Raw genomic sequence first — 114,694 nt, 5'->3', positions numbered from 1 at the left:
ATGGCATTGCTCAAAGCGTTGAAACCCGACGCCGTCTTGATATCCCGTGGTCAGGGCAACTCGTTCGGTCATCCGCATCCGACCGTCGTTGCGCGTTATCGCCAGCAAGGGCTGCGTATTTACGACAGCGCCGAGCACGGTGCCATTCATCTGCAACTTGGGGCGTTCAAACCACCGTGGACAATGCGCCAGTACCTGCGTTTCTGGCGTGAACCGCCGCTGTCCTCCCATTGAGCGAGGCAAGCGTGGAGGCGACATCACGGTCGTCGGAGCGGCGGATCTTAATCTTTACCCTATATGGTAAAGTGGCGCACTTTTTCGAGGGGACTGTCACTGTGTGGGAATTGGTCAAATCCGGCGGCTGGATGATGCTGCCGATCATTCTGAGTTCCATCGCGGCCATGGCGATTGTCGCCGAGCGCCTGTGGACCCTGCGCGCCAGTCGCGTCACCCCCGAGCACTTGTTGGGCCAGGTCTGGGTCTGGATCAAGGACAAGCAGCTCAATAAAGAAAAACTCAAGGAGTTGCGCGCCAATTCGCCGCTGGGGGAAATCCTCGCCGCAGGCCTGGCCAACTCCAAGCATGGTCGCGAGATCATGAAAGAGTGCATCGAAGAGGCCGCCGCCCGGGTCATTCACGAGCTCGAGCGCTACATCAATGCACTCGGCACCATCGCCGCCATGGCGCCGTTGCTGGGTTTGCTCGGCACCGTGCTCGGCATGATCGACATTTTCAGCGCGTTCACCGGTTCCGGCATGACCACCAACGCCTCGGTTCTGGCCGGTGGTATCTCCAAAGCGCTGATCACCACGGCTGCGGGCCTGATGGTCGGTATTCCGGCGGTGTTCTTCCACCGTTTCCTGCAACGCCGCATCGATGAACTGGTGGTGGGCATGGAGCAGGAAGCGATCAAACTGGTTGAAGTGGTGCAGGGCGACCGTGACGTCGACCTGGCTGAGGGCCGCGCGTGAAATTCCGTCGCAAGCCCCGGGAAACCGTAGACATCAACCTCGCGTCGCTGATCGACGTGGTGTTCATCCTCCTGCTGTTTTTCGTCGTGACCACCACATTTACTCGCGAAACCCAATTGCGCGTGGATCTGCCGGAAGCGGTCAGCGGCTCGCCGGCCGAAGATCAGCAACTCAAGCAACTGGATGTCGCCATTAGCGCCGAGGGCGTGTTTTCGGTGAATAACAAGATTTTGCCGAAAAACGATCTGGCCACGCTGATGGAAGCCATGCAGAAAGAATCCAACGGCGATACCAGCATGCCGTTGTCGATCAGTGCCGATGGCAAGGCTCAGCATCAATCAGTGATCACCGCCATGGACGCGGCCGGCAAGCTCGGTTTCAGCCATCTGCGCATGACCACGGTCGAGGCGGCGCCTAAATCCTGATGAGCCTGTCCGATCGTTTGCTCGCCGCGTGGTATCAGGGGCACCCGGCCCTGACGCTGTTGCGGCCGCTGGAAATGCTCTATCGGCGCGTCGTCATCGGCAAGCGCCAGCGTTTTCTCGACGGTGAAGGCGAAATCTATCAGCCGCCGGTGCCATTGATCGTGGTTGGCAACATCACGGTCGGCGGCACCGGCAAGACGCCGATGATTCTCTGGTTGATCGAGCATTGCCGGCGCAGGGGGTTGCGCGTCGGCGTGGTCAGTCGTGGTTACGGCGCCAAACCACCGCAGTTGCCCTGGCGAGTCGAGGCCGATCAAAGCGCCGACATTGCTGGCGACGAACCATTGCTGATCGTGCAACGCACGGGCGTGCCGCTGATGATCGACCCCAATCGCAGCGCCGCCGTCAAAGCCTTGTGCGCCAGTGAACCGCTGGATCTGATCCTATCCGACGATGGCATGCAGCACTACCGACTGGCGCGGGATCTGGAGCTGGTGCTGATCGACGCCGCCCGTGGCCTGGGCAATAAGCGCTGCTTGCCGGCAGGTCCTTTGCGCGAGCCGATCGAACGTCTGCAAAGCGTTGACGGCGTGCTGTTCAACGGTGCCACCGAGGACCGCGACGACGGTTTCGCTTTCCGCCTGCAACCCACCGCGCTGATCAATCTGCGCAATGGCGAACGCAAGCCGCTTGATCATTTTCCGGCCGGGCAGGCGCTGCATGCGGTGGCCGGGATCGGTAATCCGCAACGTTTCTTCAATACCCTCGAAGCGCTAGACTGGCGGCCAGTCCCCCATGCGTTTGCCGATCACGCCGAGTACAGCGTGCAGGCCTTGAATTTCACACCGTCATTGCCGTTGGTGATGACTGAAAAGGACGCGGTGAAGTGCCGTGCCTTCGCGGCTGCCGACTGGTGGTATCTGGCGGTCGATGCCGTGCCGTCGCCGGCCTTCGTGGCCTGGTTCGACACACAGCTGATACGCCTGTTGCCGGATCGTCTTTTGCCTTAACTCTTTTATCCAGGGAATGTTCATGGACACCAAATTGCTCGACATCCTCGCGTGCCCTATCTGCAAAGGCCCGCTCAAGCTCAGCGCCGACAAGACCGAACTGATCAGCAAGGGCGCCGGCCTGGCGTACCCGATCCGTGACGGCATCCCGGTCATGCTCGAAAGTGAAGCCCGCACCCTGACCACCGATGAGCGTCTGGATAAATGACCACTGCCTTCACCGTTGTCATCCCGTCGCGTTACGCTTCGACACGGCTGCCGGGTAAACCGCTGCTGGACATTGCCGGCAAGCCGATGATCCAGCACGTCTGGGAACAGGCGAGCAAAAGCAGCGCCACTCGTGTGGTAGTGGCAACCGACGATGCGCGCATCGTCGAGGCTTGCAAAAGCTTCGGCGCCGAAGTGGTACTGACCCGTGAAGATCACAACTCCGGCACCGATCGTCTCGCCGAAGTCGCGGCGAAACTGGGCCTTGAGCCTGACGCAATCGTGGTCAATGTGCAGGGCGACGAGCCGCTGATTCCGCCAAGCGTGATCGATCAGGTCGCCGCCAACCTCGCGGCCCACACCGAAGCGCGCATGGCCACGCTGGCCGAGCCGATCGAAGATGTGGAAACCCTGTTCAACCCGAACGTGGTCAAGGTCGTCAGCGACCTCAATGGTCTGGCGCTGACCTTCAGCCGTGCAACCTTGCCGTGGGCGCGCGATGCGTTTGCCAAGAGCCGTGAGCAATTGCCTGATGGCGTACCGTATCGTCGCCACATCGGCATTTATGCCTACCGCGCCGGATTTCTTCAGGACTTCGTCAGTTGGGGCCCGTGCTGGCTTGAAAACACTGAATCGCTGGAGCAACTGCGTGCCCTGTGGCACGGCGTGCGGATTCATGTCGCCGACGCGCTGATCGCGCCGCCGACCGGTGTCGACACCGTCGAAGACCTTGAGCGCGTTCGTCGCCTGCTGGAGGCTTGATGCGGGTTTTGTTTGTGTGCCTGGGCAACATTTGCCGTTCGCCCACGGCCGAAGGGGTGTTGCGCCACAAACTGCGTCAAGCGGGGCTGGCCGATCAGGTGGAAGTGGCCTCCGCCGGCACCGGTGACTGGCACGTTGGCAACGCGCCTGACAAGCGTAGCCAGGCGGCGGCCAAGGTGCGCGGTTATGATTTGTCGGCGCAACGCGCGCAGCAAGTCAGCCGTGCCGATTTCGCCACTTACGATTTGATCCTGGCCATGGACAACAGCAACCTGCGAAACCTCAAGGCGCTGCAACCGTCCACTGGCAAGGCCGAGCTGGATCTGTTCCTGCGTCGTTATGCCGGTGTCGTCGATGAAGTGCCTGATCCGTATTACGACGGCGACCAGGGTTTCGAGCAGGTGCTGGATCTGATCGAAGCGGCCTGTGACCAACTGCTGATCGAAGTAAAGGGCCGGTTATGAGTCTGCTGGTGCAACCCCGGGTTTCCCTGAAACCGTTCAACAGTTTTGGCGTGGACGTTCACGCGCAGCTGTTCGCCGAAGCCCACTGCGACGCCGATGTCCGCGAAGCGCTGGCGTATGCCGAGTCTCACGATGTGCCTCTGCTGGTAATCGGTGGTGGCAGCAACTTGCTGCTGACCGCTGACATTGCGGCGCTGGTGCTGCGCATGGCCACGCGCGGTATCCGCGTGATCAGCGATGACGGCAGTCGCGTGGTGATCGAAGCCGAAGCGGGCGAGCCGTGGCATCCCTTTGTGCAGCACACTTTGGCGCAGGGATTATCCGGGCTGGAAAATCTCAGCCTGATCCCCGGCACCGTTGGCGCTGCGCCGATGCAAAACATCGGTGCCTACGGCGTCGAGATCAAGGATGTGTTCGCCGGGCTCACCGCGCTGGATCGCCACACTGGCGAACTGCGCGATTTCAGCCTCGAAGAATGCAACTTTGCCTATCGTGACAGCGTGTTCAAGCAGCAACCGGGGCGTTGGCTGATTCTGCGGGTGCGTTTTACGCTCGACCGCGCCGCGCATCTGCATCTGGAATACGGCCCGGTGCGTCAGCGCCTGACCGAGCAGGGTATCGAGCAACCGACGCCCACTGACGTCAGCCGCGCAATCTGCAGCATCCGCAGCGAAAAGCTGCCGGATCCCGCAGTGCTCGGCAATGCCGGCAGCTTTTTCAAGAATCCGTTGGTGCCGGCAGCGCTGGTGGCGCAGATCAAGAAGCAGCATCCGGATCTGGTGGCCTACGCCCAACCGGACGGGCAGATGAAACTCGCCGCCGGTTGGCTGATCGAACGTGCCGGCTGGAAAGGTTTCCGTGAGGCCGATGCCGGCGTGCATAAGTTGCAGGCGCTGGTGCTGGTCAACTACGGCGCGGCGACCGGCCTGCAGTTGCTCGACTTGGCGCAGCGTATCCAGAAAGACATTAGCAAACGTTTCAATGTCGAACTGGAAATGGAGCCCAATCGGTATTGAGGCAGCTACAAGCTATAAGCTTCAAGCGGCAAGCTACACTGCGTCATGAGTGCCAAACCGCTTTTTCTTGCAGCTTGTAGCTTATAGCTCGCAACTTTGCAGCATGTAGTTAAAAGCTCGTTACTGAAAGCCCTGTCTCAGCAGGGCTTTTTTGTTAATCCTGGGTTAACTTAGCGAGCTAACGATACCGTTCATTTGCTCCACCAAAGGCCCGGTGCAGACCTTTCCGTCAGCACAAGAGAGCCCATTAGCCTGAGTCGATCTGCGCGAACCCACCGCTGACTTTCCGGCGGCAGATTGCTCGACCCCATAACCTCCAAAAATATGCGGGCGTGCCCATGATTACCCTGAAACTCAATGGCCAAGACCATTCACTCGATGTCACCGAAGACATGCCGCTGTTGTGGGCGATTCGTGATGTCGCCGGTTACAACGGCACCAAATTCGGTTGCGGCATGGGCCTTTGCGGCGCTTGCACCATTCATATCGATGGTTTGCCGGCGCGCAGTTGCATCACGCCGATCGGCTCGGTAGTCGGCCAGAACGTCACTACTATCGACAACCTGCACGCCGACCCTGTCGGGCAAGTCGTCCAGCAAGCCTGGCTCGACAGCGCCGTGGCCCAGTGCGGTTTTTGTCAGGGCGGGCAGATCATGTCGGCCACCGCTTTGCTCAAGACCAATCCCGACCCGAGCGACGAGCAGATCGAAGAAGCCATGGTCGGCAACATTTGCCGCTGCGGCACCTATAACCGGATCAAAACCGCGATCCGCCAGGCTTCCACCCACCTGAAGGAGGCCAAGGCATGAGTCGCCTGCCGAATGATTTCGCCCTGAGCAATCTCAGTCGCCGTGGCTTCCTTAAAGGCGCAACCGCCACCGGTGCATTGGTGCTGGCGGCGAGTTGGGGTTGGCAGGATGCGTTGGCTGAAGATAAGCCGAAGCAGTTCGGTGCCGATGGCATGCCCAACGGCTGGATCGACGATCCGAAGGTCTACGTCAGCATCGCCACCGACGGCACGGTGACTGTTGTGTGTAACCGGTCCGAGATGGGCCAGGGCGTGCGCACCAGTCTGACCATGGTTGTCGCCGACGAACTGGAAGCTGATTGGGCGCACGTCAAAGTGCAGCAGGCGCCTGGCGATGAAGTGCGTTTCGGCAATCAGGACACCGACGGTTCGCGCAGCATGCGTCACTGGTACGAGCCGATGCGCCGTTGCGGCGCGGCAGCCCGTACGATGCTTGAGCAAGCGGCGGCAGCGCAATGGAAGGTGCCGGTGGGCGAATGCCATGCGCAATTGCACAAAGTCATTCACAAGCCGTCCGGGCGTGAGCTGGGTTATGGCGAGCTCGCCGCTGCAGCCAGTGCGTTGGCGGTACCGGCGCGCGACAGTCTGCGCCTCAAGCAGCCGTCGGAATTTCGCTATATCGGCAAGGAAGGCACCAAAGCCATCGACGGTGACGACATCGTCAAAGGCCGCGCGGTATACGGCGCCGACGTGCATTTCGACGGCATGCTGTACGCGACCATCGCCCGTCCGGCGGTGTACGGCGGCAAGGTCAAATCGCTGGATGACAGCGCGGCGCTGAAAGTGCCCGGCGTGATAAAAGTCATTCAAATCGAAGGCCGCCCATTGCCTTCGGAGTTTCAACCGTTGGGCGGGGTGGCCGTGGTTGCCAGCAACACCTGGGCGGCAATCAAGGGTCGCGAGGCGCTGAAGATCGAATGGGACGATGGCCCGAACGCCAGTTACGACTCGATCGCTTATCGCAAGGAACTGGAAGCCGCGTCGCTGAAGCCCGGCAAAGTGGTGCGCAACACCGGCGATATCGACAAGGCGCTGAGCAGTGCTGCCAGCAGCCTGGAAGCTTCTTATTATTTGCCGCATCTGGCGCAGGCACCGATGGAGCCGATGGTGGCCATCGCCCGTTTCAACAACGGCGTTTGCGAGGCATGGGCGCCGAGCCAGGCACCGCAGGTGACGCGTGAACGCATCGCTGAGCGCCTGGGGGTGCCATTCGATAACGTCACAGTCAATGTGACGCTGCTGGGTGGCGGTTTCGGGCGCAAGTCGAAACCGGACTTCGTCATTGAAGCGGCGATCCTCGCCAAGGAGTTTCCTGGCAAGGCCGTGCGGGTGCAGTGGACGCGCGAGGACGACGTGCACAACTCGTATTTCCATACCGTGTCCGCCGAATACCTGAAGGCGGGCGTGGGCAAGGACGGCATTCCGTCCGGCTGGTTGCATCGCACCGTGGCGCCGAGCATCACCGCGCTGTTTGCGCCGGGCATGAACCACGAAGCCGCGTTCGAACTGGGCATGGGCTTCACCAACATGGCCTACGCCATTCCCAATGTGCGTCTGGAAAACCCGGAAGCGAGGGTACACACACGGGTCGGCTGGTATCGCTCGGTGTCGAACATTCCTCATGGTTTCGCGATCCAGAGTTTCGTCGATGAACTGGCGCACAAGGCCGGTGTGGATCCGCTCAAATATCAGATCAAGCTGCTTGGCCCGGACCGGCAGATCGATCCTCGTACCTTGAGCGAAGAGTGGAACTACGGCGAATCCCCTGAGCGTTATCCGATCGATACCGGTCGTATGCGCGCCGTGCTGGAAACCGCGGCCAAGGCAGCCGGTTGGGGTCGTCAACTGCCAAAGGGTCGTGGCCTGGGGCTGGCGGTGCATTACAGCTTCGTCACTTACGTGGCGGCGGTGATTGAAGTCGAGGTCAAGGACGATGGCACGCTGATCGTGCACAAGGCCGACATCGCCGTGGATTGCGGGCCGCAGATCAATCCTGAACGTATTCGCTCGCAGTTCGAGGGCGCTTGCGTGATGGGCCTGGGCAACGCCGTGCTGGGTGAAATCAGCTTCAAGGACGGCAAGGTTCAGCAGGACAATTTCCATATGTACGAAGTGGCGCGCATGTCGCTGGCGCCGAAGGAAGTTGCCGTGCACCTGGTCACGCCACCGGGCGATGTGCCGTTGGGCGGCGTCGGTGAGCCGGGCGTACCGCCGATTGCGCCGGCACTGTGCAATGCGATCTTCGCCGCTACCGGCAAACGCATCCGCAACCTGCCTGTGCGTTATCAGTTGCAGGGCTGGCAGAAGGCAGAGGCCTGATGGACAGCGTCGATCTGAATGTCCTGCGCAGCGTGCTCGAATGGCGCCGCGCCGGCCAGCGGGTGGTGCTGTTCAGCGTGGTGCAGACCTGGGGCACGGCGCCGCGGTCGCCCGGCGCCATGCTCGCCTTGCGTGAGGATGGCGTGGTAATTGGCTCGGTGTCCGGCGGCTGCGTCGAGGATGACTTGATCGCCCGGCTGCACGACGGGCGCATTGCCACCGACGGGCCACCGGTGCAACTGATCACCTATGGCGTTACGCGTGAAGAGGCGGCGCGGTTCGGCTTGCCGTGTGGCGGCACGTTGCGCCTGACAGAAGAGCGGGTCGGCGACCCCGCGTGGGTCGCCGAACTGCTTGCGCGATGTGAAGCCCACGAGATCGTTGCCCGTGAGCTGAACATTGAAACGGGTGAAGTGGTGTTGACGCCCGCGAGCAAATCCGACGCGCTGGAGTTCGATGGCAAAACCCTGCGCGCGATTTACGGCCCGCGCTGGCGTCTGCTGTTGATCGGCGCCGGTCAGTTGTCGCGGTATGTGGCGGACATGGCGCGACTGCTGGATTTCGAGGTGCTGATCTGCGATCCGCGCACCGAGTTCGTCTACGGCTGGGAAGAACAGCATGGTCGTTTCGTTCCGGGTATGCCGGATGATGCGGTGCTGAACATCCAGACCGACGAGCGCACGGCGATTGTCGCGCTGACCCACGATCCGCGGCTGGACGACATGGCGTTGCTCACTGCGCTCGATTCGCCGGCCTTTTATGTCGGCGCACTGGGTTCGCGGGTCAACAGTCAGAAACGCCGGGAGAATCTCGCTCAGCTAGGTTTGTCAGTCGACGCGATCAAGCGTTTGCATGGGCCGATCGGTCTGCACATCGGCAGTCACTCGCCGGCGGAAATTGCCTTGTCCTTGCTCGCGGAGATCGTGGCGATCAAGAACGGGGTCGAGTTGAAACAGAAGAAGCCAGTGGAGGGCGCATGAGCCATTCCATCGCAGTGATCGTGTTGGCAGCAGGCGAGGGCAGCCGCTTTCGCCAGGTGGCGGGCGCGGACAAGGACAAGTTGCTGGCCGATTGCACCGGTCGCGATGGCGCCGTGCGTTCGGTGATCGAGCACGTGCTGGTGAACCTGCCGGCCAGTCTCGACAAGCGCGTGCTGGTGACGACTGAAGCGCGACCGCAGGCGATGCGCATGGCGCAGGCTTATGGCTGTGAAGTGGTCTCGATCGAGTCGACCGGCATGGGCGACAGCATTGCCGCAGGCGTGGCGGCGTGTCCGGATGTTGATGGCTGGCTGATCGTGCTGGGAGATATGCCGTTTATCTTGCCGTCGAGTATCGAGCGGGTGACGGCGGCGATGGTGGACGATGCGGTGAGTGTGCCGGTGCAGGATGGCGAGTTTGGGCATCCTGTGGGGTTTGGACGTTCGTTTGGCTCGGGGTTGCTGGCGTTGAGCGGTGATCGCGGAGCCAGGCCTTTGTTCAAGCAGGGAAGGGTGGTGGAAGTGTTGGTAGATGATCCAGGGGTGTTGTGGGATATCGACGTTCCTGAAGCTCTGGTATTTAAGTAACAGCAAAGTCAAAAGATCGCAGCCTTCGGCAGCTCCTACAGGGGGATCGCATCCCTGATATTGATCGTACCCACGCTCCACCTGGGAACGATCATGTAAATGCGATCCCCTGTAGGAGCTGCCGAAGGCTGCGATCTTTGATCTTCCAAACCGCATAAAAAAGCCCCGCCTGATTGCTCAGGCGGGGCTTTTTAGTGGCTTACGGAATCAGACGAGTGGTTTAGGCTCGTGTTCTTTTTCCTGGGCCTCTTCGTGTTGCTGTGCCGCGTCCTGAACGGAGCGTGGCGCTTCAGCGATTACCGATTCAACGGTAGCTTCTTCGGCAGTCGGGGCAGGAGCTGCCTCAACCACTTCCGCAACCACTGGCTCGGCAACAACCGGAGCAGAAGCTGCTGCCAGCTCGGCTTCCTTCGCCAGACGCTCTTCTTCACGCTTGCGACGACGCACTTCACGCGGGTCGTTCGGCGCGCGGCCGCTTGGCGTCAGCGCGCTGACCGGTGCAGTTTCAACCACTGGGGCTGGTGCTTCGGCAACCACTGGAGCCTCGACGACTGGCGCTTCAACGATTGGCGCTGGAGCCGGTTCGGCAACCTTGGCTTCTTCAACCACTGGCGCTTCGTATGCAGGCGCTGGTGTTTCAGCGGCGGCAGGCTCAGCTACCCAGTTGAATGCAGTCTGCTCTTCGCGAACTTCACGCACGGTTTCGGTCACGGTTTCAGCGACGGTTTCGACAACCGGCTCTGCAGCGACGACTGGCGCCTCGACGACTCGTGCAGGTTCGGCGGCAGGTTCAGCAAAAGCTTCAAACTGAGCCTGGGTTTCGCGAACCGGTGCTACTTCAACTTCCGGAGCTGCTGTCACTTCCACTGGAGTGGTGGCTTCAACAACCGGTGCTTCTACTGGAGCAGTTTCCAGAGTAGCGGCGGTGGCACGTTCGGCTTGCTCGTGAGCTTGTGCTTCAGCCGGAGCGCTGATCACGCTGCTGGCAACGGCGGTAGTCACGGCCAAGCCAGCGGCCAGATCGGCAGTGCTTGGGCCTTCAGCGTTTTCGTCGGACTCGGACTCTTCCGAACCTTCGATCACGTTGCCATTGGCATCACGCTGACGCTCACGACGGTTGCTGCGACGACGCTGACCGCGGGAGCGACGACGTGGGCGATCGCCTTCGGCGCTCTCCGAACCGTCTTCCGGCAGTTGCTCTTCGTTGCTGATGACTTCTTCTTCATCGGCAACGGCAGCAGCGGCCTGCTCGGCGCGCGGTTGACGTTCTTCACGCGGTGGACGCGGTGCGCGCTCTTCACGTGGCTGGCGGGCCGGACGCTCTTCAGCGGTCACGGCAGCGGCTGCGGCTACAGCTGGAGCGGCATCCAGTGGCTCGCGCAGTTCACGAACACGTTCTTCACGCTCGCCACGTGGCTTGCGATCTTCACGTGGAGCGCGTGGTGCACGCTCTTCACGCGGGGCGCGTGGTGCGCGTTCTTCGCGGGCGGCTGGCGCTTCGGTGCGGGCTTCACGAGGCTCGCGAACTTCACGGGCTTCACGAGGCTGACGCTCTTCACGCGGCTCACGTGGGGCGCGCTCTTCACGCGGTGCACGCTCTTCGCGCGGCTTGCGTTCTTCATCGCGGCGACCGTTACGGTTGCGGCTCTGCTGACGACCGTTGCGACGCTCTTCGTTACGGGCCGGGCGTTCGGTGGCCGGTTTTTCAACCACCACCGGAGCGGCTGGCTCTTCCTTGGTAGCGAACAGGCTGACCAGCGACTTCACCAGACCTTTGAACAGGCTTGGTTCTGGTATGGCAGCTGGAGCAGGCGCTGGTGCGGCAGGTGCTGCAACTTCGGTCGGAACCGGAGCGTTGGCGCGAGCCGGAGCAGTCTTGACCGCGGCTTCCTGGCGAACCAGGGTGCGGGTCGCAGCGGCTGGCTGGACTTCTTCGACTTCGGCAGCGGCCGCAGCGATTTCGTAGCTGGACTGGTTGGTCGCGGCTTCCGGGCTGTCATCACGCAGACGCTGAACTTCGAAGTGCGGGGTTTCGAGGTGATCGTTCGGCAGAATGATGATGCGGGCACGGGTGCGCAGTTCGATCTTGGTGATCGAGTTGCGTTTTTCGTTGAGCAGGAACGCAGCAACCGGGATCGGCACCTGGGCGCGGACTTCGGCGGTGCGGTCTTTCAGTGCTTCTTCTTCGATCAGGCGCAGGATCGCCAGCGACAGCGATTCAACGTCGCGGATGATGCCGGTGCCGTTGCAACGCGGGCAAACGATGCCGCTGCTTTCGCCCAGTGATGGACGCAGGCGCTGACGGGACATTTCCAGCAGGCCGAAGCGCGAGATACGGCCGATCTGCACGCGAGCGCGGTCGGCTTCCAGGCATTCGCGGACTTTCTCTTCCACGGCGCGCTGGTTCTTGGCAGGGGTCATGTCGATGAAGTCGATGACGATCAGGCCGCCGATGTCGCGCAGGCGCAACTGACGGGCGATTTCTTCAGCCGCTTCAAGGTTGGTCTGCAGGGCGGTTTCTTCGATGTCGCTGCCTTTGGTGGCGCGGGCCGAGTTGATGTCGATGGACACCAGGGCTTCGGTCGGATCGATAACGATGGAGCCGCCGGAAGGCAGTTCGACGACGCGCTGGAAAGCGGTCTCGATCTGGCTTTCGATCTGGAAGCGGTTGAACAGCGGAACGCTGTCTTCGTACAGCTTGATCTTGCTGGCGTACTGCGGCATCACCTGGCGGATGAAGGTCAGGGCTTCGTCCTGGGCTTCAACGCTGTCGATCAGCACTTCGCCGATGTCCTGGCGCAAGTAATCGCGGATAGCGCGGATGATCACGTTGCTTTCCTGATAGATCAGGAATGGCGCGGCGCGATCCAGCGAGGCTTCTTTGATGGCGGTCCAGAGTTGCAGCAGGTAATCGAGGTCCCACTGCATTTCTTCGCTGCTGCGGCCAAGGCCGGCAGTGCGCACGATCAGACCCATGTCGGCTGGAGCAACCAGACCGTTCAGCGCTTCACGCAGTTCGTTGCGCTCTTCGCCTTCGATGCGACGGGAGATACCGCCAGCACGCGGGTTGTTCGGCATCAGTACGAGGTAACGACCGGCCAGGCTGATGAAGGTGGTCAGGGCTGCGCCCTTGTTGCCACGTTCTTCTTTCTCGACCTGAACGATGACTTCCTGGCCTTCGCTCAGGACGTCCTTGATGTTGACGCGGCCTTCAGGGGCTTTCTTGAAGTATTCGCGGGAGATTTCTTTGAGGGGCAGGAAGCCGTGGCGCTCAGAGCCGAAGTCGACAAAGGCAGCCTCAAGGCTTGGTTCGATGCGAGTGATCTTGCCTTTATAGATATTGGCTTTTTTCTGCTCGCGTGCACCGGATTCGATGTCCAGGTCGTAGAGGCGTTGACCATCTACCAGTGCAACACGCAACTCTTCGGGTTGAGTTGCGTTAATCAGCATTCTTTTCATGTAGTACCGTCGGTTTCCGGGCTGCCGGAAACGGCGTTCGGCACACACGACTTCTCACGGTCGGTGTCAGGTGCGTCGGGAGTGGTTGGCCATTCCCGTGTCTAGCGATTGCGACCAATTGGGCCGAGACCGCGACGTACGCGTCCTGCTTGCTGTGGCTACTTAAGCACTCAGTCAGGAGGAGGAATCAACCAGCGGCTGTGGACGAGATGAAGCGTCTTGATAAAGCCTAATGCTACACAGTCCAGCGGTTGTGCATCTCCACCCTACACGTATCCCTGATAATTCGGGTGCTGCCGCGCGCAGAATCCGCAACGGGTTGGCATTTACCGTGAGCTCCGAAAGGGGAGGTCACGCATCATGGCTAATTTAGGCGTTGTTTCCGAAGCCTTCGCTCGGGGTCATTCACAGCTGACTGCACTTTGTGAACTGGCCTTGAATGTTTGCCTGCCAGGCGAGTAAAAACTCTGCTCGGCGGTGTGATTCAGGCCTTATGTCACCTGCGCTTGTTACAACTGCAAACTCCACCGTTACGTAGCGAAAGCCCCGTAGGACGGCCTCGCGTCCTGGTGAATTGCGTTGGTCAGGGCCGGTTTTTGACCGTGGTGCCGCTGTCCAGGCCGCTTTTGGCGGCGTTCGCGACTATAGCAGCAATGATTAAGTGCTTCAAATCCATAAAAATTGTTATCATCCGCGCCATGACAACTACTGCCCCTTCGACTCCAGGCGTTCAACTGCTTGAAGTCTCGCCGGAGTATGCCGGCCAACGAATCGACAATTTTCTCCTCGCCCGGCTCAAAGGTGTGCCCAAGACTTTGATTTACCGCATTTTGCGCAAAGGCGAAGTGCGTGTGAACAAAGGTCGGATCAAGCCCGAATACAAGCTGCAGGCCGGTGATATCGTGCGCGTGCCGCCCGTTCGCGTGCCTGAGCGTGACGAACCCGTGCCTCTGGCCCAGGGCCTGTTGCAGCGCCTGGAAGCCTCGATTGTCTTCGAAGACAAAGCCCTGATCGTGATCAACAAGCCTGCGGGCATTGCGGTTCACGGTGGCAGCGGCTTGAACTTCGGTGTGATCGAAGCCTTTCGTCAGTTGCGTCCGGATACCAAAGAGCTGGAGCTGGTTCACCGTCTCGACCGCGACACTTCCGGCCTGCTGATGATTGCCAAGAAGCGCAGCATGCTCCGTCATTTGCACGAGCAGTTACGCGGCGATGGCATCGACAAGCGCTACATGGCGCTGGTGCGCGGCAACTGGGCGACCTCGATCAAGAAAGTCAGCGCACCATTGCTCAAGAGCAACTTGCGTTCCGGCGAGCGCATGGTTGAAGTCAATGAAGAAGGCAAAGAAGCCCTGACCCTGTTCAAGGTGCTGCGCCGCTTTGGCGACTTCGCGACCATGGTCGAAGCCAAGCCTGTGACCGGTCGCACCCACCAGATTCGCGTTCACACCCTGCATGCCGGGCATTGCATTGCTGGCGACAGCAAGTATGGCGACGAGGGTTTCACCAAGGAAATTCGCGATCTGGGCGGCAAGCGCCTGTTCCTGCATGCTTACATGCTGACCGTGCCGCTGCCGGATGGCGACAAGCTGACCTTGCAGGCGCCGGTCGATGAAATGTGGGCCAAGACCGTGGAGCGATTGAGTGCGCCCATCTGATTACAAACTGCTGATTTTCGATTGGGACGGCACGCTGGCCGATTCCATTCATCGGATCGTCGAGGCCATGCATTCGGCGTCCAGGCGCTCCGGTTTCCAATTGCGTGACGATTTTGCCGTCAAAGGCATCATCGGTCTTGGCTTGCCCGAGGCGATCCGCACCTTGTATCCCGAAATCAGCGACGCCGAAATGACCTTGTTTCGTGAGTATTACGCTGATCACTACATTGCGGCAGAGGCTGTGCCTTCGCCGCTGTTTGAGGGGGTCGTCGAATCAATGGCGTCCTTTCGTGAGCAGGGTTATCACCTCGCTGTTGCGACCGGCAAGAATCGGCGCGGACTGGATCGGGTGCTCAAGGCCAATGGCTGGGAAGAGTATTTCGACATTACCCGCGCGGCCGATGAAACTGCGAGCAAGCCGCACCCTCTGATGCTGGAGCAGATACTTGCTCATTGCGGTGTGCGTGCCGAACAGGCGCTGATGGTCGGGGATTCGTCCTTCGATCTGCTGATGGCGCGTAACGCGGGGATGGATTCGGTGGCTGTCAGTTATGGCGCGCAATCGATCGAATCGTTGCAACAGTTCGAGCCGCGTCTGTCGATAGACCGTTTTTCCGAATTGCATGCCTGGCTGGCACAGCAGGCTTAATACGTTTTTGCTGGGGTGGATGGCATGACCGACGAATGGAAAGCACCGGCCAAGGCAAGTGCCGACGACGGTGACGAGAAGAGCTGGAAGCTGCTGGAAAAGACCCTTCTGGCGGGTGTGCAGGAACAGCGTCGTTCGCGGCGTTGGGGGATTTTCTTCAAGCTGCTGACATTTGTTTACCTGTTTGTCGCGCTGATTCTCTTCACGCCGCTGATGGACATGGAAAAAAGCGCCACTCGCAGCACCAACTACACCGCGCTGATCGACGTCACTGGCGTGATCGCCGACAAAGAGCCGGCCAGTGCCGACAACATTGTCGGCAGCCTGCGCGCTGCGTTCGAGGACAAGAAGGTCAAGGGTGTCATCCTGCGGATCAACAGTCCGGGCGGTAGTCCTGTGCAGTCCGGTTATGTGTATGACGAGATCAAGCGTCTGCGTGGCTTGCACCCCGAGATCAAGCTGTATGCGGTGATTTCCGATCTCGGCGCGTCTGGTGCGTATTACATCGCCAGTGCTGCGGATCAGATCTATGCCGACAAGGCGAGTCTGGTGGGCTCCATTGGTGTAACGGCGGCCGGTTACGGCTTTGTCGGCACCATGGAGAAGCTGGGAGTCGAGCGTCGCACGTACACGTCTGGCGAGCACAAATCGTTCCTTGATCCGTTCCAGCCGCAGAAGCCTGAAGAAACGGCGTTCTGGCAAAGTGTGCTGGACACCACGCACAAGCAGTTCATCAACAGCGTCAAGCAGGGTCGTGGCGATCGCCTGAAGGACAAAGAGCATCCGGAGCTGTTCTCCGGGCTGGTCTGGTCTGGCGAGCAGGCGCTGCCGCTGGGCTTGATCGATGGTCTGGGCAGTGCCAGTTCGGTGGCGCGTGATGTGGTCGGCGAGAAAGAGTTGGTGGACTTCACCGTCCAGGAATCGCCGTTTGACCGCTTCTCGAAGAAACTTGGCGCCAGTGTGGCCGAGCAGTTGGCGATGTGGATGGGCTTCCACGGGCCATCGTTGCGTTAATTGGTTGTAGCGATCAAAAGATCGCAGTCTGCGGCAGCGCCTGCAGGTTCGATGTTCATTCGCATTATTTGCGATGACGCGAACCCTGTAAGAGCTGCCGCTGGCTGCGATTTTTGCTTTAAGGAATCTGTACGCCTTCAAGTAGCAGCATGTCGATCAGGCGAATCAGCGGCAGACCGATCAGGCTGGTAGCGTCAGGGCCTTCGGTGGACTGGAACAGGCTCACGCCCAGACCTTCAGCCTTGAAGCTGCCCGCGCAGTCGTGAGGCTGCTCGATGTGCAGGTAACGCTCGACCCGTGCCTGATCGAGCTGGCGCATGTGCACTGTGAACGGTACGCAGTCGACCTGGCATTGCCCTGTCTGGCTGTTGAGCAGCGCTAGGCCGGTGAGAAAAGTCACGCTGGCGCCGCTGGCGGCCATCAGTTGCTCGCGGGCCTTGTCGAAAGTGTGCGGCTTGCCGATGATCCGGTCGCCGAGTACGGCCACCTGATCGGAGCCAATAATCAGATGAGCGGGGTGGCTGTCGGCCAATGCTCGGGCCTTCTGTTCTGCAAGACGTTTGACCAGCTCGATCGCTGGTTCGCCGGGACGGTGGCTTTCATCGATATCTGGCGAGCTGCAGACGAATGGCAGGTGCAGGCGGGAGAGCAATTCCCGGCGATAAGTCGAGCTTGAAGCAAGTAATAAAGGCAGCATTTGCGTCTCCTGAGGCAGATGTGAATTCTAGCGGAGGCACGCAAGTGACGGACAGGGCACAATTTCCTTTGACATGGGTGGGGGCATCCCTATAATGCTGCGCCTATGTTGAATGACCCGATTCCACCTCACGTTGACCCGCGCAAATTGGCTGATCGTGGCACCACCATCCAAGGTGAGCTGCTACTGGCCGATTTGAAGAGACTCTGCGACCCGCTTTCCGACACTGTCGGTACGGTGCAGGCGAAATTCGTTTTTGAACGAGATGAACGTAAATCTGTGGTAATCCACAGCTTTATCGACACCGAGGTCAAAATGGTTTGCCAGCGTTGTCTTGAGCTGGTCACCCTGCCGATCCACAGCGAATGCAGTTACGCTGTGGTTAAGGAGGGTGCGAATACCCAGTCGTTACCGAAAGGTTATGACGTGCTGGAACTGGGCGAAGATCCATTGGATCTGCAGTCACTGGTCGAGGAGGAGCTTTTGCTTGCCTTGCCTATCGTGCCTGCTCATCATCCGGAAGAATGCCAGCAGCCGGCGGGGTCAGATGAGCCCGAACCGAGCGAGGACGAGGTAACGCGGTCCAACCCGTTCAGTGTATTGGCGCAGTTAAAGCGTGACCCAAACGTTTAGGAGTTAATCAATTATGGCTGTTCAGCAGAACAAAAAATCCCGCTCTGCCCGTGACATGCGTCGTTCGCACGACGCCCTGACGGCGAGCACTCTGTCTGTAGAAAAAACCACTGGTGAAATTCACCTGCGTCACCACGTATCGCCAGAAGGCGTATACCGTGGCCGTAAAGTGATCGACAAGGGCGCTGACGAGTAATCACTTGTCTGCTCAAGTCATCGCGATTGACGCAATGGGCGGGGACTTCGGTCCCCGCAGCATTGTTCAGGCCAGCCTTGCTTGCCTGTCTGCTACACCCTCGCTGCACCTGACCCTAGTCGGTCAACCCTCCCTTCTTGAAGAATTGATCAATGGCCAATCGGCTGCCGATCGCGCGCGCCTGACGATTGTTGCGGCCAGCGAAGTCATCACCATGGACGAAAAACCGACTCAGGCCCTGCGTGGCAAGCCGGACTCGTCGATGCGTGTTGCTCTTGAACTGGTGCGTGATGGCAAGGCTCAAGCCTGTGTCAGTGCCGGCAACACCGGAGCTTTGATGGCGCTGTCGCGCTATGTGCTGAAGACCTTGCCGGGTATCGATCGTCCCGCGATGGTTGCCGCCATTCCGACGCAGAAAGGTTATTGCCAGTTGCTTGATCTTGGCGCCAACGTCGATTGCAGTGCGGAGCATCTGTTGCAGTTTGCGGTGATGGGTTCGGTGGCGGCGCAGACGCTGGGTATTGCTCGCCCTCGGGTGGCGTTGCTGAACATCGGCACCGAAGACATCAAGGGCAATCAACAGGTCAAGTTGGCGGCAACGCTGTTGCAGGCGGCCAGAGGCATTAACTACATCGGTTTTGTCGAAGGTGACGGCCTGTATCGCGGTGAGGCGGATGTGGTGGTGTGCGACGGGTTTGTCGGCAACATTCTGCTCAAGTCCAGCGAAGGCCTGGCCACGATGATTGCTGCGCGCATTGAGGCGCTGTTCAAAAAGAACATGGCTTCGCGCGCAATCGGTGCCTTGGCGCTGCCATTGATGAAGCGCTTGCAGGCAGATCTGGCACCGGCGCGACACAATGGGGCAAGCTTCCTTGGCTTGCAGGGCATTGTGGTGAAAAGCCACGGTTCGGCGGGAGTTCAGGGCTTTCAGAGTGCGATTCAGCGTGCGCTGATCGAGATTCAGGAGAACCTGCCCGAGCGCCTTCACGGGCGTCTGGAGGATTTGTTGTCTTAGGCGTTTTCGTCGGACAATGCTTAAATGTGACCGCCCGGTTCAAAGGGCCATCCAACTGTCAGTTTCTTGCGTCCCCCAGTGGGGCGTCATTTTCCGACGACAAGATCATTAGGGGCTTGTTACATGTCTGCTTCCCTCGCATTCGTCTTTCCAGGACAAGGTTCGCAGTCCCTCGGCATGCTGGCCGAGCTGGGCGCGCAACATCCATTGATCCTCGAAACTTTCCAAGAAGCCTCCGCTGCTCTGGGCTATGACCTGTGGGCACTGACCCAGCAGGGGCCGGAAGAGCTGCTTAATCAAACCGACAAAACCCAACCGGCCATTCTGACCGCATCGATCGCCTTGTGGCGTCTGTGGCTTGCTGAAGGTGGTGCGCGTCCGGCATTTGTTGCCGGTCACAGCCTGGGTGAGTACAGCGCGCTGGTGGCTGCCGGCAGCCTGAGTCTGGCTGATGCGGTAAAGCTCGTTGAGCGCCGTGGCCAGCTGATGCAGGAAGCGGTTCCGGCCGGGCAGGGCGGCATGGCTGCCATTCTGGGTCTGGAAGACGCTGACGTGCTGGCGGCCTGTGCTGAAGCGGCACAGGGCGAAGTGGTCAGCGCCGTCAACTTCAACTCCCCGGGTCAGGTTGTAGTGGCCGGTGCCAAGGCTGCCGTCGAGCGCGCCATTGAGGGCTGCAAGGCGCGTGGCGCCAAGCGTGCCTTGCCGCTGCCGGTGAGCGTGCCGTCGCACTGCGAGCTGATGCGTCCGGCTGCCGAGCGCTTTGCCGAGTCCATTGCCGCCATTAACTGGCAGGCGCCGCAGATCCCGGTGGTACAGAACGTCAGCGCACAAGTGCCGGCCGATCTGGAAACCCTCAAGCGTGATCTGCTCGAACAACTCTACAAGCCAGTACGCTGGGTCGAGTCCGTACAGACACTGGCCGCCAAGGGCGCGACCAATCTGGTCGAATGTGGCCCGGGCAAAGTACTGGCGGGTCTGAACAAACGTTGCGCCGAAGGCGTTTCGACTTCCAACCTCAATACCCCAGACGCCTTCGCTGCCGCTCGTGCAGCGCAGGCCTGAATCAGGAGAAACTTGCATGAGTCTGCAAGGTAAAGTTGCACTGGTCACCGGTGCAAGCCGCGGTATCGGCCAGGCTATCGCACTGGAACTGGGCCGTCAGGGCGCCATCGTTGTGGGTACCGCAACCTCCGCCAAGGGTGCCGAGGCGATTGCCGCCACGCTCAAAGAGCACGGCATTCAGGGTACCGGTCTGGAACTCAACGTCACCAGCGACGAATCCGTCAGCAAAGTGATCGCGACCATTCAGGAGCAGTTCGGTGCGCCGGCGATTTTGGTCAATAATGCCGGCATCACCCGCGATAACCTGATGATGCGCATGAAAGATGACGAATGGTACGACGTGATCGATACCAACCTGAACAGTCTGTATCGCCTGTCCAAGGGCGTTCTGCGCGGCATGACCAAAGCCCGTTGGGGTCGAATTATCAGTATTGGCTCGGTGGTGGGTGCCATGGGCAACGCAGGCCAAGTAAACTATGCAGCCGCCAAGGCCGGTCTGGAAGGTTTCAGCCGTGCAATGGCGCGTGAAGTCGGTTCGCGTTCGATTACGGTCAACTCGGTAACCCCAGGGTTTATCGACACCGATATGACCCGCGAACTGCCTGAAGCACAGCGTGAAGCCTTGCAGACGCAGATTCCGCTGGGTCGTCTGGGACAAGCTCAAGAGATCGCGTCTGTGGTCGCTTTTCTTGCATCCGACGGTGCGGCATACGTTACTGGGGCTACAATCCCGGTGAACGGTGGGATGTACATGTAAGTAAAATGTGACGGATTGCTTCAAAAAAATGTCATACGAGCTGTCTAAAATCCGTTATAAAGCTGCAATCTATTTATAGGCAGAGGGCTGCAGGGTTTGAGGAGTGAAGCTTTCAGTTGAAAAACTGAAAAGTCTTTCTATACACTTACCCACTGGCCAGCTGCCTGAATTTGTCCATTAGGAGTGAAAACAAGGTATGAGCACCATCGAAGAGCGCGTCAAGAAAATCGTTGCCGAGCAACTGGGTGTTAAAGAAGAAGAAGTGGTTAACACCGCTTCCTTCGTAGAAGACCTGGGTGCCGACTCCCTTGACACCGTTGAGCTGGTGATGGCTCTGGAAGAGGAATTCGAGACCGAAATCCCTGACGAAGAAGCTGAGAAGATCACTACTGTACAAGCTGCAATCGATTACGTTACAAACCACCAGGCTTAATAGCTTGTAATCGTTGCTTGCTGTCATGGAAAAACCGCACTGCCATCACGGCGTGCGGTTTTTTCTTTAGGCCTGATGCAAAGTCGTCATTTGAAAAAGGAGAGTGCTGTGTCGCGTAGACGCGTCGTAGTCACCGGTATGGGTATGTTGTCGCCACTGGGCACGGATGTGCCAAGCAGTTGGCAGGGCATTCTGGCTGGCCGCAGTGGCATTGGTCTGATCGAACACACCGACCTTTCTGCCTATTCCACCCGCTTTGGCGGCTCGGTAAAGGGCTTCAATGTCGAGGAATACCTGTCGGTCAAGGAAGCGCGCAAGCTCGACCTGTTCATTCAGTACGGTCTCGCGGCTGGCTTTCAAGCCGTACGCAACGCTGGCCTGGAAGTCACTGACGCCAACCGTGAACGCATTGGCGTGGCCATGGGTTCGGGCATCGGCGGTCTGACCAATATCGAAGAAACCAGCCGTACTTTGCATGAGACGGGCCCGCGTCGAATCTCGCCATTCTTCGTGCCAGGCTCGATCATCAATATGATTTCCGGTTTCCTGTCCATCCATCTGGGCGCACAGGGACCTAACTACGCCATTGCTACAGCGTGTACCACCGGTACGCACTGCATCGGCATGGCGGCGCGCAACATCATGTACGACGAAGCCGACGTGATGATTGCCGGCGGTGCCGAAATGGCCGCATGCGGTCTGGGCATGGGCGGCTTCGGCGCGTCCCGTGCGCTGTCGACCCGCAACGACGAGCCAACTCGCGCCAGCCGTCCCTGGGACAAGGGCCGTGACGGTTTCGTACTGTCCGACGGTGCCGGTGCACTGGTGCTCGAAGAACTCGAACACGCCAAGGCGCGCGGCGCGACCATCTACGCCGAGCTGATCGGTTTCGGCACCAGTGGCGATGCGTTCCACATGACTTCGCCACCTGCCGACGGCGCGGGTGCAGCTCGCTGCATCACCAACGCCTTGCGCGACGCGAAGATCAACGCCGATCAAGTGCAATACATCAATGCCCACGGCACCTCGACCCCGGCCGGCGACCTTGCCGAGGCCAACGCGATCAGGTCGGTGTTCGGTGAGCACGCCTATAAACTGGCGGTCAGCTCCACCAAGTCCATGACGGGCCACCTGCTGGGTGCGGCCGGAGCGGTCGAGGCGATCTTCAGCATCCTGGCGATCAACAGCCAGGTAGCGCCGCCAACCATCAACCTTGATGAGCCGGACGAAGGCTGTGATCTCGATTTCGTGCCGCACACCGCGCGCAACATGGACATCGATGTCGTGCTGTCGAACTCCTTCGGCTTTGGCGGCACCAACGGTACCTTGGCGTTCCGTCGGTTCGCAGGCTGATGGACAGCTGGGTCGACGGTCAACCGGCTGACACTCTGTCGCTGAAAGACCGCGGCCTGGCTTACGGCGATGGTCTGTTCGAGACCATTGCCGTGCATGACGGCCAGCCGGTATTGCTTGATCGACACATGACGCGGCTGGCCGATGGCTGCTCGCGTCTGGCTATCGCTGCCGATATCGAGCTGATTCGCCACGAACTGCTGAGCTACGCTGCCGCGATGGACGAGGGTGTGCTTAAACTCATCCTCACCCGTGGCGACGGTTTGCGCGGTTACGCGCCTGACCCTGCGGCGCCGGGTCGACGCATCCTGCAAGGCAATCCGCCGGCGGCTTATCCTGCTGCGCATGCCGAACATGGCATCCGCCTGTTTCCGTGCAATACGCGCCTGTCCAGACAGCCATTGCTTGCCGGACTCAAACACCTCAATCGACTGGAACAAGTACTCGCCCGCGCCGAATGGCAAGACAGCGAGCACGCTGAGGGCTTGATGCTTGATCAGGCCGGTCGAGTGATCGAAGGGGTGTTCAGCAACGTGTTTCTGGTGCGCGATGGTGTGTTGATCACGCCCGATCTGAAACGCTGCGGTGTCGCCGGTGTGATGCGCGCGGAAATATTGTTTCAGGCCGAGTCATTGGCCATCCCCACCCAAACCGTCGATATCGGCCTAGAACAGCTGCAATGGGCCGATGAAGTGTTTGTCTGCAACAGCGTATATGGCGTCTGGCCGGTACGCGCCTACGCTGCACTGAGCTGGCCGGTTGGCCCGCTCACCCGTAAACTGCAAGCCATTGCCCGCGCCCTACTGGATGCCTGATTTGTGAGACGTAAATTATTGCTGCTGCTGGAAACCGGACTGGTTCTGGCAGGGCTGCTGTTGGGCGCCAGCGCCTGGAAGATTCACTCCGCGCTGGAACAGCCCTTGAACATCACGCAGGAAGAACTGCTGGATGTGCCGAAAGGCTCTACACCGACCCGTACCTTCCTTGGACTCGAAAGCGATGGCGTCATCAAAGACGCTTTCTGGCTACGGGTCTATTGGCGTTTCAATCTCGCTGGCACGCCGATCCACACTGGCGAATACCGCATGCAGCCCGGGATGACCGTCAACGGTCTCATCGATTCGTGGAAGCGTGGCGACGTGGTTCAGTACAGCCTGACGCTGGTTGAGGGCTGGAATTTCCACCAGGTGCGTGCTGCGCTGGCGAAAGATGAAAAAATCGAACAGACCATCAATGGTTTGAGCGACAGCGACGTGATGGCGAAGATTGGCCACAAAGGCCTGTTCCCGGAAGGCCGTTTCTTCCCCGATACCTATCGCTTCGTGCGCGGCGTGTCCGATACCGAGCTGCTGAAAAAGGCTTTTGAGCGTCTCGACGAAGTGCTGGCCAAAGAGTGGGAAAAACGCGCTGCCGATGCGCCGTACAAAGAACCTTATCAAGCGCTGATCATGGCGTCCCTGGTCGAGAAGGAAACCGGTGTACCGCAGGAGCGCGGCGAGATTGCCGGGGTTTTTGTGCGCCGGATGGCGCTGGGCATGCAGCTGCAGACCGATCCTACAGTGATCTATGGTTTGGGCGATCGCTACACCGGCAAGTTGACCCGCGCTCACCTCAAGGAGCCGACGCCGTATAACACTTACGTGATTCCCGGCTTGCCGCCGACGCCGATTGCGATGGTCGGGCGTGAAGCCATTCACGCGGCGCTGAACCCGGTGGGAGGCACCAGCCTCTACTTTGTTGCCCGTGGCGACGGTAGCCATGTGTTCTCTGACGATCTCGATGCGCATAACAATGCGGTGCGTGAATTTCAGCTCAAGCGCCGTGCCGATTACCGCTCCAGCCCGGCGCCGGCAACTACGCCGGAAGCGGCACCGGCCGCCGAGGAGTCGATTCCTGCGGCATCGCCTAATACTGCGCCCGAGTCGCTGCCGCAGGTTCCGACTGAGGAATCCGCGCCGACTCCTGACGCCGACGCACCACAAAACACGCAATGACTTTTATTAAGGACTGCCTGTGACTGGCTTGTTTATCACCCTGGAAGGCCCGGAAGGCGCCGGCAAGAGCACCAATCGCGAATACCTCGCCGAGCGTTTGCGCGCCGCTGGTGTCGAGGTCGTGCTGACCCGCGAGCCCGGCGGTACGCCACTGGCAGAGCGGATTCGCGATGTGCTGCTGGCCCCGGCCGACGAAGTCATGAACCCGGATACCGAACTGCTGCTGGTGTTCGCCGCGCGTGCTCAGCATCTGGCCGAGGTGATTCGCCCGGCGCTGGCGCGCGGTGCGGTGGTGCTGTGTGATCGCTTCACCGATTCGACGTATGCCTATCAGGGAGGCGGTCGCGGTTTGTCGCTGGAGCGTATCGCGACGCTGGAGGCTTTCGTGCAGGGGGATCTGCGCCCGGACCTGACGCTGATTTTCGACCTGCCGGTAGAAATCGGCCTGGCTCGTGCCAGCGCTCGCGGTCGCCTCGATCGCTTCGAGCTCGAAGGCCGGGCATTTTTCGAGGCGGTGCGCAGTGCATTCCTCAAGCGTGCTGAAGCCGATCCTGCGCGCTATGTGCGCATCGATGCCGGTCAGCCGTTGGTCAAGGTTCAACAATCGCTGGATACCCTGATTCCGAACTTGCTGGAGCTGAGCCGTGGCTGAGGCCTATCCATGGCAGGACAGCCTCTGGCAGCAACTGGCCGGACGTAGCCAGCATGCTCACGCTTATCTGCTGCATGGGCCGGCCGGGATCGGCAAACGCGCACTGGCCGAGCGGTTGATGGCCAGTCTGTTGTGCAAGCACCCGACGCCGGAGGCTTGCGGTGAATGCAAATCCTGCCTGCTGCTCAAGGCTGGCAGCCACCCGGACAATTACATTCTCGAGCCGGAAGAAGCCGACAAGGCGATCAAGGTCGATCAGGTGCGCGATCTGGTCAGTTTCGTGGTGCAGACCGCGCAACTGGGTGGGCGCAAGGTGGTGCTGATCGAGCCCACGGAATCGATGAATATCAATGCCGCCAATGCCTTGCTCAAGAGCCTTGAAGAGCCTTCCGGCAATACGGTGTTGTTGCTGGTCAGCCATCAGCCGAGCCGTTTGTTGCCGACGGTCAAGAGTCGTTGTGTGCAGCAGGCCTGCCCGCTGCCGGGTGAGGCGATGAGCCTGCAATGGCTGGCTCAGGCCCTGCCGGAGTGTTCCGAAGCGGAGCGTGTCGAACTGCTGACGCTGGCCGCCGGTTCGCCGTTGATGGCGGTCACTCTTCAGTCCCAGGGCGTACGCGAACAGCGCGCGCAAGTGGTCGAAGGGGTGAAGAAGTTGCTCAAGCAGCAGCAATCGCCAACGCAATTGGCCGAAGAATGGAAAAACATTCCGATGCTGCGCCTGTTTGACTGGTTCTGTGACTGGTCGAGCCTGATCCTGCGTTATCAACTGACTGAGGACGAAGCCGGCCTCGGTCTGAACGACATGCGCAAAGTGGTGCAGTACCTGGCGCAGAAAAGCGCCCAAGGCAAAGTGCTCGATATTCAGGACTGGATTCTCGCGCAGCGGCAGAAAGTGTTGAGCAAGGCCAATCTCAATCCGGCGCTGTTGCTGGAAGCGCTGTTGGTGCAATGGGCAGGACTGCCAGGCCAGCGGTGATCCCCGCAAAAACGATGGTGTGCGCCTAGACTCTGAACATCAGCAGTGGAGGTCAACATGAATGAACCCGTCAGCCCGGGGCCGCGCAACGGCATTTTGTCCCTGACCATCAAAGACAAGTCGGTGCTTTACGCCGCTTACATGCCGTTCATCAAAAACGGTGGCCTGTTCATCCCGACCAACAAGAGCTACAAGCTGGGCGACGAGGTGTTCATGCTATTGAACTTGATGGATGAACCGGAAAAGATCCCGGTTGCCGGCAAAGTCACCTGGATTACGCCCAAAGGCGCACAAGGCAATCGCGCAGCCGGTGTCGGCGTGCAGTTCAACGACGGCGACAACACCGCGCGCAGTCGCATCGAAACCCATCTGGCCGGAGCCCTCAAGTCCGACCGTCCCACTCATACGATGTAAGTAGCCGTATTTTTATGCTCGTAGATTCCCATTGTCACCTGGATCGCCTCGACCTCACCGCCCATGACGGCTCGCTGGATGCCGCACTCGATGCGGCCCGCGAGCGCGGGGTAGGGCATTTTCTGTGCATCGGCGTAAGCGCCGACAACGCCGCTGACGTCAAAGCCCTCGCCGAGCGTTACGACGATGTCGATTGCTCGGTCGGCGTGCATCCTCTCGATGTGCAACCGGGAGCCGCCCCCGCGCTGGACTGGTTGCTGCACGAACTCAATCACCCGAAAGTGGTGGCGATCGGTGAAACCGGTCTGGATTACCACTACGAGCCGGAAGCCGCCGAACTGCAGCAGGCCTCGTTCCGCCTGCACCTGCAAGCGGCGCAGCACACCGGCAAACCGGTGATCATCCACACCCGCGGCGCCCGCGCCGATACCCTCGAACTGCTGCGTGAAGCCGCGTTGCCACAGGCCGGGGTGCTGCATTGCTTCACCGAGGATTGGGACATGGCCAAGGCTGCGCTGGACATGGGTTATTACATTTCCCTGTCAGGCATCGTGACCTTCCGCAATGCCGATGCGCTGCGTGATGTGGCGAGCAAAGTTCCGGCGGATCGTCTGCTGGTTGAAACCGATTCGCCGTACCTGGCGCCGATCCCTTATCGCGGCAAGCCGAACCTGCCGCAATACGTGCGTGAAGTGGCAGAGTTCCTGGCGATGCTGCGTGGTGAGAATTACGAGCGTTTTGCCGAGCAGACGACCGAAAACTTCAAGCGGCTGTTCCCGCTGGCTCATGTGAAGGTCTGAATCGCAGGCAAAAAAAACCCGGGTTCTGGGGGGTGAATCCGGGTTAAGACCATTAGGAGTAAAACAAAGGCACGCGGTCCGTTGGTACCTTTATCGGCACGGCACTTGGGGGAGATGCCGTCCGACAGTTGAAGTATTGATCAGTCTGGCGTGCAGTCCAGTTAGCGGGCCGTGGTTTTTAAACAAATTTGGAATACGTTCGCTTCAGTTGAGTTCTCATTGCGCCCAAAACGTTCTCAAAATGAACAAGAAACACAGATGTGGTCGGATGATCCGTGCATTTTTGCGCAAGTTAGGCATAATACGCGGCTTCGAATTTTGACCCTTCAGACCTTTTTCTTATGCACAAAGAACCTCGTAAGGTCCGTGAGTTTCGTCGCCGCGAGCAAGAAATTCTCGATACCGCGCTCAAGCTGTTCCTCGACCAAGGTGAAGACAGTGTCACCGTCGAGATGATTGCTGATGCCGTAGGTATCGGCAAAGGCACGATCTATAAACATTTCAAGTCCAAGGCCGAGATCTATCTGCGCCTGATGCTCGATTACGAGCGCGATTTGAACGAGCTGCTGCATTCGGCCGATGTCGACAAGGACAAGGAAGCACTGTCCCGTGCCTACTTCGAATTCCGTATGCGTGATCCGCAGCGCTACCGTCTGTTCGATCGTCTCGAAGAGAAGGTGGTCAAGGGCAACCAGGTGCCGGAAATGGTCGAGGAGCTGCACAAGATCCGTGCCTCGAACTTCGAACGCCTGACCCTGCTGATCAAGGGGCGCATCAGTGAAGGCAAGCTCGAAGACGTGCCGCCGTACTTCCACTACTGCGCGTCCTGGGCATTGGTGCACGGCGCTGTCGCGCTGTATCACTCGCCGTTCTGGAGCAATGTGCTGGAAGATCAGGAAGGTTTCTTCCAGTTCCTGATGGACATCGGCGTGCGCATGGGCAACAAGCGCAAGCGCGACCCCGAAACGCCGAGCAGCTGAGCCATTCAGCTGCCTTATTGCGCAATGATTTCGTTACATGGCGCAGTACCGCAGGAATATACTCAGGCATAGGGCTTGCTAAAACTTGATTTGTGAGTCAAGTTTTAGCTGCTCGATTTCCTTTCGCCGGAGTGATCATGATCGTTGACCGTCAAGGCAGGCGTTTTCGCAATTTGCGGATCAGCCTGACTTCAGCCTGCAATTACGCTTGTACCTACTGCGTGCCCAACGGCAAGCGGTTGGTAGCTGCGCAGGATGAGCTGTCGGCCGACGCCATGGCGCGCGGCGTGGCGTATCTGATTGAAGCCGCTGGCATTGAGCGTTTGCGCATTACCGGTGGCGAGCCGCTGGTCAGCCCCAAACTTGAATCGTTCATGACCGCCGTCGGCAAGATGGGGCTGGAAGACATCAGTCTGACCACCAACGGTCAACTCCTCGCCAAGAAACTTCCGCTGCTGGTGGATGCCGGTCTGCGCCGGATCAATGTTTCTCTCGATACCCTCGACGCCGACGCGTTCCGCAGCATTGCCCGCGGCGGCGACCTGGCCACCGTGCTCGACGGCATGGACAAGGCCGCAGCGGCGGGGATGAAGATCAAGGTCAACATGGTGCCGTTGCGCGGCCAGAATCTTGATCAGGTCATGCCGTTGCTCGACTACTGCCTGGAGCGCGGGTATGAGCTGCGCTTTATCGAGCTGATGCGCATGGGCCACCTGGCCAAAGACTCCAATGCCTTCCTGCAACAGTTTGTCAGTCTTCAACAATTGCTGGAGCTGATCGGTGAGCGTTACGAGTACGCGCAAGCTGATGCCCCTGTCGACGCTACGGCGGTGCGTTACGCGATTGCCGGGGTGGGCCATTTTGGGGTGATTGCCAATGAAAGCGTGCCTTTCTGCCGAACCTGCTCACGCCTGCGCCTGTCGTCGACCGGTTGGCTGCATGGTTGCCTGTCGTCGAGCAACCGCCACTACGTCGGCGATCTGCTCGACAAACCGCGTCACGAGGCACTGCCTGCGCTACAACGCTTGCTGGTGAAGGCCTTGGGCGACAAGCAGGAAGTGGCATTTTCCGGCGGCGCAACCATCATGAAAATCATCGGCGGCTGATATTCCCATTCGCGATCAGGCTCGCTCTCACATCTGGAATGCGTTCCACTTGTGGGAGCGAGCCTGTTCGCGAAAGCGTCCTGTAGATAGACGAAGTTCCCGAGCTGGCGCAAAAGCTGCATTCAACGCCCATTCGCCGGTTTTCCGTCACCGGCTTCTGGAGGATAAGGATGCGTAGCCTGGTTTTGCTGCTGGCCATTTTGGCGCTTGGCGGCTGTATGACTGTCAGCGATATGGCCGAAGGCACTCGCTATCAGATGAGCGACGCGGGGCTGCTGGACCACAGCGACAGCCGCCGCGTGAACAACTTCCGTATTCAGCCGGATTCGTTTATCTACATCGCCCAGGGCGCGTTTGCGCCGCCGGGTGGTTCGTATCCGCGGCCGAACGTGGTCGCCGAGGAAGCGTTCAAAGGCTTTATCGAATACTTCCCGATGGTTCGCCGCGCCCGTGCGCCGGAAGGCCTCGATCAGGCAATGGGTGAAGCCCGTGACGCGGGTGCGCATTACCTGCTCTATACCCGTTTCGCCAAGGCAGACGACCGCATCGGCAACTCTGATGAGTGGCTGGATGAGGAGGCTGTGGATCGCCTCGGTATCGACGGCGGCGTGATTCAGATCATGTTGATCGAGACCAGCACCCAGTATTTGATTGATACTGCACGGATCAAGAGTCGTGGCGGTTTACTGACGTTCCACGACAGCAAACCCGAAGACCTGATCGGCCCACCGCTGGCGCAGTACGCGCGCAGCCTGTTGGGGATCGGCAACCAGTAATTTCAAGGAGTACGCCATGAGTGGCCCGCAAAAAGCCAATGACCTGTTGGGACAAATCCCCAAAACCAAAGGCCTGCCACCGGTGCACTTGTGGAACCCGGATTTCTGCGGCGACATCGACATGCGCATCGCCCGGGACGGCACTTGGTATTACCTGGGCACGCCGATCGGGCGCAAGCCTATGGTCAAGCTCTTCTCCACGATCATCCGCCGCGACGGCGATGATTATTTTTTGATTACGCCGGTCGAGAAGGTCGGCATCAAGGTCGACGACGCGCCGTTTGTGGCGATTGCCGTCGAGGTTGAAGGCGAGGGTGAGGCGCAGGTGCTGCGCTTTACCACCAATGTCGACGAAACCGCTGAGGCTGGGCCGGAGCATCCGATTCGAGTTGAGATCGATCCGGTCACTCAAGAGCCTGCGCCTTACGTACACGTGCGTACCAACCTTGAAGCGTTGATTCATCGCAATGTGTTCTACCAATTGGTCGAACTGGCGGTCAGTCGGAAAATCGATGGGCAGAACTGGCTCGGTGTGTGGAGTGGCGGCGAGTTCTTCCGTATCGGCCTCGAACCGTAATTCGAATCCCTGTGGGAGCGAGCCTGCTCGCGATAGCTGTGTATCAGTCGACGAAAATATTGACTGACACTCCGCTATTGCGAGCAGGCTCGCTCCCACATTGTTTTTGTGTGATCACAAAAAACTGATTTGACACCCAATCGTATGATCATTAGCTTGATCACCCATCGCGATCCGCTTTGAGGTGTTCATGTCCAGCAGCTTTCATGCATCAACGGTTGACTGGCTGGGCAGTTGGATTGCCGCTGGCCAGATCAAACCGGGGCAGACCATCAAGGTCGAAGCTGATCTGGGCGAACAGCTCGGCGTCAGCCGCACCGTCATTCGTGAAGCGATCAAAACCCTCGTTGCCAAAGGCATGCTTGAAGTCGGGCCGAAGGTCGGCACCCGCGTGTTGCCGGTGCGCCGCTGGAACCTGTTCGATCCCCAGGTCGTCGGTTGGCTGTCACGCAATGGTCTGCCGGAAAACTTCGTCGATGATTTGCTCGACCTGCGCCGCACCATTGAACCCATGGCTGTGCGCTGGGCCTGCGAGCGCGCGACGCTGGAGCAGATCGACGCCGTGCAACTGGCCTACAACGCCCTCGAGCGCGCGGTAGACAGCGGCGGCGATTACAACCGTGCCGATCAGGCCTTCCACGAGTGCATTCTTGCCGCCAGCCATAATCAGTTCATTGAACAGATGGTCCCGGCGCTCGGTGCGTTGCTGGCCGTTTCGTTTGAAGTCTCGGCGGCCGATCCGGATGAACTGCGCCGCACCTTGCCAATCCACAAAGACATGGCCGACGCCATCGCCGCTCGCGATTCTGCGCGCGGTGTGTGGGCCTGCATGACCCTGATCGACAACGCAGACCTGGCGATCAAACGGTTTTACCCAAAAGTCATGGCCGACAAAAAGGCCGGCTAAATATCCAATATCGCTCCCACACTGAAAAAAACTACAAGATCCAAGGAGTTGAAATGACCTGGACCGCACTGACCCAGCACCGCGCCCAACTCGGTGAAGGCCCGTTCTGGGACGCGCCGACCCAGGCGCTGTACTGGGTCGATATCGCCGGCCAACAGGCCCTGCGCCTGATCGGCCAGAACGTGCAGATCTGGCAAATGCCCGAGCACGTTTCTGCGTTCATCCCCTGCGCCAGCGGCGATGCGCTGGTTACGCTGAGCAGCGGCGTCTATCGTCTCGATCTCGACTCCCCGGGCCTGGAACCGCGCCTGACGCTGTTCTGTGTCGCCGACCCGCAACCTGGCAATCGTCCCAACGAAGCCCGCTGTGACGGACAAGGCCGACTGTGGCTCAGCACCATGCAAAACAACATCGGCGAGCGGGGCGAAGATCTGCCGATCGTCCGGCGTTCCGGTGCCCTGTTCCGTATCGATCCCGACAAACGCGTCACGCCATTGCTACGCAACCTGGGGATTCCCAACACGCTGCTGTGGAGCGACGACGGCACCAGGCTGTTGTTCGGCGACAGCATGGAAGCCACGTTGTACAGCTATTTCATCCACACCGACGGCAACCTCGACGTCGCCAATCTCTGGTACGGCCCCGATGAACAGGGCGGCCCTGACGGTTCGGCGATGGATGTCGAAGGCTATGTGTGGAACGCCCGTTGGGACGGCAGCTGTCTTTTGCGACTCGCGCCTGATGGCAAGGTCGACCGCAAAATCGATCTGCCGATCAGTCGCCCGACCAGTTGCGTATTCGGCGGCGAAGACCTGAAAACCCTGTACATCACCAGCGCCGAGAGCCCGCGCAACCATCCTCTGGACGGCGCAGTGCTGTCGATGCGTGTTGATGTTGCAGGAAAGCTCTGTACGCGTTTCGCTGGCTGAATCCCAAAATATGGGATGCAAAATTATATATTGAGATTATTTGGCGGTCGGGTTTATAGTCGGCTCCAGCAGTAACACGCACTCACACTTAAAAAGAACAAAACAGGTGAAGTGATGCAGCGAATTTCCATCGCACTCCCACGCGGAGTCCGTGCCACGCAACGGCCCAATGCCGTCAGTGGCGCCTGCCTGTTCAGTTCTAAACGCTCTCCAGACCGGACATCGTCAAATGCCCGGTTTTTTTGCGCTTGCGAACAGGAGTCCTTGAGCCATGGCTGAACCTCTTTCCCTGCCGCCGGTGCCCGCACCGCCGAAGGGCGAGCGTCTGAAAAACAAAGTCGTGCTGCTCACCGGTGCCGCTCAGGGTATCGGTGAAGCCATCGTCGCAGCCTTCGCTTCGCAGCAAGCCAAACTGCTGATCAGTGATATTCAGGCCGAAAAAGTCGAGAAGGTTGCCGCCCATTGGCGCGAGCAAGGCTTTGACGTCCAGGCGATCAAGGCTGATGTGTCGCGCCAGCCCGACCTGCACGCCATGGCCAAACGCGCCGTTGAACTGCACGGGCGCATCGACGTGCTGGTCAACTGCGCCGGGGTCAATGTATTCCGCGATCCGCTGGAAATGACCGAAGAAGACTGGCGTCGCTGCTTCGCCATCGACCTTGACGGCGCGTGGTACGGCTGCAAAGCGGTCCTGCCGCAAATGATCGAGCAGGGCATCGGCAGCATCATCAACATTGCCTCAACCCATTCTTCGCACATTATTCCCGGCTGTTTCCCGTACCCGGTGGCCAAGCACGGGTTGTTGGGACTGACTCGCGCACTCGGCATCGAGTACGCAGCGAAAGGCATCCGCGTCAACGCCATCGCCCCCGGCTACATCGAAACGCAGCTGAACGTCGATTACTGGAACGGTTTCACCGACCCGCATGCCGAGCGTCAACGCGCCCTCGACCTGCACCCGCCCAAACGCATTGGTCAGCCGATTGAGGTGGCGATGACAGCGGTGTTCCTGGCCAGCGATGAAGCGCCATTCATCAATGCTTCGTGCATCACCATCGATGGTGGCCGCTCGGTGATGTACCACGACTGATCGATCGGATTCCACGTGAAGAAATCCGTCTGAAATCCAATCATCATACGATATGACTATTTTCAACAGGCTTTGCAGGAACGTGCTTTACCGCTTTTCAAACATTGCTCAAAAAAAATAACAAGGAGTCAGCTTATGAAACGTCGTTTCGGGATTCGTACCCTGTGCAGTGCCGCGCTCGCGGTCACCGCGTTCAGCCTGAGCAGTTCGCTGCTCGCCGCCGATGCCGTGAAGATCGGTTTCCTGGTCAAGCAGGCCGAGGAACCGTGGTTCCAGACCGAGTGGGCCTTCGCCGAGAAAGCCGCCAAGGACAGAGGGTTTGAACTCATCAAGATCGCCGTCCCGGATGGCGAAAAAACCCTGTCGGCCATCGACAGCCTCGCCGCCAACGGTGCCAAAGGCTTTGTGATCTGTCCGCCTGACGTGTCGCTCGGCCCGGCGATCATGGCCAAAGCCAAACTCAATGACCTCAAGGTGATTGCCGTCGACGACCGTTTTGTCGACGCCAACGGCAAGTTCATGGAGGACGTGCCGTACCTGGGCATGGCCGCGTATGAAGTTGGTCAGAAGCAGGGCGCCGCCATGGCTGCCGAAGCGAAAAAACGCAACTGGGACTGGAAAGACACCTACGCGGTCGTCAACACCTACAACGAACTCGACACCGGCAAGAAGCGCACCGACGGCTCGGTCAAGGCCCTCGAAGACGCAGGCATGCCGAAGGATCACATCCTCTTCGCCGCACTGAAAACTCTCGATGTGCCAGGCAGCATGGACGCCACCAACTCGGCGTTGGTGAAACTGCCAAGCGCGGCGAAGAACCTGATCATTGGCGGCATGAACGACAACACCGTGCTGGGCGGCGTGCGCGCCACAGAAGCCGCCGGGTTTGCCGCGGCCAATGTGATCGGCATCGGCATCAATGGCACCGACGCCATCGGCGAACTGAAAAAGCCTAACAGCGGCTTCTTCGGTTCGATGCTGCCGAGCCCGCACATCGAAGGCTACAAGACAGCCGAGATGATGTACGAGTGGGTCACCACCGGCAAAGAGCCGCCGAAATACACCGCCATGGACGACGTCACCCTGATCACCCGCGAGAACTTCAAGCAAGAGCTGGAAAAAATCGGCTTGTGGAACTGACGTAGCGACGGCCCGGGCAACCGGGCCGTTTGAACGGTGTGAAGAGGTGGCTTAAATGCACGCGCAAGTACAAAGACAAGAAAACAGCGCCGGCGGCAGTCTGCGCTTCAACGGGATCGGCAAAACCTTTCCCGGCGTGAAGGCGCTGGACGGCATCAGCTTCGTCGCCCATCCCGGCCAGGTCCACGCCTTGATGGGCGAGAACGGCGCCGGCAAGTCGACCCTGCTGAAAATCCTCGGCGGCGCTTACATTCCGAGCAGCGGCGAGATGCAGATTGGCGAGCAGACGATGGCCTTCAAGTCGACCGCCGACAGCATCGGCAGCGGCGTGGCGGTGATCCATCAGGAACTGCATCTGGTGCCGGAAATGACCGTCGCCGAAAACCTGTTCCTCGGTCATCTGCCGGCCAGTTTCGGTTTGATCAATCGCGGCACGCTCCGTCAGCAAGCGCTGGATTGCCTCAAAGGACTGGCCGATGAAATCGATCCGCAGACCAAAGTCGGTCGTTTGTCGTTGGGCCAACGGCAACTGGTGGAAATCGCCAAGGCTTTGTCGCGTGGCGCCCATGTGATCGCCTTCGACGAGCCAACCAGCAGCCTTTCGGCACGCGAGATCGACCGCTTGATGGCGATCATCGGGCGCCTGCGGGATGAGGGCAAAGTCGTACTTTACGTGTCCCATCGCATGGAAGAAGTGTTCCGTATCTGCGACGCAGTGACGGTGTTCAAGGACGGCCGCTACGTGCGCACCTTCGAGGACATGAGCCAGTTGACCCACGATCAACTGGTGACCTGCATGGTCGGCCGCGACATTCAGGACATCTACGATTACCGCAACCGCCCACGCGGCGCAGTGGCGCTGAAAGTCAACGGCCTGCTCGGCCCGGGCCTGCGTGAGCCGATCAGTTTCGAGGCGCACAAAGGCGAGATTCTCGGTTTGTTCGGATTGGTCGGGGCAGGGCGCACCGAGTTGTTTCGTTTGCTCAGTGGCCTGGAGCGCAAAACCGCCGGACGCCTCGAACTGCGCGGCCATGAACTGAATCTGCGCTCACCGCGCGATGCCATTGCCGCCGGGATTCTGCTGTGCCCCGAGGATCGCAAGAAAGAAGGGATTATTCCGCTGGCCAGCGTCGCCGAGAACATCAACATCAGTGCGCGTGGCGCGAATTCGGGTCTTGGCTGCCTGATTCGTGGTTTGTGGGAGAAGGGCAACGCCGACAAACAGATCAAGGCGCTGAAAGTCAAAACGCCCCACGCCGGCCAGCAGATCAAGTTCCTTTCCGGCGGCAATCAGCAGAAGGCCATTCTCGGTCGCTGGCTGTCGATGCCGATGAAAGTCCTGCTGCTCGACGAACCGACCCGTGGCATCGACATCGGCGCCAAAGCCGAGATCTACCAGATCATCCATAACCTCGCTGCTGACGGTATTTCGGTGATTGTGGTGTCGAGCGACCTGATGGAAGTGATGGGTATTTCCGACCGCATCCTGGTGCTGTGCGAAGGCGCCCTGCGCGGCGAAGTCAGCCGCGACCAGGCCAATGAATCCAACCTGCTGCAACTGGCTTTGCCGCGCCACCGCGCTGACGGCGTGGCGAACTGAGAGGTGACTATGATGACAACCCAAAACGAAACCCTGCCGAAAGAGCGCAAACCTTTGGACATGCGCCGCTTCCTCGATGACTGGGTCATGCTGTTGGCGGCGGTGGGCATTTTTGTCGCCTGTACTTTGCTGATCGACAACTTCCTCTCGCCGCTGAACATGCGCGGGTTGGGCCTGGCGATTTCCACCACCGGCATTGCTGCCTGCACCATGTTGTATTGCCTGGCGTCGGGGCACTTCGACTTGTCGGTGGGCTCGGTGATTGCCTGCGCCGGGGTGGTGGCGGCGGTGGTGATGCGCGACACCGACAGCGTATTCCTTGGCGTCGGAGCGGCGCTGGTGATGGGCTTGATCGTCGGGCTGATCAACGGGATCGTGATCGCCAAGTTACGCGTCAATGCTCTGATCACGACGCTTGCGACCATGCAGATCGTGCGTGGCCTGGCCTACATTTTTGCCAACGGCAAAGCGGTGGGCGTGTCGCAGGAGTCGTTTTTCGTGTTCGGCAACGGCCAGTTGTTCGGCGTACCGGTGCCGATCCTGATCACCATCGTCTGCTTTCTGTTTTTCGGCTGGCTGCTGAATTACACCACCTACGGGCGCAACACCATGGCCATCGGTGGCAACCAGGAAGCGGCGTTGCTGGCGGGGGTCAATGTAGATCGCACCAAGATCATCATCTTCGCCGTGCACGGTGTGATCGGTGCGCTGGCCGGTGTGATTCTGGCGTCGCGCATGACCTCCGGGCAGCCGATGATTGGTCAGGGTTTCGAGCTGACAGTGATTTCCGCGTGTGTGCTGGGCGGGGTGTCGCTGAGTGGCGGGATCGGCATGATTCGGCATGTGATTGCCGGGGTGTTGATTCTGGCAATCATTGAGAATGCGATGAACCTGAAGAACATTGATACGTTTTATCAGTACGTGATTCGCGGTTCGATTTTGCTGTTGGCTGTGGTTATTGACCGCCTCAAGCAACGCTAAGATCAGGCGCCCCTCGTCGGAGCGCCGCCCGCCCAGCCCTCTCCCGACGGGAGAGGGCGCCGACCGAGTTGATTGTAGATTCGGCAAAGCACTTTGAGGTCGGTGCTCCTCCTGAGCATCCTGCATTCAGTCCCCTCTCCCTCCGGGAGAGGGCTAGGGGGAGGGGCTTTTGATCTCCGGACTTCCGTCATCTTCCTTAAATTTCCCTTGCCCACCCACGCCCGTTTCGGTTATCAATTTGTACATGATTAGACAGGTACGATTCGACAAGAAACAACGGGTGGTCGACGAGCTCGTCCGGCGCATCGAAAGCGGTCTCATGGAGGACGGCTTTCTGTTGCCCGGCGAGCATCAGTTGGCTCAAGAATTCAACGTCAGCCGTGGCACGTTGCGCGAAGCGCTGGCCGAACTGAAGCGGCGTAAATACATCGCCACGCAAAGCGGGGTCGGTTCCATCGTCACCTTTGACGGTGTGGTCCTCGACCAACGCAGCGGCTGGGCTCAGGCACTGGCAGACACTGGTGCGTTGATCAACACCGAAGTATTACGCCTCGAAGCCGTGACCCGGACCGATCTTTCGGCTGTGTTCGGCTCCGATCAATTCATTCTGCTCGAGCGCCGTCGCCGCTCCAACGACGGCACATTGGTGTCCCTCGAACGCTCTCTGATGCCGGCCAACGGCGGCCTGGAAAGCCTGCCGCGTGTCGGCCTGATCGACAATTCCCTGACCATCACCCTGGCCGCCTACGGCTACATCGGCGAGCGCGGCGATCAGTGGCTCGGCGCCGAACCCTTGAATGCCGAAGACGCCGAATTGCTCGGCCGTCCGCCAGGCACGGTATTTCTCAAAGCCCTGCGCACCACCTACGACCGGCAGAACCGTTTCATGGAGCAGGTTGAAAGCCTGCTCGACCCGGTGCATTTCCGTCTGCATCTGCAATTTGGAGAATCGAAGTGACCCCGCTTAACCGTGCCCTCGGTGCGTTTTATGGCCTGGCCCTCGGTGATGCGCTGGGCATGCCAACGCAATCGCTGAACCGCGAAACCATCAAGACACGTTTCGGCCAGATTACCGATCTGCAAGACGCCGGTCCGCTGCAACCCATCGCTGCGAACATGCCCAAAGGGTCGATTACCGACGACACCGAACAGGCGATTCTGGTTGGCGAGTTGCTGGTCGAAGGCAAGGGCCATATCGACCCCGCCATCCTTGCGCAACGGCTGATCGAGTGGGAAGCGCAGATGCAGGCCAAAGGCTCGCAGGACCTGCTGGGCCCTTCGACCAAGCGCGCCATCGAAATGATCCTCGCCGGTCATTCGCCGCAAGAAGCCGGGCGCTACGGCACCACCAACGGCGCGGCCATGCGTATTACCCCCGTCGGGATCGCGGCGGACGTTGCGGATCCTCAGCGGTTTATCGCCGCAGTGGTGCAGGCCTGTCAGGTCACGCACAACACCACTCTGGGGATTTCCAGCGCGGCGGCGGTAGCGGCGGTGGTCTCGGCGGGGATCAATGGCATGGACCTGGGCGAGGCGCTCAACCTCGGCCAACAAATCGCGCAACAAGCGCAAGAACACGGTCACTGGGTGGCCGGTGGGCGCATCGCTTCGCGCATCAGTTGGGCGCGCAGCATCAGCGTCGACAGCGACAAGGCATTGCTCGCCGATCTGCTCTACGACGTGATCGGCACTTCCGTGGCGTCGCAGGAATCGGTGGTGGTCTCGTTCGCCCTGGCGCAGCAGGTGGCCATCGGTGAAATGAGCGCGTTCGATGCGTTGTGCATGGCGGCGAGCCTGGGTGGCGACACCGATACCATCGCCGCGATTCTCGGCGCCATGCTTGGGGCCTGCCTGGGTCTTGAGTGTTGGCCGACCGAGATGATCAATACGGTGAAAGCCGTCAATCATCTGCAGCTTGAGCCGTTGGTGCAGGGGCTATTGGCCTTGCGCTGATTGAACTGACGCCATCGCTGGCAAGCCAGCTCCCACAGAGCAAGTGCACACCTTAAGGTTCACTCTGTACCTGTGGGAGCTGGCTTGCCAGCGATAGGCGCACCGCATAATCGAATATTCACCCGCAATGGATCGCAAAGACAGGCCGAGGACGGCCGCGATGTCTTGTTGTTTCGCATCATTGCCACAACCACAAAAAAGGCAAACAGGAGCATTTTCATGAGTTCATCGAACGCCGGGCAGAGCGCCGGGCAGCTGGAAACCCGTGGCATCGAGCCGGTGCCGGAAGCCGAGTGCAACGGTCATCCGCTGCAACTGTTCTGGGTCTGGTTCGCCGCCAACATTTCCATTCTCGGCCTGCCGCTGGGTGCCACGCTGGTCGCGTTTCGCGGTCTGGCGATCTGGCAGGCAATCATCGTCGCGATCATCGGTGCCGCCGGTTCGTTCGCGGTGGTCGGGATCATCTCGATTGCCGGCCGCCGTGGCCGCGCGCCAAGCCTGACCTTGTCGCGGGCGATCTTCGGCGTGCGTGGCAATATCGGCCCGACACTGGTCTCGCTGATCTCGCGTCTGGGCTGGGAAACCGTCAACACCACCACCGCTGCATTCGTCCTGCTGTCGCTGTGCTCGATCCTGTTCGGCTCACCGGTTGAGGCGAAAAGCGCACCCGTGCTGACGCTGCTCTTCATTGCGATTTTCGTGCTGCTGACCCTGGCGGTCTCCGGCCTCGGCCATGCGACTTTGCTGGTGATCCAGAAGTGGGCGACGTATGTCTTCGGCGCGCTGAACATTCTGGTCGGCGGCTTCCTCTGCGCCACCATCGACTGGAGCGCGGTGTTCAACGCCACACCGGCGCCGGTCAGCGCAATGATCATCGGCATCGGTACCATGGCGGCCGGCACCGGTATCGGTTGGGCCAACGCGGGCGCTGACATGTCGCGCTATCAGCATCGCAGCGTCAAAGCCGTGCGTCTGGTCGCTTCCGCAGCGTTCGGTGCGGGTATCCCACTGGTGCTGCTGATTACCCTCGGCGGCCTGCTGTCGGTGGGTAACAACGATCTCGCCTCGGCGACTGACCCGATCGTGGCGATCCGCGACATGCTGCCGACCTGGATGGCCGTGCCGTACCTGATCACGGCGTTCGGTGGTCTGCTGCTGTCGAACAACCTGTCGGTGTACTCCGCCGGTTTGACCACATTGACGCTCGGCCTCAAGGTCAAGCGCGTCTACGCCGTGGTGGTCGATATCGTTGCGATCTTCGCCGGTTCGATCTACTTCATGCTGATCGCCGACAGTTTCTACGGCCCGTTCATTACCTTCATTTCCCTGCTGGCGGTGCCGATCACCGCGTGGGTCGGGATCTTCGTGATCGACTTGATTCATCGTCATTACTACAGCCCGCAAGATCTGCTCGACGTCAGCCCAAGCAGTGCCTATTGGTATCACGGCGGTATCGAGTGGCGCGCATTCGGGGCGTGGGCGATTGCCATCGTGCTCGGTTTCAGCTTCACCACCATCGGCACCACCGCTGAGAATGTCTGGTTCAAAGGTTTCCTGTCCGACTCGTGGCTGGGCCACAACGGCCTCGGCTGGATCGTGACGTTCGTGGTGGCCGGTGGCATCTATTTCCTCCTCGGCGGGGCAAAAGATCGCCGTGCCGCACCAGTCGAGAATGCTCATGCCTAAGATGTTGCACACCGGCCAGGTCATCATCGACCTGGTCATGGCCGTGGATAAACTGCCGCAGATTGGCGGCGACGTACTGGCGCAGTCCGCCGGTTTCGAGGCTGGCGGCGGTTTCAACGTGATGGCGGCAGCGGTGCGCAATGGCCTGCCGGTGGTTTACCTCGGTCGTCATGGCACCGGGCGTTTCGGCGATCTGGCGCGGCAGGCGATGCAGGCCGAGGGGATTCACATCGGTATCAGCCAGCCTGCGCAGCGCGACACGGGTTTGTGTGTGGCACTGACCGATGCGTCGGCCGAGCGCAGTTTCATTTCCTACATCGGTGCCGAGGGCGAGGTGACCGTCGATGATTTGAACAGCGTGGCTTTTGAGGCCGGGGACTATGTTTATCTCAGCGGTTACAGCCTGCTGCACGAGGGCAAGGCGCAAGCTCTGCTTGACTGGACGTTGGCATTGCCCGCCACGATTCACGTGGTGTTCGATCCGGGTCCGTTGGTGGAATCGCCGGATTCACCGCTGATGCAGGCGCTGTTGCCACGCATTGATGTGTGGACCAGCAACAGTGTCGAGGCGTTGCGTTTTACCGGTGCTGAAGACATCGGTGTTGCGCTGGATTGTCTGGCTGAGCATCTGCCGCGAGACGTATTGATGGTGGTGCGCGATGGGCCGCAGGGTTGCTGGATTCATCAACGTGACGAGCGTCGGCATGTGCCGGGGTTTGCCGTCAAAGCGGTGGACAGCAATGGTGCCGGTGATGCGCATGCCGGGGTGTTTGTTGCGGGCTTGGCGCAGGGTTTGACTGCGTATGAAGCGGCGCAGCGAGCGAACGCGGCGGCGGCATTGGCGGTGACACGCTGGGGGCCGGCGACAGCGCCGGGGACTGCTGAAGTGGATGCGCTGATCCGTGAGTCCAGCGGCGGCTGATCTACCTTTATCGCTGGCAAGCCAGCTTCCACAGAGATCGGAGGTGTGCACAAATGTTGCTCCCACCAGAAAAACTGTGGGAGCTGGCTTGCCAGCGATGAGGCCGTCAGCCCCACCATAAATTTCAAGCGGCCGCTCACCGCATCGGCAGCGAGCGGCCGCAGTACTACTGCATATCCAGTTTGCGCGCTGCTTCAACCCCGGCAGCACTGAGCTTGATCGGCAAATTCAGCGAGTGTTCACCGGCCTCGTTGCAGGTGATATGGCCATGGTGAATCAAACCGCGGTCCTGCAATGAGGCGAGGGCGCTGGCGACGACTTTTTCGCCCCGGTAGTTGTCCAGCACCTCCTTGCCCAGTCCACTCGGGTGGGCGTGCAGCAGGCGGGTGAGGACTTCTTTTTCCAGGTTTTTATCGACGTTCATGGTTACCTCTTCATGGGTGTGAATAGGGTCGCTCGCGTCGGCGAACTACTGGCCGGATCCTTCGGAACCGGAGCCACCGGTGGTGGTTTTCGAACCGACGCCCGGGCCCGCGTTGTCTGGCGTGGCGGGAGCGTCGGGGGTGTTCATGCCACCTTGACGACCGGGATCACTGCCTTGCGTGCGCGGGTCAGTACCGGTGGCAGGTGGCTGGTTGATCAATGGCACGCCAGAGCCATCGGTGTTCATGCCGGGGGCACTGTTGATGACTGGGGCTCGGGGTGGGGTCGGATCGGTAGGGCCGGTGCCCGCAGCGGTGGCGGCGAACACCGTGGGGCAGAGCAGGGCGCTGAATACGAAAGCGGTCAACCTTGACGGGATCATAGGGCTTCTCCAGTGATTGGAATCCATACCCTTTGTTGGTCTGCCCTCGTCGTCGATTGGTGCCTGATGAGCGACGAACGGTCTAGATCGCTGGCGCGGTTCTGACGTTGAGTCGTCGCCAGAGCAAGCGGCCGATGGTAATCAGCCAGTTGATCAGCGCCACAGCCAATACGGTGTACAGCAGCGCCGTCATTCCGTGTTCGACGATGATTTTTCCGGCCAGCAGCGGAAAGCCGAACACGCCGATGAAGTACGCCAGGCTGAACAGCAACAAGGCCTGCGAAGTGGTACCGATTGGCGCTTCGTTGGCCGCCAATCCGTTGATCACCGAATATGTCAGGCCGTATCCGACACCGAGCATGGCCGCCGCCAGCAGATAACTGAAAGCGCTGTGCACGCCGAAGGCGAACAGCACAATCGAGCCGAGCATCAAACCGGACAACAGACATGACGCCCGCAACGGATCACGCTTGACCACAAACCCTGCGATCAACAGGCGACTGCTGATTGCCGCGCTCATGAAGCCGAGAAAGAACAGCGAATAATCCAGCGAATGGGCGGCGGCGTAACTGGTCTGGAAACTCGACAAACCGCCGAATACGCAGCCACCGAGACCGACCATGATGATCGCGAAGACTGCGCGGGAACCGAGCACCTGCGCCGACGTTGACCAAGTGATGCTTGCGGCTGTTGTGGCTTGGGTGCTTTTCAGTCGCGAGCCGAGACGCCAGAACATCAACACGCCGATCAGGCTCGCCAGCGCTGCCAGATAAAACGCCGAGGTCACCGGTAACTCCAGCGCACTGGCCGCACGCCCGAGCAATGGGCCGCTGCCAATCCCAGTCATCATGCTGCCGGACAGCAAGGCAAAGTACTTCGCCCGCTGCGCCGGGGTCACCAGACTCGCCACAATAATCGGCCCCAACGTGTAAAACACACCCCAGCCCAGGCCGAGCAGCAAGCCGAAAAACAGCAAGAGATGACCAAACCCCGGCGTCATCGCAAAGCCCAGGCTCGCCGCAACAAGCAGCAGACCAAACAAGGCAATCGAACGCGCCGCCCCCAGCAGATCCGACAAATGCCCAGACACCAGCACCGCGACAAACGTACTGAGCATCGCCGCAGAAATCACGCTGCCCGCATCGTGTTCATTGCCACCGCGAGAACCGATCAACAGCGCCAGCAAAAACGTCGAGCCGTAGGACAGCGACAGCAGATAACTGGCGAGGCAGAACAGGCCGAACAACTTGCTCGACACTTGAGGTGTTGCTTGCGACATGACGCGGTTCCTTGACCCGAGAAAGTGAACAGCCTCTGTTTACCACGCCAAGGTCAGGGATTAGGTGCGAGGTTGGCGAAGTCAGGATCGCGGCAGGCCGGAGTAATACTTCAGACGATGCCGATCTCTTCTTTGAACTGATCCATGAAACCCTTCAGACGCTGATGGCGAATCTGCGCCAGGCGCTGGCCGGCGACGGTCTGGAAACCGTCGGCTAGGTGCAGCAGTTTGGTCTGGAAGTGGTCGAGGCAAAAACGTGTGTCGTTGTAGTCGCGCTCCCTCGCTTCCGGATCTTGCGGGTCGTAGAGCGCCGCCCCCATGCGTCCGGCAACATAGAACGTGCGAGCGACGCCGAGCATGCCCAGCGAGTCGAGACGATCGGCGTCCTGGACGAGTTTCGCTTCGAGGGTGAGCGGAGTGATCTTGGCGGAAAAACTATGGGCTTGGATGGCGTGGGCGACGGCGTCGATTTTAGCGTCGGCCCAGTTCAACTCCGTCAGCACCGCCGACGCTTTTTCCGCTGCCAGACGTGAAGCTTGCGAGCGCAATGGCGAGTTCTTTTCGACGGCTACGCAATCGTGAAGCAGCACGGCGGCGAGCAGCACTTCCAGATCGCCACCTTCTTCGGCTTGCAAAGTGCGCACGTTGTGCCAGACACGTTGCAGGTGTGCGAGGTCGTGCGCGCCGTCATCCGAGGGCTCCAGAGCATGGGGCAGCAGTTCTGCCGCAAGCGCTGGCAGTGGTGCGAAGGCGTAGTTATTCATAAACATCCTTTTAAGCGAATGCAGAGCCTGTGGGAACGAGCCTGCTCGCGAAAGCATACTGTCAGTCACATTGAAGGCGGCTGAAATAATGCATTCGCGAGCAGGCTCGCTCCCACAGGAACGGCGGTGTTTTGCCACATCGAGCAGGATAATGCGTTGTTGCCATATGAAGAGCGCTTCAACGCGTTTTACTATGGCGTTTTCTTCCCCCGACAAGGCCCGTCCATGACGATCGAGATCCGCCCGGCGACTCCCAGCGATGCACCCCAAATCCTCGCCTTCATCACTGAACTCGCGGATTTCGAAAAGGCTCGCCACGAAGTCATCGCCAGCGTTGCCGACATTGAGCGCAGCCTGTTCGGCGAAGGCGCGACCGCCCACGGTCTGATCTGTCTGCGCGACGGCCTGCCAATCGGTTTCGCGGTGTTCTTCTTCAGCTATTCGACCTGGCTCGGCAGCAACTGCCTGTACCTCGAAGACCTCTACATCACCCCGGAACAACGCGGCGGCGGCGCGGGCAAAACCCTGCTGCGGCAACTGGCGAAAATCGCCTGCGCCAATGACTGCGGACGCTTCGAGTGGAGCGTACTGGACTGGAACACCCCAGCCATCGAATTCTACAAATCCCTCGGCGCGCAACCGCAGGAAGAATGGGTGCGCTATCGCATGGACGGCAAGGTGTTGCGCGAGTTCGCCGAAGGCCAGTGAACGATGATGGCTATTTAGTGTTTATTCGATTGTCGCCAAGGCTCTAGTCCGGCATTCTACGCGCGCATTTTTGCGCGCTCACGGACGACACCTGCAATGCCTCTGGCAAAAACTCTCCACGCCCGTGGAGCCTTCGCTGCGTCAATGAGTGGCGGGCGATGAGCGGACTACGTGCGTCAATACGTTTGTATGGCCTGGTGAAAAACTCGGGCTTTTCCGACAACCCCCAGCGCCAACCGGTAGACATTCTCTGCATGGTCAATCGCCTGGGCGGCAAAGCCATCCGCGCATTTGTCTCGCGACTGGATGCCGAACTCATGACTCGCAGCGCAGGCCTTCACGACTATCGCGTAATCCCGTTGCGCAACTTCGAACCGAAGACGTTCATCGACGCGCACCAAGGCTGGTTAACGCTGCACATCAGTTGCGGTTTCGTCGCTCCGGCGGGGCATTCGCTGCTCAAGGATGGCGCATTGATGCCGATGGGGTGGTACGTCTACTCCGAGATCGGCCAGTGGACGGCCGAACATCATTTGGACCTCGGCACGCAAATGGCTGAGTTGCTGCAAAGTACCTACGAGCTGAATCGCCTGCGAAACTACAACGCTTGGCTCAATGAACTCGATGACGCCACACCCGCTGAACTCACCTGGCATGTCGACGAAGCCTGGCAGCACCTGCAAACCGCATATCCCCCGACACCCGCGAGCACAGCCACGCACTGTTCGACCCCGTCGACAATCGCTGGCGCTTCGCCGCGACCGAAGTCGACATCTACCAGCCACACCCGGAATCTCTGAAGCAAGGAGCTTTGAATTGAGTGGAAAACCCGCCGCCCGCGTCACCGACCCGACCGCATGCCCATTGCCAGGCCATGGCACCAACCCTATTGTTTCCGGCTCGCCCGACGTCTTCTTCGACGGCCTCGCCGCTGCGCGCATGACTGATAAATCGGCCTGCGGCAGCCCGATCACCGGCGCTGTCTCCGGCACCGTTTTCATCAATGGCCTGAACGCCGCAACGCTCGACAGCACCGGAGGACACGGCAATGTCGTGGTCGGTGGTTCGGGGACGGTGAGTATTGGACAGAGTGGCGGAGGGGCGGCGTTTAGTGGGCTGTTGCCGATGCCGGTGCATTTTACGGACAGGTTGCAAGTTGTAAATGAAGCAGATGGAGAGCCTGTGCCCTACCACCCATATACCATTCAGCGCGGTGACGGCAGCGAGGAGCCAGGTATAACAGATGCTTTCGGGTTTACCCATACCGTCAGTTCGCACTTGGCTGAAACTATTAAATTGTTTGTGGAGTGACGAACATGGCAGATGGAATTGCTACCGCAGATGCACCCGCGGCGCCAGTGGCAAAGAAAGAACCCGTGACCCATACGCTTACTTGTAAAACCGATCAGTCGGTCAAACAAGTGGCGGTAGCAATGCGAGATGTAATGGTTTTTCTTGTTGGCGGTGCTGGGGATCAGGAAAGGTATTATGTTGATGGCCCGAACCACAATGTTGATTACGTTCGCAAAATGGTCGATACGGATATTGAAGCACTTGAGATTAAGGAGTTTTGTACTACGTTGCCTCTTGGCTATAACGCGTTTATGAGTGAAGAGGATTTGGAGAAGAATGTAATCAGGAAGATTTCGAATTGTAATACGGCTGTTTATATTATCGGTCATAGCCTGGGTGGCTGGAATGGCGCTCATCTCTCAGCTGTTTTGACTGATCGTGGGTTTAAAGTGAAAATGTTGATTACCTTAGATCCTGTAGGCCACGGCAAAATTGTTTACGGTATTTCGAAAATATACAGGCAAATTCCAAAGCCAAAAGCGGAGTTTTGGGTCAATATCAGGGCGGCGGCCGTCGATTGGAACGTATCAGACCTCGTGGCAGACTTTGGCGAACAATGGGAAGTTACCGAGGGACCGAATGTTATGGGGCGCCTTGATATCAATCACGCAGATGCCAATTTCATGTTCGCTCGGGCGTTGCCCGGTGGAAAGTCTGCTCGTCAGATTTTAAAGGAATCCATTTTGAAGCGAACCAAGGGGTAACGTCTTGTGAGAGTGCTAAGTCTGTTGGTTTTGATATTAATAACCTCTGCCTGTTCCTTGAATCATGGCCGGCCTGTCGCTAATCTGGAATACACAAAGACTGAGAGGCTTCGCAGTACTGGGATTTATCAAGTTTACTTTTTTTCGGATGTAGAGCTTGTTGGCTTGTTTAAATCGTCTATTGGGCAGGGGCTTGTATGTTCATTAACAGATGATTTGGATTTTTCTCAGTCGCATCAAATAAAACAATCCGGGTTTGGGTTTGTAGAAAGGCTTTCCGCTGATTCGCTGCTCTATCGTGCAGATGTTATTTTTGACGAGTCGGTGGATGGTAAGGGTGAAGAAAGACGTCTCAAGGGCGAAACATTGGCTCCGTTCTTGAGTGCCAGAGACACTATTTCGTGCGTGTTTAGAGTGCACTCCACTACCTATAAGACTTACTTCTCCAAGATCATGCATATTCCTAGCGCGGATTTACTGAAATCTGGACCTGCTCAATAGCCTACCAAGCGCTTGTCTTTCATCATCGAGGGCAGGCATTTTGGGGGATCGCCGCAGGAATTTTTCCACGCCCGATAATCCCATAATGTGAGATGCAAAATTACATATTGAGATTTTCAGCTTGAGAGGTCTATAGTCCGTCGCACTCACTGCCAAAAACAAAACAGGTGAAGCGATGCTGGCGCAATTGATCGCGCTCGATTGGGGGACGACCTCATTACGTGCTTACAAACTCGCGGCGGGCGGTGTGGTGCTGGAGCAGCGCTCGCTGTCGTCCGGGATCATGCAACTGCCGAAGACCCCGCTAGTCATCAACGGTCGCGAATGTGCCGACGGTTTTGAACTGGCCTTTGATGAGGCCTGTGGCGACTGGCTCGATGCGCAGCCGGATCTGCCGGTGATCGCTTGCGGCATGGTCGGCAGCGCGCAAGGCTGGCGCGAAGCCGCCTACTGCGACACGCCGGCGAACGTCGCCAATCTCGGAAACTCCCTACAAACAGTTATCAGTCTTCGCGGCGCGCGAGTGCATATCGTGCCGGGCGTGATTCAGCGTTCCCGTCTGCCGAACGTGATGCGCGGCGAAGAGACCCAAGTGCTGGGCGTTCTGCAGAACCTCCCGGTCGAGGCGGGCGGTGATCTGTTGATCGGCCTGCCGGGCAGTCACTCGAAATGGGTCGAAGTGGTCGATGGCTGCATCACCCATTTCGACACCTTCATGACCGGCGAAGTGTTCGCGGTGCTCAGCGAACACAGCATTCTTGGCCGCACCCAACAGCAAGGCGCCGCTTTCGATGGCCAGGCATTTGACCGCGGTGTGCAGGTTGCGCTGTCGGCGGACGGTGAGCTCGGCGTGCTCTCTACATTGTTCAGTGCCCGCACCCTGGGTCTGACCGGCGAGCTCAGTCCGACGGCGCAAGCGGATTACTTGTCCGGCCTGATGATTGGCCATGAACTGGCGGCACTTGCCGCCGCTCAGCGCCGTCGCCGTGACAATCCAAATCTTCCCTCGATCATCCTCATCGGCAATGCGCAACTGTGCACACGTTATAGCCGTGCCCTCGACGCCTGTGGGTTCGCCAACGTGACGCTGGCCGAGCAGGCCACCGAGCGTGGCCTGTGGCAACTGGCGCTGGCCGCCGGACTGATCGATTCCTCATCCCGTTAACCCCGACTGGAGGCCTGACATGCTCAAGCAAGCATTGGCGCAAAACGGTCTGATCGCGATTCTGCGTGGCCTGCATCCGCAGGAAGCTGCTGCTGTGGGAGAAGTCCTGTATGCGGCCGGATTTCGCGTCATCGAAGTACCGCTCAATTCCCCTTCGCCGTACGAAAGTATCGCCATCCTGCGTAAGGCCTTGCCACCCGATTGCCTGATCGGTGCCGGTACGGTGTTGACCCCGGAACAGGTCGAGTTGGTGAAGGAGGCCGGCGGCCAGGTCATCGTCATGCCCCACAGCGATGCCAAGGTCTTGCGTGCGGCAAAAGCGGCGGGGCTTTACCTGTCGCCAGGCGTTGCCACGCCGACCGAAGCCTTCGCGGCGCTGGAGGAGGGCGCGGACATTCTCAAGCTGTTTCCGGCCGAGCAGATGGGGCCGGCGGTCGTCAAGGCCTGGCTGGCGGTGTTGCCCAGCGGGACGATTCTGGCGCCGGTCGGTGGCATCACCCCGGACAACATGCAGGTGTTCATCGACGCTGGCGTCAAGGGTTTCGGTCTCGGCTCGGGGCTGTTCAAACCGGGGATGAGCGTTGAGCAAGTAGCGGCGAATGCCAAGGCCTATGTGGCTGCCTGGAAAGCCCTTCGCTAAGACTTTTTGGCGCTGCGAGCGCTACCTCTACAAGAGAGACAACAAGATGAAAATCACCAAACTCACCACCTTCATCGTTCCGCCGCGCTGGTGCTTCCTCAAGATCGAAACCGACGAAGGCGTGACCGGTTGGGGCGAGCCTGTGGTTGAAGGTCGCGCACACACGGTGGCGGCGGCTGTTGAGGAATTGTCCGACTACCTGATCGGCAAAGACCCACGCAACATCGAGGACATCTGGACGGTGTTGTATCGCGGCGGCTTCTACCGTGGCGGCGCGATCCACATGAGTGCGCTGGCCGGTATCGATCAAGCGCTATGGGACATCAAGGGCAAGGCCCTTGGTGTGTCGGTCAGCGATCTGCTCGGTGGTCAGGTGCGCGACAAGATTCGCGTGTATTCGTGGATAGGCGGCGACCGTCCGGCTGACACGGCGCGTGCAGCGAAAGAGGCCGTGAGCCGTGGTTTCACCGCAGTAAAAATGAACGGCACGGAAGAGCTGCAGTTTCTCGATACCTTCGAAAAAGTCGATCTCGCCCTGGCCAACGTCGCCGCCGTGCGTGATGCGGTCGGGCCGAACGTCGGCATCGGTGTCGACTTCCATGGTCGGGTGCACAAGCCGATGGCCAAGGTGCTGATGAAGGAACTCGACCCCTACAAACTGATGTTCATCGAAGAGCCGGTGCTCAGCGAGAACTACGAAGCGCTGAAAGAACTGGCACCGCTGACCAGCACGCCAATTGCACTGGGCGAGCGCCTGTTCTCGCGTTGGGACTTTAAACGCGTACTGAGCGAAGGCTACGTCGACATCATCCAGCCGGACGCCTCCCACGCCGGCGGCATTACCGAAACCCGCAAGATCGCCAACATGGCCGAAGCCTATGACGTGGCGTTGGCGCTGCATTGCCCGCTGGGACCGATTGCGCTGGCGGCGTGTCTGCAACTGGATGCGGTTTGCTACAACGCGTTTATCCAGGAGCAAAGCCTGGGCATTCATTACAACGAGAGCAACGATTTGCTCGACTATGTAAAAGATCCGCAGGTGTTCGATTACGACAAAGGCTTTGTGAAGATTCCGAACGGGCCGGGGTTGGGTATCGAGATCAACGAGGAATATGTGATCGAACGCGCGGCCGTCGGTCACCGCTGGCGCAACCCGATCTGGCGCCATGCCGATGGCAGTTTTGCCGAGTGGTGAGTCCAGCCTGACACACCACTAATCCCTGTGGGAGCTGGCTTGCCAGCGATGACGGCGGCACGTCCAACACTGATGTGACAGACACACCGCAATCGCTGGCAAGCCAGCTCCCACAGGGTCCCGTGCAAGTCTTAAGACTGTCCTCAAATAAACATAAGAAGAGGCATCTCTCATGCAACCGCAAACCCTCAGCGGGCAGGCGTCTTTAGTCGCGCCTAGCCGAAAGCGTTTTTTCATCATGGTGTTGCTGTTTATCACCGTGGTCATCAACTACCTCGACCGCAGCAACCTGTCGATTGCCGCCCCGGCCCTGACCAGCGAGCTGGGCATCGATCCGATTCACGTTGGCCTGATCTTCTCCGCATTCGGCTGGACCTACGCTGCGATGCAAATCCCCGGTGGCTGGCTGGTGGATCGCGTGCCGCCACGCATTCTTTACAGCGTCGCGTTGCTGTTGTGGTCGATCGCCACCGTGATGCTTGGTTTCGCCGCCAGTTTCATCGCGCTGTTCGTCCTGCGCATGGCAGTCGGCGCGCTGGAAGCCCCGGCCTATCCAATCAACAGTCGCGTGGTGACAACATGGTTTCCCGAGCGTGAACGCGCCACGGCGATTGGTTTTTACACGTCCGGGCAGTTCGTGGGTCTGGCCTTCCTCACGCCGGTTCTCGCGTGGCTGCAACACGAATTCGGCTGGCACATGGTGTTTGTCGCGACAGGTGCGGTGGGCATTATCTGGGCTGCAATCTGGTACGCGGTGTATCGCGAGCCACGGGATTTCAAAGGTGCCAACGATGCAGAAATCGAGCTGATCCGCGAGGGCGGCGGGCTGGTGGATATCCAGGCCGACAGCGCCAAGGTCAAAGCCAAATTCAGCTGGACCGATCTCGGCATTGTTCTCACTAAACGCAAATTGTGGGGCATCTACCTCGGCCAGTTCTGCCTGAACTCGACACTGTGGTTTTTCCTGACGTGGTTCCCGACCTACCTGGTGAAATATCGCGGCATGGACTTCATCAAGTCTGGCTTGCTGGCCTCGTTGCCGTTTCTCGCCGCGTTCGTAGGCGTGTTGTGCTCGGGGTTCTTTTCCGACTTCTTGATTCGTCGCGGTTACACCATTGGTTTTGCGCGCAAGTTGCCGATCATTGGCGGACTGCTGATTTCCACTTCGATCATCGGCGCCAACTTCGTCGAGTCGACGCCGCTGGTGATTGCCTTTCTGGCGCTGGCGTTTTTCGGCAATGGACTGGCCTCGATCACCTGGTCGCTGGTGTCGACACTGGCGCCGGCACGCCTGCTCGGCTTGACCGGTGGAGTGTTCAACTTCATCGGCAACCTGTCGGCGATTGCAACGCCGATCGTGATCGGTTTCCTCGCCAGCGGGGATTCGTTCGCCCCGGCGATCACCTATATCGCGGTTCTGGCATTGATCGGTGCATTGTCCTACGTACTGCTGGTGGGCAAGGTTGAACGTATCGAGTTGTAGTGCTTAGCGTCGGGCGACCATAATGCCGCCCGTTCCCTCGCTCAACGGTAAAGGCTGGATATGCAGGAAGACGCCCCGGAAAAAATCAAGGACGCCGCACCCACCGGCACCCAGACGCTGCTTCGCGGGCTGGGTGTGGTGCAGGCCGTGGCCAGCGGCGCGCGTGATCTCAAGGAGATTGCCCGGCTGATCGGCACCACGCGCAGCACCACCCATCGGCTGGCCAGTTGTCTGGTGGATGAGCGCTACCTGCGCGTGGTGCCGCAAGTCGGTTATCTGCTGGGACCGAAGCTGATCGAGCTGGGCTTTCAGGCGCGTGAAGAATTGCCGCTGGTGAGCCTGGCCGGACCTTATCTGGATGAGTTGTCGGCACTGACCGGGGACACCGTTCACCTGGGGATTCGTGAAGGCGATGAAGTGCTGTATCTGCTGAAGAACCCCGGGCGCAACGGACCGGAAATGCGTTCGCGGGTAGGCCATCGTATGCCGCTGGCACGCACCGGGATCGGCAAGGCGTTGATGCTCGATGATTCGCCGCAGGATTGGCAGCGTCTGTACGACATCAGCCTGCCGGCGGGTGGGAAAAGTCAGTTCTGGCCGCAGCATCCCCAGCAGTCGTGGGAACAGCTTGAACAACGCATGACCGATTACGTGGCCGGTGGCTACGCGTTCGATCTGGAAGACAACGAACCGTCGATCCGCTGTGTGGCGGCGCCGATTCGGGATGCGAGCAAAGGCATTGTGGCGGCAATCAGCATCGCCAGCACCGTGCCCTATATGCCGCTGGAGAAAATGGCCGAGCTGATTCCCCTGATCAAAGGGGTCACAGCCCGGCTATCGGCGGAGCTGGGTTTAAAGGTGTGATTAAACCTTGAGCGTTGCCATGTCGATCACGAAACGGTACTTCACGTCGCCGGCGATCATGCGGGCGTAAGCCTCGTTGATCTGGCGGATGTCGAGCATTTCGATGTCGCAGGTGATGTTGTGCTCGGCGCAGAAATCCAGCACTTCCTGGGTTTCGGCAATGCCACCGATCAACGAGCCGGCAAGTATGCGGCGGCTCATTACCAGTTTGCCGGCGTGTACCGGTGGATCAACCGGCTCGATAAGGCCGACCAAAATGTGCACGCCGTCAAAGCGCAGGGTATCGAGGTACGGGTTGAGGTCGTGCTGCACCGGAATGGTGTCCAGCAGGAAGTCGAAGTAACCCGCGGCAGCCTTCATCTGCTCGGCGTCGGTGGAGACGATCACATGATCGGCGCCCTGACGACGACCTTCTTCAGCTTTGCTCGCCGAACGGGTGAACAGGGTTACTTCCGCGCCCATCGCCTTGGCAAACTTGATGCCCATGTGGCCCAGGCCACCCATGCCGAGAATCCCGACCTTGTCGCCAGCCTTGACGCCGTAATGCTTGAGCGGCGAGTAAGTGGTAATGCCGGCGCAGAGAATTGGCGCGGCGCTGGCCAGGGCGAGTTTTTCCGGGATGCGGACGACGAAGTGCTCGCTGACGACGATGCTGTCGGAGTAGCCGCCCATGGTGTTGCTGCCGTCGACCCGGTCCGGGGTGGCGTACGTCATGGTCGGGCCTTCGAGGCAATACTGCTCGAGGTTCGACTGGCAGGCTTCGCAACTGCGGCAGGAGTCGACCATGCAGCCAACGCCGACCAGATCGCCTACTTTGTGATTGGTGACATTCGCACCGATTGCGGTGACTTTTCCGACGATCTCGTGGCCGGGCATCAACGGGTAAACAGCGATGCCCCATTCGTTGCGTGCCTGGTGGATGTCGGAGTGGCAGACGCCGCAGTAGAGAATTTCGATGGCGACGTCGTCGACGCGAGGGCTGCGGCGTTCGAATTTCATCGGGGCGAGGGGCGTGGTGGCCGATTGGGCGGCGTAGCCGATAGCGGTATACATGTGAAACCTCGCAAAAGCAGTGACAAGTGAGGCGGCGCATTTTGGGCGCCGCGCGACTGTCCGGCCATGGCGATTCCTCCGGGTCTCATGCCTAATCCTCCGGCATGCGGGTTTGTTCAGTCGCATTGGCAAAGGGATCTGCGATGATGCTTTCATGCCTTTTTCCGTTACTTTTTTCTGAAGAACCTCGATGCAATTAACTCGTCACCTTGATGCCAATGCCACCCTGGTTTCGCTGATTGAACCGCTGGCACTGCGCGACGGTTATTCCCCGACCGGGCTGCCGGGCGTGCAGGTGCTGCGCGCCAGTTGCGATGTTGCCCGTGGCCCGCACATCTATGAACCGAGTCTGATGATCATCGCCCAGGGCAGCAAACTGGCGTTTCTCGGGCCGCGCACCATGGAATATGGCGCCGGGCATTATCTGATTCAGGCGCTGCCGGTGCCTTTCGAGTGTGAAACCTTTGCCTTGCCGGATGCGCCGCTGCTGGGTGTGTCGGTGGCGATCGACCGGGTTTTGCTCGGCGAGCTGGTGCTGGCGATGGGGCTGGCGCCGGGGCGGCATATTCCGGCGCAGACACCGGAGTCGATGACGTCGGTGGTGCTCGACGATGACATGCGCGGCTGTGTCGAACGGTTGCTCCGTTGTCTGCACGATCCGCTGGAGTGTCAGATTCTGGGGCCGGCGCGCATTCGCGAATTGCTGTTTGTCGCGTTGCGCGGACCGCAGGCCGATGTGTTGCGCGCGCTGGTTGAGCAGCAGGGGCAGTTCGCCCGGGTGGCGGCGTCGATCAGTCATTTGCACGCGCATTACACCGAACCGTTGAATGTCGAGATATTGGCCAGTTGCGCGAACATGAGCGTGTCGACCTTTCATGAGCATTTCAAGCGCAGCACGTTGTTGTCGCCGGTCCAGTATTTGAAACGCTTGCGGCTGCTCAAGGCGCAGACTTTATTGGTGGCTGAGGGATTGGGTGTGGCGCAGGTGGCGCATCGGGTGGGGTATCAGAGTACTTCGCAGTTCAGTCGTGAATATAAGCGCTACTTTGAGCGCAGCCCCGGGGATGAACGCGCTGCTTGAGGATTTACACAATCCCTGTGGGAGCTGGCTTGCCAGCGATTGCGGTGGTTCAGGCTGCCAGGATGTTGTCTGACACGGCCCCATCGCTGGCAAGCCAGCTCCCACAGGGTTTGATGTGATGCATTGAATGGCGGGCAACAAAAAGGCCCCCGTTTCGGGAGCCTTGTTGTTCAGCGGTTCGGCTTACATGTTCGGGTAAGTCGGGCCGCCAGCGCCTTCCGGCGTCACCCAGGTGATGTTCTGCGAAGGGTCCTTGATGTCACAGGTCTTGCAGTGCACGCAGTTCTGGGCGTTGATCTGGAAGCGTTTCTCGCCGTCTTCCTTGGTGATTACCTCGTACACGCCGGCCGGGCAGTAGCGCTGCGCCGGCTCGTCGTACAGCGGCAGGTTTTTGCTGATCGGAATGCTCGGGTCGGTCAGCTTCAAGTGGCAAGGCTGTTCTTCTTCATGGTTGGTACCGGAGATGAACACCGAGCTGAGTTTGTCGAAGCTGAGTTTGCCGTCGGGTTTCGGGTAGTCGATCTTCTTGCAGTCTGCCGCGAGCTTGAGGCAGGCGTAATCCGGCTTGTTATCGTGCAGGGTGAACGGCAGTTTGCCGGCGAAGATATTCTGATCCAGCCAGTTGAAACCACCGCCGAGGATCGCACCGAACTTGTGGATCGCCGGGCCGAAGTTACGGCTGGCGAACAGTTCGTCGTAGAGCCAGCTCTTCTTGAAGGCGTCGACGTAAGTGGTCAGCTCTTCAGTGCCGTCCTTTTCAGCGAACAGCGCGTCAGCCACCGATTCAGCGGCGAGCATGCCGGATTTCATCGCGGTGTGGCTGCCTTTGATCTTGGCGAAGTTCAGGGTGCCGAGGTCGCAACCGATCAGCGCGCCGCCCTTGAAAACCATCTTTGGAAGCGAGTTCAGGCCACCTTTGCAGATTGCGCGGGCGCCGTAGCTGATGCGCTTGCCGCCTTCCAGATACTGAGCCAGCACCGGGTGATGTTTGAGGCGCTGGAACTCGTCGAACGGCGACAGGTAGGTGTTGCTGTACGACAGATCAACGATCAGGCCGACCACTACCTGATTGTTTTCCAGGTGATAGAGGAACGAGCCGCCGGTGTTCTCGGTGCCCATGATCTCCAGTGGCCAACCGGCGGTGTGAACCACTAGGCCTGGCTGGTGTTTGGCCGGATCGATTTCCCAGATTTCTTTCAGACCGATGCCGTAATGCTGGGCGTCGGCATCGCTGTCGAGGTTGAAACGCTTGATCAGTTGCTTGCCGATGTGGCCACGGCAACCTTCGGCGAACAGCGTGTATTTGCCACGCAGCTCCATGCCCGGGGTATACAGGCCTTCTTTCGGATTGCCTTCGCGATCGACACCGAGGTCGCCAGTGATGATCCCGCGAACCACGCCTTGCTCGTCGATCAGCGCTTCCTGAGCAGCGAAGCCCGGGTAGATTTCTACGCCGAGGTTCTCTGCCTGCTGGGCGAGCCAGCGGCACAGGTTGCCCAGGGAGATAATGTAGTTGCCTTCGTTGTGCATGGTCTTGGGCACAAAGAAGTCAGGAATTTTCTGCGCGCTTTCGGCGTTTTTCAGCACGAAAATGTCGTCGCGGGTAACCGGCGTGTTCAGCGGGGCGCCGAGTTCTTTCCAGTCCGGGAACAGTTCGTTCAGTGCACGGGGTTCGAATACGGCACCGGAAAGGATGTGTGCGCCGACTTCGGAGCCTTTTTCGACCACGCAGACGCTGATTTCCTTACCGGCTTCGGCGGCCTTCTGCTTCAAGCGGCAGGCGGCGGACAGGCCAGCGGGGCCGGCACCGACGATGACCACGTCGAATTCCATGTATTCGCGTTCCACAGGCTATCTCCTACTCAAGGCTCAACAGTTTTTTTTCTAATATGGAGGTTTGATGTCGCTTCCGCTACGCCTTTACGTTAACGTCAAGGGGATAAAGGAGAAGCCACCTTTCTCTCTAGGGGGCGCATTATATCTACACCACTCCTAGCGTCCAATACAAACGTTTGTTTGAATCGGCTCCAGGCCAGATAAATCAAAGAAGCGCGGCTTATGAATGGTCATTTTGCTGTATTGACCGGAATAGGCGTTCCGGTCAAGATACGGGCGGTTTTGCGCTCGCCGTAGGCAGACTGGCGGTTTCAAGAGCACCTCTAAAGACAGGGCGTAGGCAGTACAAGGTGATGCGCAGCGCATGTGCGGCGCGCAGTTTACACACCGTGAAGAGGCATGACTCGTCGGTCACCACTGACGAACGGTCACAGCACTTCGCAGCGTGGAATCACCGCGTATACAGGCCGGCGTTTTTAGAGGTGCCCTTGTAGCCCGATGAGCATCAACCGCCAGGTTCGCCTAGGCGACTTTCTTTTCACCGGAGAGTAACGAGGAATCCATGAAGGTTCTTGTAGCTGTCAAACGCGTTGTGGATTACAACGTCAAGGTTCGCGTCAAGGCGGACAATTCCGGCGTAGACCTCGCCAACGTCAAGATGTCGATGAACCCGTTCTGCGAAATCGCAGTGGAAGAAGCCGTACGCCTGAAAGAGAAAGGTGTTGCGACTGAAATCGTCGTCGTCTCCATCGGCCCGACCACCGCTCAGGAGCAGCTGCGTACCGCACTGGCTCTGGGTGCCGACCGTGCCATCCTCGTCGAATCCGCTGAAGATCTGACCTCGCTCGCCGTGGCCAAGCTGCTCAAGGCTGTGGTCGATAAGGAACAGCCTCAGCTGGTGATCCTTGGCAAACAAGCCATCGACAGCGACAACAACCAGACCGGTCAGATGCTCGCTGCACTGAGCGGTTATGGTCAGGGCACGTTCGCCTCGAAAGTCGAAGTCTCCGGTGACAGCGTTGCCGTGACCCGCGAAATCGACGGCGGCGCGCAGACTGTTTCGCTGAAACTGCCGGCGATCGTCACCACCGACCTGCGTTTGAACGAGCCGCGCTACGCGTCCCTGCCAAACATCATGAAAGCCAAGAAGAAGCCTCTCGAAGTGCTGACTCCGGACGCTTTGGGCGTTTCCACCGCCTCCACCAACAAGACCCTGAAAGTCGAAGCGCCGGCTGCACGCAGCGCAGGCATCAAGGTCAAGTCGGTGGCTGAACTGGTCGAGAAACTGAAAAACGAAGCGAAGGTAATCTAATCATGACTATCTTGGTAATCGCCGAACACGACAACAAAGTGCTGGCTCCGGCCACACTGAACACCGTGGCTGCTGCTGCCAAAATCGGCGGCGACATCCACGTTCTGGTTGCTGGTCAAGGCGCTGGCGCCGTGGCTGAAGCCGCTGCGAAAATCGCTGGTGTGAGCAAAGTACTGAATGCTGATAACGCCGCTTACGCGCATCAGTTGCCGGAAAACGTTGCTCCGCTGGTCGCAGAACTGGGCGCTGGCTACAGCCACATCCTGGCTGCCGCCACCTCCAACGGCAAAAACATCCTGCCACGCGTTGCTGCGCAGCTGGACGTTGATCAGATCTCCGAGATCATCTCGGTAGAAAGCGCTGACACTTTCAAGCGCCCGATCTACGCCGGTAACGCCATCGCTACCGTGCAATCGACTGCTGCGATCAAAGTGATCACCGTGCGTGCCACCGGTTTCGATCCGGTTGCTGCTGAAGGTGGTTCGGCTGCTGTTGAAGCTGTTGGCGCTGCACACGACGCCGGTACTTCGAGCTTCGTGGGTGAAGAGCTGGCGAAGTCTGATCGTCCTGAGTTGACCGCTGCCAAGATCGTCGTTTCCGGCGGCCGCGGCATGCAGAACGGCGACAACTTCAAGCACCTGTACGCCTTGGCCGACAAGCTGGGCGCTGCTGTAGGTGCTTCGCGCGCCGCAGTCGACGCAGGTTTCGTACCGAACGACATGCAGGTCGGTCAGACCGGCAAAATCGTTGCGCCACAGCTGTACATCGCCGTCGGTATCTCCGGCGCGATCCAGCATCTGGCCGGTATGAAAGACTCCAAAGTGATCGTTGCGATCAACAAGGACGAAGAAGCGCCGATCTTCCAGGTAGCTGATTACGGTCTGGTAGCAGATCTGTTTGAGGCAATCCCTGAGCTGGAGAAGCTGGTCTAATCCAGCGGCTTCACTTATAAAGAGCCCGACCTTTTGGTCGGGCTTTTTTTTGTCTCGGGTTTGAGTGGGAGCGTTTGGCTATGGATCTGCGCTGCGGATTGTTGTTGGGATTGGCGCTGTTGTCAGGATTGGCCTCGGCCGCGGGCAAGTGCGAGCGCCTCATCGTCACCGGCAGCCCGGATGCTCCGCCGTATCTGTGGCAGGATCCGCAAAACCCCAAGCAATTGATCGGTGCCAGCGCAGACCTGTTGCAGCAAGTGGCCAAAGACTTGGGCATCAAAGTCGAGTTGCTCTACGCCGGCAAGCGCTCGCAGGCCCTCGATGAGGTGCGCAGTGGGCGCATGGACATGCTGGCCGATGCGTCGCTGACGCTCAATGAGCTGGAGAACCTCGACTACATCCATCCGCCGCTGCTGGAAAACGACTATCTGGTGTGGACCCGCAAAGGCTCTACGCTGACCTACGGCGAAGCCAGCGACCTGCACGGCCATACCGGTGGCGTGTCGGAAAAGTCTCGAATGACCCAGGCATTCGGCACTTTCGCCGCTCAGCAATTGACCCTGACCCGGACAGCAAACCTCACCCAGGCCTTTCAGAAACTTCTGCTGGGTGAAGTGGAATATGTACTCGCCGGACGCTACTCGGGCATGGCCGCCGCGCAGGCGTTGGGCATGGCCGATGACCTGCTGGCGTTTGAACAACCGATCGACCGACCCGGCCTGTTCCTCGCGGTTTCCCACAACTCGGCGTGCAACGATCCGTGGTTGCGCGGACAGCTGGCCAAAAAGATGACAGAATTGCCCGCGTCCGGACTGACGGAAGCCGCGCTGCAACGCAATATCGAGCGCTGGAAGGCGCAGCAGCAACAGCCGCAACTGCCTGTCAGTGCCCCAAAACAGTAGGGATTCTTAGTGAGTATTCGACCTCTTTTCGCGGCTGTGGCCGTTCTGGCCATGGCCGGTTGCGCGACCGATCCGGCACCCATTGAACAAATGCGTTTGACCGAGCAGGCCATTGCCCAGGCCAAGGCCGTCGGTGCCACTGGCGATGACGTGCCTGAAATGAAACTGGCCGAAACCAAGTACAACCGGGCCAAAGGGAACATGGCAGACGAATCGTTTCGGAACGCGCGCATGCGTTCCGAACAGGCTGAACTCGACGCACGTCTGGCAGAAGCCAAAGTGCTGACCCAGAAAAGCGAAGAACAGTTGAATGTGCTTAACACCCGCATCGTCCGTCTGCGCAAGCAACTGGGAGATGCCCAATGAGCCTCAAATCCAAAGTCCTCGGTGGTCTGATTCTCGTCGGTTGCGCGAGCCTGTTCGGCTGCGCCGGTCAGCACAGTGAATCCGCTTTGCAAGAGGCTGGCGCCGACTTCCAGAAGGTCAAGGAAGATTCCAACGTGCTGCGCATTGCGCCGAAAGACGTGATCCGCGCCGGAGAGTCTCTGGCCCGTGCCGATCGCCTGTCCACTTACTGGGGCAGCGGTTCGGACGTGGTGCACTACGCCTACCTGAGCCAGCGTTATAGCGCGATTGCCCGCGAGCACACCAATCAAGTGCTCAACGAAGAGCGTGCAGCCAAGCTCGAACTGGATCGTCAGCGCCTGCAACTGGCCCTGCGTGAATCAAAACTGCTGAGCGTGCAGCAGCAGGGCAAGTGGCTCGAAGAGCAGATTGTTGCGCTGGCCACCACGCAGACTGATCGTGGTCTGGTGATGACCTTGGGTGACGTGTTGTTCGACACCGGTGAAGCGGAGCTGAAAAACTCGGCCAACCGCGTTGTTCTGAAGATTGTGCAGTTCCTGCAGTTGAATCCGAAGCGCGTAGTGCGTATCGAGGGCTACACCGACAGCACCGGCGGCAAACAGGAAAACCTCAAACTGTCCCGCGACCGCGCGCAGTCGGTGGCCGATGTGCTGATGGACCTGGGCATCGACGACAAACGTATTCAGGTCGAAGGTTACGGTGACGAATACCCGGTGGACGCCAACGCTTCCGAGCGTGGGCGAGCGCAGAACCGTCGTGTGGAAATTGTGTTCTCCGACGAAAAAGGCCAGCTCGGCGCCGCCCGTTGAGGGTTGCGTCTCTGGAAAGCCCGGACTGTCATGCAGTGCCGGGCTTTTTTACGCCTGTGCAATAGCGCGCAAATCGGTACAGTTGTGGCAGACAACGCACTGTATGGTCGTCTATGGTGACAACTGTCCCAGTACACTTCTAAACTGTTCCGGTATTGTTTCACACAAGAATAAAATGCCCGTGAAATCGAGTGCTGCGTCATGACCAATCTCTTGCTCTACCAACGTATTGCTCAGCAACTGGCCGAGGACATCCGCCGTGGTGTCTATCAACCAGGGGAGCGCGTGCCTTCGGTACGCAAGATGAGTTCGCAGCTCAACGTCAGCCATGCGACGGTGTTGCAGGCTTACGCCAATCTCGAAGATCAGGGCCTGATTCGCGCCAGACCGCAGTCTGGTTATTACGTGCACCAGACGCCCGCGCTGACGGCACCGACGCCGGATATCGCCCGGGTCGAGCGGCCAGGGCTGGTCACGCGCAGCAGCATCATTCAGCAGGTTCTGGTCGAGTCGCGCCGCGAAGGCGTTTTTCCGTTGGGCGCCGCAGTGCCGAGCGTGGACTATTTACCGGTGCGGGCGCTGCACCAGCAACTGGCCAAAGTCACTCGCTTCCACAGCCCGCGAGCGTTCAGCTACATGTTCAGCCCCGGCTTCGAACCACTGCGCCGGCAAGTGGCGATCCGCATGCGCGACGCGGGTGTGGTGGTCGACCCGTCTGAAGTGGTGATCACCCACGGTTGTGTCGATGCGTTGCAGATGTCGCTGCGCGTGCTGACCCGCCCGGGCGATCTGATCGCCGCCGAGTCGCCGACCTATTACGGACTGCTGCAACTGGCCGACCTGCTGGGCCTGAAAGTCATAGAGATCCCCAGCGATCCCGCCACTGGCATGAGCCTCGAAGCACTGCAGCTGGCCGCCAACCAGTGGTCGATCAAGGCGTTGGTGTTGACCACGCGCCTGAGCAATCCCCTGGGCGGCACCATGCCTGAAGAGCGGCAGAAACAACTGCTGCGCCTGGCGTCGGATTTCGATATCCAGATCGTCGAAGACGACATCTATGGCGAGTTGATGTTTGAACAGGGCCGCACCAAGGCCCTCAAGGCGTATGACCGACTTGACCGAGTGATCTATTGCTCGAGCTTCTCCAAGACCCTGTCGCCCGGTGTGCGGATCGGCTGGATGATTGCCGGTAAGTACCAGCAGGAAATCCAGCGCTTGCAGACCTTCAGCACCCATTCGGCGTGCAGCGTGACGCAGATGGCGATTGCCGCCTATCTTGAGAACGGCGGCTATGACCGGCATTTACGGTACATCCGTCAGGAATACCGGAAAAACCTCAGCGCCTTCCAGTTGGCGGTGCAGCAGCACTTCCCCGAAGGCACGCAAATGACTAGGCCCACGGGCGGTTTTATCCTCTGGGTGAGTCTGCCGGGGCGGGTCAATACTCAGGAATTGCACGTGCGCGCGTTGCAGCAGGGCATCAGTATCGCGCCCGGCCTGATCTTCAGTAATACAGAGCAATTCAACCACTGTATCCGCCTGAACTGCGGCATTCCGTGGAACCGCGAGGCGGAGCGGGCGTTGATGACCCTTGGAATGTTGGCAACCCAACTGTGTCAGGAAACGGCGGTCGGTTTCTGAACGAAGGTACGGACAGACTTGTCTTGTGACGCTCAACAAGCGAGCATATGGCCCTCTGCCGTTAGTGTCGTTGGGTTCATGAAAGCGATTTTTTCTGCCGCCGGGATTGTCCTTTGCTTGCTGATGATCAGTCATTCGCCGGGTGTCATGGCGGCTGCGGTCCAGGAAAAACCAGCCGCGGCGGCGACCCAGAAGAAAGCGCTGGCGAGCCAAACAAATACGCCGGCTAATGTGCAGAAGAAGAAAGCTGCGCCGGTAAAGAAGCGTCCACCAGTGGCTTCCAAGTCGAAATCTGCCAGCGAAGTGGCGAAAACCAAACTGCCGTCAGCCAGACTCGACTTGAGCTTGCCCAAGGACATGGTTGAAGAGTTGAAACCAATCGGCACAGTCAATCTGCCCAAGCGCGAACCGATCCTGCCGCAAATGTTTGGCGAGAAGAACAGCGGGTTCCAGCTCAATGGCCGTTTACTCAGCAACGAAATGCAGTTGCAACTGCGCAATGACGAGCGTCGTGAAGTAGACGGCGCAGCCCTGGATTTTGAATTCAAGCAGTAAATCCAATGCATCTGTGAGCCCTGAACCAGACGCTTTGTCGGAGACTGGTCAGTCACATTCACTTATCCGTAAAAACCCCGGCGCAGGGAATTTTAAACAGCCGTTTTAGCGGTTACCCTGTCCGCGTCCCTTTCACACATCGCCCCTCGCGAGGATTTGTTCGTCATGAAATGCCGTGAAGGCTGTGGCGCCTGCTGCATTGCCCCCTCCATCAGCTCGGCGATTCCCGGCATGCCTGATGGCAAACCTGCCGGCGAACGTTGCGTGCAACTCTCGGTCGAAAACCTGTGCAGCATTTTCGGCCGCCCGGAGCGCCCGGCTGTCTGTTCGGGCTTTGCCGCCGATGTCGAAGTCTGTGGCGATAGCCAGGAAGAGGCGATCAAGTTGATCGGCTGGTGGGAGCAAATGACGGCGGCCTGATGTGTCAAACGAACGGAACTTCAACAATAAGGAAAAAGACTATGGGTTCGCTGCATCGTATTGCTGTGTTGTGTGGTTTGACCGCCGTACTGGCCACGTCGCTGGCGCAGGCTGAAGACTGGAAAGTCGCCAGGAACGAGGACGGCATCAAGGTTTCCCTGAGCGAAATCCCGGGTTCGGACTACAAGTCCTATCAGGGCGTAGCCTTGATGAAGACCACTGTCGCCAAGTTGCGCGCGCTTCAGGACGATGTGACGGGCGCTTGTGCATGGATTTACGAATGCAAAACCCAGAAGCTGCTCAAGCACGAAGGTGATCAGAGTTGGACTTATACCCAGTTCAATACGCCATGGCCTGTGACTCCGCGTGATTCGGCAACGCATGTCACCACCGTCGAAGGCGCCGATGGCAGTCTGACTCGTACTCTTGAAGGTGTGCCGACGTACATTCCGGAAGAAAAAGGGTTTGTCCGCGTGGCCCAGGTCAAGGGTTTCTGGAAGTTCGTACCCAAAGGCGATCAGGTTGAAGTGACCTATCAAGTGCACACCGAGCCAGGCGGCAGTGTCCCGGCGATGGTTGCCAACAAGTTCGTCGTTGATGCTCCGTTCAACACCCTTAAAGCTCTTAAAGAGCGGGCCGAGAAGTAATTCCCGTCTTCAATGAAACGCCCCGATCGATTCGGGGCGTTTTGTTTTGCGGTTTATATTGTGTTTCCAGATATGCGTTGAACGAAATTTTCACAACGCGTTCAAGACAATCCGCCCGCGCTATTTCCAGGCTGTCCCGTGGTCATTACTTCAAATGAATGTGTCTGGTGACAGGGCAGTAATCAATGGCAATGGTGCCGGTGATCGTGCAACATTTGCGCACTGCGCACGCCCCGGGGTCTGGAATGACCAATAGAGGGCATGGCGCCGCTGTATTTTTTGCAACTTCAACTTCCAATGGGTCCTAAAACGACATGGCAAACCCGGACGCCCTGAATCAGCAGCGATCTTCCAGTCGCCTGCTGCAACCGACCGTCAAATCGCATCTGGCCTACACGCTGCTCTGTGCGCTGGTCATGATGGTGATGTTTTCCGTGCTGCGCCTCGCGCTGCTGGTCTACAACCGCGAGATGATCCTCGACACCCCGGCCGCGACGTTCCTCGAAGCGTTCGCCAACGGCTTGCGTTTCGACCTGCGCCTGGTGGTTTACCTGAGCATTCCGCTGGTACTGGCGCTGTTCAGTGCCCGCGCCATGGCGGCGCGCGGCTTCTTCCGGCTGTGGCTGACCGTTGCGTCGAGCATCGCGCTGTTCCTCGGTCTGATGGAAATGGACTTCTATCGTGAGTTCCACCAGCGCCTCAACGGTCTGGTGTTCCAGTACGTGAAGGAAGACCCGAAAACCGTGATGAGCATGCTCTGGTACGGTTTCCCGGTGGTGCGCTATCTGTTGGCGTGGGCTATCGGCACGGTGATTCTGACGCTGGCGTTCAAAGGCGCCGACCGTGCCACGCGTCCGCGCGGGCCTTTCAGCGGTGGCACTGTCAGCTCCCGTCAGGTGGCGCCGTGGTACACCCGTCTTGCGGTGTTCGTGGTTTGTCTGCTGATTTGCGTGGTCGCTGCACGCGGCACCCTGCGTCAAGGCCCGCCAATGCGCTGGGGTGACGTGTACACCACCGACTCCAACTTCGCCAACCAGCTCGGCCTTAACGGCACGCTGTCGTTGATCGCTGCCGCCAAGTCACGCATGGGCGAGGACCGCGACAACATCTGGAAAGCCACGCTGCCGCAAGAGCAAGCGCAGCAAATCGTCCGCGACATGCTGGTCATGCCACAAGACAAACTGGTCGATGCCGACATCGCTGCAGTGCGCCGTGACTACACGCCGCCTGCCGACAAGACACTACCGATCAAAAACGTTGTCGTGATCCTGATGGAAAGCATGGCCGGTCACTCGGTCGGCGCATTGGGTGCACCGGGTAACATCACGCCGTATCTGGACAAGCTGTCGAAGGAAGGTCTGCTGTTTGATCGCTTCTTCTCCAACGGCACGCACACCCACCAGGGCATGTTCGCGACCATGGCCTGCTTCCCGAACCTGCCGGGTTTCGAATACCTGATGCAGACCCCGGAAGGCAGCCATAAGCTGTCTGGCCTGCCGCAGTTGCTCAGTGCCCGTGACTACGACGATGTCTACGTCTACAACGGCGACTTTGCCTGGGACAACCAGTCGGGCTTCTTCAGCAACCAAGGCATGACCAACTTCGTTGGCCGTAACGACTTCGTCAACCCGGTGTTCTCCGATCCGACGTGGGGCGTGTCCGATCAGGACATGTTCGACCGTGGCCTGCAGGAGCTCAAGGCGCGGGAAAACGGCAAGCCGTTCTACGCGCTGCTGCAAACCCTGTCCAACCACACGCCGTACGCCTTGCCGACGCCATTGCCGGTTGAGCGCGTGACCGATCGGGGCTCGCTGAACGAGCACTTGACCGCCATGCGTTACTCCGACTGGGCGCTAGGCCAGTTCATGGAGAAGGCGCGCAAAGAGCCGTACTTCAAGGAAACCCTGTTCGTCATCGTCGGTGACCATGGTTTCGGCAACGAGCGCCAGATCACCGAAATGGATCTGGGTCGCTTCAACGTGCCGATGCTGATGATCGCACCAGGCATCCAGGAGAAGTTTGGTACGCTCGACCACACCGTGGGCACGCAGATCGACATCGTGCCGACCATCATGGGTCGCCTCGGTGGCGAAGTACGTCATCAATGCTGGGGTCGGGACTTGCTCGATCTGCCGGAAGGCGATACCGGTTTCGGTGTGATCAAGCCGTCGGGCAGCGAGCAGACCACTGCGATCGTTACCGCTGACCAGATCCTCGTGCTGCCGAGAGACAAGGATATGGGGCCGAAGATCTGGAATTATCAGTTGGGCGCGAATCCAGGTGCTCAGGTAGTGCCGAATGCACCGCGCACTGCCGAGTTGAAGCTCAAGCTCGAAGCGTTCCTGCAAACAGCGACCAAGAGCCTGATGGACAACACTGCCGGTGTAATCCACGGCAAGCCGGACTGATCCAGCTGCAAAGATCCGCACAATAAAAAAGAGGCCCTGAAAAGGGCCTCTTTTTTTATGCCTGGATCGTTATATCCGACCGAGTAACAGCAGCACCAGCAGCACGACCAACACCACGCCGATAATGCCCGATGGACCATAACCCCAACTTCTGGAGTGCGGGAAGACCGGCAGACCACCGATCAGCAACAGGATCAGGATAATGATAAGAATTGTGCCCATGGTGATTTCCTTGTTGATAGCGTTCGAGAAGTCTTGGTATTCCAGGGCGACTGGAGATTAACTAATTCCAGACGGCTTACAAATTCCGACCGGTATGAATGAAAGAAAATTCAATGTTTTTTTAAGGTATTTGGATTGCTTGCTTATTTCCTTTTAAAGGCATCGATCTTTTGATCTTTACGCCACGGTTTGCCCTCACCATTCAGCAATCTGATAGAGCGTGGGTGGGCACCGTTCCTTCGCTACACTCGGCGAATCTTTCCCGGAACAACAAGGCTGTCTGCTATGCAAAATCGCATGATGATCACTGGCGCGGGCTCAGGCCTGGGTCGCGAAATCGCGCTGCGCTGGGCGCGTGAAGGCTGGCAACTGGCCTTGTCCGACGTCAGCGAACCCGGTCTGCAGGAAACCTTGAAACAGGTCCGTGAGGTTGGCGGCGACGGTTTTATCCAGCGCTGCGATGTGCGTGATTACAGCCAGCTCACCGCGTTCGCCCAGGCTTGCGAAGAGAAACTTGGCGGTATCGATATCATCGTCAACAACGCCGGTGTCGCTTCCGGCGGGTTCTTCAGCGAACTGTCGCTGGAAGACTGGGACTGGCAGATAGCGATCAACCTGATGGGCGTGGTCAAGGGCTGCAAGGCGTTCCTGCCATTGCTTGAGCAAAGCAAAGGCAAGATCATCAACATCGCCTCCATGGCGGCGCTGATGCAAGGCCCGGCCATGAGCAACTACAACGTCGCCAAGGCGGGGGTGGTGGCATTGTCGGAAAGCCTGTTGATCGAACTGGCGCAACAGGAAGTCGGCGTGCATGTGGTCTGCCCGTCGTTCTTCCAGACCAACTTGCTCGACTCGTTCCGTGGCCCGACCCCGGCGATGAAAGCGCAGGTCGGCAAGTTGCTGGAAAGTTCGCCGATCAGTGCAGCGGACATCGCCGAGTACATCTATCAGCAAGTAGCGGCCGGCGAATTCATGATCTTGCCCCACGAACAAGGGCGCATGGCGTGGGCGATCAAACAGAAGAATCCGCAACTGCTCTACAACGAGATGACCTCCATGGCCGATAAAATGCGCGCCAAGGCCAAACAAAACAACGGTTGATCTTGTCCGTAGCACTTCCCGTCGTTAGGGTGGCCGCAATGGTCACCCTGTCGAGACGCGATAATGCTCAATTACTTGTGGTTCTTCCTCGCGGCATTATTTGAAATCGCCGGTTGTTTCGCCTTCTTCATGTGGCTGCGTCAGGGCAAAAGTGCGCTGTGGGTAATCCCGGCGCTGCTCAGCCTGACGTTGTTTGCGCTGTTGTTGACGCGCGTTGAAGCGGCCTACGCCGGGCGTGCCTATGCCGCTTACGGCGGGATCTACATCGTGGCGTCCATTGGTTGGCTGGCCGTGGTCGAGCGGGTTCGGCCATTGGGGTCGGACTGGATCGGCGTGGCACTGTGCGTGATCGGTGCCAGTGTGATTCTGTTCGGGCCGCGCTTTTCTGCTGCTTGAGATGAGGGCTGTTTAACAATTTGCGGGAAACGTCTGAAGGGCGGCGCGCTGAAGGGTTGTAGGGCATTACTGATTTGCCCGCGATGCATTGAACCGGCGCCGTAAGCCGCGCATCTTCATTGCTCGCTAACCCTGAAGGACGAATCTCATGCTTGTACTCAGCCGTGTCGTTGGTGAGTTGATTTCAATTGGTGACGACATCACCGTGCGCGTTCTGTCAGTGAACGGTGCAAGTGTGCGCTTTGGCGTCGAGGCACCCAAGAAGGTCAATGTGCATCGCGCGGAAGTCTACGAGCGGATCCAGCGCAAACAGGCCCTGGAAAAGGCCCGTTGAGGTTTCAGTCAAACAGATGCTTGGGCACGTCATGCTTGAGCATCAACTGGCACTGCTCGCTGTCGGGATCAAAAACAATCAATGCCTGGCCCTTGGTCAGCGCCTGACGCACACGCAGAACACGGGTTTCCAGCGGAGTGTCGTCGCCGTTGTCGGTACCGTCGCGGGTGACGAAATCTTCGATCAGGCGGGTGAGGGTGTCGACTTCAAGAGCGTCGTAAGGGATGAGCATGGGCACCTCAGCTAAATCAATGTCGCGATGCTACGGCGATTGATCTTCGCCTGCCAGTTTTGTGTTGTCTTGGCCGGCGCCATCGCCGGCCAGCCAGCTCCCACAGTGACTGATGCTGTACGCAAAAGTTGTGTTCCACCCAAATAACGGTGGGAGCTGGCTGGCCAACGATGGGGTCAGTCATGGCACTACAACATCTGGATCAATTGTCTGAACGCTGTCCCACCAGACTGTCAACCGGTGGCACCCGCGTATCGCTTTCCATCTGCGTGTCGTGCTCGATCTGATGACTGAAGCGATCCAGCGAAGCATTCGCCGGCGCCGCGTCGCTGGCGAATACCGGCGGGCTCAGGATATACGCCCCGAGCAAGCGGCTCAGCGCTGCCAGGCTGTCGATGTGCGTACGCTCATAGCCGTGAGTCGCATCGCAGCCAAAGGCGAGCAGGGCGGTGCGGATGTCGTGGCCGGCGGTCACCGCCGAATGCGCGTCGCTGAAGTAATAACGGAACAGATCACGGCGCACCGGCAACTCGTTTTCACCGGCCAGGCGCAGCAGGTGCCGCGACAGGTGATAGTCGTACGGCCCGCCGGAATCCTGCATCGCCACACTCACGGCGTGTTCGCTGGAGTGCTGCCCCGGCGCGACCGGTGCGATGTCGATGCCGACAAACTCACTGACGTCCCATGGTAAGGCCGCCGCTGCACCGCTGCCGGTTTCCTCGGTGATGGTGAACAGCGGATGACAGTCGATCATCAGTTCCTGACCGCTGTCGACGATGGCTTTGAGTGCCGCGAGCAGCGCTGCGACGCCAGCCTTGTCATCGAGGTGGCGGGCGCTGATGTGGCCGCTTTCGGTGAATTCCGGCAATGGATCGAACGCCACCACGTCACCGACATTGATGCCCAGCGACTCGCAGTCGGCCCGGGTTGCGCAGTAGGCGTCCAGGCGCAGTTCGACGTGATCCCAACTGATCGGCATCTCGTCAACGGCGGTATTAAACGCATGCCCGGAGGCCATCAGCGGTAACACGCTGCCGCGAATCACACCGTTGTCGGTGAACAGGCTGACGCGGCTGCCCTCGGCAAAACGGCTCGACCAGCAGCCGACCGGTGCGAGCGTCAACCGACCGTTGTCTTTGACCGCGCGGACCGCGGCACCGATGGTGTCCAGGTGCGCGGAAACGGCGCGGTCGGGGCTGTTCTTTTTACCTTTGAGCGTCGCGCGAATGGTGCCGCGTCGGGTCATCTCGAACGGAATGCCGAGTTCTTCCAGACGCTCGGCAACATAGCGCACGATGGTGTCGGTAAACCCGGTGGGGCTGGGAATGGCGAGCATTTCCAGCAGTACTTTTTGCAGATAGTTGAGATCCGGTTCGGGGGTTTGGAGGGTCATGGAAACTCCTGATGGGTTGAGCACATCGATGGTTTCGATGAGGAGGGAGAGTTTGCGTCGCTTGTCAGGCCCTCATCGCTGGCAAGCCAGCTCCCACAGGGGAATGCGGTCACATGTGGGAGCTGGCTTGCCAGCGATGGCGTCAGACCAGACAAAGCAGATTCAGGAAACAACCGGCTGACTGTGCGGAAACAACAAATCCACAAAGCGTTCAGCCGTGGGTTGCGGCTCATGGTTGGCGAGACCGGCCCGTTCGTTGGCTTCTATAAACACGTAGTCCGGCTGATCCGCCGCCGGCACCATCAGATCGAGGCCGACCATCGGAATGTCCAGCGCCCGCGCCGCCCGCACTGCTGCGTCGACCAGCGTTGGATGCAGAATCGCCGTGACGTCTTCCAGTGTGCCGCCGGTGTGCAGATTTGCCGTGCGTCTTACGAACAAATGCTCGCCGGCCGGCAAGATGCTGCTGTAGTCGTAACCCGCCGCATGCAGCGTGCGCTGGGTTTCATGGTCCAGCGGGATTTTGCTTTCGCCGCCTGTGGCCGCTTGCCGGCGTCGGCTCTGGGCTTCAATCAGCGCACCAATCGAATGCTGACCGTCACCGATCACTTCGGCCGGTCGACGAATGGCTGCCGCCACCACTTCAAAACCAATCACCAGAATCCGCAGATCCAGACCTTCGTGAAAGCTCTCCAAGAGCACACGGCTGTCAAACTGCTTCGCTGTTTCGATGGCCTGCTGCACCTCTTCGATGCTCTGCAAATCCACGGCGACGCCCTGACCCTGTTCACCGTCGAGCGGTTTGACCACCACCCGCTGATGCTCATCAAGAAACTCCAGATTGTCGTCAGCGTTGCCTGCCAGTTGCTGCGACGGCAGTTTCAGCCCGGCGGCCTTCAGCACTTTGTGGGTCAGGCTTTTGTCCTGGCACAGGCTCATGCTGATCGCGCTGGTCAGGTCGCTCAGCGATTCGCGGCAGCGTACGCGGCGCCCGCCGTGACTGAGAGTGAACAGCCCGGCGTCGGCGTCATCCACCTGCACATCGATGCCACGCCGATGAGCTTCTTCGACGATGATCCGCGCATACGGATTGAACTGCGCTTCAGGACCCGGGCCGAGAAACAGCGGTTGATTGATGCCGTTCTTGCGCTTGATTGCAAAGGTCGACAGGTTGCGGAAACCGAGTTTGGCGTAGAGGCTTTTCGCCTGACGGTTGTCGTGCAGTACCGACAGATCCAGGTAGCTCAAACCGCGACTCATGAAGTGCTCGACCAAGTGTCGCACCAGCACTTCGCCGACTCCGGGCCGCGAGCACTGTGGATCAACTGCCAGGCACCAGAGACTGCTGCCGTTTTCCGGATCGTTGAACGCCTTGCAATGATTCAGGCCCATGACGCTGCCGATCACCGCGCCGCTGTCCTCGTCCTCGGCCAGCCAGTACACCGGGCCGCCCTCATGACGCGGGGTCAGCAGCGCGGCGTCGATCGGCAACATGCCGCGCGCCTGGTACAGCTGATTGATCGCCTGCCAGTCCGCTTCGCTTTGCGCACGACGAATGCGGAAGCCACGAAACACGCGAGTGGCGGGGCGATAGTCGCTGAACCACAGGCGCAGCGTGTCGGACGGGTCGAGGAATAACTGCGTCGGTTCGAGGCCAAGAATCTGCTGCGGCGCGGCGACGTACAGGGCGATATCACGCTCGCCCGGCTGCTCGTTGAGCAGTTCCTGGGCCAATGACGCAGGGTCGGGAAACGTGTGACCGATCAGCAACCGGCCCCAGCCGCAATGCACGGCAATCGGGGCGGTGTTGAGTTCGCTGCCGTCTTCAGCCAGACGCGCCTGTAATCGTTCATACGACGGTGTCTGGCCGCGTAGCAGGCGTTGGTTAACGGCTGTGGCGTGAGGTTTCATCAATCAGATTCCTTGTTCACTGAGCCACAGGTTCAGGGCTGCCAGTTGCCACAGCTTCGAGCCGCGCAATGGGGTCAGTTGGCCTTGCGGATCAGTCAGCAATTTGTCGAGCATGGCCGGGTTGAACAGGCCGCGATCCTGACTTGGATCGAGCAGCAGTTCGCGTACCCAGCTCAATGTGTCACCTTGCAAATGCTTGAGGCCGGGCACCGGGAAGTAGCCTTTCTTGCGGTCGATCACTTCACTTGGAATGACTCGTCGCGCAGCTTCCTTCAGCACCTGCTTGCCGCCATCGGGCAGCTTGAACTTGCCTGGCACACGGGCCGAGAGTTCAACCAGTCGATAGTCGAGGAACGGCGTGCGCGCTTCCAGACCCCAGGCCATGGTCATGTTGTCGACACGTTTGACCGGGTCATCGACCAGCATCACCGTGCTGTCCAGGCGCAGGGCTTTGTCCACGGCGGCGTCAGCACCGGGCTGGGCGAAATGTTCTTTGACGAAGTCGCCGGCAGCGTCATTGGCGGTCAGCCATTTCGGTTGCACAGTGGCAGCGTAGTCGTCGTAGCTACGGTCGAAAAATGCATTGCGATACGCCGCATACGGGTCGGCTGCGCCATCCACCTGCGGATACCAGTGGTAACCGGCGAACAACTCATCGGCACCCTGACCGCTCTGCACAACCTTGCAATGCTTGGCCACTTCGCGGGACAGCAGATAGAACGCGATGCAGTCATGACTGACCATCGGTTCGCTCATCGCGCGGAACGCGGCGGGCAGTTGTTCGATGATCTCTTTCTCGTCGATGCGCAGTTGGTGATGCTGGGTGCCGTAGTGCTTGGCGATCAGATCGGAATACTGGAACTCGTCGCCGCGCTCGCCACCGGCATCCTGAAAACCGATAGAGAAGGTCGACAGGTTTTCCACACCGACTTCACGCAGCAGGCCTACGAGCATGCTCGAATCGACGCCGCCGGACAGCAACACACCGACATCCACCGCCGCACGTTGACGAATTGCCACGGCTTCGCGGGTGCTGTCGAGCACGCGGTCGACCCAGTCTTCGAGGTTGAGGTTTTTCTCGTCCTCGTGTGGGCCGTAAGGCAGGGTCCACCAGGTTTTCTGCTCGGTGGTGCCGTCGGCTTCAACACGCATCCAGGTCGCTGGCGGCAGTTTCTCGATGCCGGCCAGCAGGGTGCGTGGCGCGGGCACCACGGCGTGGAAATTCAGATAGTGGTTGAGCGCTACCGGATCGAGGATCGGGTTGATGTCGCCACCCTTGAGCAGCGCCGGCAGTGCAGAGGCGAAACGCAAGCGCTGGCCGGTGCGCGACAGGTACAGCGGCTTCACGCCGAGACGGTCGCGGGCGATGAACAGACGCTGCGCATCTCGCTCCCAAATGGCGAACGCAAACATGCCGTTGAGTTTGGGCAGCAGTGCTTCGCCCCAAGCGTGATAACCCTTGAGCAATACTTCGGTGTCGCCACCGGAATAGAAGGCATAACCCAGTGCTTCGAGTTCAGCGCGCAGTTCCGGAAAGTTGTAGATCGCGCCGTTGAAGGCCAGGGACAAACCCAGTTGACTGTCGATCATCGGCTGCGCCGAGCCGTCCGACAGGTCCATGATTTTCAGGCGACGATGGCCCAGGGCAATCGGCCCTTGGGCATGGAAACCCCACGCGTCAGGGCCGCGAGGGGCCAGGTGATGGGTGATTCTCTCAATGGCTGCAAGGTCTGCAGGTTGATGATCAAAACGTAACTCGCCAGCTAATCCACACATAAAATCCTTACCGGTTTTTCCGTTGGGGAGGGGGTCAAACGCTACCTCGCCAAAGGGCGGGTACTCAGAAACTGACCCGCCCCGGTATGTGGAGTTTTAGAACGATAAGTTATAAGCATCCCGTTGAGACAAACGGCAGCCACCGTTCTGGCCGGGCGCGTGTGCGATCCTGCTCAGGTCATGGTTTGTGTTCGACGAGTCGCCCGACCTGTGCGGTGGACGCTTATTTAGCCAACTCCCAACCTCGGTACATGACGTACGGGCGATAAGCGCTTTTATTGAATGGGTGGACCACTCGCCAACCCAGGAGGCTTGGCTTCACTTCATAGGCGCTGTCCTTGATCCAGATAAAGTACCTGCTGTTCAAGAGCAGGATCTGCGCTCCGTCTTCATAAGGTTGCCCTGAAGTCTTCAGTCGGCTTGCCACAACGTCTCGTTGCTGGTAACCGGCCAGATCGCGTTTCCATAGAAAAAGGCGTGTGTTTTCACGGTTGCCTACCAGCTCGAACGCGTTGAAGTAATCCGGTAACCGGGTTTGAGCATCGGAGTTTTCTTCGTCTTCGGCAGAAGAGGACGTGGGCTGCTGATTTCGCAACTCCTTCAGCTCCAGCAATTGCAGTAGCCCCTTCTTTTTTTCTTCAACTGTCCATTCTTCTACTCCGGTAAACAATTCGCTTAGCAGAGTATCCACAGGGGACGACCGCAGGCGCATGCGGAAGGAATAAGTGAGTTGTTCGGACACCGGCGGGCGTGGGTGCAAATGACTATTTGCACGCCGATTGGCATGGGTTGGCAGATTGACTTCATTGACGGGAACGGCAATTCGTTTGGTATCGGTTATAAATGTATTCAGGTTCAGGGTGGCAATATGGGCGAACAGGTTTTCGGCCTTCAACTTTGTCAGCGTTACATATTCTCTGCCGGACAAATCGATGGTCTCTACGCTCCGTTCTTTCCTGTCAACTGTGCGGGTATTCTTTGCTTTCTGTAATTCCTTTAGTTCAGCCAGGCAGGCCGCTTGGTCGACAAGGTTCATCCGGGATGCTAAAAATTTTGGCAGAGGTGTGTCGTTTTGCAGTAGGTATTCAAACTTCTGACGAAAATCATCCGGGCTGTCGTACACATAAAAGCCCGGCCCCCTGTCATTGGGGACATATAATATGTACTGGTTTTTCGTCGGGTCGTCTTTGCTCACTATCAGCATGACTGTGTTGGTGTCGTACTTGCCTAAAAGTTGAACGCTGTAAAACAGGATGCGTACTTTTTCAGGGGCGCTACCATTGGCAGTGTCGACTTTTTTATCTGTCAGGTTCTTTAGCGTCGACCAGGTTTCTTCATCGATATCCTTGCTGAAAAATTTGGTGTATGCCGCCAATTTCATGTTGAGCATGGCCAGTTGCACGGCATCTGCTCGGGCTTGCGCAGTATTGAACTTTTCCTCGATCATTTTCTGGTATTCGTTGCCAAGATCAAGGCTGCGGCTCAGCGCAGAAAATTCCTGGGCGGTGATTTTCTCCTTGGGAATATCGTCATCAGACGCGTCCTGAGGATTGAGCACGATTTCGCTGTCACTTGAGTAGTAATCGGCGGCGGCTTCGGTGTCCGTGAAGTTCAACATCGCAGCCTGCAGCAAGGTAATACTGTAATCCGCATCATCCGTGGAAGCTTTCGGTTTGAGCTTGATTTTGTGTTTGGAGGTGACCCAGGCTGGGTATTTAGTTCGCATCATCATGTTGAGCTTTCGCTTGCAGAAGATGCTGGGGGGGCTCGAGTGTTGAAAGAGACTGGTCGACAGCGTTCTGAAGAATAAACGCCTCTTCCAGTGCCGCACGATATTCATCAATCTTGCTTTTGTGCGAAGGTTCAAAGTTTTCCAGAGATGTGGCCAGGAAGTTTGCTACAGGCGTTGTCATGTCCTGATCGGTGATTTTTTTGAAAGCGTTGTTGACGACTTCATGGGCGTGATTGTTATTTGTCGAGTTGTCTGTCGGTGATGTCATGTAGGAAAGCTCATCTATTGGGTGTGGAGCTAGCCTACGGATGTTTCGTGGATAAATATAACTTCAATATTGAATGGTTTTAGGGTGTGTTTGTGCAAGACTTTGAAAGCTTGATATAGATATGTAGTGCACGAATGTTGTCGTTTTATGCTGCATATGATGTATCTGCGATATATCGTTATTGTCGGGTTGTAATTTGGTTTCAAGTCGATAGTTTTATTGGCTCCAACCTGCAATAAAGGATTATTGCCATGAAAACCGAAACGGAAAACTCCGGCCCGCAGCCGCCTGTTCAGAGCAAAGTTATAGGTGTCTTGCTCGAAGCCACCGGTGATCTGGACAGCGCCGAAGCATTGCAAAAAAGCCTGCCTGACTTATTGCTCAAAGGCTCGGCCACTGCATTGGTCGCACTCGATCAAACCGCCCGCGACCTTTACACCGTTCAGCTCAAGGTCGAAAAGGATTTGCGCCAGCTCAAACCCTTGCATGGTTTCTGTATCAGCGAATTGACCAGCGCACTGAGCAGCAGGTGGCCGGCGGTTTTTGATGTTGAAAAAGATCTGTTTAGTCTGCCGGGGGGCGAATGCGGTTGCACGCCGACATCGACCGACGACGCGGGTATCGAGACCTACCCGCATATCACTCAGACCTTGCTGCAAGCTGCGATGCAGAGCTTCACCAAAGACGAAGAGACTGACGATTATCCTCCCGGCAGCCAGGTGCGAGTGGTAAGTGCGCCCTCGGGGGTGGCCGGTTTGACGCCGGCGGCGTTTGCAAAATTCTGCCGTGAGCTGGATCTGGGTAAACGTTACCAGGAGCACTTTCAAAAAGTGTTCGGCCTCGTCGACAGCGCAGGCAAGGTGATGGCAACCAGTCCCATGACCCGCGACATCGCTACGATGAAAAAACACCTGTTGCAAATGGACATGCATCTGGCCGTGCTCAGGCAACACATCGCCTCGGCAACCTTGCAAACGGTGCAAAGGCTGATTACCGCTGACGGTGTGATATCTGCGAAAACCCTGCATTACAAGAATCGTCCGCTGATCATGCAAGGCATCGAGATACTCGACAGTTGCATCTGGGGCGTCGTGGTGTTTTCCGAGCGTTCGTTCGAGTTGTATCCGGACGAATGGTGCTTGGTGTACATGGCAAACGAGCCCGAGCGCCCGTTGTACGAGTACGCGAGTTTTACCGCGTTCAAGCAGTACCTCACGCAAAAAATGAGCGAGAAAAGCTATCAGCAATACCTGGCCAACAGCCTGGACGAAGATGACAAGGCGGACTTCTTCAAGACGTTGGCCAAGACCGCCGATCTGGGGCACATCAGGCAGTTATCGATCAGCCTCCCGCTGTTCGAATTCATGGTGCAAAGCCATGTAGGCAAGTTTCAGATCGACGCGCGCAAACTCGCCGTGCCGACGGCTGATATTGATGAAGACGTGCGCAAAAAACGCCTGCTCGATTTTCTCGAACTGGGTGTGACGGTGGCCACGGCTGCGGGTTTTTTCGTTCCCGTTGTCGGGCAGTTGATGATGGGCGTCGCGGTCGGGCAACTGCTGGCGCAGGTGTACGAGGGGGTCGAGGACTGGCAACGGGGCGATCACCAGGCAGCGCTGGCGCACCTGCTCAGCGTCGCGGAAAACATTGCGCTGATGGGCGTCTTTGTCGGGGGGCAGAAAGTGTTGGGGACATTGGCACGAAAATTACGGCGAGCCCATCCGGAGTTTTTCGGCCAGTTCACCGCCATTCTCGATCCGAAGGGTCAGCCGCGATTGTGGAAACCTGCTCTTGGGGCTTACGAGCATCAACTGCCCGCAGGGTTCACGGTGGCGGAGGACGCCGTGGAGCTGTATCAGATTCGCGACAAAAGCGTTGGTCGTGTCGATCACCAGGCACTGTCCGGGGTATTCGACCCGGCCACGAAGCGCTGGCAACTCGAACACCCTGTACGCGCCCAGGCATATGCCCCGTTGCTGGACCAACACCTTGAGGGAGGCTGGCGACTTCCGGCTGAAGATCCCGAACAATGGAACAGCGCACCCTACACCCTCAAACGCATCGATCCACGGCTGAGTGAATTCGTCGACAAGGATCTGGACGTGATGCGGCGACTTGGCGGCTGCACCCATGACGAGTTGAACCGCGCCTATATCGATAATCTTGCGTTGTCCCCCCGGTTGCGCGACACCGTGGAACGCATGCGGATCGAGCGGCAACTGGATCAACTGATCCGCGAACTGGAGAACGGTGAGACTCACTCCGGCCAGCCCTTGCCAGAACAACTGCACGACTTGCCGAAACTGCGCAGCTGGCCCACGGATCGTTACATCGAAGTCACCGATGCCGAAGGTGTTGTCAGCGCAACCTATCCGTCCAACGCTCCCCATGACGCTGCGCTGAGTGTGGTGGTCAGCCAGGCACAACTGCAGGAAGGGCGGCTGCTTGAGACTGTGATCAAGGGGCTGCATCCGAGAGAGGTCGAAACATTGCTCGGAGCCAAGGTCAGCGTCGGGCGCGAGCGAGAGGCATTGGCGCGCAAGCTGGGGGCGAGTTTCAAGGCTGATCGTCGTGGGGTTTTCGACCGCATGTATCAACGCTATGACCAGAGTGATGCTGACGAAGTGGGGAAGTTGCGTCGCGTATTTGCAGACATCCCGGCGCGTTATGCCCAGCGTCTGATTGATCAGGCGTCGAGTGTCGACCGTGTACATTTGCGAACGACCGGGCGGGTGTCTCTGCGCCTGGGAAGAAAAGTCCGCAGTGGCATGGCCGCGGTGCGAGTAGATCGCGCGCCGAGCGGATTCCATGTGCCGCAGGTCGCTAATCCCGACAGTGAAAAACTGGCCATCCAGTTGTTGCCTCGATTGAGTGGCTGGGATGCGGGGCTGCGTCTGACGGTGCGTGACAGGAGATTGACCGGGCCGGTTCTGGAAGCGATCGGCGATGAGTCGGCGCCCCTTTTGAATACGTGCACGCTGGTCAAGTCCAGCGCGGGCTATGAAGCGTTCGCCGGCGACGGCAAATCCCTCGGTCGTGTTGCGATAGGCCCCGACAGCCTCTATGCCGCTATCCTCAAGGCACTGCCACCGCGCCAGCGCCTGGGGGCCGGGTTTCCTGACCCTGTAGCCGCCGACAGTGCGCGGCTGCGCGCAAAATTGCTCGATGTCGGGCTGGATGAACGTGAGACCTGCGCGCAGATATTGGCCGACGGCAAGCTTGCGCCGAGGATCATTGAACCTGCCTGCCTTCAGGGCGATCCTGCGCCAGCGACGACGGCTCATCCGCGTGCGTTGCTGCGCAAGGTCAGAAAGCTCTACCCGCTATTCTCTGAGGCGCAGGCCCATACATTTCTCGAGCAACTGGGCGACGACCTGCTGACCCGGGCGACCCGAGTGCGGGCGCTGCGTCGTGACCTGGAGCAACTGCGCGATGTGCTGGAGCTCTGGAGCAATGATCAGGCGGACATTAAGGCGCTGGGCGGCGAGCCGCTTGAGGTGCAGCGCAGCCGTTGGTATACCGCCGAATTGATCGAAGACAGTTTTCGGCGGATCTTTCAGGCGACCGATGAAAGTGGGATATCCCGTTATGTGCTGGGTCTTGACGGGCTTCGTGTTGGGCGATTGCCCGAATTACCCGCCGAGTTGAACTTCGATCATATAAAGAAGCTGTCGCTGCAAAACATGGATCAGGGTGACAACATTACTTCGTTCCTCAAGTCCTTCACCCATGTCGAGTCGCTGGAGCTGGACAGTAACAATCTCTCCCGTTTGCCTGAAGTACTTTCGCACATGCCCAATCTCCGGCGCTTGAGCCTGGCCAACAACCAGATCAAGTTGACTGAGTACACCTTGGCGAAGTTGAGCTACCTGCGTGATCTGCAAAGCTTGAACCTCAATGGCAACCCGCTGGGGGCAACGCCGAACGTGAGCAATATGTTCGACCTGCATTGCCTGACCCTGCGCGAGACTGGCGCCACCGAATTACCCCTTGGCCTGGCGCGCCTGCCGTCGCTGGAGTGGGTGGATCTGCGTGATAACGCAATCAAGGTTCTGCCCAATTGGTTGTTCAGCACATCGCGACGTTTCAGCAGGGCACTGGATCTGCGAGGTAACCCCTTGTCGTTGAGCAGCCGCACGCATTTGCAGGACTACCGAAATAAGGTAGGCATCGGCATGGGTTTTCTGGAGAACGATATAGCGCGTCTGGACGAGCAGCAGGCGCGAGCATTGTGGTTTAACGAGGGCGCGGGTGAAGAATGGGCGCGACGTGACCGCATCTGGTCTGCATTCAATGATGACCCGCGGGCCGAGGGCTTGTTTCATTTAATGGCGGAACTGGGCAATACAGCCGACTCGCAGCGGGTCAATGAAGATATGCAGCGTCGGGTCTGGGAGGTGCTGGAGGCCGCTGAATCCGATGAGGCTCTCGGTGAACAGGTCCTGAGTCTGGCCGCCAACCCGATCAATTGCACTGACAGTGCTGCGGTGAACTTCAGCAATCTCGAAGTTGCCGTGGAGGTGAGTCGCGTGAAGCGGCTGGCGAAGGGGGGGAACAGCGTAAAACCTTTACTTGCTCTTGGCCGGGGCCTGTTTCGGCTGGACAAGCTGGATCAGATTGCCCGTGAACATGCGCTCACCCACACGGCTGCCGATCCGCTGGAGGTAACCCTGGCATATCGTATCGGGCTTGCCGAAGAACTGGAGCTCCCGGGCCAGCCGGGGCACATGCTGTTCAGCGGGTTGGGCCAGGTAACTGAAGCGGATCTGAGCGTGGCGAAGGACAGGGTGATTACGGCGGAACTGTCTTCCGAATGGCTGACTTTCATGGTGCGCCAGCCGTTCTGGTGCGACTACCTCAAGCGAACAATTCCCCGACAATTCGCCCGCATCGATGAGGTTTTCATGCCGGCCATGGAAAAGCTGTTCGAAAGGGAGAGCAAGCCTTCCTCCGCCGACTACCTGACCCAGATGGACGCGATCAAGCTCAAGCGCGAGCAGGCCGAAGAAGCGTTGCTCAAGCGCCTGACCACCGACGCGATACGCCTGGTGGATCTGGGCATCTGTGCGATGCCCGAGGTGTAACGGTCATTTGCCGCGAATCAGTTGGCGTAACGCAAAACGATTGGGATGACAGGCCTCGGCCACGCTGCGTGGCACCGGCAACGGCTCATTGTCCAGCCACGCGGCGAGCAGCTCACCCGACAGCGGCGCGGTGATCAGCCCGCGCGAGCCGTGGCCGCTGTTGACGTACAGACCGTCGAGCCACGGGCAGGAGATGTCCGGCACTTGCCGGGCATCTTTGCTCAGCGCGGCATACGCCTGAGTGAAGGCTTCACGGTCGGCGAGCGGGCCGACAATCGGCAAATAATCCGGACTGGTGCAACGAAAGGCTGCGCGCCCCTCAAGGTCTTCAGCATTGAGTTCGTTGATGGCCAGACGGGCAACCAGATCGCTGGAGATCTCTTCAAGCATCGCCAGATTGCCCAGGTGTTCGGCGGTGGTCGGGGTCAGGTCATCGCTATTGAAATCGAAGCTGGCGCCGAGGGTATGTTCGCCCAGCCGCGCGGGCGCAACGTAGCCTTCGGCGCACACCACGGTGGACAGCGCCTGACTTTGTCCGGTCTGCGCCAAACGGGTGATCTGCCCGCGAATGCGCTTGAGCGGTAACTCGGCGCTTTGGGCGAAACGCTTGATCTCGGCAGCGCCGGCCAGCACCACGACCGGCGCGCTGGCGAGCAAATGGTCACCGTCGAAGGCTTGCCACTGGTCATCGACCCTGCGCAGTTCGACAGCTTCCTGATGGCTGAGCAATTTGATCTTCGGGTGCGTCGCTTGTGCCTGGCACAACGCGGGCGGATGCACCCAACCCCCTTCGGGATAGTACAAGCCGCCATGGGCCAGACCGACACCGGCACGGGTTTGCGCCTCGGGCTGTTCGAGCCACTGCAACAGATCTTCGGGGAACGCAGCGGCCAATTGCGCGTGGCGTTCGGCTTCCTTGGTGTTGAACGCCAGTTGCAGCACGCCGCAATCGTCCCAGTCGGTGCCGCGTTGCAGGGTTTCAAGCAGGCGTCGGGTGTAGCCGAAACCGCTGACGATCAGTTGCGACAGCGCGGTGCCATGGGCAGACAGTTTCAAATACAGCACGCCCTGCGGATTGCCCGATGCTTCTTGCGCAACGCCAGCATGACGCTCCAGCAAACTCACTTGCCAGCCGCGTGACGCGAGGCTGGCCGCTGTGGCGCAGCCGGCCAGACCTGCGCCGATCACCAAGGCTCGCCGCTCACCGGTCAATGGCCTAGGGCGCGCAAACCAGGGTTTCTCGGCAGCGGGCGGCGCAACGCCTTCGGGCCAGCCGAGGAGCTCACCACGCAGGATTTCCCATTTGTGGCCGATGCCCGGCGTGCGCTTCATCTTGAACCCGGCGGCATTGAGCAAGCGCCGCACCCAACCGGTGCTGGTGAAGGTGCTGATGGTCGAGCCGGGCGCCGCCAGACGTGCCAGTTCGGCGAACAGTTCGGCCGTCCACATGTCGGGGTTTCTTGCCGGAGCGAAGCCGTCGAGGAACCACGCATCGACCTGGGCATCGAGCTGCGGCAATTGCTCAAGGGCATCGCCGATCAGCAGTGTCAGTGTGACGCGACCATCGGCCAGCGTGATGCGCTGGAAGCCCTGATGAATGGCCACGTAGTGCTTCAACAACTGATCGGCCAGCGGCTTGAGTTGCGGCCACAGGGCCAGAGCACGGTGCAGATCCGCCGGGCTCAGCGGGTACTTTTCGACACTGACAAAATGCAGCTGTGCACCTGCCACGGCATGCTGTTCGAACACTTGCCAGGCGCAGAGAAAATTCAACCCGGTGCCGAACCCGGTTTCTCCGATAACCAGTCGTCCACCTGCGGGCAGTGCCGCAAAACGCTCAGCCAGACGGTTCTGCTCAAGGAACACATAACGGGTTTCATCGAGCCCCGACTGATCGGAAAAATACACGTCATCGAAGACACGTGAACGCGGGCGTCCGTTTTCATCCCAGTCGAGTTGGGCGTGGGGCGATACAGGTTTCATGGCAGGCTCGGCAACGACAAGGCGGCCATTCTAGCCGATCAGGCGCAGGGCGCTTGATCCATGGCAATTAGCGTCTTGACGGAATCACGGAAGATCGCGGTCCTCCATAATCAGGAGGTCTGTGTGGCGTGGGAATTTGTGCCCTGTATCCGTGCCCAATCCGCTAGTCTTGCTGAATTCTGGAAGGAGCCGTCCAATGTTTGAATCCGCTGAAATCGGTCATGCCATCGACAAAGACACCTACGAGGCTGCCGTCCCTGCGCTGCGTGAAGCACTGCTCGAAGCCCAGTTCGAATTGCAGCAGCAAAAGCGTTTCCCTGTAATCGTGTTGATCAACGGCATCGAAGGCGCGGGCAAGGGCGAGACGGTCAAGTTGCTCAACGAGTGGATGGACCCGCGACTGATCGAGGTGCGCACCTTCGACCAGCAGACGGATGAAGAGCTGGCGCGACCACCGGCGTGGCGCTACTGGCGGATGCTGCCAGCCAAGGGACGGATGGGGATTTTCTTCGGCAACTGGTACAGCCAGATGCTCCAGGGCCGTGTGCATGGTTTGTTCAAGGACCCGCGGCTGGATCAGGCGATCGCCGGCGCCGAGCGTCTGGAAAAGATGCTTTGCGATGAAGGCGCGCTGATCTTCAAGTTCTGGTTTCACCTGTCCAAAAAACAAATGAAGGCGCGGCTCAAGGCTCTCGCCGACGATCCGCTGCACAGTTGGCGCATCAGCCCGCTGGACTGGCAGCAATCGCAGACCTACGACAAGTTCGTCAAATACGGCGAGCGCGTGCTGCGCCGCACCAGCCGCGACTACGCGCCGTGGCACGTCATCGAAGGCGCGGATGCCAACTATCGCAGTCTGGCGGTGGGCAAGATTCTCCTTGAAGGTTTGCAAGCTGCCCTGAAGCGTCCGGACGTTCATCCTCACGAAGTCAGCGCCGCGCCGCTGGGCACTGCGGTCGATCAGTTGAACCTGCTCGACAGCCTGGACCTCAGCCAACACCTGGAAAAGAAAGACTACGAAGAACAATTGATCACCGAGCAGGCGCGGCTGTCCGGGCTGATGCGTGACAAGCGCATGCGTCGGCACGCCTTGGTTGCGGTGTTCGAAGGTAACGATGCGGCGGGCAAGGGCGGGGCGATTCGCCGGGTAGCGGCGGCACTCGATCCGCGCCAATACGGCATCGTGCCGATTGCCGCGCCGACCGAAGAGGAACGCGCGCAACCGTATCTTTGGCGTTTCTGGCGGCATCTGCCGGCGCGGGGCAAGTTCACCGTGTTCGATCGTTCGTGGTACGGCCGGGTTTTGGTGGAGCGCATCGAGGGTTTCTGCCCGCCGGCCGACTGGTTGCGCGCCTACAGCGAGATCAACGACTTTGAAGAGCAGCTCGCCGATGCTGGCGTGATTGTGGTCAAGTTCTGGCTGGCGATCGACAAGGACACACAAATGAAGCGTTTCCAGGAACGCGAAGAGATCCCCTTCAAACGCTTCAAGATCACCGAAGACGACTGGCGCAACCGCGACAAGTGGGACGCCTATCGCACCGCAGTGGGCGACATGGTTGATCGCACCAGCACCGAAATCTCGCCGTGGACGCTGGTCGAGGCCAATGACAAGCGCTGGGCGCGGGTCAAAGTGTTGCGCACGATCAACCTTGCTTTGGAAGAAGCCTTCGAGAAATCCGACAAGAAGGCCAAAAAGCACAAGGATTGAAACGATGGGCACGCATACGCGGGGTGAATGATTGTCGCGGTCGGTAATGGGGTGGACTTATGCTCAGGTCCACTCTCAACCGATAACAACAATGAGGTATGCCATGCGTGAAGTGGTGATCGTCGACAGCGTACGGACCGGCCTGGCCAAATCCTTTCGCGGCAAGTTCAACCAGACCCGTCCCGATGACATGGCGGCTCATTGCGTCAACGCGCTGCTGACACGCAATGACATCGACCCGACCAGTGTCGAGGATTGCATCGTCGGTGCCGGCTCCAACGAGGGCGCGCAGGGCTACAACATCGGTCGCAACGTCGCGGTGCTTTCGCGTCTGGGGACCGGCACCGCCGGCATGACCCTCAATCGTTTCTGTTCCTCGGGCTTGCAGGCTATTGCGATTGCCGCCAACCAGATCGCCTCGGGCTGCAGCGACATCATCGTCGCGGGCGGCGTCGAATCGATCAGCCTGACGATGAACAGCGTTAACACCGACCACCTGATCAACCCGCTGCTCAAGCAACAAACGCCTGGCATCTATTACACGATGGGCCAGACCGCCGAAGTGGTTGCACGTCGTTATGGTGTCAGCCGTGAGGCGCAGGATCGCTACGCGCTGCAAAGTCAGCTGCGCACCGCACAAGCCCAGGCGGCCGGTTTGTTCGACGATGAAATCGTGCCGATGGCGGTGAAGTATCGCGTCGAGGACAAGAACAGCGGCGAAGTGCAGATCCTCGATGGCGTCGTCGAGCGCGACGACTGCAACCGTCCGGACACTACTTATGAAAGCCTTGCCGGGCTTAAACCAGTGTTCGCCGACGATGGTTCGGTGACGGCTGGCAACTCGTCGCAACTGTCCGACGGCGCGTCGATGACGCTGGTGATGAGCCTGCAAAAGGCGCTGCAACTGGGGCTCAAGCCGAAGGCGTTTTTCCGCGGTTTCACCGTGGCCGGTTGCGAGCCGGACGAGATGGGCATCGGCCCGGTTTTCTCGGTGCCGAAACTGCTCAAGGCCAAGGGCTTGCAGGTGGCTGACATCGACTTGTGGGAGTTGAACGAGGCGTTTGCTTCACAGTGCCTGTACAGCCGTGATCGGCTGGAGATCGATAACGACAAATACAACGTCAATGGCGGCTCGATTTCCATCGGCCACCCGTTCGGCATGACCGGGTCGCGGCAGGTCGGGCATCTGGTGCGGGAGTTGCAACGGCGTAACTTGCGTTACGGCATCGTCACCATGTGCGTGGGCGGCGGGATGGGGGCGACGGGGTTGTTTGAGGCGGTGCTTTAAACGCAGAAAAATGTGTTGAATGATCTACCGCTTTCGCGAGCAGGCTCGCTCCCACATTGGAATGCAGTTCCCTGTGGGAGCGAGCCTGCTCGCGTATGAATTCACCAAGGATCAGCGATTGGAATCCTGAAGTTGCATCCGCGCGATGTAGGCCTTTATCTCCTGCTCAGCCTTCTCATGGCTGTCAAACGGCCCCTCAAGGGTATTTTCCCGGGTGCTGAAAAACAGTTCGCCATTAACCCGACACACTCGGTCACTGCGAAAGTGCGTGGCCGGGGCGGGGTCTTGGGCGCGCATGCCTAACATGATCGGTCTCCCTGCTGATGCAACGCTTGGGCTGGATCGAATGAGCTTATGTCTGAACCACTTGGCCCGCCTGTTCAGCCGATCAACGGCGTTGCGTCAACTTGATGCAGCGACCTGTACAGTTTCATTTGCGGCCCGGCTCTAACTGTCCCTGTGTTGCATCAGGCGCGAGGCCTAGAATGAGCGCTCCAGTCAGCAGGCTTTGGGGTTCGCATGCACATTTCATCTGGGCGCTGGGCCTACGGTTTGTTCCTGGCGCTGCTGACTGCGTTTCTGTGGGGCATCCTCCCGATAAAGCTCAAACAGGTGTTGCTGGTGATGGACCCGGTCACGGTGACCTGGTTTCGTCTGCTGGTGTCCGGCGGCTGCCTGTTCATTTACCTGGCCGCGGTCAAGCGCCTGCCGAGCCGCAAAGTGCTCGGGCCCAAGGGCGGCTGGCTGGTGCTGATGGCGGTGCTCGGGCTGGTCGGCAACTACGTGCTGTACCTGATGGGGCTTAACCTGCTCAGCCCCGGCACCGCGCAACTGGTGGTGCAGATGGGCCCGATCATGTTGCTGATCGCCAGTCTGTTTGTGTTCAAGGAGCGTTTCAGCATCGGGCAAGGCATTGGCCTGGCGGTGTTGCTGATCGGTTTTGTGCTGTTTTTCAATCAGCGGCTCGCGGAGTTGCTGACCTCATTGTCGGATTACACCGCGGGCGTATTACTGGTGCTGTTGGCATCGACCGTGTGGACGTTCTACGCCTTGGGCCAGAAGCAATTGCTGTCGGTGTGGAATTCGTTGCAGGTGATGATGGTGATTTACCTGTTTTGCGCGTTGTTGCTGACACCCTGGGTGCATCCACTCGAAGCGCTTGAGTTGAGCCCGGTGCAGGGCTGGCTGCTGCTGGCGTGCTGCATGAACACGCTGATTGCCTACGGCGCGTTTGCCGAAGCGCTGGCGCATTGGGAGGCTTCCCGTGTCAGTGCGACGCTGGCGATCACGCCGTTGGTGACGTTCGTGGCGGTGGCGATTGCGGCCGGGATCTGGCCGGAATACGTGCATGCCGAGCAGATCAATGCGCTTGGGTATGGCGGGGCGGTGCTGGTGGTGCTGGGTTCGGCGCTGGTGGCGTTGGGGCCTTCGTTGATTGCCGGGCTCAAGGCGCGGCGGCTGCGGATGGCTTGAAGGTCAAAAGATCGCAGCCTGCGGCAGCTCCTACAGTTGGAATGCGTTCCCCTGTAGGAGCTGCCGCAGGCTGCGATCTTTTTGCTTCTAGCCTTTGGCGCCAGCCTCGATCATGTTCTCCGGCCGCACCCAGGCATCAAACTCTTCATCAGTCAGATAGCCCAACTCCAGCGCCGCTTCGCGCAAGGTCAGACCTTCGCTGTAAGCCTTCTTGGCGATTTCTGCGGACTTGTCATAACCGATGTGCGGGTTCAACGCCGTAACCAGCATCAGACCGCGCTCCAGATGCTGGGCCATGACCTGCGCATCCGGCTCGAGTCCTGCGATGCAGTGCTGCTGGAAGTTGCTGCAACCGTCACTGAGCAAGCGGATCGATTGCAGCAGGTTGTGGATGATCACCGGTTTGTACACGTTCAACTGCAAGTGGCCCTGGCTCGCGGCAATGCCGATCGTCACGTCATTGCCCAGCACCTGGCAGGCGAGCATCGACAGCGCTTCGCACTGGGTCGGATTGACCTTGCCCGGCATGATCGAGCTGCCCGGCTCGTTGGCCGGCAAGCGCACTTCAGCGAAACCTGCGCGGGGGCCCGAGCCGAGCAAGCGCAGGTCGTTGGCGATTTTCATCAGGGCCACGGCGAGGGTTTTCAACGCGCCGGACAGACTGGTCAGCGGTTCATGGCCGGCCAGCGCGGCAAATTTGTTCGGCGCGGTGATGAAGGGCAGGCCGGACAACGCAGCGAGCTCTGCCGCAATGGCCTCGCCAAAACCGTGCGGCGAATTCAGCCCGGTACCGACGGCGGTACCGCCCTGCGCCAGTTCACACACCGCCGGCAGTGCCGCGCGGATCGCTCGCTCGGCGTAATCCAGTTGCGCTATGAAGCCCGACAATTCCTGACCGAAGGTAATCGGCGTCGCGTCCATCATGTGCGTGCGGCCGGTTTTCACCAGTTTCATATGCCGTGCTGCCAGTTCAGCCAAGCCACCTGACAGCTCGGCAATCGAGGGCAGCAACTGCTCTTGCACGGCTTTGACCGTGGCGATGCTCATGGCAGTGGGGAAGCAGTCGTTGGAGCTTTGCGAGCGATTGACGTGATCGTTCGGGTGGACCGGGGTCTTGCCGCCGCGTGGATTGCCGGCCAGTTCGTTGGCGCGACCGGCGATCACTTCGTTGACGTTCATGTTGCTTTGAGTGCCGCTGCCGGTCTGCCAGACCACCAGCGGGAACTGGTCGTCGTGCTGGCCGTCGAGGACTTCGTCGGCAGCCTGCTCGATCAGGCGGGCAATGTCGGCGGGCAGGTCACCGTTGCGGTCGTTGACCCGCGCGGCGGCTTTCTTGATCAGGGCCAGGGCGTGCAGTACCGGCAGCGGCATGCGTTCCTGGCCAATGGCGAAGTTGATCAGCGAGCGTTGCGTCTGAGCACCCCAGTATGCGTCGTCCGGGACCTCGATCTGGCCCAGGCTGTCGGTTTCGATACGGCTCATCGTGCACACTCCTGTTGGTCTGTTTGCGCAGTTTAGGCCGGTGTCGGCCCTGGTGGTTCCCTCGAATCGATTGTTGACCGGTAAAACCCCGCCAATCAAGCACGGCAAGGCTTTGGGGGTTGAGCCGCGATGAATGTTAGGCGCAGAATGGGCGCCCTTGGGGTTTTACCTCGCCTAGCTGAAAAGGAAACTCGATGACTCGTCTTCGTGCCATCTGTACCGCAGTAGCCCTGGTTTGCGCCAGCGGCCAGGCCCTCGCCGATACCGCCAGCCACAACGCCAGTGCCGAAGCTTTCCTGACTCTGGCGCACGCTGACAAACTGGGCACCCCGGTGTACATGCAAGTACAGCAAATGTTTGCCCAGCGTTTTGAGCAGACCAAAGCCCCGGAAGCCAAGAAAGCCGTGCTGGAAACCTATCAGGCCAAGGCTAACGCTGCGCTGGACCAGGCCATCGGCTGGAACAAGCTCAAGCCGGACATGGTCAAGCTCTACACCACCAACTTCAGCGAGTCCGAACTCAAGGACCTCGTCGCGTTCTACAAGTCGCCACTGGGCAAGAAAGTCCTGGAAAAAATGCCGCAGCTGACTCAGCAATCGGCCCAGATGACGCAGGCCAAGCTGGAAAGCGCCGTGCCGGTAGTCAACAAGCTGCTGGAAGACATGACCAAAGAGTTGGCCCCTGCAGCTCCTGCGGCCAAGAAGAAGTAAGCGGAGTTCGTGATGACCATGCAACAACGCATTGAATCGACGCTGGCGCTGCTTCAGCCCGAGCATCTGCAAGTGCTGGATGAAAGCCATATGCACAGTCGTGGGTTACAGACTCACTACAAGGCCGTGGTAGTCAGCGCGCAGTTCGAAGGGCTGAGCCGGGTCAAGCGCCACCAGAAAGTCTACGGCACGCTCGGCGAGCTGATGGGCGAGTTCCATGCGTTGGCGCTGCACACCTACACCCCGCAGGAATGGGCAGAGACTGGCGCCGCCCCCGCGTCGCCAACCTGTGCCGGAGGAAAGCAGCGATAAGCTTCAAGCGGTAAGCTGCAAGGCAATGGCGGACAGGTTTTGGCTTGTCGCTGGAAGCTCGCCGCTCGAAGCTGCTTTTTTGCTAGAATCCGCAACGCGCCGCTCACCCGGCGCGTTTTTTTTCGCATCCGGTTCACCCTTTACGAGGGTAGCCACCTGGAGAAATACCCATGACACAACCGATTGTCGTGGCGGCACTGTATAAGTTCGTCACCCTCGAAGATTACGTCAACCTGCGCGAGCCGCTGCTGCAAGCGATGGTCGACAACGGCATCAAAGGCACCTTGCTGATTGCCGAAGAAGGCATCAACGGCACGGTTTCCGGCACTCGCGAAGGCATCGATGGCCTGCTCGCCTGGCTGAAGAACGACCCGCGCATGATCGACATCGACCACAAAGAGTCGTACTGCGACGAGCAGCCGTTCTACCGCACCAAGGTCAAACTGAAGAAAGAGATCGTCACCCTCGGTGTTGACGGCGTCGACCCGAACAAAAAGGTCGGCACCTACGTTGATCCGCAAGACTGGAACGCGTTGATCAGCGACCCTGAAGTGCTGTTGATCGACACGCGCAACGATTACGAAGTGTCGATCGGCACCTTCGAAGGCGCCATCGATCCGAAAACCACCAGTTTTCGCGAATTCCCCGACTACATCAAAGCGCACTTCGACCCGGCCGTGCACAAGAAGGTCGCAATGTTCTGCACCGGTGGCATCCGCTGCGAAAAGGCATCGAGCTACATGTTGGGCGAAGGCTTTGAAGAGGTTTACCACCTCAAGGGTGGCATTCTGAAGTACCTCGAAGAGGTGCCGCAGGAAGAAACCAAGTGGCAGGGCGACTGCTTTGTGTTCGACAACCGGGTGACTGTGCGCCACGACCTCACCGAAGGCGACTACGATCAATGTCATGCTTGCCGCACACCGGTCAGCGTTGAAGATCGCACCTCCGAGCACTACGTCGCTGGCATCAGTTGCCCGCATTGCTGGAACACGCTGAGCGAGAAGACTCGCCGCAGCGCCATCGACCGGCAGAAGCAGATCGAACTGGCCAAGGCCCGCAACCAGCCGCACCCGATCGGCTTTAACTACAAGCAAGCATCCACCGAGGCTTAACCATGTCTGCGCGCCTGCTCTATGTGATGGATCCGATGTGTTCCTGGTGCTGGGGATTTGCTCCGGTGGCCAAGGCACTGGTCGAGCAAGCGCAGGCAGCCGGGGTCGAGCTGCATCTGGTGGTGGGCGGATTGCGCACCGGCAGCGGTTCGGCGCTGGAGCCGACCACCCGCCGCTACATTCTTGAACACTGGCAAGCGGTCACCGAGGCCACGGGTCAGCCGTTCAAGCTTGACGGTGCGTTGCCCGAGGGTTTTGTCTACGACACCGAGCCGGCCTGCCGTGCGATTGTCACTGCACGCAGCCTGGCGCCGGATTGTGCGTGGAAACTGGTCGAACTGATCCAGCAGGCGTTTTACGCTGAAGGTCGCGATGTCACTCAGGCCAGCGTGCTGGTCGAGTTGGCGGAGCAGGCGGGCGTGCCGCGCATCGAGTTCGCTGCGTTGTTCGATCATGCCGATCAACACAAGGCCACTCAGGCCGATTTCAGCTGGGTGCAGGATCTCGGCATCGCCGGTTTCCCCACGTTGCTCGCCGAACGCAACGGCCAGCTGGCATTGCTGACCAACGGTTATCAACCGCTCAGCGAACTGTCGCCATTGCTGGGCCGATGGCTGGAGCGCGCAGCCTGTGCCTGACCGGGCCGATGACACGCCAGCCGCAAAGCGTATCGACCGGCTGAGCTGGGCAGAAGTCCGGCGACTGGCACTCACTCACAAAAAATCCCTGTGGATCGCCAACGGCGTCGCCGTTCTGGCCACGCTGTGCAGCGTGCCGATTCCGTTGCTGCTGCCATTGCTGGTGGACGAAGTCCTGCTCGGCCACGGCGATGCGGCGCTGAAGGTGATGAATCACCTGTTACCGACGATGTGGCAGCAAGCGGCGGGCTATATCGGCCTGATGCTGGTGGTAACCTTGACCCTGCGTTGCGGTGCGTTGGGCTTTGGCGTGTTGCAGTCGCGGCTGTTTGCGCGTTTGGCCAAGGACATCGTCTATCGCATCCGCGTGCGCTTGATCGAACGGCTGAAGCGTATTTCCCTCGCCGAATATGAAAGTCTGGGCAGCGGCACGGTGACCACCCATCTGGTCACCGATCTCGACACCCTCGACAAGTTTGTCGGTGAAACCCTCAGCCGGTTTCTGGTGGCGATGCTGACGCTGGTCGGCACCGCGAGCATCCTGATGTGGATGCACTGGAAACTGGCGCTGCTGATTCTGCTGTTCAACCCGTTGGTGATCTACGCCACGGTGCAGTTGGGCAAACGCGTCAAACACCTGAAGAAACTCGAGAACGACAGCACCGCGCGTTTCACCCAGGCGCTGAGCGAAACCCTCGACTCGATTCAGGAAGTGCGGGCGGGCAACCGTCAGGGTTTCTTCCTCGGCCGGCTCGGTTTGCGGGCGCAGGAGGTGCGTAACTACGCGATCAACTCGCAATGGAAAACCGACGCCTCCAACCGTGCCAGTGGCCTGCTGTTCCAGTTCGGTATCGACATCTTTCGCGCCGCGGCGATGCTCACCGTGCTGTTCTCCGACCTGTCGATCGGGCAGATGCTCGCGGTGTTCAGTTACCTGTGGTTCATGATCGGCCCGGTGGAGCAACTGCTCAACCTGCAATACGCCTATTACGCGGCGGGCGGGGCGCTGGCGCGGATCAACGAACTGCTGGCGCGGGCCGATGAGCCGCAGTATCCGGGCGGCGTCGATCCGTTCAAGGGCCGCGATACCGTGGGCATCGAGGTGCAAGGCCTGAGCTTCGGTTACGGCGATGAACCGGTGCTGGATCAGTTGAATCTGTCCATCGCGCCAGGAGAGAAAGTCGCGATTGTCGGCGCCAGTGGTGGTGGTAAAAGCACCCTGGTGCAATTGCTTCTGGGGCTGTACACGCCGCTGGCCGGGACGATTCGCTTTGGCGGTTCGACCCAGCAGGAAATCGGTCTTGAGACGGTTCGGGAAAACGTCGCGGTGGTGTTGCAGCATCCGGCGCTGTTCAATGACACCGTACGCGCCAACTTGACGATGGGCCGCACGCGCAGCGACGAAGCCTGCTGGCAGGCGCTGGAAATCGCTCAGCTCGAACCCGCTATCCGCGCCTTGCCGGATGGACTCGACAGCATCGTTGGCCGTTCCGGCGTGCGCTTGTCTGGTGGTCAGCGCCAGCGCCTGGCAATTGCACGGATGATCCTCGCCGAGCCAAAAGTGGTGATCCTCGACGAAGCCACTTCGGCCCTCGACGCCGCCACCGAATACAACCTGCATCAAGCCTTGGCGCGGTTCCTACATGGCCGCACCACGCTGATCATTGCGCACCGGTTATCGGCAGTGAAGCAGGCTGATCGGGTGCTGGTATTCGACGGCGGACAAGTGGCCGAAGATGGCGATCACCAGCAGTTGATTGCCGACGGCGGGCTGTACGCCAAATTGTATGGCCATTTGCAGCAGATTCAGCGCCCCTGAGTTTCTTGCCCTTTTTTGCCCTCAGTGTGTGAATATCATTGAGTAAACCTGTTCGGAAAGCCTCTAAAGATCAGTCGGTTGCACGATCAGCGTTGCAGACGGGCGAGCTGTCCCTTTGACATATCAAAAATTAGCCTAGGCTGAGCTGTCAGGAGCAGGATTTTCCGGTTGTTCATCTGGCAGTACTTGCGCAAGGGATCTCATGGAGCAAAAGCGGACTTTCGGAACGCCACGATTGTTGGGCATCGTCTGGCCATTTATTGCCGTCGTGTTGTTTCAAGCGTTATTGGGGGGCGTGAGCCTTTACGTGCTGTCGGCCGTTCGCGGCTACGTTGCGGGGGAAAGTCTCTGGTCCAAGGGCCAGAAAGATGCCATCTACTACCTCAATCTGTACGCAGACAGTCGCGACGAAAAGATATTCCTCAAATACCAGACCGCGATTGGCGTCCCCCAGGGCGGTCATCAGCTGCGTCTGGCGCTGGACCGCCAACCGCCGGACCTGGCCGCTGCGCGCGAAGGCATCCTCAAGGGTGGCAACCATCCGGACGACGTCTCCAGCGTGATCTGGCTGTACCTCAACTTCCGTCATTTCAGTTACCTGGAAACTGCCATCGACCGCTGGACGGTGGGTGACGCTTATCTGATCGAGCTGGATGATCTCGCGCGCGAGATGCACCGCAGTATTTCCGAGAATACCGCCAGCAGTGCCGATATCCTGCGCTGGAAGGCGCAGATCTTTGCGATCAATGATGCCGTGACTCCGGCGGCGAAAGCCTTCAGTGATGCCTTGGGCGAAGGCTCGCGGATGATCCTGCGACTGTTGCTGGCGATCAACCTGGCCACGGCACTGGGGCTTATCGTGCTGGCCTTGCTGCGCACCCAGAAATTGCTCAAGCAGCGCCACGCCTTTGCCGAGGCGCTGCAATTGGAAAAGGATCGCGCGCAGGTCACCCTGCAATCGATCGGCGATGGCGTCATCACCACCGACGTGACGGGGGCCATCGATTACATGAACCCCGCCGCCGAAGCCATGACCCACTGGAAAGCCGAACAGGCCGCCGGTCTGCCGCTGGCGGCGCTGTTCAATTTGCTTGATGACAACGCCCAGGCCGAAGGTCTGACGCTGATCGAACACATTCTCAGCGGTCAACTCGGTGGCGGCAGCGAACACTCAAAGCTGATCCAGCGCCTGGACGGCAGCACGTTGTCGGTGACGCTGGTGGGCGCGCCGATCCGCAATGCGGGCAAGGTCAGCGGCACGGTGCTGGTGCTGCACGACATGACCCAGGAACGCCAATACATCGCCAATCTCTCCTGGCAGGCCACCCACGATGCACTGACGGGGCTGGCCAACCGCCGCGAGTTCGAATATCGCCTGGAGCAGGCGCTGCACACCCTTACGCGGCAAGCGGGGCGGCACGCATTGATGTTCCTCGATCTGGACCAGTTCAAACTGGTCAACGACACCTGCGGCCATGCGGCGGGCGATGAACTGTTGCGACACATCTGCACGCTGCTGCAATCAGGCCTGCGCGAGGGCGATACGCTGGCGCGACTTGGCGGTGACGAGTTCGGTATTCTGCTGCAGAACTGCTCGCCGGAGGCGGCGGAGAAAATTGCCGAGGTGCTGCGTCATACCGTGCAGAACCTGCATTTTGTATGGAAAGGGCGACCATTCCAGACCACGGTCAGTATCGGCCTGGTGCATATCACGCAAATCCCGACGACCCTCGAAACCTCGCTGCGAGCAGCAGATATGGCCTGCTACATGGCCAAGGAAAAAGGCCGCAACCGGGTGCAGGTCTATCACGCCGACGACTCCGAACTGTCGCTGCGCTTCGGTGAAATGGCTTGGGTGCAGCGTTTGCACATGGCGCTGGAAGAGGACCGTTTTTGCCTCTTTGCCCAGGAAATCTCCCCCCTCAAACCAAGTGAGGGCAAGGGCGGGCACATTGAGATTCTCCTGCGTCTGCATGATGAAGCCGGGCGAATGATTCTGCCCGACAGTTTCATTCCTGCTGCAGAACGTTATGGCTTGATGAGTCAACTGGATCGCTGGGTAGTGCAAAACGTGTTCAAGGTGATTGCTCAATGTATTGCGCAAGAACATGAAGGCCCATTAGCGATGTGTGCGATTAATCTGTCAGGCATTACTATAGGAGATGACGCGTTTTTGAACTTTCTGCGCGAGCAGTTTGTTAACTATTCAATACCGCCTGAAATGATTTGTTTTGAAATTACTGAAACCAGTGCAATTTCAAACTTGGGCAGTGCAATTAGATTTATTAATGAACTCAAAGGCTTAGGTTGCTACTTCTCTCTGGATGACTTTTGTGCCGGAATGTCTTCATTCGCTTATCTGAAACATTTGCCTGTAGACTTCCTGAAGATCGACGGGAGTTTCGTAAAGGATATGCTGGACGACCCGATTAACCGCGCAATGGTCGAAGTGATCAATCACATCGGGCATGTTATGGGTAAGCAGACAATTGCCGAGTTTGTTGAAACAACTCAGATCGAGCAGGCATTGCTTGAAATTGGTGTGGATTACGCACAAGGTTATGTTATTGAGCGTCCGCAATTGTTTACCTGTAACAGTTTGCAAAGTCGGCCCGCCAGACCGCAACCACTGTTATTCAAAGCGCCTGGCACGTTCCGTTGAAATCTCTCGCCGATCCTTACAATCACAAATCAAAAGGAGCCGAACAGTGATCGACACATTCAACCGAACCGGACCACTCATGGAAGCCGCAAGTTATCCAGGCTGGGCACAGCAGCTGATAGATGATTGCAGCGAGAGCAAGCGCCGGGTTGTCGAACATGAACTTTATCTGCGCATGCGTGATAACAAACTCAGCGCCAAAACCATGCGCCAGTACCTGATCGGGGGCTGGCCGGTCGTTGAGCAGTTCGCCTTGTACATGGCGCAGAACCTGACCAAGACCAGATTTGCCCGTCATCCCGGCGAAGACATGGCGCGGCGCTGGCTGATGCGCAACATTCGCGTCGAACTCAATCACGCCGATTATTGGGTGCACTGGAGTCGCGCGCACGGTGTAAGCCTTGAGGATCTTCAGGCCCAGCATGTGCCGCCTGAGCTGCATGCCTTGAGTCATTGGTGCTGGCATACCAGTTCCGCCGATTCACTGATTGTGGCCATCGCCGCGACCAACTACGCCATCGAAGGCGCGACCGGGGAGTGGTCGGCGCTGGTCTGTTCCAATGGCGTGTACGCTGCGGCATTCCCTGAAGAGGATCGCAAGCGTGCGATGAAGTGGCTGAAGATGCACGCCCAGTACGACGATGCTCACCCATGGGAGGCGCTGGAAATCATCTGCACCCTCGCTGGCATGAGCCCGAGCAAAGCCTTGCAGGTCGAATTGCGTCAGGCCATCTGCAAGAGCTACGACTACATGTACCTGTTCCTGGAGCGGTGCATGCAGTTGGAAACGTCCGAACGCTTGCTGGTAAGCCGTGAGCGAAGGGCCGTGCTCGAAAACTGATTACCGGCTTCGCCAAAAGCTAATGTGGGAGCGAGCCTGCTCGCGAAGAGGGCGTGTCAGTCAGCACTCGGTTGACTGACACACCGCTTTCGCGAGCAGGCTCGCTCCCACACTGTTTTGTGCTGTCTGGAAGGATTCAGCCCGCCATTGCCAACCGATTACGCCCCTCACGCTTGGCCACGTACAGCGCACTGTCCGCGCGGCGCAACAGGCTTTCTGCCGATTCACCCGGTAGCAGGGTGGAGCAACCCAGGCTGACCGTCAGCTCGATCAGTTGACCATCGGCGTAATACTCCGCCGCTTGCGCCGCATAACGCAGACGCTCGCCAACCATCGCTGCCGCTTCCCGGCTGGTGTTGGACAGCATGATCAGAAACTCTTCCCCGCCATAACGAAAGACCATGTCGACGTTGCGCAACTGGCTCTTGATCGACGCAGCTACGGCTTTAAGCACGTCATCTCCTGCGCTGTGGCCGTGACTGTCGTTGACGCGCTTGAAGTGGTCGATATCCAGCATCAACACCGACAGCGGCTGCACATGCCGGCGAGACATCTCGATCTCGCGTTGCAGCGTCTGCTCCATCGCGATGCGATTGCCGGCGCCGGTCAGCGGATCACGCAACGCGCTCTGGGTGGCTGCTCGGTACAGCAGGGCATTGCGCATCGGGTATAGCAGCGACGACAGTAGCGATTCGAGATTGCCCTGATCCTGCTCGTTGAAGCGGTGATTGCGGCGGAACACCACTTCGCCCATGTGCTCGCCTTCGTGGCTCAGGCTGTAGCTGACGGAATGGTGGCCGCGTGCGCCGAACTCCAGGCGCAAGTCGCTGCCCTTGTGCTCGTAGCTCAAGGCGTCAAGCGGCACAAGGCGTTGAACCTCGCGGAAAAACAGACCGAGTATGCGTTGCGGTTCGAGACTGGTTTGCAATTGCAGGCTCATTTGCTGGCGCAATTGCGTCAGGCTGGTCGGGCGTTCCAGAAGTGGAGGAAGCTGACCAAAGCCCAGGCGTTGCAATTTGGCACTGTCAAAGTCAATTGCATTGGTCTGGGAGGGTGATTTCATGTGGCGTGAGCCCCTAAGCAGTAAGTCTGTCTTACAGGCTGGGTGAGAGCGGCTATGGGCTGCGCGTCGTACTGATCCATCAGTCCCGTAGGACATTTGGCGTAAGTTTAGTCTGCCTGATGACGATTAGTAAGCTATCGAACCAGGCCTCGCCCCACTGCCTTCACACGGCATGCTTTGTGGGAAATTAGAGCGAAAGTCGTGCCATTCAGTTCGGTTTTATTTAAACCCATATGAATCAATGGCTTGTGAAGTCGCGAGGAGGAGGGGTGCTGGATATTTGACTTTATTGTGACGGCCGATAGCGGCAAATGACTGCCGCGGCAGTAATCCGCCGCGGCTACAAATGCGACGTATGGCATTACTGTGCGTTGAATGCCTGGCCGTTGATACCGGTGCTGTCGGGGCCCATCAAGTAGAGGTAGACCGGCATGATGTCCTCCGGGGTCGGATTGTTCAGCGGGTTTTCTCCGGGATAGGCCTGTGCTCGCATGCTGGTGCGGGTGCCGCCCGGGTTGATGCTGTTGGAGCGCACCGGCGCCACGCCGTCGACCTCATCCGCCAGGGTTTGCATCAGGCCTTCGGTGGCAAATTTCGACACACCGTACGCGCCCCAGTAAGCACGGCCCTTGCGACCAACGCTGCTGGAGGTAAACACCACCGACGCATCCTGCGACAGCTTGAGCAGCGGCAGCAGCGTGCTGGTCAGCATGAACATGGCGTTGACGTTGACCTGCATGACACGCATGAAGTTTTCCCCGGACAACTGCTCGATCGGCGTGCGCGGGCCGATGATCGAGGCGTTGTGCAGGAGGCCGTCGAGGTGGCCGAACTCGGTCTCGATCATCGCTGCCAGTTCATCGTATTGATGGGGCAGGGCGGTTTCGAGGTTGAAGGGGATGACTGCTGGTTGCGGATGGCCGGCCGCTTCGATTTCGTCGTAGACCTGCGTCAGATTGGCTTCGGTCTTGCCCAGCAGCAGCACGGTGGCACCATGGGCGGCATAGGTTTTCGCGGCGGCCGCGCCAATGCCACGACCGGCACCAGTGACCAGAATGACCCGATCCTTGAGCAATTCGGGGCGAGCGGAATAATCAAACATAAAAACCTCACAATCCGTTAATAGCTAAAAGATCGCCGCCTGCGGCAGCTCCTGCATGAGTTGGATAACTTCCCTGTAGGAGCTGCCGCAGGCGGCGATTTTTTGACTTTGATCAGCAGCTGCAGAGCGCGCTATCCAGCACCTTGCGCAACTCCAGCGGATGATCCACCACCACATCCGCGCCCCAATGCCGCGGGTTGTCGTCCGGATGGATGTAGCCGTAGGTTACCGCGGCCGTTTTGGTCCCGGCATCGCGCCCCGACTCGATATCGCGCAGATCATCGCCCACAAACAGAACGGTCGATGGATCCAGATCAAGCATCTTGCACGCGAGAATCAGCGGCTCCGGATCCGGCTTGCTGTTCTTCACGTGATCCGGGCAGATCAGCAGCGCCGAGCGCTCGGCCAACCCCAGTTGCTGCATGATCGGCTCGGCGAAACGCACAGGCTTGTTGGTGACCACGCCCCAGATCAGGTTGGCCTGTTCGATGTCGGCCAGCAGTTCGCTCATGCCGTCGAATAGTTTGCTGTGCACCGCGCAACCGACGAGGTAACGCTCAAGGAACTCCAGACGCAGTTCCTCAAAGCCCGGCGACTCCGGGTCCATCGAGAACGTCACCGCGACCATGGCTTTGGCGCCACCGGAAATCTCGTCGCGGATGTGCTTGTCGTTGATCGGCGGCAAGCCGCGATCCGCGCGCATCGCCTGGCAGATGGCAATGAAGTCCGGCGCGGTGTCGAGCAGAGTGCCGTCCATGTCGAAAAGAACTGCTCTGATGGCCATCGGCTTATTCCTCGCGCAGGGTCTGGATCATGTAGTTGACGTCAACGTCGTTGGCCAGTTTGTAGTGCTTGGTCAGCGGGTTGTAGGTCAGGCCGATGATGTCCTTGACGGTCAGGCCGGCCAGGCGGCTCCAGGCACCCAGCTCGGACGGACGAATGAATTTCTTGAAGTCGTGGGTGCCGCGCGGCAGCAGCTTCATGATGTATTCGGCGCCGATGATCGCGAACAGGTACGCCTTCGGGTTGCGGTTGATGGTCGAGAAGAACACCTGGCCGCCCGGCTTGACCATGCGGTAGCAAGCGGCGATGACCGACGATGGATCAGGCACGTGTTCGAGCATTTCCAGGCAAGTCACGACGTCGAACTGCTCGGGCATTTCCTCGGCCAGGTCTTCGGCGGTGATCTGGCGGTACTCGACGCTGACGCCGGACTCCAGTTGATGCAACTGCGCGACCGCCAACGGCGCTTCGCCCATGTCGATGCCCATGACGGTGGCACCGCGCTGGGCCATGGCTTCACTGAGGATGCCGCCGCCGCAACCGACGTCGAGGACTTTCTTGCCGGCCAGATTGACCCGTTCGTCAATCCAGTTGACCCGCAGCGGGTTGATGTCGTGCAGCGGTTTGAACTCGCTTTCACGGTCCCACCAGCGATGGGCCAGGGCTTCGAATTTGGCGATTTCGGAGTGGTCGACGTTGCTCATGGTTCAATCCTCTAAAACTTGAAAAAGGCTGTAGCCCCGCGGGTTGGCTGCGAGGTGTTTACGATTCGGTGTGGCCGCTGATGCGCTGGCCCCAGGCCCGGGCGGTGGCGCCCAGTTGCTGTTCATCCATGCGCGTCAGGCGGCGGTCGTCGAGCAGTTGTTTGCCGGCGACCCACAGGTGTTTCACGCAATCGCGCCCGGTGGCATATATAAGCTGCGAAACCGGGTCATAGATCGGCTGCTGCGCCAGGCCGGACAGGTCGAAGGCGACGATGTCCGCGGCTTTGCCGATTTCCAGCGAGCCAACCTGCGCTTCGATTCCCAGTGCGCGAGCACCGTTGAGCGTGGCCATGCGCAACGCACGATGGGCGTCGAGCGCAGTGGCAGAACCGGCGACAGCTTTGGCCAGTAGCGCTGCGGTACGGGTTTCGCCGAGCAGGTCGAGGTCATTGTTGCTCGCCGCACCATCGGTGCCGACCGCGACATTCACACCAGCCTGCCACAAACGCTCGACCGGGCAGAAACCGCTGGCCAGTTTGAGGTTCGATTCCGGGCAGTGGATCACGCTGGTGTTGCTTTCTACCAGCAACGCCAGGTCGTCATCGCTGATCTGCGTCATGTGCACAGCCTGGAAGCGCGGCCCGAGCAGGCCCAGTCGGCCTAGGCGGGCCAGCGGCCGTTCACCGCGTTGCTCGACCGCTTGTTGCACTTCGAACGCCGTTTCGTGGACGTGCATGTGAATCGACGCGTCCAGTTCCTCGGCGATCACGCGGATTTTCTCGAGATTTTCGTCGCCTACGGTGTAGGGTGCATGAGGGCCGAAGGTGATCTTGATGCGCTCGTGATGCTTCAGATCGCCGAACAGCTCGACACCTTGGCGAATGGCCTCATCGGCGCTGGAGGCGCCGGGAATCGGGAAGTCGAGGATCGGAATGGCGATCTGCGCGCGAATGCCACTGTCATGCACGCGTTCGCTGGCGACTTTGGGGAAGAAATACATGTCCGAAAAGCAGGTGATGCCGCCCTTGATCTGCTCGGCGATGGCCAGATCGGTACCGTCACGAACGAAGTCTTCATCGACCCATTTGGCTTCGGCCGGCCAGATGTGGTTTTCCAGCCAGGTCATCAGCGGCAGATCATCGGCCAGGCCACGGAACAGCGTCATTGCCGCATGGCCGTGAGCGTTGATCAGGCCGGGGCTGAGCAGGACGCCGGGCAATTCGCGCACTTCAGCGGCGTTACACTTCAGTGCGTCGCTGCGCGGGCCGATAAACACGATGCGACCGTCGCGGATGCCCAGGCCATGCTCCTTGAGCACAACGCCTGCGGGTTCGACGGGTACCAGCCAGGTTGGCAGCAATAATAAGTCGAGCGCAAGGACAGGTTTCGGCATCGAGGGTCGGTTCCAGTGCTTTTGTAAAGGATGGCGAAGTATACCCGAGCGTCTTCGCGGGGGGATCGCTATAATCGGCGGCTTTTGTTCATGAGTGCGGGGTGTGGGATGCGCGATCGACTGTTGGCTGCGGAGAAAGTAAAGGCCATCGATTGGCGAGATGGCGCGCTCCACCTGCTGGATCAGCGTATTTTGCCGTTCGAAGAAACCTGGATCGCTTACACCAGCGCCGCCGGCGTGGCCGAGGCGATCCGTTCGATGGTGGTGCGGGGCGCACCAGCGATCGGCATCAGTGCGGCTTATGGCATCGTCCTCGCGGCGCGTACGCGGGTGGCCGAAGGTGGCGACTGGTACGCCGCGCTGGAAGAGGATTTTGCCCTGCTTGCCGATTCCCGGCCGACGGCGGTCAACCTGTTCTGGGCGCTGGGTCGCATGCACGATCGGCTCGATCGCCTCAAAGGCAATGCCGATCCGCTGGCAGCACTGGAAGCCGAGGCCATCGCCATCCACGAAAGTGATCGCGAGGCCAACCTGACCATGGCCCAACTCGGCGTCGATCTGATCCGCAAGCATCAGGGCAACGCTCAAGCGATTCTCACCCACTGCAACACCGGCGCTCTGGCGACGGGTGGTTTTGGTACGGCGCTTGGCGTCATTCGTGCGGCATTTCTCGAGGGCATGGTCGAGCGCGTCTATGCCGACGAAACCCGGCCGTGGCTTCAGGGTTCGCGCCTGACAGCATGGGAGCTGGCCAACGAAGGCATCCCGGTCACTCTGAATGCTGATTCTGCCGCCGCGCACATCATGAAAACCAAAGGCGTGACCTGGGTGATCGTCGGTGCTGACCGGATCACCGCCAATGGCGACGTGGCCAACAAGATCGGCACTTATCAACTGGCGGTCAACGCCATGCATCACGGTGTGCGTTTTATGGTGGTGGCGCCGAGTTCGACCATCGACATGAATCTGGCCAGCGGCGACGAAATTCCGATTGAAGAGCGCGATGGTGCCGAATTGCTGGAAGTCGGCGGCAAGCGTGTTGGCGCTGACGTTGAGGCGTTCAACCCGGTGTTTGATGTGACACCGGCGGATCTGATCGATGCCATCGTTACCGAAAAGGGCATCGTCGAGCGGCCGGATACGGCGAAAATGGCCCAGTTGATGTGCCGCAAGCGCCTGCATTGATTGGCTTGACGTTTGCGTTGACCTCTTCGCGAGCAGGCTCGCTCCCACAGGTTTTGTGCTCGCCGCCGATCCTGTGGGAGCTGGCTTGCCAGCGATGAAGCCCTAAAAGTCAATAAACATCCTCAAACTCAGCCCGAATTCTGCATTCAAAGAAGCTCTGAGCCTCTCTCGTCCCCGTTAAGCCTGTCACCAGTCAACTAACTATGCTCCATGCGCGTCTGGGGGATAGGTGCGTGGCGGCCTTTGTGATAACATCCGGCGTTTTCCGAGGCCGCTCCACGGAGCTGTCTTTACTGCGCAAATCCACTCTCCGGAATGTTGATTTGTCGTAAGTCGGCGCACGGCACTCTGCCGTGCCCGACGAGCTTCGTTGCTCCCACATGGATATGACGAAGTTTCACCAGAAAAAGGAATCAGGCTTCTCATGGGCGAACTGGCCAAAGAAATCCTCCCGGTCAATATCGAAGACGAGCTGAAGCAGTCCTACCTCGACTACGCGATGAGCGTGATCGTCGGCCGTGCACTGCCGGATGCGCGCGATGGCCTCAAGCCCGTGCACCGTCGCGTACTGTTCGCGATGAGCGAGCTGGGCAACGACTACAACAAGCCGTACAAGAAATCTGCCCGTGTTGTCGGTGACGTGATCGGTAAGTATCACCCGCACGGTGATACTGCGGTGTACGACACCATCGTCCGCATGGCTCAGCCTTTCTCCCTGCGCTACCTGCTGGTCGACGGTCAGGGCAACTTCGGTTCGGTGGACGGCGACAACGCCGCGGCCATGCGATACACCGAAGTGCGCATGACCAAGCTGGCGCACGAGCTGCTGGCCGACCTGCACAAGGAAACCGTGGACTGGGTGCCGAACTACGACGGCACCGAGATGATCCCGGCGGTCATGCCGACGCGGATTCCCAACCTGCTGGTCAACGGCTCCAGCGGTATCGCCGTGGGCATGGCGACCAACATTCCGCCGCACAACCTCGGTGAAGTCATCGACGGTTGCCTGGCGCTCATCGACAACCCTGAGCTGACCGTCGATGAACTGATGCAATACATCCCCGGTCCGGACTTCCCGACCGCCGCGATCATCAACGGTCGCGCCGGCATCATCGAAGCCTACCGCACCGGTCGCGGGCGCATTTACATGCGTGCCCGCTCGATCATCGAGGACATCGACAAGGTCGGTGGTCGTCAGCAGATCGTCATCACCGAACTTCCTTACCAGTTGAACAAGGCGCGTCTGATCGAGAAGATCGCCGAGCTGGTTAAAGAGAAGAAGCTTGAAGGCATCACCGAGCTGCGCGACGAGTCCGACAAGGACGGTATGCGCGTCGTGATCGAGCTGCGTCGCGGTGAAGTGCCTGAGGTGATCCTCAACAACCTCTACGCCCAGACCCAGCTGCAAGCGGTGTTCGGCATCAACATCGTCGCGCTGATCGACGGCCGTCCGCGGATCCTTAACCTCAAGGATCTGCTGGAAGCGTTCGTCCGTCACCGCCGCGAAGTCGTCACCCGCCGTACCGTGTTCGAACTGCGTAAAGCCCGTGAACGTGGCCACATCCTTGAAGGTCAAGCGGTTGCCCTGTCGAACATCGACCCGGTGATCGCCCTGATCAAGGCTTCGCCGACCCCGTCGGAAGCCAAGGAAGCGCTGATCAAAACCGCGTGGGAATCCTCCGCCGTGGTCGCGATGGTTGAGCGCGCTGGTGCTGATTCGTGCCGTCCTGAGACGCTCGATCCGCAATATGGTCTGCGTGAAGGCAAATACTTCCTGTCGCCAGAGCAGGCGCAAGCCATTCTGGAACTGCGTCTGCACCGTCTGACCGGTCTGGAACACGAGAAACTGCTGGCCGAGTATCAAGAGATCCTCAACCAGATCGGCGAGCTGATCCGCATCCTCAACAGCGCCGTGCGCTTGATGGAAGTGATCCGCGAAGAGCTGGAAGTGATCCGTGCCGAATACGGCGATGTGCGTCGTACCGAAATTCTCGATGCACGCCTCGATCTGACCTTGGGTGACATGATCCCGGAAGAAGAGCGCGTCGTGACCATTTCCCACGGTGGCTACGCCAAGACCCAGCCATTGGCTGCGTACCAGGCTCAGCGTCGTGGCGGTAAAGGCAAATCGGCGACTGGCGTGAAGGATGAGGACTACATCGCGCACCTGCTGGTTGCCAACAGCCACACCACGCTGCTGCTGTTCTCCAGCAAGGGCAAGGTGTACTGGCTCAAGACCTACGAGATTCCGGAAGCGTCCCGCGCTGCCCGTGGTCGTCCGCTGGTCAACCTCTTGCCATTGAGCGAGGGCGAATACATCACCACCATGCTGCCGGTCGATCTCGAAGCCATGAAGCGTCAGGCTGACGAAGAAGAAGCCGAAGGCGCCGAGGCTGATGTAGAAGAAATCGAAAACAGCAACGAGACCGACGAAGAGCGCCGCGCGCGCATCAAGGCGGCCGATCGCAAGAAGGCGCCGTTCATCTTCATGTCGACCGCCAACGGTACCGTCAAGAAGACCCCGCTGGTGGCCTTCAGCCGTCAGCGTAGCGTTGGTCTGATCGCGCTGGAGCTGGACGAAGGCGACATCCTGATTTCCGCGGCCGTCACCGACGGCGAGCAGGAGATCATGCTGTTCTCCGACGGCGGCAAGGTCACTCGCTTCAAGGAATCCGAAGTTCGCGCCATGGGCCGTACCGCCCGCGGTGTGCGTGGTATGCGTCTGCCGGAAGGTCAGAAGCTGATTTCCATGCTGATCCCGGAAGAAGGCAGCGAGATTCTCACCGCTTCCGAGCGCGGTTATGGCAAGCGTACCGCCATCACCGAGTTCCCTGAGTACAAGCGTGGCGGTCAGGGCGTTATCGCCATGGTCAGCAACGAACGTAACGGCCGTCTGGTCGGTGCGGTTCAGGTGCAGGACGGCGAAGAGATCATGCTGATCTCCGATCAGGGCACGCTGGTGCGTACCCGTGTCGACGAAGTGTCGAGCCTGGGTCGTAACACTCAAGGTGTCACGCTGATCAAACTGGCCAAGGATGAAACCCTGGTCGGCCTGGAGCGGGTTCAGGAGCCTTCGGAAGTCGAAGGTGAAGAGCTCGAAGGTGAAGAGGGCGAGGAGTTCGAAGGCAATGTCGTGATCGACGACGCAGTCGAAGACCAGCAACTCGACGCCGCAGCAGACGAAGAACCGCAAGAATAAGCGGACAAGCGAGGGGGCGGATGAGAATTCGCCCCCTTGTTATTTGTCCGGTATGAATTTTCGACATCATGGAGATCCCCTGTGGGAGCGAGCCTGCTCGCGAAAGCAGGCGCTGCGGTACCTTCGAAGCACCGCGGTGATGCGTTCGTGAGCAGGCTCGCTCCCACAGGGCCGTGTTGATCAATAGTGTGATTTATTGCGTGATACCACCAAATCAGAGCGAGATTGGATGTGAGCAAGCGAGCCTATAACTTCTGCGCCGGTCCTGCGGCGCTTCCTGAAGCTGTCCTGCAGCGCGCCCAGGGTGAACTCCTTGATTGGCATGGCAAGGGCTTGTCGGTCATGGAAATGAGCCATCGCAGCGATGAGTTCGTGTCCATTGCCACCCAGGCCGAGCAGGATCTGCGTGACCTGCTGAATATCCCGTCGAACTATAAAGTGCTGTTTCTGCAAGGTGGCGCCAGCCAGCAATTTGCGCAGATTCCACTGAATCTGCTGCCTGAGGGCGGCTCGGCCGACTATATCGACACCGGTATCTGGTCGCAGAAAGCCATCGAAGAAGCCTCGCGTTACGGCCATGTCAACGTCGCCGCCACCGCCAAGCCTTACGACTATTTCGCCATCCCCGGCCAGAACGAGTGGAACCTGTCGAAAGACGCCGCTTACGTTCATTACGCCCCGAACGAGACCATTGGCGGTCTGGAATTCCAGTGGATTCCGGAAGTCGGCGACGTGCCGCTGGTTGCTGACATGTCTTCGGACATTCTGTCGCGTCCAGTCGATGTCTCGCGTTTCGGCATGATCTATGCCGGCGCACAAAAGAACATTGGTCCGAGCGGCATCGTCGTTAACATCATTCGTGAAGACCTGCTGGGCAAGGCCCGTGCACTGTGCCCGACCATGCTTGACTACAAGGTCGCGGCCGACAACGGCTCGATGTACAACACGCCGCCGACGCTGGCCTGGTATCTGTCCGGTCTGGTGTTCCAGTGGCTCAAAGAGCAGGGTGGTGTCGAAGCCATCGCCAAGCTGAACGATGCCAAGCAGCGCACGCTGTACGACTTCATCGACGCCAGCGGTCTCTACAGCAACCCGATCAACAAGTCGGATCGCTCGTGGATGAACGTGCCGTTCCGTCTGGCCGATGATCGTCTCGACAAGCCGTTCCTGATCGGTGCCGAAGAGCGTGGTCTGCTCAACCTCAAGGGCCACCGCTCTGTGGGCGGCATGCGCGCCTCCATCTATAACGCCGTCGACATCACCGCCGTTAACGCGCTGGTGGCGTACATGGCTGAATTCGAGAAGGAACACGGCTGATGTCCGAGCAAGAACTCAAGGCACTGCGCGTTCGCATTGACGCTCTGGACACCAAAGTCATGGAGCTGATCAGTGAGCGTGCGCGTTGCGCCCAGGAAGTTGCGCGAGTAAAGATGGCCTCGCTGGCCGAAGGCGAAGTGCCGGTGTTCTATCGTCCTGAGCGCGAAGCCCAGGTGCTCAAGCGAGTGATGGAGCGCAATCAGGGGCCGTTGGGCAACGAAGAAATGGCGCGGTTGTTCCGCGAAATCATGTCTTCGTGCCTGGCGCTGGAGCAGCCGCTGAAAGTGGCTTACCTCGGCCCTGAAGGCACCTTCACTCAGGCTGCGGCCATGAAGCACTTCGGTCACGCGGTGATCAGCAAGCCGATGGCGGCGATCGACGAAGTGTTCCGTGAAGTGGCGGCCGGTGCGGTGAATTTTGGCGTGGTGCCGGTGGAGAACTCCACCGAAGGCGCGGTCAATCACACCCTCGACAGCTTCCTCGAGCACGACATGGTGATTTGTGGCGAAGTCGAGCTGCGCATTCACCATCACCTGTTGGTCGGTGAAAACACCAAGACCGACAGCATCAGCCGCATCTATTCCCATGCTCAGTCGCTGGCCCAGTGCCGCAAGTGGCTGGATGCGCATTACCCGAATGTCGAGCGCGTGGCGGTGTCCAGCAACGCCGAGGCGGCCAAGCGGGTCAAGGGCGAGTGGAATTCGGCGGCGATTGCCGGCGACATGGCAGCCGGGTTGTATGGCCTGACGCGTCTGGCCGAGAAGATCGAAGATCGTCCGGACAACTCCACGCGCTTCCTGATGATCGGTAACCAGGAAGTACCGCCAACCGGCGACGACAAGACCTCGATCATCGTGTCCATGAGCAACAAGCCCGGCGCGCTCCACGAGTTGCTGGTGCCGTTCCATGACAACGGGATCGACCTGACCCGCATCGAAACCCGGCCGTCGCGCAGCGGCAAATGGACCTACGTGTTCTTCATCGACTTCGTTGGCCATCACCGTGATCCGTTGATCAAAGGTGTACTGGAAAAGATCAGTCAGGAAGCAGTAGCACTCAAAGTGCTGGGTTCCTACCCGAAAGCAGTTCTGTAAGGGGCGGTAGTAATGAGTGGCAATTTCCTCGCTCTGGCACAGCCGGGCGTGCAACAACTTTCGCCTTACGTTCCGGGCAAGCCTGTGGACGAACTGGCGCGCGAGCTGGATCTGGACCCGGCAAAAATCGTCAAGCTGGCGAGCAACGAAAACCCGCTGGGTGCCAGTCCAAAAGCCTTGGCGGCGATCCGTGAAGAGCTGGCCGAGCTGACTCGTTATCCCGATGGCAACGGCTTTGCGCTGAAGTCCTTGCTGGCCGAGCAGTGCCGCGTCGAGCTGAACCAGGTCACCCTGGGCAACGGCTCCAACGACATTCTTGAGCTGGTGGCGCGTGCCTATCTGGCGCCAGGCCTCAACGCCGTGTTCAGCGAGCATGCGTTCGCGGTGTACCCGATTGCCACTCAAGCGGTCGGCGCTCAAGCCAAAGTGGTGCCGGCCAAGGATTGGGGGCATGACCTGCCTGCGATGCTGGCGGCCATCGATGCCAACACTCGCGTGGTGTTTATCGCCAATCCGAACAACCCGACCGGTACCTGGTTCGGCGCTGAAGCGCTGGACGAGTTCCTGCAGGATGTTCCGGAGCATGTGCTGGTGGTCCTGGATGAGGCCTACATCGAGTACGCCGAAGGCAGCGACTTGCCGGATGGTCTGGATTTCCTCGCGGCGTATCCGAACCTGCTGGTTTCGCGCACCTTCTCCAAGGCTTATGGCCTGGCAGCGTTGCGCGTCGGCTATGGTTTGTCGACTCCGGTAGTGGCGGACGTGCTGAACCGTGTTCGCCAGCCATTCAACGTCAACAGCCTGGCCCTTGCGGCTGCCTGTGCGGCGTTGAAAGACGAGGAGTATCTGGCACAAAGTCGTCAGCTCAACGAGTCCGGCATGCAGCAGTTGCAAGCGGGTTTCCGTGAGCTGGGTCTGGGCTGGATCGAGTCCAAAGGCAACTTTATCTGCGTCGATCTCGCTCAGGTGGCGGCTCCGGTTTTCCAGGGGTTGCTGGCCGAAGGTGTGATCGTGCGTCCGGTGGCCAATTACGGCATGCCGAATCACCTGCGGATCACCATTGGTCTGCCGGCCGAAAACAGCCGTTTCCTTGAAGCGCTGCGCAAGGTTCTGGCTCGTGGGTGATGTCACTGCGCTGCAATCTGCTGCACCTATGATCGGTCGCCTTGTGGTGGTCGGTCTGGGGTTGATCGGTGGTTCGTTTGCCAAAGGCTTGCGTGAAAGTGGCGTTTGCCGTGAAGTGGTCGGGGTCGATCTCGATCCGCAATCGTGCAAGCTGGCGGTCGAGTTGGGTGTGGTGGATCGCTGTGAAGACGATCTGATGGCTGCGTGCCAGGGCGCTGACGTGATTCAGTTGGCGGTGCCGATTCTGGCCATGGAAAAAGTCCTCGCGCGTTTGGCGAGCATGGATCTGGGTCAGGCGATTCTGACTGATGTCGGCAGCGCCAAAGGCAATGTGGTGCGCGCGGCGACCGAGGTGTTTGGCGGCATGCCTGCGCGGTTCGTGCCGGGCCATCCGATTGCCGGCTCCGAGCAGAGTGGGGTGGAAGCCTCCAATGCCGAACTGTTCCGTCGTCATAAAGTGATCCTGACGCCGCTTGAGCAAACCGATCCGGCTGCGCTGGCGATCGTTGATCGGTTGTGGCGCGAATTGGGGGCTGACGTCGAGCACATGCAGGTCGAGCGTCACGATGAAGTGCTGGCCGCAACCAGTCATTTGCCGCATCTGCTGGCCTTCGGTCTGGTCGACTCGTTGGCCAAGCGCAATGAAAACCTTGAGATCTTCCGTTACGCTGCCGGTGGTTTTCGCGATTTCACAAGAATCGCCGGAAGCGACCCGGTGATGTGGCACGACATCTTCCTCGCCAACCGCGAGGCTGTTCTGCGCACACTCGATACATTTCGCAGCGACCTCGACGCCTTGCGCGACGCGGTCGATGCAGGGGATGGGCACCAATTGTTGGGCGTTTTCACTCGCGCCCGGGTTGCCCGTGAGCATTTCAGTAAAATCCTGGCCCGCAGGGCCTATGTGGACGCTATGAATTCCAACGATCTGATCTTCCTGGCTCAACCTGGTGGCCGCCTGTCCGGTCGGATTCGCGTACCGGGCGATAAATCGATTTCCCACCGCTCGATCATGCTCGGTTCGCTGGCCGAAGGCGTCACCGAAGTCGAAGGTTTCCTTGAGGGCGAAGACGCCCTGGCAACCTTGCAGGCGTTCCGCGACATGGGCGTGGTCATCGAAGGCCCGCATCATGGTCGCGTGACCATTCACGGTGTCGGCCTGCATGGCCTGAAGCCTGCGCCGGGCCCGATCTATCTGGGCAACTCCGGTACATCGATGCGTCTGCTGTCCGGCCTGTTGGCGGCGCAGAATTTCGACAGCACCCTGACGGGCGATGCTTCGCTGTCCAAGCGTCCGATGAATCGCGTGGCCAATCCGCTGCGTGAAATGGGCGCCGTGATCGAAACTGCTGCTGAAGGTCGTCCACCGATGACCATCCGTGGCGGTCACAAACTCAAAGGCCTGACCTACACCATGCCGATGGCCAGTGCGCAGGTGAAATCCTGCCTGCTGCTGGCGGGTCTGTACGCTGAAGGCAAGACCACCGTCACCGAGCCTGCGCCAACCCGCGACCACACCGAGCGCATGCTGCGTGGCTTCGGGTACCCGGTGAGCGTTGAAGGCGCGACGGCTTCGGTCGAGTCCGGCGGCAAGTTGACCGCAACTCATATCGAAGTGCCGGGCGATATCTCGTCGTCAGCGTTTTTCCTGGTGGCGGCTTCGATCGCCGAAGGCTCCGAGCTGGTGCTCGAGCACGTCGGTATCAATCCGACCCGTACCGGTGTCATCGACATCCTGCGCCTGATGGGCGCGGACATCACGCTGGAAAACCAGCGTGAAGTCGGCGGCGAGCCAGTGGCTGACCTGCGCGTGCGAGCAGCTAAGCTCAAGGGTATCGAGATTCCGGAGGAGCTGGTTCCGCTGGCCATCGACGAGTTCCCGGTGCTGTTCGTGGCCGCTGCCTGTGCCGAAGGGCGCACGGTGCTGACCGGCGCCGAAGAGCTGCGGGTCAAGGAATCGGATCGTATCCAGGTCATGGCGGACGGTTTGCTGGCGCTGGGCGTCAAGTGCGAACCGACCCCGGACGGCATCATCATCGACGGCGGCCAGATCGGTGGCGGCGAAGTGCATGGTCACGGCGATCACCGCATTGCCATGGCTTTCAGTGTTGCGTCTTTGCGCGCTACCGCGCCGATTCGCATCCATGATTGCGCCAACGTCGCGACATCGTTCCCGAACTTCCTCGCGCTGTGCGCTCAGGTCGGCATTCGTGTGGCACAAGAGGCTCAGTCGTGAAAAACATTGCACCGGTCATCACCATTGATGGGCCAAGCGGCTCGGGCAAAGGCACTGTAGCCGGGATTCTGGCCAAGCGTCTGGGCTGGAATCTGCTGGATTCCGGTGCGCTTTACCGCTTGCTGGCGTTTGCTGCGCACAATCACGGTGTCGACCTGACCAATGAAGAGCTGCTGAAGAAACTTGCCGCTCATCTGGATGTGCAGTTCATCGCGGCGACCGACGGTCAACTGCAGCGCATCATTCTGGAAGGTGACGAAGTCAGCGATGTCATTCGCACTGAAAGCGTCGGTTCCGGCGCCTCTCAAGTGGCTGCATTGCCCGCCGTACGCGAGGCGCTGCTGCAGCGTCAACGCGCGTTCCAGGAGGCGCCGGGTCTGGTGGCCGATGGTCGCGACATGGGCACGGTGGTTTTTCCGACCGCACCACTGAAGATTTTCCTGACCGCCAGTGCCGAGGAGAGGGCGCGCCGTCGATATTTGCAGTTGAAGGGCAAAGTCGAGGGTGTTAGTCTGTCGAGTCTGCTAGATGAGATCCGTGCACGCGATGAGCGTGACACCCAGCGCGCAGTAGCCCCGCTCAAGCCGGCGGCTGATGCCATACAGCTGGATTCCACGGAGTTGTCCATCGATCAGGTGCTTGAACGCATCATGAGCGAGATCGCCATTCGCGATATCGCCGGGTGACCAAGAAGGTCGCAGGGGACCAGTCATAGTCCTGCGGCGCTTCTTCTATATGAAACTAACCCACACCGTCTGGGGTGTGGAGATGGGCGTATCCTTCGCCCTCATTTACAGGAATTAAAATGAGCGAAAGCTTTGCGGAACTCTTTGAAGAAAGCCTAAAAACCCTGAACCTTCAGGCAGGCTCCATCATCACCGGTGTTATCGTTGATATCGATTACCAAGCTCGCTGGGTAACCGTTCACGCTGGCCTGAAGTCTGAAGCACTCATCCCGCTTGAGCAGTTCTACAACGACGCTGGCGATCTGACTATCAATGTCGGTGACGAAGTTCACGTTGCTCTGGACTCGGTTGAAGACGGTTTCGGTGAAACCAAGCTGTCCCGTGAAAAAGCCAAGCGCGCTGAATGCTGGATCGTTCTGGAAGCTGCCTTCGCAGCCGAGGAAGTGGTCAAGGGCGTTATCAACGGTAAGGTTAAAGGCGGCTTCACTGTCGACGTTAACGGCATCCGTGCGTTCCTGCCAGGTTCCCTGGTTGACGTCCGTCCAGTGCGCGACACCACGCACCTGGAAGGCAAAGAGCTGGAATTCAAGGTCATCAAGCTGGACCAGAAGCGCAACAACGTTGTCGTTTCCCGTCGCAGCGTCCTGGAAGCCGAGAACTCCGCCGAGCGTGAAGCTCTGCTGGAATCCCTGCAGGAAGGCCAGCAAGTCAAAGGTATCGTCAAAAACCTCACCGATTACGGCGCATTCGTCGATCTGGGTGGCGTGGACGGCCTGCTGCACATCACCGACATGGCCTGGAAGCGCATCAAGCATCCTTCCGAGATCGTTAACGTTGGTGACGAAATCGACGTTAAGGTTCTGAAGTACGATCGCGAACGCAATCGTGTTTCCCTGGGCCTGAAGCAGCTGGGCGAAGATCCATGGGTTGCTATCAAAGCCCGTTA

Annotated in this window: 107 protein-coding genes (2 of these 107 cut by a window edge); 84 read left to right on the top strand and 23 right to left on the bottom strand. The window is 59.2% G+C overall.

What is annotated here, in order from left to right; all coding sequences use genetic code 11:
- From AB4P97_RS15610 to AB4P97_RS15555, 12 genes are all read left to right on the top strand, one after another.
- A protein-coding gene (locus AB4P97_RS15610; protein ID WP_395601309.1) for a DNA internalization-related competence protein ComEC/Rec2 crosses the window boundary here: on the top strand, positions 1-234 show its 3' portion. The gene continues 2,001 nt to the left of window position 1, outside the view; 234 of the gene's 2,235 nt are visible here — the last part of the coding sequence; the start codon falls outside the window, past its left edge; it ends in the stop codon at positions 232-234.
- Positions 235-335: 101 nt separating this feature from the next.
- Positions 336-971, top strand: coding sequence for a MotA/TolQ/ExbB proton channel family protein (locus AB4P97_RS15605; protein WP_042560451.1), 636 nt, complete (start codon positions 336-338; stop codon positions 969-971).
- Positions 968-1,396, top strand: a complete 429-nt coding sequence (locus AB4P97_RS15600; protein WP_042560450.1) for a biopolymer transporter ExbD — start codon at positions 968-970, stop codon at positions 1,394-1,396. The genes AB4P97_RS15605 and AB4P97_RS15600 overlap by 4 nt, the downstream gene beginning before the upstream one ends.
- Positions 1,396-2,406 (top strand): tetraacyldisaccharide 4'-kinase, encoded by a 1,011-nt coding sequence (gene lpxK, locus AB4P97_RS15595; RefSeq protein ID WP_395601308.1) that lies wholly within the window; start codon positions 1,396-1,398, stop codon positions 2,404-2,406. The genes AB4P97_RS15600 and lpxK overlap by 1 nt, the downstream gene beginning before the upstream one ends.
- A 22-nt stretch (positions 2,407-2,428) precedes the next feature.
- Positions 2,429-2,614 carry a Trm112 family protein gene (locus AB4P97_RS15590; protein ID WP_003174668.1) on the top strand — a complete coding sequence of 62 codons (186 nt, stop codon included), beginning with the start codon at positions 2,429-2,431 and terminating at the stop codon, positions 2,612-2,614.
- Positions 2,611-3,375, top strand: a complete 765-nt coding sequence (gene kdsB / locus AB4P97_RS15585) for a 3-deoxy-manno-octulosonate cytidylyltransferase (RefSeq protein ID WP_042560448.1) — start codon at positions 2,611-2,613, stop codon at positions 3,373-3,375. Before AB4P97_RS15590 ends, kdsB begins: the two co-directional genes overlap by 4 nt.
- On the top strand, positions 3,375-3,839 hold the full coding sequence (locus AB4P97_RS15580; RefSeq protein ID WP_047302609.1) for a low molecular weight protein-tyrosine-phosphatase: 465 nt from the start codon (positions 3,375-3,377) through the stop codon (positions 3,837-3,839). Before kdsB ends, AB4P97_RS15580 begins: the two co-directional genes overlap by 1 nt.
- On the top strand, positions 3,836-4,855 hold the full coding sequence (murB, locus tag AB4P97_RS15575) for a UDP-N-acetylmuramate dehydrogenase (protein ID WP_395601307.1): 1,020 nt from the start codon (positions 3,836-3,838) through the stop codon (positions 4,853-4,855). Before AB4P97_RS15580 ends, murB begins: the two co-directional genes overlap by 4 nt.
- Positions 4,856-5,193: 338 nt before the next feature.
- Entirely contained in the window at positions 5,194-5,664 is a 471-nt protein-coding gene (locus AB4P97_RS15570) for a (2Fe-2S)-binding protein (RefSeq protein ID WP_096794874.1), read from the top strand.
- Entirely contained in the window at positions 5,661-7,982 is a 2,322-nt protein-coding gene (locus AB4P97_RS15565; RefSeq protein WP_395601306.1) for a molybdopterin cofactor-binding domain-containing protein, read from the top strand. The genes AB4P97_RS15570 and AB4P97_RS15565 overlap by 4 nt, the downstream gene beginning before the upstream one ends.
- A complete protein-coding gene (locus tag AB4P97_RS15560; protein ID WP_395598261.1) occupies positions 7,982-8,962 on the top strand; it encodes an XdhC family protein in 981 nt (326 codons plus the stop codon). Before AB4P97_RS15565 ends, AB4P97_RS15560 begins: the two co-directional genes overlap by 1 nt.
- The gene (locus AB4P97_RS15555; RefSeq protein WP_395601305.1) at positions 8,959-9,549 is read left to right on the top strand and encodes a nucleotidyltransferase family protein; all 591 of its coding nucleotides are present in this window, start codon (positions 8,959-8,961) and stop codon (positions 9,547-9,549) included. Before AB4P97_RS15560 ends, AB4P97_RS15555 begins: the two co-directional genes overlap by 4 nt.
- Positions 9,550-9,756: 207 nt before the next feature.
- Here the strand turns inward: AB4P97_RS15555 and rne are convergent, their stop codons facing one another.
- Positions 9,757-13,008 carry a ribonuclease E gene (rne, locus tag AB4P97_RS15550; protein ID WP_395601304.1) on the bottom strand — a complete coding sequence of 1,084 codons (3,252 nt, stop codon included), beginning with the start codon at positions 13,006-13,008 and terminating at the stop codon, positions 9,757-9,759.
- A gap of 698 nt (positions 13,009-13,706) precedes the next feature.
- On the opposite strand from rne, the gene rluC reads away from it, so the two are divergent.
- The 3 genes from rluC to sppA are packed head-to-tail and all read left to right on the top strand — an operon-like array spanning position 13,707 to position 16,329.
- The gene (gene rluC, locus AB4P97_RS15545) at positions 13,707-14,666 is read left to right on the top strand and encodes a 23S rRNA pseudouridine(955/2504/2580) synthase RluC (protein ID WP_047302596.1); all 960 of its coding nucleotides are present in this window, start codon (positions 13,707-13,709) and stop codon (positions 14,664-14,666) included.
- The gene (locus tag AB4P97_RS15540; RefSeq protein WP_042560439.1) at positions 14,653-15,315 is read left to right on the top strand and encodes an HAD-IA family hydrolase; all 663 of its coding nucleotides are present in this window, start codon (positions 14,653-14,655) and stop codon (positions 15,313-15,315) included. Before rluC ends, AB4P97_RS15540 begins: the two co-directional genes overlap by 14 nt.
- Positions 15,316-15,339: 24 nt before the next feature.
- On the top strand, positions 15,340-16,329 hold the full coding sequence (sppA, locus tag AB4P97_RS15535; protein ID WP_210622805.1) for a signal peptide peptidase SppA: 990 nt from the start codon (positions 15,340-15,342) through the stop codon (positions 16,327-16,329).
- A 118-nt stretch (positions 16,330-16,447) separates the two neighbouring features.
- Here sppA and AB4P97_RS15530 read toward each other — a convergent pair whose 3' ends face one another.
- Positions 16,448-17,026 (bottom strand): Maf family protein, encoded by a 579-nt coding sequence (locus tag AB4P97_RS15530; protein WP_395601303.1) that lies wholly within the window; start codon positions 17,024-17,026, stop codon positions 16,448-16,450.
- Positions 17,027-17,131: 105 nt separating this feature from the next.
- Between AB4P97_RS15530 and AB4P97_RS15525 the strand changes: the two genes are divergently transcribed.
- The 27 genes from AB4P97_RS15525 to AB4P97_RS15395 all read left to right on the top strand — a co-directional run bounded on the left by AB4P97_RS15525 (position 17,132) and on the right by AB4P97_RS15395 (position 41,958).
- Positions 17,132-17,659: a YceD family protein gene (locus AB4P97_RS15525; protein WP_042560436.1), complete on the top strand. Its 528-nt coding sequence runs from the start codon at positions 17,132-17,134 to the stop codon at positions 17,657-17,659.
- Between the two features lie 13 nt (positions 17,660-17,672).
- A complete protein-coding gene (gene rpmF / locus AB4P97_RS15520) occupies positions 17,673-17,855 on the top strand; it encodes a 50S ribosomal protein L32 (protein ID WP_008152339.1) in 183 nt (60 codons plus the stop codon).
- Positions 17,856-17,859: 4 nt separating this feature from the next.
- Complete coding sequence (gene plsX, locus AB4P97_RS15515; protein ID WP_080896053.1) at positions 17,860-18,870, top strand: phosphate acyltransferase PlsX; 1,011 nt, start codon at positions 17,860-17,862, stop codon at positions 18,868-18,870.
- Positions 18,871-18,993: 123 nt separating this feature from the next.
- Positions 18,994-19,932, top strand: a complete 939-nt coding sequence (gene fabD / locus AB4P97_RS15510; protein ID WP_042560434.1) for an ACP S-malonyltransferase — start codon at positions 18,994-18,996, stop codon at positions 19,930-19,932.
- Positions 19,933-19,948: 16 nt separating this feature from the next.
- Positions 19,949-20,689 (top strand): 3-oxoacyl-ACP reductase FabG, encoded by a 741-nt coding sequence (gene fabG / locus AB4P97_RS15505; protein ID WP_042560433.1) that lies wholly within the window; start codon positions 19,949-19,951, stop codon positions 20,687-20,689.
- Between the two features lie 196 nt (positions 20,690-20,885).
- Positions 20,886-21,122, top strand: coding sequence for an acyl carrier protein (gene acpP, locus AB4P97_RS15500; protein WP_003442511.1), 237 nt, complete (start codon positions 20,886-20,888; stop codon positions 21,120-21,122).
- 108 nt (positions 21,123-21,230) lie between these two features.
- Entirely contained in the window at positions 21,231-22,475 is a 1,245-nt protein-coding gene (gene fabF / locus AB4P97_RS15495; protein ID WP_042560432.1) for a beta-ketoacyl-ACP synthase II, read from the top strand.
- Positions 22,475-23,290 carry an aminodeoxychorismate lyase gene (gene pabC, locus AB4P97_RS15490; RefSeq protein WP_115146229.1) on the top strand — a complete coding sequence of 272 codons (816 nt, stop codon included), beginning with the start codon at positions 22,475-22,477 and terminating at the stop codon, positions 23,288-23,290. The genes fabF and pabC overlap by 1 nt, the downstream gene beginning before the upstream one ends.
- 3 nt (positions 23,291-23,293) lie before the next feature.
- Entirely contained in the window at positions 23,294-24,469 is a 1,176-nt protein-coding gene (gene mltG, locus AB4P97_RS15485) for an endolytic transglycosylase MltG (protein ID WP_047302579.1), read from the top strand.
- 19 nt (positions 24,470-24,488) lie between these two features.
- Positions 24,489-25,121 (top strand): dTMP kinase, encoded by a 633-nt coding sequence (tmk, locus tag AB4P97_RS15480; protein WP_042560429.1) that lies wholly within the window; start codon positions 24,489-24,491, stop codon positions 25,119-25,121.
- Complete coding sequence (locus AB4P97_RS15475) at positions 25,114-26,097, top strand: DNA polymerase III subunit delta' (RefSeq protein WP_047302577.1); 984 nt, start codon at positions 25,114-25,116, stop codon at positions 26,095-26,097. Before tmk ends, AB4P97_RS15475 begins: the two co-directional genes overlap by 8 nt.
- Before the next feature lie 57 nt (positions 26,098-26,154).
- Positions 26,155-26,511 carry a PilZ domain-containing protein gene (locus tag AB4P97_RS15470; RefSeq protein WP_042560427.1) on the top strand — a complete coding sequence of 119 codons (357 nt, stop codon included), beginning with the start codon at positions 26,155-26,157 and terminating at the stop codon, positions 26,509-26,511.
- 14 nt (positions 26,512-26,525) lie between these two features.
- Positions 26,526-27,311 (top strand): TatD family hydrolase, encoded by a 786-nt coding sequence (locus AB4P97_RS15465; protein WP_115146231.1) that lies wholly within the window; start codon positions 26,526-26,528, stop codon positions 27,309-27,311.
- A gap of 341 nt (positions 27,312-27,652) precedes the next feature.
- Positions 27,653-28,291, top strand: coding sequence for a TetR/AcrR family transcriptional regulator (locus AB4P97_RS15460; protein ID WP_007908276.1), 639 nt, complete (start codon positions 27,653-27,655; stop codon positions 28,289-28,291).
- A 137-nt stretch (positions 28,292-28,428) separates the two neighbouring features.
- Positions 28,429-29,397 carry a GTP 3',8-cyclase MoaA gene (locus AB4P97_RS15455; protein WP_047302572.1) on the top strand — a complete coding sequence of 323 codons (969 nt, stop codon included), beginning with the start codon at positions 28,429-28,431 and terminating at the stop codon, positions 29,395-29,397.
- Positions 29,398-29,567: 170 nt separating this feature from the next.
- Entirely contained in the window at positions 29,568-30,173 is a 606-nt protein-coding gene (locus tag AB4P97_RS15450) for a DUF4823 domain-containing protein (protein WP_042560424.1), read from the top strand.
- A 16-nt stretch (positions 30,174-30,189) separates the two neighbouring features.
- Positions 30,190-30,750, top strand: coding sequence for a DUF1285 domain-containing protein (locus AB4P97_RS15445; RefSeq protein WP_042560423.1), 561 nt, complete (start codon positions 30,190-30,192; stop codon positions 30,748-30,750).
- 190 nt (positions 30,751-30,940) lie between these two features.
- A complete protein-coding gene (locus AB4P97_RS15440) occupies positions 30,941-31,657 on the top strand; it encodes a FadR/GntR family transcriptional regulator (protein ID WP_042560422.1) in 717 nt (238 codons plus the stop codon).
- A gap of 53 nt (positions 31,658-31,710) precedes the next feature.
- Positions 31,711-32,586, top strand: coding sequence for an SMP-30/gluconolactonase/LRE family protein (locus AB4P97_RS15435; protein WP_395601302.1), 876 nt, complete (start codon positions 31,711-31,713; stop codon positions 32,584-32,586).
- Between the two features lie 271 nt (positions 32,587-32,857).
- Complete coding sequence (locus AB4P97_RS15430; protein WP_395601301.1) at positions 32,858-33,676, top strand: SDR family oxidoreductase; 819 nt, start codon at positions 32,858-32,860, stop codon at positions 33,674-33,676.
- Positions 33,677-33,811: 135 nt separating this feature from the next.
- Positions 33,812-34,816, top strand: coding sequence for a substrate-binding domain-containing protein (locus tag AB4P97_RS15425; RefSeq protein ID WP_042560420.1), 1,005 nt, complete (start codon positions 33,812-33,814; stop codon positions 34,814-34,816).
- A 55-nt stretch (positions 34,817-34,871) separates the two neighbouring features.
- Positions 34,872-36,416 (top strand): L-arabinose ABC transporter ATP-binding protein AraG, encoded by a 1,545-nt coding sequence (gene araG / locus AB4P97_RS15420; RefSeq protein ID WP_200617137.1) that lies wholly within the window; start codon positions 34,872-34,874, stop codon positions 36,414-36,416.
- Between the two features lie 12 nt (positions 36,417-36,428).
- Positions 36,429-37,397, top strand: a complete 969-nt coding sequence (araH, locus tag AB4P97_RS15415; RefSeq protein WP_042562174.1) for an L-arabinose ABC transporter permease AraH — start codon at positions 36,429-36,431, stop codon at positions 37,395-37,397.
- 244 nt (positions 37,398-37,641) lie between these two features.
- Positions 37,642-38,355: a GntR family transcriptional regulator gene (locus AB4P97_RS15410; protein ID WP_042560418.1), complete on the top strand. Its 714-nt coding sequence runs from the start codon at positions 37,642-37,644 to the stop codon at positions 38,353-38,355.
- Complete coding sequence (locus AB4P97_RS15405; protein ID WP_042560417.1) at positions 38,352-39,350, top strand: ADP-ribosylglycohydrolase family protein; 999 nt, start codon at positions 38,352-38,354, stop codon at positions 39,348-39,350. Before AB4P97_RS15410 ends, AB4P97_RS15405 begins: the two co-directional genes overlap by 4 nt.
- A 219-nt stretch (positions 39,351-39,569) precedes the next feature.
- Positions 39,570-41,036, top strand: a complete 1,467-nt coding sequence (locus AB4P97_RS15400; protein ID WP_042560416.1) for a cytosine permease — start codon at positions 39,570-39,572, stop codon at positions 41,034-41,036.
- Positions 41,029-41,958 carry a PfkB family carbohydrate kinase gene (locus AB4P97_RS15395; protein ID WP_395601300.1) on the top strand — a complete coding sequence of 310 codons (930 nt, stop codon included), beginning with the start codon at positions 41,029-41,031 and terminating at the stop codon, positions 41,956-41,958. Before AB4P97_RS15400 ends, AB4P97_RS15395 begins: the two co-directional genes overlap by 8 nt.
- 166 nt (positions 41,959-42,124) lie before the next feature.
- On the opposite strand, the gene AB4P97_RS15390 is transcribed toward AB4P97_RS15395, so the two are convergent.
- The 4 genes from AB4P97_RS15390 to AB4P97_RS15375 all read right to left on the bottom strand — a co-directional run bounded on the left by AB4P97_RS15390 (position 42,125) and on the right by AB4P97_RS15375 (position 44,806).
- On the bottom strand, positions 42,125-42,382 hold the full coding sequence (locus AB4P97_RS15390; protein WP_042560413.1) for a hypothetical protein: 258 nt from the start codon (positions 42,380-42,382) through the stop codon (positions 42,125-42,127).
- A gap of 45 nt (positions 42,383-42,427) precedes the next feature.
- On the bottom strand, positions 42,428-42,763 hold the full coding sequence (locus AB4P97_RS15385; RefSeq protein WP_047302557.1) for a hypothetical protein: 336 nt from the start codon (positions 42,761-42,763) through the stop codon (positions 42,428-42,430).
- An 82-nt stretch (positions 42,764-42,845) separates the two neighbouring features.
- Positions 42,846-44,042: an MFS transporter gene (locus AB4P97_RS15380; protein WP_395601299.1), complete on the bottom strand. Its 1,197-nt coding sequence runs from the start codon at positions 44,040-44,042 to the stop codon at positions 42,846-42,848.
- A gap of 110 nt (positions 44,043-44,152) precedes the next feature.
- Complete coding sequence (locus AB4P97_RS15375; RefSeq protein ID WP_395601298.1) at positions 44,153-44,806, bottom strand: HD domain-containing protein; 654 nt, start codon at positions 44,804-44,806, stop codon at positions 44,153-44,155.
- A gap of 225 nt (positions 44,807-45,031) precedes the next feature.
- Between AB4P97_RS15375 and AB4P97_RS15370 the strand changes: the two genes are divergently transcribed.
- The 9 genes from AB4P97_RS15370 to AB4P97_RS15330 all read left to right on the top strand — a co-directional run bounded on the left by AB4P97_RS15370 (position 45,032) and on the right by AB4P97_RS15330 (position 53,419).
- Positions 45,032-45,514: a GNAT family N-acetyltransferase gene (locus AB4P97_RS15370; RefSeq protein WP_042562173.1), complete on the top strand. Its 483-nt coding sequence runs from the start codon at positions 45,032-45,034 to the stop codon at positions 45,512-45,514.
- A gap of 158 nt (positions 45,515-45,672) precedes the next feature.
- Positions 45,673-46,314: a hypothetical protein gene (locus tag AB4P97_RS15365; RefSeq protein ID WP_395601297.1), complete on the top strand. Its 642-nt coding sequence runs from the start codon at positions 45,673-45,675 to the stop codon at positions 46,312-46,314.
- A gap of 16 nt (positions 46,315-46,330) precedes the next feature.
- Positions 46,331-46,825, top strand: coding sequence for a PAAR domain-containing protein (locus AB4P97_RS15360; RefSeq protein ID WP_395601296.1), 495 nt, complete (start codon positions 46,331-46,333; stop codon positions 46,823-46,825).
- A gap of 5 nt (positions 46,826-46,830) precedes the next feature.
- Entirely contained in the window at positions 46,831-47,571 is a 741-nt protein-coding gene (locus AB4P97_RS15355; RefSeq protein WP_395601295.1) for an alpha/beta hydrolase, read from the top strand.
- Positions 47,572-48,247: 676 nt separating this feature from the next.
- Positions 48,248-49,237 (top strand): 2-dehydro-3-deoxygalactonokinase, encoded by a 990-nt coding sequence (locus tag AB4P97_RS15350; RefSeq protein ID WP_395601294.1) that lies wholly within the window; start codon positions 48,248-48,250, stop codon positions 49,235-49,237.
- A gap of 19 nt (positions 49,238-49,256) precedes the next feature.
- Positions 49,257-49,877 carry a 2-dehydro-3-deoxy-6-phosphogalactonate aldolase gene (locus AB4P97_RS15345; protein WP_210704456.1) on the top strand — a complete coding sequence of 207 codons (621 nt, stop codon included), beginning with the start codon at positions 49,257-49,259 and terminating at the stop codon, positions 49,875-49,877.
- Positions 49,878-49,923: 46 nt separating this feature from the next.
- The gene (dgoD, locus tag AB4P97_RS15340) at positions 49,924-51,072 is read left to right on the top strand and encodes a galactonate dehydratase (RefSeq protein ID WP_042560405.1); all 1,149 of its coding nucleotides are present in this window, start codon (positions 49,924-49,926) and stop codon (positions 51,070-51,072) included.
- Positions 51,073-51,244: 172 nt separating this feature from the next.
- Positions 51,245-52,555 carry an MFS transporter gene (locus AB4P97_RS15335; protein ID WP_395601293.1) on the top strand — a complete coding sequence of 437 codons (1,311 nt, stop codon included), beginning with the start codon at positions 51,245-51,247 and terminating at the stop codon, positions 52,553-52,555.
- Positions 52,556-52,615: 60 nt separating this feature from the next.
- Entirely contained in the window at positions 52,616-53,419 is an 804-nt protein-coding gene (locus AB4P97_RS15330; protein WP_042560403.1) for an IclR family transcriptional regulator, read from the top strand.
- Here the strand turns inward: AB4P97_RS15330 and AB4P97_RS15325 are convergent, their stop codons facing one another.
- The gene (locus AB4P97_RS15325; protein WP_395601292.1) at positions 53,420-54,472 is read right to left on the bottom strand and encodes an NAD(P)-dependent alcohol dehydrogenase; all 1,053 of its coding nucleotides are present in this window, start codon (positions 54,470-54,472) and stop codon (positions 53,420-53,422) included.
- Positions 54,473-54,662: 190 nt separating this feature from the next.
- Between AB4P97_RS15325 and AB4P97_RS15320 the strand changes: the two genes are divergently transcribed.
- Entirely contained in the window at positions 54,663-55,553 is an 891-nt protein-coding gene (locus AB4P97_RS15320) for an AraC family transcriptional regulator N-terminal domain-containing protein (protein ID WP_395601291.1), read from the top strand.
- Positions 55,554-55,736: 183 nt separating this feature from the next.
- Here the strand turns inward: AB4P97_RS15320 and AB4P97_RS15315 are convergent, their stop codons facing one another.
- The gene (locus AB4P97_RS15315; RefSeq protein ID WP_042560400.1) at positions 55,737-57,401 is read right to left on the bottom strand and encodes an electron transfer flavoprotein-ubiquinone oxidoreductase; all 1,665 of its coding nucleotides are present in this window, start codon (positions 57,399-57,401) and stop codon (positions 55,737-55,739) included.
- Between the two features lie 550 nt (positions 57,402-57,951).
- Here AB4P97_RS15315 and AB4P97_RS15310 point away from each other — a divergent pair.
- From AB4P97_RS15310 to AB4P97_RS15265, 10 genes are all read left to right on the top strand, one after another.
- Positions 57,952-58,701 (top strand): electron transfer flavoprotein subunit beta/FixA family protein, encoded by a 750-nt coding sequence (locus tag AB4P97_RS15310; RefSeq protein WP_007908338.1) that lies wholly within the window; start codon positions 57,952-57,954, stop codon positions 58,699-58,701.
- A 2-nt stretch (positions 58,702-58,703) separates the two neighbouring features.
- Positions 58,704-59,633, top strand: coding sequence for an electron transfer flavoprotein subunit alpha/FixB family protein (locus AB4P97_RS15305; RefSeq protein WP_042560399.1), 930 nt, complete (start codon positions 58,704-58,706; stop codon positions 59,631-59,633).
- An 80-nt stretch (positions 59,634-59,713) separates the two neighbouring features.
- Positions 59,714-60,535, top strand: a complete 822-nt coding sequence (locus tag AB4P97_RS15300) for a substrate-binding periplasmic protein (protein WP_395598277.1) — start codon at positions 59,714-59,716, stop codon at positions 60,533-60,535.
- Between the two features lie 9 nt (positions 60,536-60,544).
- Positions 60,545-60,901, top strand: coding sequence for a DUF4398 domain-containing protein (locus AB4P97_RS15295; protein ID WP_042560397.1), 357 nt, complete (start codon positions 60,545-60,547; stop codon positions 60,899-60,901).
- Entirely contained in the window at positions 60,898-61,710 is an 813-nt protein-coding gene (locus tag AB4P97_RS15290; RefSeq protein ID WP_042560396.1) for an OmpA family protein, read from the top strand. The genes AB4P97_RS15295 and AB4P97_RS15290 overlap by 4 nt, the downstream gene beginning before the upstream one ends.
- Positions 61,711-61,911: 201 nt before the next feature.
- Positions 61,912-63,351, top strand: a complete 1,440-nt coding sequence (locus AB4P97_RS15285) for a PLP-dependent aminotransferase family protein (protein ID WP_042560395.1) — start codon at positions 61,912-61,914, stop codon at positions 63,349-63,351.
- 78 nt (positions 63,352-63,429) lie between these two features.
- Positions 63,430-63,906 carry a hypothetical protein gene (locus AB4P97_RS15280; protein ID WP_042560394.1) on the top strand — a complete coding sequence of 159 codons (477 nt, stop codon included), beginning with the start codon at positions 63,430-63,432 and terminating at the stop codon, positions 63,904-63,906.
- 165 nt (positions 63,907-64,071) lie between these two features.
- The gene (locus tag AB4P97_RS15275) at positions 64,072-64,326 is read left to right on the top strand and encodes a YkgJ family cysteine cluster protein (RefSeq protein ID WP_042560393.1); all 255 of its coding nucleotides are present in this window, start codon (positions 64,072-64,074) and stop codon (positions 64,324-64,326) included.
- 41 nt (positions 64,327-64,367) lie between these two features.
- A complete protein-coding gene (locus tag AB4P97_RS15270) occupies positions 64,368-64,973 on the top strand; it encodes an START domain-containing protein (protein WP_047302533.1) in 606 nt (201 codons plus the stop codon).
- 314 nt (positions 64,974-65,287) lie between these two features.
- On the top strand, positions 65,288-67,381 hold the full coding sequence (locus tag AB4P97_RS15265) for an LTA synthase family protein (RefSeq protein WP_042560391.1): 2,094 nt from the start codon (positions 65,288-65,290) through the stop codon (positions 67,379-67,381).
- 69 nt (positions 67,382-67,450) lie between these two features.
- On the opposite strand, the gene AB4P97_RS15260 is transcribed toward AB4P97_RS15265, so the two are convergent.
- Positions 67,451-67,609: a DUF3309 family protein gene (locus AB4P97_RS15260; protein ID WP_181818456.1), complete on the bottom strand. Its 159-nt coding sequence runs from the start codon at positions 67,607-67,609 to the stop codon at positions 67,451-67,453.
- A gap of 279 nt (positions 67,610-67,888) precedes the next feature.
- Between AB4P97_RS15260 and AB4P97_RS15255 the strand changes: the two genes are divergently transcribed.
- From AB4P97_RS15255 to csrA, 3 genes are all read left to right on the top strand, one after another.
- Entirely contained in the window at positions 67,889-68,704 is an 816-nt protein-coding gene (locus tag AB4P97_RS15255; protein WP_042560390.1) for an SDR family oxidoreductase, read from the top strand.
- Positions 68,705-68,767: 63 nt separating this feature from the next.
- Positions 68,768-69,100, top strand: coding sequence for a YnfA family protein (locus AB4P97_RS15250; RefSeq protein WP_003226957.1), 333 nt, complete (start codon positions 68,768-68,770; stop codon positions 69,098-69,100).
- Between the two features lie 148 nt (positions 69,101-69,248).
- A complete protein-coding gene (gene csrA, locus AB4P97_RS15245; protein ID WP_047302530.1) occupies positions 69,249-69,434 on the top strand; it encodes a carbon storage regulator CsrA in 186 nt (61 codons plus the stop codon).
- Positions 69,435-69,438: 4 nt separating this feature from the next.
- On the opposite strand, the gene AB4P97_RS15240 is transcribed toward csrA, so the two are convergent.
- The 6 genes from AB4P97_RS15240 to AB4P97_RS15215 all read right to left on the bottom strand — a co-directional run bounded on the left by AB4P97_RS15240 (position 69,439) and on the right by AB4P97_RS15215 (position 76,746).
- Positions 69,439-69,666, bottom strand: a complete 228-nt coding sequence (locus tag AB4P97_RS15240; RefSeq protein WP_003236706.1) for a YheU family protein — start codon at positions 69,664-69,666, stop codon at positions 69,439-69,441.
- Positions 69,667-69,868: 202 nt separating this feature from the next.
- Positions 69,869-71,059, bottom strand: coding sequence for an osmoprotectant NAGGN system M42 family peptidase (locus tag AB4P97_RS15235; protein WP_042560387.1), 1,191 nt, complete (start codon positions 71,057-71,059; stop codon positions 69,869-69,871).
- Positions 71,060-71,221: 162 nt separating this feature from the next.
- Positions 71,222-72,970, bottom strand: a complete 1,749-nt coding sequence (gene ngg, locus AB4P97_RS15230; RefSeq protein WP_395601290.1) for an N-acetylglutaminylglutamine synthetase — start codon at positions 72,968-72,970, stop codon at positions 71,222-71,224.
- Between the two features lie 3 nt (positions 72,971-72,973).
- A complete protein-coding gene (locus AB4P97_RS15225) occupies positions 72,974-74,746 on the bottom strand; it encodes an N-acetylglutaminylglutamine amidotransferase (protein ID WP_042560385.1) in 1,773 nt (590 codons plus the stop codon).
- Between the two features lie 223 nt (positions 74,747-74,969).
- A complete protein-coding gene (locus AB4P97_RS15220; RefSeq protein ID WP_395601289.1) occupies positions 74,970-76,478 on the bottom strand; it encodes a dermonecrotic toxin domain-containing protein in 1,509 nt (502 codons plus the stop codon).
- Complete coding sequence (locus AB4P97_RS15215) at positions 76,462-76,746, bottom strand: hypothetical protein (protein WP_395601288.1); 285 nt, start codon at positions 76,744-76,746, stop codon at positions 76,462-76,464. Before AB4P97_RS15215 ends, AB4P97_RS15220 begins: the two co-directional genes overlap by 17 nt.
- 251 nt (positions 76,747-76,997) lie before the next feature.
- Here AB4P97_RS15215 and AB4P97_RS15210 point away from each other — a divergent pair, with 251 nt between their 5' ends.
- The gene (locus AB4P97_RS15210) at positions 76,998-81,830 is read left to right on the top strand and encodes an NEL-type E3 ubiquitin ligase domain-containing protein (protein WP_395601287.1); all 4,833 of its coding nucleotides are present in this window, start codon (positions 76,998-77,000) and stop codon (positions 81,828-81,830) included.
- A gap of 3 nt (positions 81,831-81,833) precedes the next feature.
- Here AB4P97_RS15210 and mnmC read toward each other — a convergent pair whose 3' ends face one another.
- Positions 81,834-83,813: a bifunctional tRNA (5-methylaminomethyl-2-thiouridine)(34)-methyltransferase MnmD/FAD-dependent 5-carboxymethylaminomethyl-2-thiouridine(34) oxidoreductase MnmC gene (gene mnmC, locus AB4P97_RS15205; RefSeq protein WP_395601286.1), complete on the bottom strand. Its 1,980-nt coding sequence runs from the start codon at positions 83,811-83,813 to the stop codon at positions 81,834-81,836.
- 196 nt (positions 83,814-84,009) lie between these two features.
- On the opposite strand from mnmC, the gene pap reads away from it, so the two are divergent.
- Entirely contained in the window at positions 84,010-85,524 is a 1,515-nt protein-coding gene (gene pap, locus AB4P97_RS15200; RefSeq protein ID WP_042560381.1) for a polyphosphate:AMP phosphotransferase, read from the top strand.
- A gap of 103 nt (positions 85,525-85,627) precedes the next feature.
- Complete coding sequence (locus AB4P97_RS15195; protein WP_395601285.1) at positions 85,628-86,812, top strand: thiolase family protein; 1,185 nt, start codon at positions 85,628-85,630, stop codon at positions 86,810-86,812.
- A 111-nt stretch (positions 86,813-86,923) separates the two neighbouring features.
- Here the strand turns inward: AB4P97_RS15195 and AB4P97_RS15190 are convergent, their stop codons facing one another.
- Complete coding sequence (locus tag AB4P97_RS15190) at positions 86,924-87,118, bottom strand: DUF6316 family protein (protein ID WP_042560379.1); 195 nt, start codon at positions 87,116-87,118, stop codon at positions 86,924-86,926.
- A 213-nt stretch (positions 87,119-87,331) separates the two neighbouring features.
- On the opposite strand from AB4P97_RS15190, the gene AB4P97_RS15185 reads away from it, so the two are divergent.
- Complete coding sequence (locus AB4P97_RS15185) at positions 87,332-88,285, top strand: DMT family transporter (protein WP_047302466.1); 954 nt, start codon at positions 87,332-87,334, stop codon at positions 88,283-88,285.
- An 87-nt stretch (positions 88,286-88,372) separates the two neighbouring features.
- Here AB4P97_RS15185 and AB4P97_RS15180 read toward each other — a convergent pair whose 3' ends face one another.
- On the bottom strand, positions 88,373-89,767 hold the full coding sequence (locus AB4P97_RS15180) for a class II fumarate hydratase (RefSeq protein WP_042560378.1): 1,395 nt from the start codon (positions 89,765-89,767) through the stop codon (positions 88,373-88,375).
- 194 nt (positions 89,768-89,961) lie between these two features.
- Here AB4P97_RS15180 and AB4P97_RS15175 point away from each other — a divergent pair, with 194 nt between their 5' ends.
- The 7 genes from AB4P97_RS15175 to AB4P97_RS15145 all read left to right on the top strand — a co-directional run bounded on the left by AB4P97_RS15175 (position 89,962) and on the right by AB4P97_RS15145 (position 97,861).
- Positions 89,962-90,477 (top strand): DUF2059 domain-containing protein, encoded by a 516-nt coding sequence (locus tag AB4P97_RS15175; RefSeq protein ID WP_042560377.1) that lies wholly within the window; start codon positions 89,962-89,964, stop codon positions 90,475-90,477.
- Between the two features lie 12 nt (positions 90,478-90,489).
- Positions 90,490-90,789: a BolA family transcriptional regulator gene (locus AB4P97_RS15170; RefSeq protein WP_047302463.1), complete on the top strand. Its 300-nt coding sequence runs from the start codon at positions 90,490-90,492 to the stop codon at positions 90,787-90,789.
- 170 nt (positions 90,790-90,959) lie between these two features.
- Positions 90,960-91,901, top strand: a complete 942-nt coding sequence (locus AB4P97_RS15165; RefSeq protein WP_042560375.1) for a rhodanese-related sulfurtransferase — start codon at positions 90,960-90,962, stop codon at positions 91,899-91,901.
- A 35-nt stretch (positions 91,902-91,936) separates the two neighbouring features.
- The gene (locus AB4P97_RS15160) at positions 91,937-92,539 is read left to right on the top strand and encodes a DsbA family protein (protein ID WP_200892979.1); all 603 of its coding nucleotides are present in this window, start codon (positions 91,937-91,939) and stop codon (positions 92,537-92,539) included.
- A complete protein-coding gene (locus AB4P97_RS15155; protein WP_395598286.1) occupies positions 92,532-94,358 on the top strand; it encodes an ABC transporter ATP-binding protein in 1,827 nt (608 codons plus the stop codon). Before AB4P97_RS15160 ends, AB4P97_RS15155 begins: the two co-directional genes overlap by 8 nt.
- 202 nt (positions 94,359-94,560) lie before the next feature.
- Positions 94,561-97,020, top strand: coding sequence for an EAL domain-containing protein (locus tag AB4P97_RS15150; RefSeq protein ID WP_200616951.1), 2,460 nt, complete (start codon positions 94,561-94,563; stop codon positions 97,018-97,020).
- 79 nt (positions 97,021-97,099) lie between these two features.
- Positions 97,100-97,861: a TenA family transcriptional regulator gene (locus AB4P97_RS15145; protein ID WP_215729250.1), complete on the top strand. Its 762-nt coding sequence runs from the start codon at positions 97,100-97,102 to the stop codon at positions 97,859-97,861.
- A 136-nt stretch (positions 97,862-97,997) separates the two neighbouring features.
- On the opposite strand, the gene AB4P97_RS15140 is transcribed toward AB4P97_RS15145, so the two are convergent.
- The 5 genes from AB4P97_RS15140 to AB4P97_RS15120 all read right to left on the bottom strand — a co-directional run bounded on the left by AB4P97_RS15140 (position 97,998) and on the right by AB4P97_RS15120 (position 102,906).
- Positions 97,998-98,924 carry a GGDEF domain-containing protein gene (locus AB4P97_RS15140; RefSeq protein ID WP_042560370.1) on the bottom strand — a complete coding sequence of 309 codons (927 nt, stop codon included), beginning with the start codon at positions 98,922-98,924 and terminating at the stop codon, positions 97,998-98,000.
- Positions 98,925-99,285: 361 nt separating this feature from the next.
- A complete protein-coding gene (locus AB4P97_RS15135) occupies positions 99,286-100,026 on the bottom strand; it encodes a YciK family oxidoreductase (protein WP_042560369.1) in 741 nt (246 codons plus the stop codon).
- Positions 100,027-100,138: 112 nt separating this feature from the next.
- On the bottom strand, positions 100,139-100,810 hold the full coding sequence (gene mupP, locus AB4P97_RS15130) for an N-acetylmuramic acid 6-phosphate phosphatase MupP (RefSeq protein WP_042560368.1): 672 nt from the start codon (positions 100,808-100,810) through the stop codon (positions 100,139-100,141).
- 4 nt (positions 100,811-100,814) lie between these two features.
- The gene (gene ubiG / locus AB4P97_RS15125; RefSeq protein WP_042560367.1) at positions 100,815-101,513 is read right to left on the bottom strand and encodes a bifunctional 2-polyprenyl-6-hydroxyphenol methylase/3-demethylubiquinol 3-O-methyltransferase UbiG; all 699 of its coding nucleotides are present in this window, start codon (positions 101,511-101,513) and stop codon (positions 100,815-100,817) included.
- A gap of 58 nt (positions 101,514-101,571) precedes the next feature.
- Positions 101,572-102,906: a TRZ/ATZ family hydrolase gene (locus AB4P97_RS15120; RefSeq protein WP_042560366.1), complete on the bottom strand. Its 1,335-nt coding sequence runs from the start codon at positions 102,904-102,906 to the stop codon at positions 101,572-101,574.
- A 108-nt stretch (positions 102,907-103,014) separates the two neighbouring features.
- Here AB4P97_RS15120 and mtnA point away from each other — a divergent pair, with 108 nt between their 5' ends.
- The 8 genes from mtnA to rpsA form a co-directional block, all read left to right on the top strand.
- A complete protein-coding gene (gene mtnA / locus AB4P97_RS15115; protein ID WP_047302451.1) occupies positions 103,015-104,091 on the top strand; it encodes an S-methyl-5-thioribose-1-phosphate isomerase in 1,077 nt (358 codons plus the stop codon).
- A 424-nt stretch (positions 104,092-104,515) separates the two neighbouring features.
- Positions 104,516-107,290, top strand: a complete 2,775-nt coding sequence (gene gyrA, locus AB4P97_RS15110) for a DNA gyrase subunit A (RefSeq protein ID WP_042560364.1) — start codon at positions 104,516-104,518, stop codon at positions 107,288-107,290.
- A 231-nt stretch (positions 107,291-107,521) separates the two neighbouring features.
- Positions 107,522-108,607, top strand: coding sequence for a 3-phosphoserine/phosphohydroxythreonine transaminase (serC, locus tag AB4P97_RS15105; protein WP_200616955.1), 1,086 nt, complete (start codon positions 107,522-107,524; stop codon positions 108,605-108,607).
- Complete coding sequence (pheA, locus tag AB4P97_RS15100) at positions 108,607-109,701, top strand: prephenate dehydratase (protein WP_007908404.1); 1,095 nt, start codon at positions 108,607-108,609, stop codon at positions 109,699-109,701. Before serC ends, pheA begins: the two co-directional genes overlap by 1 nt.
- Positions 109,702-109,713: 12 nt before the next feature.
- Positions 109,714-110,826, top strand: a complete 1,113-nt coding sequence (gene hisC / locus AB4P97_RS15095; RefSeq protein ID WP_042560362.1) for a histidinol-phosphate transaminase — start codon at positions 109,714-109,716, stop codon at positions 110,824-110,826.
- 28 nt (positions 110,827-110,854) lie between these two features.
- Complete coding sequence (locus tag AB4P97_RS15090) at positions 110,855-113,062, top strand: bifunctional prephenate dehydrogenase/3-phosphoshikimate 1-carboxyvinyltransferase (protein WP_395602947.1); 2,208 nt, start codon at positions 110,855-110,857, stop codon at positions 113,060-113,062.
- Positions 113,059-113,748, top strand: a complete 690-nt coding sequence (cmk, locus tag AB4P97_RS15085) for a (d)CMP kinase (protein ID WP_047302446.1) — start codon at positions 113,059-113,061, stop codon at positions 113,746-113,748. Before AB4P97_RS15090 ends, cmk begins: the two co-directional genes overlap by 4 nt.
- A 119-nt stretch (positions 113,749-113,867) precedes the next feature.
- Positions 113,868-114,694, top strand: partial view of a 30S ribosomal protein S1 gene (gene rpsA, locus AB4P97_RS15080; RefSeq protein WP_007908431.1) — the 5' end (the start) only. 856 nt of this gene lie beyond the right edge of the window; only the first 827 of its 1,683 coding nucleotides appear in the window; it begins with the start codon at positions 113,868-113,870; its stop codon lies off the right edge, out of view.

It is taken from the genome of Pseudomonas sp. A1230, from assembly GCF_044218825.1.
Classification (GTDB): domain Bacteria; phylum Pseudomonadota; class Gammaproteobacteria; order Pseudomonadales; family Pseudomonadaceae; genus Aquipseudomonas; species Aquipseudomonas iridis.
This window is presented reverse-complemented; position numbering and strand designations above follow the sequence as displayed.

What these genes read in the sequence shown, in the direction of transcription:
- lpxK (WP_395601308.1), top strand. Translation starts at nt 1,396, where the DNA reads ATGAGCCTGTCCGATCGTTTGCTCGCCGCGTGGTATCAGGGGCACCCG.
- AB4P97_RS15590 (WP_003174668.1), top strand. Translation starts at nt 2,429, where the DNA reads ATGGACACCAAATTGCTCGACATCCTCGCGTGCCCTATCTGCAAAGGC.
- kdsB (WP_042560448.1), top strand. Translation starts at nt 2,611, where the DNA reads ATGACCACTGCCTTCACCGTTGTCATCCCGTCGCGTTACGCTTCGACA.
- AB4P97_RS15580 (WP_047302609.1), top strand. Translation starts at nt 3,375, where the DNA reads ATGCGGGTTTTGTTTGTGTGCCTGGGCAACATTTGCCGTTCGCCCACG.
- murB (WP_395601307.1), top strand. Translation starts at nt 3,836, where the DNA reads ATGAGTCTGCTGGTGCAACCCCGGGTTTCCCTGAAACCGTTCAACAGT.
- AB4P97_RS15570 (WP_096794874.1), top strand. Translation starts at nt 5,194, where the DNA reads ATGATTACCCTGAAACTCAATGGCCAAGACCATTCACTCGATGTCACC.
- AB4P97_RS15565 (WP_395601306.1), top strand. Translation starts at nt 5,661, where the DNA reads ATGAGTCGCCTGCCGAATGATTTCGCCCTGAGCAATCTCAGTCGCCGT.
- AB4P97_RS15560 (WP_395598261.1), top strand. Translation starts at nt 7,982, where the DNA reads ATGGACAGCGTCGATCTGAATGTCCTGCGCAGCGTGCTCGAATGGCGC.
- AB4P97_RS15555 (WP_395601305.1), top strand. Translation starts at nt 8,959, where the DNA reads ATGAGCCATTCCATCGCAGTGATCGTGTTGGCAGCAGGCGAGGGCAGC.
- rne (WP_395601304.1), bottom strand. Translation starts at nt 13,008, where the DNA reads ATGAAAAGAATGCTGATTAACGCAACTCAACCCGAAGAGTTGCGTGTT.
- rluC (WP_047302596.1), top strand. Translation starts at nt 13,707, where the DNA reads ATGACAACTACTGCCCCTTCGACTCCAGGCGTTCAACTGCTTGAAGTC.
- sppA (WP_210622805.1), top strand. Translation starts at nt 15,340, where the DNA reads ATGACCGACGAATGGAAAGCACCGGCCAAGGCAAGTGCCGACGACGGT.
- AB4P97_RS15530 (WP_395601303.1), bottom strand. Translation starts at nt 17,026, where the DNA reads ATGCTGCCTTTATTACTTGCTTCAAGCTCGACTTATCGCCGGGAATTG.
- AB4P97_RS15525 (WP_042560436.1), top strand. Translation starts at nt 17,132, where the DNA reads ATGTTGAATGACCCGATTCCACCTCACGTTGACCCGCGCAAATTGGCT.
- rpmF (WP_008152339.1), top strand. Translation starts at nt 17,673, where the DNA reads ATGGCTGTTCAGCAGAACAAAAAATCCCGCTCTGCCCGTGACATGCGT.
- fabD (WP_042560434.1), top strand. Translation starts at nt 18,994, where the DNA reads ATGTCTGCTTCCCTCGCATTCGTCTTTCCAGGACAAGGTTCGCAGTCC.
- fabG (WP_042560433.1), top strand. Translation starts at nt 19,949, where the DNA reads ATGAGTCTGCAAGGTAAAGTTGCACTGGTCACCGGTGCAAGCCGCGGT.
- acpP (WP_003442511.1), top strand. Translation starts at nt 20,886, where the DNA reads ATGAGCACCATCGAAGAGCGCGTCAAGAAAATCGTTGCCGAGCAACTG.
- pabC (WP_115146229.1), top strand. Translation starts at nt 22,475, where the DNA reads ATGGACAGCTGGGTCGACGGTCAACCGGCTGACACTCTGTCGCTGAAA.
- AB4P97_RS15470 (WP_042560427.1), top strand. Translation starts at nt 26,155, where the DNA reads ATGAATGAACCCGTCAGCCCGGGGCCGCGCAACGGCATTTTGTCCCTG.
- AB4P97_RS15465 (WP_115146231.1), top strand. Translation starts at nt 26,526, where the DNA reads ATGCTCGTAGATTCCCATTGTCACCTGGATCGCCTCGACCTCACCGCC.
- AB4P97_RS15460 (WP_007908276.1), top strand. Translation starts at nt 27,653, where the DNA reads ATGCACAAAGAACCTCGTAAGGTCCGTGAGTTTCGTCGCCGCGAGCAA.
- AB4P97_RS15455 (WP_047302572.1), top strand. Translation starts at nt 28,429, where the DNA reads ATGATCGTTGACCGTCAAGGCAGGCGTTTTCGCAATTTGCGGATCAGC.
- AB4P97_RS15450 (WP_042560424.1), top strand. Translation starts at nt 29,568, where the DNA reads ATGCGTAGCCTGGTTTTGCTGCTGGCCATTTTGGCGCTTGGCGGCTGT.
- AB4P97_RS15445 (WP_042560423.1), top strand. Translation starts at nt 30,190, where the DNA reads ATGAGTGGCCCGCAAAAAGCCAATGACCTGTTGGGACAAATCCCCAAA.
- AB4P97_RS15440 (WP_042560422.1), top strand. Translation starts at nt 30,941, where the DNA reads ATGTCCAGCAGCTTTCATGCATCAACGGTTGACTGGCTGGGCAGTTGG.
- AB4P97_RS15435 (WP_395601302.1), top strand. Translation starts at nt 31,711, where the DNA reads ATGACCTGGACCGCACTGACCCAGCACCGCGCCCAACTCGGTGAAGGC.
- AB4P97_RS15430 (WP_395601301.1), top strand. Translation starts at nt 32,858, where the DNA reads ATGGCTGAACCTCTTTCCCTGCCGCCGGTGCCCGCACCGCCGAAGGGC.
- AB4P97_RS15425 (WP_042560420.1), top strand. Translation starts at nt 33,812, where the DNA reads ATGAAACGTCGTTTCGGGATTCGTACCCTGTGCAGTGCCGCGCTCGCG.
- araG (WP_200617137.1), top strand. Translation starts at nt 34,872, where the DNA reads ATGCACGCGCAAGTACAAAGACAAGAAAACAGCGCCGGCGGCAGTCTG.
- araH (WP_042562174.1), top strand. Translation starts at nt 36,429, where the DNA reads ATGACAACCCAAAACGAAACCCTGCCGAAAGAGCGCAAACCTTTGGAC.
- AB4P97_RS15410 (WP_042560418.1), top strand. Translation starts at nt 37,642, where the DNA reads ATGATTAGACAGGTACGATTCGACAAGAAACAACGGGTGGTCGACGAG.
- AB4P97_RS15400 (WP_042560416.1), top strand. Translation starts at nt 39,570, where the DNA reads ATGAGTTCATCGAACGCCGGGCAGAGCGCCGGGCAGCTGGAAACCCGT.
- AB4P97_RS15395 (WP_395601300.1), top strand. Translation starts at nt 41,029, where the DNA reads ATGCCTAAGATGTTGCACACCGGCCAGGTCATCATCGACCTGGTCATG.
- AB4P97_RS15390 (WP_042560413.1), bottom strand. Translation starts at nt 42,382, where the DNA reads ATGAACGTCGATAAAAACCTGGAAAAAGAAGTCCTCACCCGCCTGCTG.
- AB4P97_RS15385 (WP_047302557.1), bottom strand. Translation starts at nt 42,763, where the DNA reads ATGATCCCGTCAAGGTTGACCGCTTTCGTATTCAGCGCCCTGCTCTGC.
- AB4P97_RS15380 (WP_395601299.1), bottom strand. Translation starts at nt 44,042, where the DNA reads ATGTCGCAAGCAACACCTCAAGTGTCGAGCAAGTTGTTCGGCCTGTTC.
- AB4P97_RS15375 (WP_395601298.1), bottom strand. Translation starts at nt 44,806, where the DNA reads ATGAATAACTACGCCTTCGCACCACTGCCAGCGCTTGCGGCAGAACTG.
- AB4P97_RS15370 (WP_042562173.1), top strand. Translation starts at nt 45,032, where the DNA reads ATGACGATCGAGATCCGCCCGGCGACTCCCAGCGATGCACCCCAAATC.
- AB4P97_RS15365 (WP_395601297.1), top strand. Translation starts at nt 45,673, where the DNA reads ATGAGCGGACTACGTGCGTCAATACGTTTGTATGGCCTGGTGAAAAAC.
- AB4P97_RS15355 (WP_395601295.1), top strand. Translation starts at nt 46,831, where the DNA reads ATGGCAGATGGAATTGCTACCGCAGATGCACCCGCGGCGCCAGTGGCA.
- AB4P97_RS15350 (WP_395601294.1), top strand. Translation starts at nt 48,248, where the DNA reads ATGCTGGCGCAATTGATCGCGCTCGATTGGGGGACGACCTCATTACGT.
- AB4P97_RS15345 (WP_210704456.1), top strand. Translation starts at nt 49,257, where the DNA reads ATGCTCAAGCAAGCATTGGCGCAAAACGGTCTGATCGCGATTCTGCGT.
- dgoD (WP_042560405.1), top strand. Translation starts at nt 49,924, where the DNA reads ATGAAAATCACCAAACTCACCACCTTCATCGTTCCGCCGCGCTGGTGC.
- AB4P97_RS15335 (WP_395601293.1), top strand. Translation starts at nt 51,245, where the DNA reads ATGCAACCGCAAACCCTCAGCGGGCAGGCGTCTTTAGTCGCGCCTAGC.
- AB4P97_RS15330 (WP_042560403.1), top strand. Translation starts at nt 52,616, where the DNA reads ATGCAGGAAGACGCCCCGGAAAAAATCAAGGACGCCGCACCCACCGGC.
- AB4P97_RS15325 (WP_395601292.1), bottom strand. Translation starts at nt 54,472, where the DNA reads ATGTATACCGCTATCGGCTACGCCGCCCAATCGGCCACCACGCCCCTC.
- AB4P97_RS15320 (WP_395601291.1), top strand. Translation starts at nt 54,663, where the DNA reads ATGCAATTAACTCGTCACCTTGATGCCAATGCCACCCTGGTTTCGCTG.
- AB4P97_RS15310 (WP_007908338.1), top strand. Translation starts at nt 57,952, where the DNA reads ATGAAGGTTCTTGTAGCTGTCAAACGCGTTGTGGATTACAACGTCAAG.
- AB4P97_RS15305 (WP_042560399.1), top strand. Translation starts at nt 58,704, where the DNA reads ATGACTATCTTGGTAATCGCCGAACACGACAACAAAGTGCTGGCTCCG.
- AB4P97_RS15300 (WP_395598277.1), top strand. Translation starts at nt 59,714, where the DNA reads ATGGATCTGCGCTGCGGATTGTTGTTGGGATTGGCGCTGTTGTCAGGA.
- AB4P97_RS15290 (WP_042560396.1), top strand. Translation starts at nt 60,898, where the DNA reads ATGAGCCTCAAATCCAAAGTCCTCGGTGGTCTGATTCTCGTCGGTTGC.
- AB4P97_RS15285 (WP_042560395.1), top strand. Translation starts at nt 61,912, where the DNA reads ATGACCAATCTCTTGCTCTACCAACGTATTGCTCAGCAACTGGCCGAG.
- AB4P97_RS15280 (WP_042560394.1), top strand. Translation starts at nt 63,430, where the DNA reads ATGAAAGCGATTTTTTCTGCCGCCGGGATTGTCCTTTGCTTGCTGATG.
- AB4P97_RS15275 (WP_042560393.1), top strand. Translation starts at nt 64,072, where the DNA reads ATGAAATGCCGTGAAGGCTGTGGCGCCTGCTGCATTGCCCCCTCCATC.
- AB4P97_RS15270 (WP_047302533.1), top strand. Translation starts at nt 64,368, where the DNA reads ATGGGTTCGCTGCATCGTATTGCTGTGTTGTGTGGTTTGACCGCCGTA.
- AB4P97_RS15265 (WP_042560391.1), top strand. Translation starts at nt 65,288, where the DNA reads ATGGCAAACCCGGACGCCCTGAATCAGCAGCGATCTTCCAGTCGCCTG.
- AB4P97_RS15255 (WP_042560390.1), top strand. Translation starts at nt 67,889, where the DNA reads ATGCAAAATCGCATGATGATCACTGGCGCGGGCTCAGGCCTGGGTCGC.
- AB4P97_RS15250 (WP_003226957.1), top strand. Translation starts at nt 68,768, where the DNA reads ATGCTCAATTACTTGTGGTTCTTCCTCGCGGCATTATTTGAAATCGCC.
- csrA (WP_047302530.1), top strand. Translation starts at nt 69,249, where the DNA reads ATGCTTGTACTCAGCCGTGTCGTTGGTGAGTTGATTTCAATTGGTGAC.
- AB4P97_RS15240 (WP_003236706.1), bottom strand. Translation starts at nt 69,666, where the DNA reads ATGCTCATCCCTTACGACGCTCTTGAAGTCGACACCCTCACCCGCCTG.
- AB4P97_RS15235 (WP_042560387.1), bottom strand. Translation starts at nt 71,059, where the DNA reads ATGACCCTCCAAACCCCCGAACCGGATCTCAACTATCTGCAAAAAGTA.
- ngg (WP_395601290.1), bottom strand. Translation starts at nt 72,970, where the DNA reads ATGAAACCTCACGCCACAGCCGTTAACCAACGCCTGCTACGCGGCCAG.
- AB4P97_RS15225 (WP_042560385.1), bottom strand. Translation starts at nt 74,746, where the DNA reads ATGTGTGGATTAGCTGGCGAGTTACGTTTTGATCATCAACCTGCAGAC.
- AB4P97_RS15220 (WP_395601289.1), bottom strand. Translation starts at nt 76,478, where the DNA reads ATGATGATGCGAACTAAATACCCAGCCTGGGTCACCTCCAAACACAAA.
- AB4P97_RS15215 (WP_395601288.1), bottom strand. Translation starts at nt 76,746, where the DNA reads ATGACATCACCGACAGACAACTCGACAAATAACAATCACGCCCATGAA.
- AB4P97_RS15210 (WP_395601287.1), top strand. Translation starts at nt 76,998, where the DNA reads ATGAAAACCGAAACGGAAAACTCCGGCCCGCAGCCGCCTGTTCAGAGC.
- mnmC (WP_395601286.1), bottom strand. Translation starts at nt 83,813, where the DNA reads ATGAAACCTGTATCGCCCCACGCCCAACTCGACTGGGATGAAAACGGA.
- pap (WP_042560381.1), top strand. Translation starts at nt 84,010, where the DNA reads ATGTTTGAATCCGCTGAAATCGGTCATGCCATCGACAAAGACACCTAC.
- AB4P97_RS15195 (WP_395601285.1), top strand. Translation starts at nt 85,628, where the DNA reads ATGCGTGAAGTGGTGATCGTCGACAGCGTACGGACCGGCCTGGCCAAA.
- AB4P97_RS15190 (WP_042560379.1), bottom strand. Translation starts at nt 87,118, where the DNA reads ATGTTAGGCATGCGCGCCCAAGACCCCGCCCCGGCCACGCACTTTCGC.
- AB4P97_RS15185 (WP_047302466.1), top strand. Translation starts at nt 87,332, where the DNA reads ATGCACATTTCATCTGGGCGCTGGGCCTACGGTTTGTTCCTGGCGCTG.
- AB4P97_RS15180 (WP_042560378.1), bottom strand. Translation starts at nt 89,767, where the DNA reads ATGAGCCGTATCGAAACCGACAGCCTGGGCCAGATCGAGGTCCCGGAC.
- AB4P97_RS15175 (WP_042560377.1), top strand. Translation starts at nt 89,962, where the DNA reads ATGACTCGTCTTCGTGCCATCTGTACCGCAGTAGCCCTGGTTTGCGCC.
- AB4P97_RS15170 (WP_047302463.1), top strand. Translation starts at nt 90,490, where the DNA reads ATGACCATGCAACAACGCATTGAATCGACGCTGGCGCTGCTTCAGCCC.
- AB4P97_RS15165 (WP_042560375.1), top strand. Translation starts at nt 90,960, where the DNA reads ATGACACAACCGATTGTCGTGGCGGCACTGTATAAGTTCGTCACCCTC.
- AB4P97_RS15160 (WP_200892979.1), top strand. Translation starts at nt 91,937, where the DNA reads ATGTGTTCCTGGTGCTGGGGATTTGCTCCGGTGGCCAAGGCACTGGTC.
- AB4P97_RS15150 (WP_200616951.1), top strand. Translation starts at nt 94,561, where the DNA reads ATGGAGCAAAAGCGGACTTTCGGAACGCCACGATTGTTGGGCATCGTC.
- AB4P97_RS15145 (WP_215729250.1), top strand. Translation starts at nt 97,100, where the DNA reads ATGGAAGCCGCAAGTTATCCAGGCTGGGCACAGCAGCTGATAGATGAT.
- AB4P97_RS15140 (WP_042560370.1), bottom strand. Translation starts at nt 98,924, where the DNA reads ATGAAATCACCCTCCCAGACCAATGCAATTGACTTTGACAGTGCCAAA.
- AB4P97_RS15135 (WP_042560369.1), bottom strand. Translation starts at nt 100,026, where the DNA reads ATGTTTGATTATTCCGCTCGCCCCGAATTGCTCAAGGATCGGGTCATT.
- mupP (WP_042560368.1), bottom strand. Translation starts at nt 100,810, where the DNA reads ATGGCCATCAGAGCAGTTCTTTTCGACATGGACGGCACTCTGCTCGAC.
- ubiG (WP_042560367.1), bottom strand. Translation starts at nt 101,513, where the DNA reads ATGAGCAACGTCGACCACTCCGAAATCGCCAAATTCGAAGCCCTGGCC.
- AB4P97_RS15120 (WP_042560366.1), bottom strand. Translation starts at nt 102,906, where the DNA reads ATGCCGAAACCTGTCCTTGCGCTCGACTTATTATTGCTGCCAACCTGG.
- mtnA (WP_047302451.1), top strand. Translation starts at nt 103,015, where the DNA reads ATGCGCGATCGACTGTTGGCTGCGGAGAAAGTAAAGGCCATCGATTGG.
- gyrA (WP_042560364.1), top strand. Translation starts at nt 104,516, where the DNA reads ATGGGCGAACTGGCCAAAGAAATCCTCCCGGTCAATATCGAAGACGAG.
- pheA (WP_007908404.1), top strand. Translation starts at nt 108,607, where the DNA reads ATGTCCGAGCAAGAACTCAAGGCACTGCGCGTTCGCATTGACGCTCTG.
- hisC (WP_042560362.1), top strand. Translation starts at nt 109,714, where the DNA reads ATGAGTGGCAATTTCCTCGCTCTGGCACAGCCGGGCGTGCAACAACTT.
- AB4P97_RS15090 (WP_395602947.1), top strand. Translation starts at nt 110,855, where the DNA reads ATGATCGGTCGCCTTGTGGTGGTCGGTCTGGGGTTGATCGGTGGTTCG.